The organism is Lysobacter sp. H23M47 (genome assembly GCF_015209765.1).
Taxonomy (GTDB): domain Bacteria; phylum Pseudomonadota; class Gammaproteobacteria; order Xanthomonadales; family Xanthomonadaceae; genus Novilysobacter; species Novilysobacter avium.
On the sequence record NZ_CP063658.1, the window covers coordinates 1,250,247 to 1,364,880 of the forward strand.

At 66.2% G+C, this 114,634-nt stretch carries 103 protein-coding genes and 2 tRNA genes (2 of these 105 only partly in view); 61 read left to right on the forward strand and 44 right to left on the reverse strand.

What is annotated here, in order from left to right; genetic code table 11:
* From INQ43_RS05705 to pdeM, 20 genes are all read left to right on the forward strand, one after another.
* A protein-coding gene (locus tag INQ43_RS05705; protein ID WP_194037388.1) for a methylmalonyl-CoA mutase family protein crosses the window boundary here: on the forward strand, positions 1–3,201 show its 3' portion. 468 nt of this gene lie to the left of the window's left edge; only the last 3,201 of its 3,669 coding nucleotides appear in the window; its start codon lies off the left edge, out of view; the stop codon is at positions 3,199–3,201.
* A gap of 384 nt (positions 3,202–3,585) precedes the next feature.
* The gene (locus INQ43_RS05710; RefSeq protein WP_194037389.1) at positions 3,586–4,695 is read left to right on the forward strand and encodes a reverse transcriptase family protein; all 1,110 of its coding nucleotides are present in this window, start codon (positions 3,586–3,588) and stop codon (positions 4,693–4,695) included.
* An 11-nt stretch (positions 4,696–4,706) separates the two neighbouring features.
* On the forward strand, positions 4,707–5,444 hold the full coding sequence (locus INQ43_RS05715) for a retron Ec48 family effector membrane protein (RefSeq protein WP_194037390.1): 738 nt from the start codon (positions 4,707–4,709) through the stop codon (positions 5,442–5,444).
* 355 nt (positions 5,445–5,799) lie between these two features.
* Positions 5,800–7,809 carry a DUF2075 domain-containing protein gene (locus INQ43_RS05720; protein ID WP_194037391.1) on the forward strand — a complete coding sequence of 670 codons (2,010 nt, stop codon included), beginning with the start codon at positions 5,800–5,802 and terminating at the stop codon, positions 7,807–7,809.
* A gap of 65 nt (positions 7,810–7,874) precedes the next feature.
* On the forward strand, positions 7,875–8,705 hold the full coding sequence (locus INQ43_RS05725; RefSeq protein ID WP_194037392.1) for a nuclease-related domain-containing protein: 831 nt from the start codon (positions 7,875–7,877) through the stop codon (positions 8,703–8,705).
* 120 nt (positions 8,706–8,825) lie between these two features.
* The gene (locus tag INQ43_RS05730) at positions 8,826–9,209 is read left to right on the forward strand and encodes a hypothetical protein (protein WP_194037393.1); all 384 of its coding nucleotides are present in this window, start codon (positions 8,826–8,828) and stop codon (positions 9,207–9,209) included.
* A gap of 143 nt (positions 9,210–9,352) precedes the next feature.
* On the forward strand, positions 9,353–9,817 hold the full coding sequence (locus tag INQ43_RS05735; RefSeq protein ID WP_194037394.1) for a hypothetical protein: 465 nt from the start codon (positions 9,353–9,355) through the stop codon (positions 9,815–9,817).
* Positions 9,818–9,887: 70 nt separating this feature from the next.
* Positions 9,888–10,256 (forward strand): hypothetical protein, encoded by a 369-nt coding sequence (locus INQ43_RS05740; RefSeq protein WP_194037395.1) that lies wholly within the window; start codon positions 9,888–9,890, stop codon positions 10,254–10,256.
* 127 nt (positions 10,257–10,383) lie between these two features.
* A complete protein-coding gene (locus INQ43_RS05745) occupies positions 10,384–10,755 on the forward strand; it encodes a hypothetical protein (RefSeq protein WP_194037396.1) in 372 nt (123 codons plus the stop codon).
* A gap of 30 nt (positions 10,756–10,785) precedes the next feature.
* A complete protein-coding gene (locus INQ43_RS05750) occupies positions 10,786–11,235 on the forward strand; it encodes a DNA methylase (RefSeq protein ID WP_194037397.1) in 450 nt (149 codons plus the stop codon).
* A gap of 131 nt (positions 11,236–11,366) precedes the next feature.
* Positions 11,367–12,152, forward strand: a complete 786-nt coding sequence (locus INQ43_RS05755) for a hypothetical protein (RefSeq protein ID WP_194037398.1) — start codon at positions 11,367–11,369, stop codon at positions 12,150–12,152.
* Between the two features lie 199 nt (positions 12,153–12,351).
* Positions 12,352–12,882: a nucleotidyltransferase family protein gene (locus tag INQ43_RS05760; RefSeq protein WP_194037399.1), complete on the forward strand. Its 531-nt coding sequence runs from the start codon at positions 12,352–12,354 to the stop codon at positions 12,880–12,882.
* Positions 12,866–13,045: a hypothetical protein gene (locus INQ43_RS05765; RefSeq protein WP_194037400.1), complete on the forward strand. Its 180-nt coding sequence runs from the start codon at positions 12,866–12,868 to the stop codon at positions 13,043–13,045. The genes INQ43_RS05760 and INQ43_RS05765 overlap by 17 nt, the downstream gene beginning before the upstream one ends.
* Positions 13,046–13,540: 495 nt before the next feature.
* Positions 13,541–14,281, forward strand: a complete 741-nt coding sequence (locus INQ43_RS05770; protein ID WP_194037401.1) for a diguanylate cyclase — start codon at positions 13,541–13,543, stop codon at positions 14,279–14,281.
* Positions 14,282–14,410: 129 nt separating this feature from the next.
* A complete protein-coding gene (locus INQ43_RS05775; protein WP_194037585.1) occupies positions 14,411–15,136 on the forward strand; it encodes a cation:proton antiporter in 726 nt (241 codons plus the stop codon).
* A 150-nt stretch (positions 15,137–15,286) separates the two neighbouring features.
* Entirely contained in the window at positions 15,287–16,210 is a 924-nt protein-coding gene (locus INQ43_RS05780) for a M14 family metallocarboxypeptidase (RefSeq protein ID WP_194037402.1), read from the forward strand.
* 114 nt (positions 16,211–16,324) lie between these two features.
* Positions 16,325–17,323, forward strand: a complete 999-nt coding sequence (locus INQ43_RS05785; protein ID WP_194035777.1) for a ligase-associated DNA damage response exonuclease — start codon at positions 16,325–16,327, stop codon at positions 17,321–17,323.
* Positions 17,323–18,927, forward strand: coding sequence for an ATP-dependent DNA ligase (locus tag INQ43_RS05790; protein ID WP_194037403.1), 1,605 nt, complete (start codon positions 17,323–17,325; stop codon positions 18,925–18,927). The genes INQ43_RS05785 and INQ43_RS05790 overlap by 1 nt, the downstream gene beginning before the upstream one ends.
* The gene (locus INQ43_RS05795; RefSeq protein WP_228062632.1) at positions 18,924–21,416 is read left to right on the forward strand and encodes a ligase-associated DNA damage response DEXH box helicase; all 2,493 of its coding nucleotides are present in this window, start codon (positions 18,924–18,926) and stop codon (positions 21,414–21,416) included. The genes INQ43_RS05790 and INQ43_RS05795 overlap by 4 nt, the downstream gene beginning before the upstream one ends.
* Complete coding sequence (gene pdeM, locus INQ43_RS05800; protein ID WP_194035530.1) at positions 21,400–22,041, forward strand: ligase-associated DNA damage response endonuclease PdeM; 642 nt, start codon at positions 21,400–21,402, stop codon at positions 22,039–22,041. Before INQ43_RS05795 ends, pdeM begins: the two co-directional genes overlap by 17 nt.
* Positions 22,042–22,092: 51 nt before the next feature.
* Here the strand turns inward: pdeM and INQ43_RS05805 are convergent, their stop codons facing one another.
* The 4 genes from INQ43_RS05805 to INQ43_RS05820 all read right to left on the reverse strand — a co-directional run bounded on the left by INQ43_RS05805 (position 22,093) and on the right by INQ43_RS05820 (position 26,832).
* Entirely contained in the window at positions 22,093–22,383 is a 291-nt protein-coding gene (locus INQ43_RS05805; RefSeq protein ID WP_228062633.1) for a hypothetical protein, read from the reverse strand.
* Between the two features lie 317 nt (positions 22,384–22,700).
* A complete protein-coding gene (locus INQ43_RS05810; protein WP_194035531.1) occupies positions 22,701–24,767 on the reverse strand; it encodes a YadA-like family protein in 2,067 nt (688 codons plus the stop codon).
* A 644-nt stretch (positions 24,768–25,411) separates the two neighbouring features.
* Complete coding sequence (locus INQ43_RS05815; RefSeq protein ID WP_194037406.1) at positions 25,412–26,239, reverse strand: NAD-dependent protein deacetylase; 828 nt, start codon at positions 26,237–26,239, stop codon at positions 25,412–25,414.
* A gap of 23 nt (positions 26,240–26,262) precedes the next feature.
* Positions 26,263–26,832 carry a lipocalin family protein gene (locus tag INQ43_RS05820; protein WP_194037407.1) on the reverse strand — a complete coding sequence of 190 codons (570 nt, stop codon included), beginning with the start codon at positions 26,830–26,832 and terminating at the stop codon, positions 26,263–26,265.
* A gap of 206 nt (positions 26,833–27,038) precedes the next feature.
* Between INQ43_RS05820 and acnD the strand changes: the two genes are divergently transcribed.
* From acnD to INQ43_RS05855, 7 genes are all read left to right on the forward strand, one after another.
* Complete coding sequence (gene acnD / locus INQ43_RS05825) at positions 27,039–29,690, forward strand: Fe/S-dependent 2-methylisocitrate dehydratase AcnD (RefSeq protein ID WP_194037408.1); 2,652 nt, start codon at positions 27,039–27,041, stop codon at positions 29,688–29,690.
* 46 nt (positions 29,691–29,736) lie between these two features.
* Positions 29,737–30,924: a 2-methylaconitate cis-trans isomerase PrpF gene (prpF, locus tag INQ43_RS05830; protein ID WP_194037409.1), complete on the forward strand. Its 1,188-nt coding sequence runs from the start codon at positions 29,737–29,739 to the stop codon at positions 30,922–30,924.
* 142 nt (positions 30,925–31,066) lie between these two features.
* Positions 31,067–33,193 carry a M13-type metalloendopeptidase gene (locus tag INQ43_RS05835; RefSeq protein ID WP_228062634.1) on the forward strand — a complete coding sequence of 709 codons (2,127 nt, stop codon included), beginning with the start codon at positions 31,067–31,069 and terminating at the stop codon, positions 33,191–33,193.
* Between the two features lie 420 nt (positions 33,194–33,613).
* The gene (recC, locus tag INQ43_RS05840) at positions 33,614–37,336 is read left to right on the forward strand and encodes an exodeoxyribonuclease V subunit gamma (protein WP_228062635.1); all 3,723 of its coding nucleotides are present in this window, start codon (positions 33,614–33,616) and stop codon (positions 37,334–37,336) included.
* Positions 37,333–40,944 (forward strand): UvrD-helicase domain-containing protein, encoded by a 3,612-nt coding sequence (locus tag INQ43_RS05845; protein ID WP_194037411.1) that lies wholly within the window; start codon positions 37,333–37,335, stop codon positions 40,942–40,944. The genes recC and INQ43_RS05845 overlap by 4 nt, the downstream gene beginning before the upstream one ends.
* Positions 40,941–42,881 (forward strand): AAA family ATPase, encoded by a 1,941-nt coding sequence (locus INQ43_RS05850; RefSeq protein ID WP_194037412.1) that lies wholly within the window; start codon positions 40,941–40,943, stop codon positions 42,879–42,881. Before INQ43_RS05845 ends, INQ43_RS05850 begins: the two co-directional genes overlap by 4 nt.
* A 167-nt stretch (positions 42,882–43,048) precedes the next feature.
* Positions 43,049–43,471: an OsmC family protein gene (locus INQ43_RS05855; RefSeq protein WP_193986994.1), complete on the forward strand. Its 423-nt coding sequence runs from the start codon at positions 43,049–43,051 to the stop codon at positions 43,469–43,471.
* A gap of 86 nt (positions 43,472–43,557) precedes the next feature.
* On the opposite strand, the gene INQ43_RS05860 is transcribed toward INQ43_RS05855, so the two are convergent.
* Complete coding sequence (locus tag INQ43_RS05860; protein ID WP_228062636.1) at positions 43,558–43,821, reverse strand: PAAR domain-containing protein; 264 nt, start codon at positions 43,819–43,821, stop codon at positions 43,558–43,560.
* An 84-nt stretch (positions 43,822–43,905) separates the two neighbouring features.
* On the opposite strand from INQ43_RS05860, the gene INQ43_RS05865 reads away from it, so the two are divergent.
* From INQ43_RS05865 to INQ43_RS05875, 3 genes are read left to right on the forward strand one after another with little or no spacing between them, the layout of a single operon-like run.
* Positions 43,906–45,180, forward strand: coding sequence for an efflux RND transporter periplasmic adaptor subunit (locus INQ43_RS05865; protein ID WP_228062637.1), 1,275 nt, complete (start codon positions 43,906–43,908; stop codon positions 45,178–45,180).
* Between the two features lie 4 nt (positions 45,181–45,184).
* The gene (locus INQ43_RS05870) at positions 45,185–46,387 is read left to right on the forward strand and encodes an FtsX-like permease family protein (RefSeq protein WP_194035539.1); all 1,203 of its coding nucleotides are present in this window, start codon (positions 45,185–45,187) and stop codon (positions 46,385–46,387) included.
* Positions 46,380–47,171 (forward strand): ABC transporter ATP-binding protein, encoded by a 792-nt coding sequence (locus INQ43_RS05875; RefSeq protein WP_194035540.1) that lies wholly within the window; start codon positions 46,380–46,382, stop codon positions 47,169–47,171. The genes INQ43_RS05870 and INQ43_RS05875 overlap by 8 nt, the downstream gene beginning before the upstream one ends.
* On the opposite strand, the gene INQ43_RS05880 is transcribed toward INQ43_RS05875, so the two are convergent.
* Positions 47,161–48,135, reverse strand: coding sequence for a sensor domain-containing diguanylate cyclase (locus tag INQ43_RS05880; protein WP_255518478.1), 975 nt, complete (start codon positions 48,133–48,135; stop codon positions 47,161–47,163). The two genes, INQ43_RS05875 and INQ43_RS05880, sit on opposite strands and share 11 nt — an antisense overlap.
* 268 nt (positions 48,136–48,403) lie before the next feature.
* On the opposite strand from INQ43_RS05880, the gene INQ43_RS05885 reads away from it, so the two are divergent.
* Entirely contained in the window at positions 48,404–48,667 is a 264-nt protein-coding gene (locus INQ43_RS05885; RefSeq protein ID WP_194035542.1) for a DksA/TraR family C4-type zinc finger protein, read from the forward strand.
* A gap of 148 nt (positions 48,668–48,815) precedes the next feature.
* Complete coding sequence (locus INQ43_RS12890) at positions 48,816–49,229, forward strand: hypothetical protein (protein WP_194035543.1); 414 nt, start codon at positions 48,816–48,818, stop codon at positions 49,227–49,229.
* Between the two features lie 19 nt (positions 49,230–49,248).
* Here the strand turns inward: INQ43_RS12890 and INQ43_RS05895 are convergent, their stop codons facing one another.
* From INQ43_RS05895 to INQ43_RS05910, 4 genes are all read right to left on the reverse strand, one after another.
* Positions 49,249–51,723, reverse strand: coding sequence for a Tex family protein (locus INQ43_RS05895; RefSeq protein WP_194037415.1), 2,475 nt, complete (start codon positions 51,721–51,723; stop codon positions 49,249–49,251).
* Positions 51,724–51,843: 120 nt separating this feature from the next.
* Complete coding sequence (locus INQ43_RS05900) at positions 51,844–52,653, reverse strand: ferredoxin--NADP reductase (RefSeq protein WP_194035545.1); 810 nt, start codon at positions 52,651–52,653, stop codon at positions 51,844–51,846.
* 89 nt (positions 52,654–52,742) lie between these two features.
* Positions 52,743–53,165, reverse strand: a complete 423-nt coding sequence (locus INQ43_RS05905) for a universal stress protein (RefSeq protein WP_194035546.1) — start codon at positions 53,163–53,165, stop codon at positions 52,743–52,745.
* 82 nt (positions 53,166–53,247) lie between these two features.
* Complete coding sequence (locus tag INQ43_RS05910) at positions 53,248–55,035, reverse strand: AarF/UbiB family protein (protein ID WP_343221407.1); 1,788 nt, start codon at positions 55,033–55,035, stop codon at positions 53,248–53,250.
* Between the two features lie 79 nt (positions 55,036–55,114).
* Between INQ43_RS05910 and INQ43_RS05915 the strand changes: the two genes are divergently transcribed.
* Positions 55,115–55,669 carry a DUF488 domain-containing protein gene (locus tag INQ43_RS05915; RefSeq protein ID WP_194037417.1) on the forward strand — a complete coding sequence of 185 codons (555 nt, stop codon included), beginning with the start codon at positions 55,115–55,117 and terminating at the stop codon, positions 55,667–55,669.
* 10 nt (positions 55,670–55,679) lie between these two features.
* Here INQ43_RS05915 and INQ43_RS05920 read toward each other — a convergent pair whose 3' ends face one another.
* Positions 55,680–57,563: an ABC transporter ATP-binding protein gene (locus tag INQ43_RS05920; RefSeq protein ID WP_194037418.1), complete on the reverse strand. Its 1,884-nt coding sequence runs from the start codon at positions 57,561–57,563 to the stop codon at positions 55,680–55,682.
* A gap of 315 nt (positions 57,564–57,878) precedes the next feature.
* Between INQ43_RS05920 and INQ43_RS05925 the strand changes: the two genes are divergently transcribed.
* Both INQ43_RS05925 and INQ43_RS05930 read left to right on the forward strand, forming a co-directional pair.
* Positions 57,879–58,118 (forward strand): heavy-metal-associated domain-containing protein, encoded by a 240-nt coding sequence (locus tag INQ43_RS05925; protein WP_043957797.1) that lies wholly within the window; start codon positions 57,879–57,881, stop codon positions 58,116–58,118.
* A gap of 128 nt (positions 58,119–58,246) precedes the next feature.
* On the forward strand, positions 58,247–59,806 hold the full coding sequence (locus tag INQ43_RS05930; RefSeq protein ID WP_194037419.1) for a fumarate hydratase: 1,560 nt from the start codon (positions 58,247–58,249) through the stop codon (positions 59,804–59,806).
* Positions 59,807–59,825: 19 nt separating this feature from the next.
* Here INQ43_RS05930 and INQ43_RS05935 read toward each other — a convergent pair whose 3' ends face one another.
* The 4 genes from INQ43_RS05935 to INQ43_RS05950 all read right to left on the reverse strand — a co-directional run bounded on the left by INQ43_RS05935 (position 59,826) and on the right by INQ43_RS05950 (position 64,320).
* Complete coding sequence (locus INQ43_RS05935) at positions 59,826–61,028, reverse strand: phospholipase A (protein WP_194037420.1); 1,203 nt, start codon at positions 61,026–61,028, stop codon at positions 59,826–59,828.
* 6 nt (positions 61,029–61,034) lie between these two features.
* Entirely contained in the window at positions 61,035–62,438 is a 1,404-nt protein-coding gene (locus INQ43_RS05940) for a mechanosensitive ion channel family protein (RefSeq protein WP_194037421.1), read from the reverse strand.
* Between the two features lie 22 nt (positions 62,439–62,460).
* The gene (locus INQ43_RS05945; RefSeq protein WP_194037422.1) at positions 62,461–63,726 is read right to left on the reverse strand and encodes a phospholipase D-like domain-containing protein; all 1,266 of its coding nucleotides are present in this window, start codon (positions 63,724–63,726) and stop codon (positions 62,461–62,463) included.
* Between the two features lie 108 nt (positions 63,727–63,834).
* Positions 63,835–64,320, reverse strand: coding sequence for a DUF456 domain-containing protein (locus INQ43_RS05950; protein ID WP_194037423.1), 486 nt, complete (start codon positions 64,318–64,320; stop codon positions 63,835–63,837).
* Positions 64,321–64,519: 199 nt separating this feature from the next.
* On the opposite strand from INQ43_RS05950, the gene INQ43_RS05955 reads away from it, so the two are divergent.
* Positions 64,520–64,729: a cold-shock protein gene (locus INQ43_RS05955; RefSeq protein WP_043957790.1), complete on the forward strand. Its 210-nt coding sequence runs from the start codon at positions 64,520–64,522 to the stop codon at positions 64,727–64,729.
* Positions 64,730–64,835: 106 nt separating this feature from the next.
* Here INQ43_RS05955 and INQ43_RS05960 read toward each other — a convergent pair whose 3' ends face one another.
* The gene (locus tag INQ43_RS05960; RefSeq protein WP_194037424.1) at positions 64,836–65,318 is read right to left on the reverse strand and encodes a glycine zipper 2TM domain-containing protein; all 483 of its coding nucleotides are present in this window, start codon (positions 65,316–65,318) and stop codon (positions 64,836–64,838) included.
* Positions 65,319–65,420: 102 nt separating this feature from the next.
* Positions 65,421–65,885, reverse strand: a complete 465-nt coding sequence (locus INQ43_RS05965) for a cytochrome c (RefSeq protein WP_194037425.1) — start codon at positions 65,883–65,885, stop codon at positions 65,421–65,423.
* Between the two features lie 96 nt (positions 65,886–65,981).
* Between INQ43_RS05965 and INQ43_RS05970 the strand changes: the two genes are divergently transcribed.
* Positions 65,982–66,779 (forward strand): tRNA threonylcarbamoyladenosine dehydratase, encoded by a 798-nt coding sequence (locus tag INQ43_RS05970; RefSeq protein WP_194037588.1) that lies wholly within the window; start codon positions 65,982–65,984, stop codon positions 66,777–66,779.
* A 50-nt stretch (positions 66,780–66,829) separates the two neighbouring features.
* Here the strand turns inward: INQ43_RS05970 and INQ43_RS05975 are convergent, their stop codons facing one another.
* From INQ43_RS05975 to dinB, 5 genes are read right to left on the reverse strand one after another with little or no spacing between them, the layout of a single operon-like run.
* Entirely contained in the window at positions 66,830–70,036 is a 3,207-nt protein-coding gene (locus INQ43_RS05975; RefSeq protein ID WP_228062638.1) for an error-prone DNA polymerase, read from the reverse strand.
* A gap of 5 nt (positions 70,037–70,041) precedes the next feature.
* Positions 70,042–71,487 carry a DNA polymerase Y family protein gene (locus INQ43_RS05980; RefSeq protein ID WP_194037427.1) on the reverse strand — a complete coding sequence of 482 codons (1,446 nt, stop codon included), beginning with the start codon at positions 71,485–71,487 and terminating at the stop codon, positions 70,042–70,044.
* Between the two features lie 9 nt (positions 71,488–71,496).
* Positions 71,497–72,204 (reverse strand): translesion DNA synthesis-associated protein ImuA, encoded by a 708-nt coding sequence (gene imuA / locus INQ43_RS05985; protein ID WP_194037428.1) that lies wholly within the window; start codon positions 72,202–72,204, stop codon positions 71,497–71,499.
* Positions 72,204–72,839 carry a transcriptional repressor LexA gene (gene lexA, locus INQ43_RS05990; RefSeq protein WP_194037429.1) on the reverse strand — a complete coding sequence of 212 codons (636 nt, stop codon included), beginning with the start codon at positions 72,837–72,839 and terminating at the stop codon, positions 72,204–72,206. The genes imuA and lexA overlap by 1 nt, the downstream gene beginning before the upstream one ends.
* A 49-nt stretch (positions 72,840–72,888) precedes the next feature.
* Complete coding sequence (dinB, locus tag INQ43_RS05995) at positions 72,889–73,983, reverse strand: DNA polymerase IV (protein ID WP_194037430.1); 1,095 nt, start codon at positions 73,981–73,983, stop codon at positions 72,889–72,891.
* Between the two features lie 160 nt (positions 73,984–74,143).
* Between dinB and pssA the strand changes: the two genes are divergently transcribed.
* The 6 genes from pssA (at position 74,144) to INQ43_RS06025 (ending at position 78,124) form a co-directional block, all read left to right on the forward strand.
* Positions 74,144–74,764, forward strand: coding sequence for a CDP-diacylglycerol--serine O-phosphatidyltransferase (pssA, locus tag INQ43_RS06000; protein WP_194037431.1), 621 nt, complete (start codon positions 74,144–74,146; stop codon positions 74,762–74,764).
* Positions 74,765–74,833: 69 nt separating this feature from the next.
* The gene (gene phaE, locus INQ43_RS06005) at positions 74,834–76,210 is read left to right on the forward strand and encodes a class III poly(R)-hydroxyalkanoic acid synthase subunit PhaE (protein WP_194037432.1); all 1,377 of its coding nucleotides are present in this window, start codon (positions 74,834–74,836) and stop codon (positions 76,208–76,210) included.
* A 1-nt stretch (position 76,211) separates the two neighbouring features.
* Positions 76,212–77,318 carry a class III poly(R)-hydroxyalkanoic acid synthase subunit PhaC gene (locus tag INQ43_RS06010; RefSeq protein ID WP_194037433.1) on the forward strand — a complete coding sequence of 369 codons (1,107 nt, stop codon included), beginning with the start codon at positions 76,212–76,214 and terminating at the stop codon, positions 77,316–77,318.
* A gap of 17 nt (positions 77,319–77,335) precedes the next feature.
* Complete coding sequence (locus INQ43_RS06015; RefSeq protein ID WP_194035565.1) at positions 77,336–77,539, forward strand: PspC domain-containing protein; 204 nt, start codon at positions 77,336–77,338, stop codon at positions 77,537–77,539.
* Positions 77,540–77,574: 35 nt separating this feature from the next.
* The gene (locus INQ43_RS06020) at positions 77,575–77,985 is read left to right on the forward strand and encodes a hypothetical protein (RefSeq protein ID WP_228062639.1); all 411 of its coding nucleotides are present in this window, start codon (positions 77,575–77,577) and stop codon (positions 77,983–77,985) included.
* A gap of 52 nt (positions 77,986–78,037) precedes the next feature.
* Positions 78,038–78,124, forward strand: a tRNA-Leu gene (locus INQ43_RS06025).
* Between the two features lie 115 nt (positions 78,125–78,239).
* Here the strand turns inward: INQ43_RS06025 and INQ43_RS06030 are convergent.
* On the reverse strand, positions 78,240–79,139 hold the full coding sequence (locus INQ43_RS06030) for a pirin family protein (RefSeq protein ID WP_194037434.1): 900 nt from the start codon (positions 79,137–79,139) through the stop codon (positions 78,240–78,242).
* An 18-nt stretch (positions 79,140–79,157) separates the two neighbouring features.
* Positions 79,158–79,730, reverse strand: coding sequence for an NADPH-dependent FMN reductase (locus INQ43_RS06035; RefSeq protein WP_194035567.1), 573 nt, complete (start codon positions 79,728–79,730; stop codon positions 79,158–79,160).
* Positions 79,731–79,809: 79 nt separating this feature from the next.
* On the opposite strand from INQ43_RS06035, the gene INQ43_RS12895 reads away from it, so the two are divergent.
* Positions 79,810–80,028 carry a hypothetical protein gene (locus INQ43_RS12895; protein ID WP_228062640.1) on the forward strand — a complete coding sequence of 73 codons (219 nt, stop codon included), beginning with the start codon at positions 79,810–79,812 and terminating at the stop codon, positions 80,026–80,028.
* On the forward strand, positions 80,000–80,353 hold the full coding sequence (locus INQ43_RS12900) for a hypothetical protein (RefSeq protein WP_228062641.1): 354 nt from the start codon (positions 80,000–80,002) through the stop codon (positions 80,351–80,353). The genes INQ43_RS12895 and INQ43_RS12900 overlap by 29 nt, the downstream gene beginning before the upstream one ends.
* 223 nt (positions 80,354–80,576) lie before the next feature.
* On the opposite strand, the gene INQ43_RS06045 is transcribed toward INQ43_RS12900, so the two are convergent.
* The 14 genes from INQ43_RS06045 to INQ43_RS06110 all read right to left on the reverse strand — a co-directional run bounded on the left by INQ43_RS06045 (position 80,577) and on the right by INQ43_RS06110 (position 92,062).
* Positions 80,577–82,040: an MFS transporter gene (locus INQ43_RS06045; RefSeq protein WP_228062642.1), complete on the reverse strand. Its 1,464-nt coding sequence runs from the start codon at positions 82,038–82,040 to the stop codon at positions 80,577–80,579.
* A 41-nt stretch (positions 82,041–82,081) separates the two neighbouring features.
* The gene (locus INQ43_RS06050; RefSeq protein ID WP_194035569.1) at positions 82,082–82,720 is read right to left on the reverse strand and encodes an SDR family oxidoreductase; all 639 of its coding nucleotides are present in this window, start codon (positions 82,718–82,720) and stop codon (positions 82,082–82,084) included.
* 174 nt (positions 82,721–82,894) lie between these two features.
* Complete coding sequence (locus INQ43_RS06055) at positions 82,895–83,497, reverse strand: cysteine dioxygenase family protein (protein WP_194037436.1); 603 nt, start codon at positions 83,495–83,497, stop codon at positions 82,895–82,897.
* Between the two features lie 70 nt (positions 83,498–83,567).
* Positions 83,568–84,713: a homoserine O-acetyltransferase gene (locus INQ43_RS06060; RefSeq protein ID WP_194037437.1), complete on the reverse strand. Its 1,146-nt coding sequence runs from the start codon at positions 84,711–84,713 to the stop codon at positions 83,568–83,570.
* Between the two features lie 10 nt (positions 84,714–84,723).
* Positions 84,724–85,728 carry a tetratricopeptide repeat protein gene (locus tag INQ43_RS06065; RefSeq protein ID WP_194037438.1) on the reverse strand — a complete coding sequence of 335 codons (1,005 nt, stop codon included), beginning with the start codon at positions 85,726–85,728 and terminating at the stop codon, positions 84,724–84,726.
* A complete protein-coding gene (locus INQ43_RS06070; RefSeq protein ID WP_194037439.1) occupies positions 85,728–86,201 on the reverse strand; it encodes a cytochrome c-type biogenesis protein in 474 nt (157 codons plus the stop codon). The genes INQ43_RS06065 and INQ43_RS06070 overlap by 1 nt, the downstream gene beginning before the upstream one ends.
* A complete protein-coding gene (locus INQ43_RS06075; protein ID WP_194037440.1) occupies positions 86,198–86,761 on the reverse strand; it encodes a DsbE family thiol:disulfide interchange protein in 564 nt (187 codons plus the stop codon). The genes INQ43_RS06070 and INQ43_RS06075 overlap by 4 nt, the downstream gene beginning before the upstream one ends.
* Positions 86,758–88,698: a heme lyase CcmF/NrfE family subunit gene (locus tag INQ43_RS06080; protein ID WP_194037441.1), complete on the reverse strand. Its 1,941-nt coding sequence runs from the start codon at positions 88,696–88,698 to the stop codon at positions 86,758–86,760. The genes INQ43_RS06075 and INQ43_RS06080 overlap by 4 nt, the downstream gene beginning before the upstream one ends.
* Before the next feature lie 2 nt (positions 88,699–88,700).
* Positions 88,701–89,171 (reverse strand): cytochrome c maturation protein CcmE, encoded by a 471-nt coding sequence (ccmE, locus tag INQ43_RS06085; protein ID WP_194037442.1) that lies wholly within the window; start codon positions 89,169–89,171, stop codon positions 88,701–88,703.
* A complete protein-coding gene (gene ccmD / locus INQ43_RS06090; protein ID WP_194035577.1) occupies positions 89,168–89,353 on the reverse strand; it encodes a heme exporter protein CcmD in 186 nt (61 codons plus the stop codon). Before ccmD ends, ccmE begins: the two co-directional genes overlap by 4 nt.
* Positions 89,350–90,135, reverse strand: coding sequence for a heme ABC transporter permease (locus INQ43_RS06095; protein ID WP_194037443.1), 786 nt, complete (start codon positions 90,133–90,135; stop codon positions 89,350–89,352). Before INQ43_RS06095 ends, ccmD begins: the two co-directional genes overlap by 4 nt.
* Before the next feature lie 5 nt (positions 90,136–90,140).
* Positions 90,141–90,830, reverse strand: a complete 690-nt coding sequence (gene ccmB, locus INQ43_RS06100) for a heme exporter protein CcmB (protein ID WP_194037444.1) — start codon at positions 90,828–90,830, stop codon at positions 90,141–90,143.
* Positions 90,827–91,486, reverse strand: coding sequence for a heme ABC exporter ATP-binding protein CcmA (gene ccmA, locus INQ43_RS06105; protein WP_194035580.1), 660 nt, complete (start codon positions 91,484–91,486; stop codon positions 90,827–90,829). Before ccmA ends, ccmB begins: the two co-directional genes overlap by 4 nt.
* 39 nt (positions 91,487–91,525) lie before the next feature.
* A complete protein-coding gene (locus tag INQ43_RS06110) occupies positions 91,526–92,062 on the reverse strand; it encodes a DUF3293 domain-containing protein (protein WP_194037445.1) in 537 nt (178 codons plus the stop codon).
* Between the two features lie 147 nt (positions 92,063–92,209).
* Between INQ43_RS06110 and INQ43_RS06115 the strand changes: the two genes are divergently transcribed.
* Positions 92,210–93,388 carry a pyridoxal phosphate-dependent aminotransferase gene (locus INQ43_RS06115; protein ID WP_194037446.1) on the forward strand — a complete coding sequence of 393 codons (1,179 nt, stop codon included), beginning with the start codon at positions 92,210–92,212 and terminating at the stop codon, positions 93,386–93,388.
* On the forward strand, positions 93,388–94,185 hold the full coding sequence (locus INQ43_RS06120) for an amidohydrolase (protein WP_194037447.1): 798 nt from the start codon (positions 93,388–93,390) through the stop codon (positions 94,183–94,185). The genes INQ43_RS06115 and INQ43_RS06120 overlap by 1 nt, the downstream gene beginning before the upstream one ends.
* Before the next feature lie 45 nt (positions 94,186–94,230).
* Here the strand turns inward: INQ43_RS06120 and INQ43_RS06125 are convergent, their stop codons facing one another.
* Positions 94,231–95,007: an SDR family oxidoreductase gene (locus INQ43_RS06125; RefSeq protein ID WP_228062643.1), complete on the reverse strand. Its 777-nt coding sequence runs from the start codon at positions 95,005–95,007 to the stop codon at positions 94,231–94,233.
* Positions 95,008–95,088: 81 nt separating this feature from the next.
* Between INQ43_RS06125 and INQ43_RS06130 the strand changes: the two genes are divergently transcribed.
* The 7 genes from INQ43_RS06130 to dsbG all read left to right on the forward strand — a co-directional run bounded on the left by INQ43_RS06130 (position 95,089) and on the right by dsbG (position 100,608).
* Entirely contained in the window at positions 95,089–95,367 is a 279-nt protein-coding gene (locus INQ43_RS06130; protein ID WP_194037448.1) for a hypothetical protein, read from the forward strand.
* 63 nt (positions 95,368–95,430) lie between these two features.
* The gene (locus INQ43_RS06135) at positions 95,431–96,939 is read left to right on the forward strand and encodes a nodulation protein NfeD (RefSeq protein ID WP_194037449.1); all 1,509 of its coding nucleotides are present in this window, start codon (positions 95,431–95,433) and stop codon (positions 96,937–96,939) included.
* The gene (locus INQ43_RS06140) at positions 96,936–97,763 is read left to right on the forward strand and encodes a slipin family protein (protein ID WP_194035587.1); all 828 of its coding nucleotides are present in this window, start codon (positions 96,936–96,938) and stop codon (positions 97,761–97,763) included. The genes INQ43_RS06135 and INQ43_RS06140 overlap by 4 nt, the downstream gene beginning before the upstream one ends.
* The gene (locus INQ43_RS06145; RefSeq protein ID WP_194035588.1) at positions 97,760–98,083 is read left to right on the forward strand and encodes a thioredoxin family protein; all 324 of its coding nucleotides are present in this window, start codon (positions 97,760–97,762) and stop codon (positions 98,081–98,083) included. The genes INQ43_RS06140 and INQ43_RS06145 overlap by 4 nt, the downstream gene beginning before the upstream one ends.
* A 129-nt stretch (positions 98,084–98,212) precedes the next feature.
* A complete protein-coding gene (locus INQ43_RS06150) occupies positions 98,213–98,818 on the forward strand; it encodes a hypothetical protein (RefSeq protein ID WP_194035589.1) in 606 nt (201 codons plus the stop codon).
* A gap of 51 nt (positions 98,819–98,869) precedes the next feature.
* Positions 98,870–99,763 carry a TlpA disulfide reductase family protein gene (locus INQ43_RS06155; RefSeq protein ID WP_194037450.1) on the forward strand — a complete coding sequence of 298 codons (894 nt, stop codon included), beginning with the start codon at positions 98,870–98,872 and terminating at the stop codon, positions 99,761–99,763.
* Positions 99,763–100,608, forward strand: coding sequence for a thiol:disulfide interchange protein DsbG (gene dsbG / locus INQ43_RS06160; RefSeq protein WP_194037451.1), 846 nt, complete (start codon positions 99,763–99,765; stop codon positions 100,606–100,608). Before INQ43_RS06155 ends, dsbG begins: the two co-directional genes overlap by 1 nt.
* 79 nt (positions 100,609–100,687) lie before the next feature.
* Here dsbG and INQ43_RS06165 read toward each other — a convergent pair whose 3' ends face one another.
* The gene (locus INQ43_RS06165) at positions 100,688–102,091 is read right to left on the reverse strand and encodes a GntP family permease (RefSeq protein WP_194037452.1); all 1,404 of its coding nucleotides are present in this window, start codon (positions 102,089–102,091) and stop codon (positions 100,688–100,690) included.
* A 211-nt stretch (positions 102,092–102,302) separates the two neighbouring features.
* Here INQ43_RS06165 and INQ43_RS06170 point away from each other — a divergent pair, with 211 nt between their 5' ends.
* On the forward strand, positions 102,303–104,567 hold the full coding sequence (locus INQ43_RS06170) for a TonB-dependent receptor (RefSeq protein ID WP_194037453.1): 2,265 nt from the start codon (positions 102,303–102,305) through the stop codon (positions 104,565–104,567).
* A gap of 96 nt (positions 104,568–104,663) precedes the next feature.
* Here INQ43_RS06170 and INQ43_RS06175 read toward each other — a convergent pair whose 3' ends face one another.
* Positions 104,664–105,314 (reverse strand): energy transducer TonB, encoded by a 651-nt coding sequence (locus INQ43_RS06175; RefSeq protein ID WP_194037454.1) that lies wholly within the window; start codon positions 105,312–105,314, stop codon positions 104,664–104,666.
* A gap of 124 nt (positions 105,315–105,438) precedes the next feature.
* Between INQ43_RS06175 and serS the strand changes: the two genes are divergently transcribed.
* The 4 genes from serS (at position 105,439) to INQ43_RS06195 (ending at position 108,789) form a co-directional block, all read left to right on the forward strand.
* The gene (serS, locus tag INQ43_RS06180) at positions 105,439–106,719 is read left to right on the forward strand and encodes a serine--tRNA ligase (RefSeq protein WP_194037455.1); all 1,281 of its coding nucleotides are present in this window, start codon (positions 105,439–105,441) and stop codon (positions 106,717–106,719) included.
* A 140-nt stretch (positions 106,720–106,859) separates the two neighbouring features.
* Positions 106,860–107,834 carry a LysR family transcriptional regulator gene (locus tag INQ43_RS06185; RefSeq protein ID WP_194037456.1) on the forward strand — a complete coding sequence of 325 codons (975 nt, stop codon included), beginning with the start codon at positions 106,860–106,862 and terminating at the stop codon, positions 107,832–107,834.
* 106 nt (positions 107,835–107,940) lie between these two features.
* Positions 107,941–108,030 (forward strand) — tRNA-Ser (locus INQ43_RS06190).
* 111 nt (positions 108,031–108,141) lie between these two features.
* A complete protein-coding gene (locus INQ43_RS06195) occupies positions 108,142–108,789 on the forward strand; it encodes a response regulator (RefSeq protein WP_194035597.1) in 648 nt (215 codons plus the stop codon).
* A 98-nt stretch (positions 108,790–108,887) separates the two neighbouring features.
* On the opposite strand, the gene INQ43_RS06200 is transcribed toward INQ43_RS06195, so the two are convergent.
* Entirely contained in the window at positions 108,888–112,175 is a 3,288-nt protein-coding gene (locus INQ43_RS06200; protein ID WP_194037457.1) for an Rne/Rng family ribonuclease, read from the reverse strand.
* Between the two features lie 475 nt (positions 112,176–112,650).
* Between INQ43_RS06200 and INQ43_RS06205 the strand changes: the two genes are divergently transcribed.
* Positions 112,651–113,622: an RluA family pseudouridine synthase gene (locus INQ43_RS06205; RefSeq protein WP_194037458.1), complete on the forward strand. Its 972-nt coding sequence runs from the start codon at positions 112,651–112,653 to the stop codon at positions 113,620–113,622.
* A 63-nt stretch (positions 113,623–113,685) separates the two neighbouring features.
* On the opposite strand, the gene INQ43_RS06210 is transcribed toward INQ43_RS06205, so the two are convergent.
* Together INQ43_RS06210 and INQ43_RS06215 are read right to left on the reverse strand one after the other, a co-directional pair.
* Positions 113,686–114,135 carry an energy transducer TonB gene (locus INQ43_RS06210; protein ID WP_194035600.1) on the reverse strand — a complete coding sequence of 150 codons (450 nt, stop codon included), beginning with the start codon at positions 114,133–114,135 and terminating at the stop codon, positions 113,686–113,688.
* A gap of 5 nt (positions 114,136–114,140) precedes the next feature.
* Positions 114,141–114,482: a 4a-hydroxytetrahydrobiopterin dehydratase gene (locus tag INQ43_RS06215; RefSeq protein ID WP_194035601.1), complete on the reverse strand. Its 342-nt coding sequence runs from the start codon at positions 114,480–114,482 to the stop codon at positions 114,141–114,143.
* Positions 114,483–114,584: 102 nt separating this feature from the next.
* Between INQ43_RS06215 and INQ43_RS06220 the strand changes: the two genes are divergently transcribed.
* A protein-coding gene (locus tag INQ43_RS06220) for an NfuA family Fe-S biogenesis protein (RefSeq protein WP_194037459.1) crosses the window boundary here: on the forward strand, positions 114,585–114,634 show its 5' portion. It continues 547 nt past the right edge of the window; the window shows 50 of its 597 coding nt (coding positions 1–50); the start codon lies at positions 114,585–114,587; its stop codon lies beyond the right edge, outside the window.

Sequence of the window (114,634 nt, forward strand, 5' to 3'; positions counted from 1 at the left end):
GCCCGCGTGGGCGCCGACGCGCCCGAATCCGCGCCGTCGATCACCGACGAGATCGCGATCGGCAAGATGCTGACCGCAATCGAGGAGGACCAGTTCGACGAGCACGCGCTGGCGACATTACGAAAAGAGTGGCAGCTGGCCGGCAGCCGCACGCCGGTCATCGGCATCACCGGCACCGGCGGGGCGGGCAAGTCCTCGGTCACCGATGAGCTGCTGAACCGCTTCCTGTCCCACTTCCCGGAGATGCGCCTGGCGGTGATCTCGGTCGACCCGACCCGCCGCCGCACCGGTGGCGCACTGCTGGGCGACCGCATCCGCATGAACTCGCTGCGCTCCAAACGCGTGTACATGCGCTCGATGGCGACCCGCCGCCAGCACGCCGCGACCAACATCGTGCTCAAGGACAGCATCGGTTTCCTGAAGGGGCTGGGCTACGACCTGGTGATCGTGGAGACCGCCGGCATCGGCCAGAGCGATTCGGAGATCGTCGATCTGGTCGACTTCCCGATGTACGTCATGACCAGCGATTTTGGCGCGCCCAGCCAGCTGGAGAAGATCGACATGCTCGACTTCGCCGAACTCGTCGTGCTGAACAAGTACGACAAGCGCGGCGCCGAGGACGCGCTGCGCGACATCCGCAAGCAGTGGAAGCGCAACCGCGTCGCGTTCCAGACCAAAGACGAGGACGTGCCGGTCTACCCGACCATCGCCAGCCAGTTCAACGATCCGGGCATCAGCTGGATGTTCGCCAACCTGTGCCGGCTGATGCACGAGAAGGTGCTCAACGACGGCGAAGGCGAGGAGAGCCGTCAGCTCGCGCCGGCCCACTGCGATTTCCAGCCCGACATCGACACCAGCCTGAAGGAGCCGCGCGCGACCGTGCTGATCCCCGGCCCGCGCGTGCGCTACCTGGCCGAGATCGCCGAGCAGGGCCGCAGCATCAACCGCCAGATCGAAACCCAGGCTGAGATCGCCGACCGTGCGCAGTCGCTGTGGCACGCGCTGAAGGAGCTGGGCGATACCGCGCTACCGGAAGCGCTGGACCTGTACGGATCCGCGGCGATCACGCCTGGCGGCGGCCAAGCCGGGCAGGGCGCCGTTGAGGTTGCCAGCCCATCGCCTGCCGTGCCCGTGCCGCCGGAAAACGAAGTGCCGGCCGTCGCAGACGACGGGCAGGCACCGGACCGCACCCTGCTGACCCTGCGCCAGCGCTACAACGACGCCATCCAGTCGCTGACCGCCGACGCGGTCAAGCTGCTGCGCCAGTGGCCGGAGCGGCTGAAGTCGATCACCGACGAGATCACCGAATACGAGGTGCGCGGCAAGAAGATCCGGGTCGAGAACTACCGCGAGTCGCTCAGCCACCAGCTGGTGCCGAAGATCGCCGCGCCGACCTACAAAGGCTGGGGCGAGCTGCTGACCTTCCTGCAGAAGGAAAACCTGCCCGGCCATTACCCCTACACCGGCGGCGTGTACCCGTACCGCCGCACCGGCGAGGACCCGATCCGCATGTTCGCCGGCGAGGGCACGCCGGAGCGCACCAACCGGCGCTTCCATTACCTCTCCGTCGGCCAGCCCGCCGCGCGCCTGTCCACCGCGTTCGACTCGGTCACGCTGTACGGCGAGGACCCGGCGCCGCGCCCGGACATCTTCGGCAAGATCGGCAACTCCGGCGTCAACATCGCGTCCCTGGACGACATGAAGAAGCTGTATTCCGGCTTCGACCTGTGCGCGCCGACCACCAGCGTGTCGATGACCATCAACGGCCCGGCGCCGATGATCCTGGCGATGTTCATGAACTGTGCCATCGACCAGCAGGTGGAGAAGTACCTGCGCGAGGACGACGCCCGCTGGGCGGAGGCCAGCAAGAAGATCGACGCGATGTTCAAGGACGCGCCGCGCCCGCAGTACAGCGGCGAGCTGCCCGAGAGCAACGACGGCCTTGGCCTCGGCCTGTTGGGCGTCAGCGGCGACCAAGTGGTCGACGCGGCCACCTACCAGCGCATCAAGGAGTACACCCTCAAGACCGTACGCGGCACCGTGCAGGCCGACATCCTCAAGGAGGACCAGGCCCAGAACACCTGCATCTTCAGCACCGAGTTCGCGCTGCGGATGATGGGCGACATCCAGCAATACTTTGTCGATCACGGCGTGCGCAACTTCTACTCGGTGTCGATCTCCGGCTACCACATCGCCGAGGCCGGGGCGAACCCGATCAGCCAGCTCGCCTTCACCCTGAGCAACGGCTTCACCATCGTCGAGTACTACCTGGCGCGCGGCATGGACATCGACGACTTCGCGCCCAACCTGTCGTTCTTCTTCAGCAATGGCATGGACCCGGAGTACACCGTCATCGGCCGCGTCGCCCGCCGCATCTGGGCCCGCGCCATGCGCGAGCGCTACGGCGCGTCCAGCCGCAGCCAGATGATGAAGTACCACGTGCAGACCAGCGGCCGGTCCCTGCACGCGCAGGAGATCCAGTTCAACGACATCCGCACCACCTTGCAGGCCATGTACGCCCTGTTCGACAACTGCAACAGCCTGCACACCAACGCCTACGACGAAGCCATCACCACCCCGACCGAGGAAAGCGTGCGCCGCGCGGTCGCGATCCAGATGATCATCAACAAGGAGTTGGGGATCAATTTCAACGAGAACCCCTGGCAGGGCAGCTTTGCCGTGGACTACCTCACCGACATGGTCGAGGAAGCCGTCTACAAGGAGTTCGAGGCGATCAGCGAGCGCGGCGGCGTGCTCGGCGCGATGGACACCATGTACCAGCGCGGCAAGATCCAGGAAGAGTCGATGTACTACGAGCGCAAGAAGCACGACGGCAGCCTGCCGCTGGTCGGCGTCAACACCTTCCTGCCCAAGGAGCACGCCGGCGAAGTCACCACCGAGATCGAACTGATCCGCTCAACCCCGGAAGAGAAGGGCCAGCAGATCGAGAACGTCGCCAACTTCCAGCAAAACCGCAACAAGCTGGCGCCGCGTGGCGAAACCTCGCACAGTCACGAAGTGGGGACCGACGGCGCAGGGGAAGAAGCGCACGACGGACACGGACTGGGGTATTTGCAGAAGACGGCGCGCGAGCGCAGGAATGTGTTTGAGGCGCTGATCGAGGCGGTTAAGACGCACTCGCTTGGGCAGATCTCACACGCGCTGTATGACGTGGGTGGGGAGTATCGGCGGAATATGTAGTTGCATAAAGATGCAACTGGTGCTACTTATGTGCCGCGCAGTTGATTCAGACTGCCCGCGACACCTAGCACTAGTAGTAGCCAAGCCTTGCTTCATTTTCATTTTGAACTGGAGCGCCCAGTAGGGCATGCGGGGGCAACAGTCTCCCGTCCCTCGTTCCTCAGGAGCGGGTAGCGACGACCTGGTCGGGAATCATTAGGCAGTTGCTTGGTTGCGGTTGGGGAATGCGGCTAATGATGCTCAAAAGGCTCAGGTGTATGAGCTGACCAGGTCTGTCATCTATGGGTAAGCGGCTGTGGGGAGCTGCAAGTGGCTGCATCTTTTGTGGGAACGGCGGGTCCAATTCGAACTGACGCGCAGCTCGCATCAGCGTTAAACGTTGAGTTGAATTTGTTGCTCGATGTCGCGGAGAGGTCAGCAGAGGAAAACTATCGCCCGGTATCGGCTCACTCCAAGCTCGACGGTACCGAGCGCCGTGTGTTTAGCCCTTCCCGCGATGTGCGCCTTATCCAGCGCCGGCTCGTAAATAGGTTTTTTAGAAAGCCGCAGGTTGTGAGTTGGCCGCCTTTCCTATTTGGTGGCATTCCGAACGACGCGCTACCTCAGAGGGACGCGCCGCGAGACTATGTCGCATGCGCCGCCCAGCATTCCATAGCGCGCAGTGCTTTGAAACTCGATGTGCGTAGTTTTTTCGACAACGTGCACTCAGACGTTGTGGAGCCGATATTCTCAGGGCTTCTGCGCTGGGACGAAGAGCCAGCCGTGCTTGCCACCCGCGTGTGCACACGACTGGATTCTCTTCCGCAAGGCGGAATCACGTCCAGTTATTTGGCGCTGCTATGCCTATTTCGCGAAGAAGGCAATGTGGCTAGAACTTTGAGGCGGAAAGGCCTCACTTATACCCGCTATGTGGATGACATAACGATCTCATCTACTTCTGTCCTACAGGAGTTTGATTTTGCTCATGCGCTTGTCGAGCGAATGTTGATGAATCACGGGCTGTTCATTAACTCCAGCAAAGTTAATTTGCAGAAGGCAGGAAGTTCTCCTCTAGAAGTCCACAACTTGCGTGTCGGTTGTGGACCGCCGCGACTGCCTCAACGAGAGGTTAAAAGAATAAAGCAAGTATGCCGTCAGACTGAGTTGGACGCGAGTGAGGGGCGACGCAGTTATTCTTATAGACGGCGCTATTTTCGGGCGGTAGGATTGGTTAATAAGCTTGCGCGTGTCGGTAATAATCAGCATCGCCATTTGATTACGCGTCTTTCAACGATACGTCCACTTCCGTCTCAAAAGGATTATGAACTTGCGACGAATGTTGCACACGACCTACGCGAGAGGTACGTACTAGGGCATGACAGGTACTGGTACCGGCGTCGGTTCCACATTCTTATGGAACGGCTGAATCTCATCGGCGTTGAAGATCCGGCATGGGCAGCAAATTTACGGATCTACATGAAGGCGCACTATGCTCCAACGAGTGTGGACGCATGATGGCGAGGAAGGTGAGCATTTTTCTTAAACGCTCCGTTGTAGCAGTTGACGACTGGCTCAAGCCGATTCGAATCTTGGGCACGGTATTTGGGATTGCGGCGGCGTTTGCAACCGGTGCGTTGCTGATAACGATCCTTAATGTAAAATATTACTGGGAGAGCTATAGCTTCTGCATGCAGCTGTCTTGCCTAGCTCAATTTCCGGATGCGTTTCGCGTGCAGCTCGATCTGCTCGGTGCGGGAGGAAAACTTGCTACGCTTGTTGCCCTGGTACTTGGGCCCTATGCCGCACTCAAGGGGTACTTGTCTACGGCGAGTGCGGAGGCGTTTGGAAATCATATTGCGCACCTAAACTTCTTTGAGTCTTTTATTCGCGCTGAGCTCGATAAGCGCGAAAGAATCTCAAAGGGCGCTGTAGATATTTACTCCTTGTACCGTCTTATGTTCCCTGAGGCGGACGGTCGTGCCATACACGCGTCACCGGAGTTTCTTAGAAGAGTGGGATTTCTGTGCAATTCTATAGAGGCTTCCAGTCAGTGTTTTTCCAGTGCAGAAACCAAATTTAGATTCGATGTACACCGCCGCGCCATCACCCAGATATTACTAGATCTTTACATTACGCAACACAACAGTCCGAGGATTGACTTTCTTGAGGCCGAGGACCAGTTATTGGATTTCCTCTGCATGTTATCTCGAGTATTCGGCGAGCGTGGGGCAGAAGTCGCCATTCCAAAGCGGCTGTATCGATAGTGCATTCGTCATGTTCTTGGCGCATGGGCGCATCGGCCGGTGCGAGTCTTGTTGCGGCCCGGCGTGAGGTGTTGCTGCGCACGTGGTAACACGCTTTGACTGCTGGAGCCGTTCAACGCATGAGCGCCGTCATGCCGCCGTTGGATCTGGCGCCGGCTTTGATGTCACGGGAGTTGCGGAGGTCACGGTCCTGCCGCGATCGCCGGCCGGGAGCGAGGGGAATACACCTAGTTCCAGCTCCAGGTCCAATTACGGTTCCGGGCGACCTCCTGACGAGGTCGCTGTCCCAAATCCAGTGCTACCAAGCGAGGGCGTAACCGTTCGCGAGCTATCCTGGCGTTCGACAGGGGGATCGATGATAAGCCAGCACATACAGACGGTAGGTTCATTCCGGCGCTTTGGTTACGGCGCACCGGTGGCGCGCTTCTTGGCGGCGTCCGCGGAGGAGCTGGTCGGCTATCTCACCCGCAATTCGTCGTTCGATGTAGATCAGACGCAAGTCCACGCATGGCAGGGCACGATCGAGGTCTTGCAAGCGGCCCTAGAGCCGTTCAGTGCGCGCAGCCACCTTTTCCTCGAGTTTGATATTCCGCGAATGGGTCGGCGGGTGGATGCGGTATTGGTGCTGGATCACGTGGTGTTCGTCATCGAGTTCAAGGTCGGTGCCGGGCAATTCACGGCAGCGGATTTGGATCAGGTCGTGGACTACGCGCTTGATCTGAAGAACTTCCACGAGCCGAGCCATCACGCGCCTCTGGTTCCGGTGCTGGTCGCCACGCATGCCCCGCCAGGAGAGCTTTGGATTGCGACCGATAGCGCGGCCGACGGGTTGTATGCACCGGTCCGTGTAAACGCGGACACGCTTGCCCACGCGCTCGACCAGTCGCTCGCATTTGCCGACGGTGAGGCGATCGATCCGCGGCAGTGGGTGACTGGCCGCTATCGTCCGACGCCTACGATCGTAGAGGCTGCGATGGCGCTCTATGCGCGGCACTCCGTTGCTGACATTTCCCGCAATGACGCGGCGAACTTAGGCGAGACCTCCGGTTTTCTGGCGGGAGTTATCCAGCAAGCAAGAAACAGCGGGAGCAAAGCTGTCTGTTTTGTCACCGGTGTTCCGGGGGCGGGGAAGACCCTGGTCGGTCTGGACGTGGCGACGCATAGCACTGATGCAGAGTCCGAGTTACACGCCGTGTATCTCTCCGGTAACGGGCCGCTGGTGAAGGTGCTCCATGAAGCACTGGCCCGGGACAAGGTTCGTCGGGAGGCGGAAGAGGGCAGAAAACTGCGGATCGGCGATGCCCGACGGCAGGTGAAAACGTTTGTGCAGGCGGTCCACCACTTTCGCGACCACGGACTCGCGGACGATCGTCCACCGCACGATCACGTCGCAATCTTCGACGAGGCTCAGCGAGCATGGAATGTCGAACAGACCGCGTCCTTCATGCAGCGCAAGCGTGGGATGGCCGGGTTTGATCAATCCGAGCCGGAGTTCCTAATCTCCTGCTTGGACCGCCATCCCGACTGGGCGGTAATCGTGTGTTTGGTGGGAACCGGGCAAGAGATCAACCGGGGCGAAGCGGGAATCGGCGAATGGCTCGCGTCATTGAGCCGGCGCTTCCCGGAATGGGAGGTCTTCGTGTCTCCCGCGCTAGAGCAGCGCGATGCCGTTGTGCGTGAAGAGCTTGCCGCCACTCGCGCGAGGGGTAGGTTGCACGAGTCGACATCACTGCACCTCACTGCATCGATTCGATCGTTCCGTTCCGAGCGTGTCTCCGAGTTCGTCAATCGCTTGCTGGATCTGGACATCGATGGCGCGCAGACGATGTTGCAGGAGGTCACCGAGCGGTTTCCCATCATGTTGACCCGGGACCTCAGCGCCGCGAAATCTTGGCTGCGAACTAAAGCCCGAGGTAGCGAGCGCTACGGGATGGTCGTGTCTTCACAGGCCCAGCGGCTGAAGCCTCACGCAATCGACGTACGTGTGCCGGTCGATCCGGTGCATTGGTTCTTGGCGGACAAAGCTGATACCCGCTCCTCTTACTACTTGGAGGACGTGGCGACTGAGTTTCAAGTGCAGGGGCTGGAGCTGGACTGGACGTGCGTCGTTTGGGATGGCGATCTTCGCTATGCGGACGGGCAGTGGGGCTACTACGGCTTCGTCGGCGATCGTTGGAACCGCGTGCTGAAAGATGAGCGGCGCCGGTATCTGCTCAATGCGTACCGAGTCCTCCTGACGCGGGCAAGGCAGGGGACTGTTTTGGTTGTTCCCCATGGCGATGCGCACGATCCAACCCGTGCGCCAGAAATCTATGATCCGTTGTATACGATGCTCCACGGCATCGGATTGCCGAATTTGAGTTGAGGTGAGCGTAGACGAATTTAATCCTGTTTGTCGCAATACTCGCGCCCATTTTTTCGGGTCTTGCGGTGCTGCTGGTGTGGCACTTTCTCCGCAGCGACAAGCGTCGGTCGCCATTGACCTTCAAGGTTCTGAACCTTCCCGGCGAGAGCCTACTTCGGGGAATTGAAAAACACGACGAGGGGTACTACGAGAAGGCAGGGATCTTGATGTTGGTCGGACCTGTGGTGCTATCTGCATGGCTACTCGCGCGCATGGATCGCGTAGTGGATGACTGGACAGCAATGCAGTTCGGTAAGGGTGATGCAATTTTTGCGGTGGTGGGTATCGGCGCTTTTGTGTGGGCTGTGGTTGGCCTGATAAGGCACCTGCACGCGCGTCGCAAATATTTGGACGGCCGCGCTGCGGAGCTTGCCGTTGCTCAGGCGCTAATTCCCTTGATAGCCGATGGCGCGCTGATCTACCACGACTTCCCAGGCGACAAGTTCAACATCGACCACATCGTCATCGGGGGCGGAGCGGTGTTCGCGATCGAAACAAAGTCCCGGCGTAAGCCTCGTGGGGGCGGCAAAGATTCTGCGCGCGTGGACTACGACGGCGCGCGGCTGAAGTTCCCAAGCCATGGCGAGACCAAGCCTATCGACCAAGCTCGCCGTCAAGCTCAATGGCTGGAAAAATTTCTCGGCAGCGGGGTTGGTGAGTCGGTCCGGGTGATTCCGCTGGTGGCGCTGCCGGGCTGGTACGTCCAAAGTCGGGTCCAGCGTCCCGACGTGCTGGTGAGCAACTGCCATAACTCCAGCTTCATGATGAAGGGGAGTTTCGGGCCGACCATGTCGCCCGCAATGCGCAAACGGATCGCGCATGTGCTGACGGAGCGTTATCCGCAGATGGATTCGTAGTTCTTCGTCATCGTTCTCTACGACAACACCTGGGAAAAGCTGTGCATCTGGTTGTGCTGTCCAGTCGCGGGTAGTGCGACAGCTGTTCACTAAGTTCTTCCGCCAGCTAGGAAGAACGTGATGACCACCCAGCAGCGCCTTGAGCACCACAGCATCCTTGAGTACCTCTACCGCGATGCCGGCAACTTCAAGACCTACGGTGCGCTCCTACTGACCGGCTACACGCCGGACGCCGACGCTGACCTGCGCGCGTGCTTGGAGTGGGGCGATCAGTTTGTAGCGGAGCAAGTGGGCGTTCCGGTCCTGTGCGCGGAGCACTGGGAGTCGGTAGGCGAGGGGTCGTCGGATCTCGATCACCCGTTTCACGAGTTCGTATGCCTGCGACCGGCGACTGCGCAGGAACTCAACCTGCCACACGGCGGTTCGTTGAAGACGCTGGTGACACGCATGCAGGCGGCGAGGGGGCGGTGGGATGTCACCCTTTCGCCAAATTGCGATTGGTAGGTCGGGCGACGCTTCACTCCCTGCGCTTCCTTTGGCACACTCATTTCCGCCCTTCCGTTCGGCTCATAGTCACCGGCGGTAACAGGGCGAGGACGCGCCGGCAGACGTTGGCGCACACACATGGATAGGCAAAGGAGAGTGCTGTGGCTCAGAACATTGTTTCCCTTGATTTCACGGACGAGCAGATTGCAGGTGCGGTAGCGGGAGTGCAGCAGGCGGCGGCGTCGTTGCCCGGTTTGATCGGCATGGAGACCGGCGACCGTCGCGGACTGACCCTGCTGGGCCCGCGCTCGCAGGATTTCGCGCGGCAGACGCTGCGGGTGCTGGAGCAGAACCCGGATATCGTTCCGGCGAGCCTCAACCTGACGGAGGCGCAGACCGACCTGGCCGCTCTGGACAAGCTGGTGCCGGTGCTGGAGCAGCTGCGGCGGCTGACCACCCGGGTGGAGGACACGGTCGCCGCGCTTGGCAGCGACGTGATGAGCGTCGCGCTGGAGGGCTATGCCCACGTCAAGCTGTCCGGCGCGGCCCACGGCCTGGACGACCTGCGCAAGGAGTTGAGCGGCCGCTTCGCCAAGAAGCGCCGCAAGGTGGCCGAACCGGCCTGACGCGTTTCTCCGGTCTTACGCAACACAGGCCGCCTCCGGGCGGCCTTTCTGGTTGCAGGCATCGGCAGGCGTGCCGGAGGCCCGCGTTGGGGTCGCGGCTGCCGGCTTTGGCATCACTCACCCATCGGTCGGCCTGGGCGACGCCTGCGATGGCGTCATCGACGCCTCGGATGCGGTTGACGACGCTTCTGGTCGCTGCTTCGATGCCTCAGATGGGGTCGAAGACGCCTCCGGATGCGTCGCCGCCGCCCCGGTTGAGGTAACCGACGTGTCCGGAGCGGTCGTCAACGTGTCCGGAAGGGTCATCGACGCGTCGCGGCCACGCCGGGGCAGCGTTTTCGAACAACGACAGCCACTGTCCGCGCACTGCGTGATCATGCCGCGACGCCGGCCGCGTTACTCTTCCGCCCAGAAGGGCGTCAACGTGGACTGGCATTGATGGAGGCGTTTATATACGGGCTGGAGAGCGCCGCGGGCAGCGCTCCTAGTACGCGCGCGTCCTGCAGGCCGCGGCCGACGCAGTGCGCCGTCTCATGCGCGATTGAACCCACTACAGCGAGAACCCCATGACCCGTATCGTCTGCCCGCTTCCGCTCACGTTCGCGCTTTGCGTGGGACTGGCTACCGCGTCCTGCGCTACCACCACGCCTGTCGTTGCCGCGCCGTCGGATGACCCGCTGCGCATCGAAGGCACCATCACCACCATCGACCTGGAGCCGTGGACGTTTGATGGCAACGCCACCGTGCAGGTCGACGCGGACGGGCGCGGCGTTGTGCAGGTGCACCTCCCGGCGCGCTGGAACCTGTGCAAGGCGCCGCCGGTGGACGTGCAGTCGCTGGCAGTGGGCATGCGCGTGCAGGCGGTCGGCGCCGCGACAGGCAAGGGCGGGCTGGTGGTGTGCATGGATGCGACCCACCGTCTGCAGCCGCTGCAGTAACGCCCCGTTCGCCTGTCCAGGAGCTCGCGCATGCGTCGCCAACTGTTGCCACGTGACCTGGGGTTCGAGGTCCGCGCCGGGGATGAGCCGTCGCTGTTCAAATGGTTTCTGGCCAGCTTCCTGTTCGGCAACCGCATCTCGCAGGAGATCGCGGCGGCGACTTGGCGCGTGCTGGTCGAGGTGCACGGCTGCGATTCGCCGCAAAAACTGTGCGGCTTCACCCACGCGCAGCTGGTGCGGATGCTGGGCGCGGGCGGCTACCGGCGCTACGACGAGTCCACCGCGACCCGGCTGTCGCTGCTGTGCCGGGCCCTGCTGGACGACTACGAAGGACGCATTGGCGGCATCGCCGAGGCGGCGGAGAACCGCGAGGATTTCGAGCGCCGGCTGCTCGCGTTCAAGGGCGTCGGGCCGGTCACCTCAGGCATCTTCATGCGCGAGGCGGAGGCGGTGCTGTTCCCCGATGGTGAGCGGCGATAGGTTGCCCCATCGCTGCGTTACGATGCCCGCATGGCCAGCCTGGTTGGACAGACACGCCGATGGGACGGTTGCGGGTCATCAGTGCCCGAACTCGTGAGATCTCAGGGCGGGGACACTCAAGGGGGCGCTCGATGAAGCTGCAACTGCGGGCGTTACTGGCCCAGATCGTGATCCTCGCAGGCGGTGTCGCCGCCTATCCGTTGCTGGCGGCTGATCGAGCCGGTGATGCGGACAGCTCCAGCTGCAAGGTCTGCGAACGAAAAGCGGCCGAGCTGGCGCAGTGCCAAGGCATCGATGCGGATGAGTACTTCACTGGCCTGGTCTTCAATCCGCCAGGAATGCAGACCGGGTTTGCGCGCTCATCCTGCTTCAATCGCCTGGCGTTGAATTACCGGGATGCGACGCTGTGCGTAGAGGTCCGGGAGCGCGAGTCGATGTTCTTCAACGGGTCTGCGCTCTCGCGCCCGGCTTGCGAGCGGCGGATACGCGACGCGGCTGCTGGTGACCCCCGAGTGGTCATCGCCGATATCCGTCGGCTGGCGGGAATGCAGTGGTACCGCAATGGAAACGGCCGCGACTTCGATGTGCACGTGCGCTCCGCGGGGTCCTATGCGCATCGTTACGCGCTGAGGCTGGCGATGCTGGACGAAAAGGGAGCGCGCACGCAGACACTTTGGGACAGGGAATATGGCTATCGGGCCGAAGATAACGAGCGCACGGTCCTGATCCGGTCGGAGGACCTGGATGCGGCCGCGGCGGCACTGGGTGTGGAGCCTCCGTACCGCGTCCGGTTGACGATGGCGCTGGTGGAGCCATCCTTGGCGGAACTGGCACAGTTTTCGGCGATGGCGCCTGCTGAGCGGGAAAGCAGCCTGGAGCAATTGGTTGATCCGGGCACGCTGCGGCGGAGTCATTGACCTGCAGCCGTGGACCTCCGATGGCAACGCCACCGTGCAGGTAGATGCGTCGCCAACAGTTGCCCCGTTACCTGGGGTTCGACTTCCGTACCGGAACGCGCCGGTTACGTCGGGCAGCTTAATGCGTGACGCGAACGCGTTGCTCTTCCCCGATGATGAGCGGCGGTAGCGTGCCGCGTCGCTGCGTTACGATGCCCGCATGGCCAGCCTGGTTGAACAGATAAAGGAAGCGCTCGTCGCCTTTGCCGGGTTGCAAACGCCGCCGGCGCTGATTGGCGGACTCGCTCTTGCGGCCCACAATGTCGTGCGCGCCACGCGCGATGTCGACTTCCTCGTCGATTCCGACGATGCCGACCGGTTGCACCACCTCCTGCTGGAGATGGGGTATCGGTGCATCCACCGCAGCGCTGACGCGGCCAACTACCTGCGCGGTGAGGAGGGTCTGGACCTGCTGTATGCGCATCGCCCGATCGCGCGACACCTTTTGGCGGACGCCGATGAGCGGGAGACGCCGATGGGACGGTTGCGGGTCATCAGTGCCGAGGGCCTGGTTGCATTCAAGCTTCAGGGCTACGTCAATGACCCGACACGCACCCGCGACCGGGACGACATCCGGGCGCTGCTGCGCGCGCATCCGGACAGTCTCGACCTTGGTGAGCTGAGGGAGTATTTCCGTTTGTTCGAGCGGGAGGATCTGTTTGAAGAGCTTGTCCATGAAGCCCGTGCTTGATGATGATCGGGTAGTTCTGGTGAGCGAGGGCGGCGTTGAACGCATGGCGGTTGCGGCCGACCCGATCCAGGCGTGGATCGACCTGATGGAGGTCGTGGAGATGCTGCGCCCTCCGAACGGACCGCGCCCGCCGACACCGATCTGCGGTCGGTTTCTGCTGTAGAGCACGATCGGTGGGCGGCGCGCTGGCCGAACTGGATGGCGATCTTTTCCTTGATCGACGAGTACGACGGCCGCATTTGCCGCATCGGGGAGATGGCGGAGAATCGGGACGATTTCGAGCGCTGCCGCCGTCGTCCCGGGATTTCGTGGCCATGCGCGCGCGCCTGCTTCATTTCTCAAGATCGGGCGACGACGGCCGTTATCGGTTGCGAGACAGGGGCTGTCAGCCCCGTTGCGCTGGATCGGCAAAGCGGCTCGCCCGCCGGTGCTGCGCGGAGCGTCTTGCAATTGGAAGGACGGCCATCGCCATGCTCCTGGAACCCCTGCCGCTTGACCCCTCGCATCCGTCGCCGTTCCGTGACGCGATGGAGCGGGGCCACGCGCGCCTGCGGTTCGAGCCGGCGCTGGAGGAAACCTACGCCGCGGCCCAGCGCGCCGCCAACTGGCCTGGATGCGCGGGGTGTCGTGGGTCGGTGTCCTCACGTACGTGGGGTTCGTGGCAATCGACCTCACGACCGTTCCGTTGCACGCGGCACGCTGGACCGCCGCCATCCGGGTGTTCGTGGTCGTTCCGGCACTGCTCGCGGCACTGGTGGTCAGCCATCGTCCGGCGCGGCACGCCTGGCTGACGCCGGCGGTCTTCCTGGCAGCCACGGTTACCGGCTGCGGCACGGTCGCCATCGTCGTGGTCGCCCTGGCGATGGGAGTGCCGTTGCCATACGAGGGCACGCTGCTGCTGCCCATCGTCTTCTACCTGCTGATCGGACTGCCGTGGTGGTGGGCGCTGGCCGCCAACCTTCTGGCGCTGGTGATGTTCCTGGTGCTGGTGCCGCTGGTGCAGCCCGACCGGCTCGTGCTGTCGTACCAGCTGTCGTACATGGTGCTGGCGAACGTGATCGGCGCCTGTGCCGGATACGCGCTGGAACACCGAGCGCGCACGAACTTCCTGATCGCCGGGGTGCTGTCGGAACTGGCCGAGCGCGACGGGCTGACCGGCATCCACAATCGGCGCAGTTTCAACGAGCACCTGCAGCGCGCCTGGGCGCAGGCGTTCCGCGAGGGCGGAAGCGTGGGCCTGGCGCTGATCGACGTCGACCACTTCAAGCACGGGGGTCGCGATTGCGTGGTCGTGCTGTTGAACCCCGACATGGAGGAACTCAGTTTCCCCACCGGCCGTGAGGCGCTCGCCGCGCCTGCAGCCCCGCGGCCTGGTGGCGGATCTGCTCGGAAGAGGTAATCTTCCGCGTCGATAACCGATACATGGAACGTGCCGAATGCTGCTGCGGACCTTGATGCTGTGCCTGGTGACTGTTGCGCCTCCACGGGCGACCTTGCCAATGCAGACCAACCGGGAACCGTCCACCCGATGAGCACCACCGAGATCTATCTGATCGCGCTTCTGATCATTTTCAGCGTGCCCTGGCTGATCTGGCGACTGGGACGTACCGACCACTTTGCGCCCCTGGTGGTGGTGCAGATCATCACCGGCATCCTGCTTGGGCCGGGCGTTCTGGGCGCGGCCTTCCCGGAGTACTACCAATTCATCTTCAACCCCACCGTTGTCGACGGGTTGAACGGGGTGGCGTGGTGGGCGGTGATGATCTTCGTGTGGATCGCCGGAATCGAGCTGGACCTGCATCAGGCTTGGCAACACCGCATAGAGAGCGGAATCACGGCCGGGCTCGCACTCGGCGTGCCGCTTGTCCTGGGCAGCCTCGCAGCCGTCGGGATGCTGATGTTTCCCGGCTGGATCGGTCCGGACGGGCAGCCCTGGCAGTTCGTGCTCGGCATAGGCATGGCGTGCGCGGTAACGGCGTTGCCGATCCTGATCCTGCTGATGGAAAAAGCGCAGATCCTGAGGCAGCCCATCGGGCAGCGCATCCTGCGCTACGCCAGCATCGACGACATCGCGATCTGGGGCGTGCTTGCGCTGATCCTGATGGATTTCGATCGCGTCGGGAGGCAGGCCGGCTTCCTGCTCGCATTCCTTGTCGTGGGCACGGCGTTTCGCAAGCTGATGGTGCGCGCGTGGTTCGTCGACAAGGCCGGTCGCGTGACCGGGCCTGATGGCGAGAGGATCGGTAACGCTTAGCGCAAAACCGGCACGCTCCGTTGTGTTGGGCAGGGGCATATCTGTTTTTTTCACGCGTGCGCATGCATTGGGCCGTGCAAACGGGACCTGAATGCCACGATCCAGCGGGGTGTAGAGTGGCCGCGTTTCAAGGTCAGGAGAATGCACCCCATGAACAAAGATTCGTTCTATCCGATCGGCACGCCGGGAACGCCCTGGGGACCGGGCGAGGTCGCGAAATGGCGCTCGCAGCAGCAGGTCCAGCGCAGCTATGCGGACGACGTGGTCCGCAAAATCGACCGGCTCCGGGAGCGTTTCGACGTTGAGGAGTACGGCCAACTGGATTACGGGTCGGACGCGTTTCCGCTCTACGCGGTCCGCAGCCGCAACTGGGACGATCAACTCCCCAGCGTGCTGGTGACCGGCGGCGTGCACGGCTACGAGACCAGCGGGGTCCACGGCGCGTTGCAGTTTCTCGATCGCCATGCCGCTGAGTACGCGGGCCGCGTAAACCTGCTGGTGGCACCCTGCGTGAGTCCGTGGGCCTACGAGCGGATCCAGCGCTGGAACGTGGATGCGGTGGATCCCAATCGCTCGTTCGTCAAAGACAGTGCGTCGGGCGAGTCGGCGGCGGTGATGGAACTTGTCGCACCCCTGCGTGACAAGCTGCTCGTGCACGTCGACCTGCACGAAACCACGGACACCGACGAGTCGGAATTCCGGCCCGCGTTGGCGGCGCGCGACGGCAAGTCCTCCGAGCCTGGCGAGATTCCCGACGGCTTTTACCTGGTCGGCGACAGCGAGGATCCCCAACCCGGGTTCCAGCAGGCCATCATCGACGCGGTGGCCGAGGTCACCCATATCGCCCCGGCCGATGCGAGTGGCGAGATCATTGGCACGAAGATGGTGGCTCCAGGAGTGATCAACTATCCGGTCAAGTCGCTGGGCCTGTGCGCGGGTGTCAGCAACGCGCGCTATCGCACCACCACCGAGGTGTATCCCGACAGCCCGCGGGCGACGCCGCAGCAGTGCAACGGTGCCCAGGTCGCCGCGGTTCGTGCTGCCATTGATTACGCGCTGGCCCAGCAAGCCTGAGGTCAACGCGGGACGTCGGGTCCCCGCGCTCTGCTGCATCCGATGACATCGCGATGACGCCCCCACTGCTCCACTGGGTCCTCTGCCCGAGGGCATCGTGGAGCGGGGTGGTTTCTGGCAAGCGCGTCCGAACTGGTGGTCAATACGCCCGACGGGCTGTACTGCCCGTCCGGGGATTTCCATATCGATCCGTGGCGCCCCGTGCCCCGCGCGGTGATCACGCACGGGCACGGCGATCACGCCCGCGCCGGCATGGGCAGCTACCACGTCGTCGATGCCGGCCTGCCAATCCTGCAGTGGCGGCTTGGCGAGCAGGAGTACCACGTCCACGCGCATGGCGAGCGCTTCCAACTGGGCGGCGCCACGCTGTCCTTCCACCCGGCGGGGCACGTGCTCGGCTCGACCCAGGTCCGTATCGAGGCGGACGGACAGACCTGGGTGCTGTCGGGCGATTTCAAGCGCGATCCGGATCCGACCTGCCTGCCGTTCGAGGTGGTGCCCTGCGATGTCTTTGTCACCGAATCCACGTTCGGGCTGCCGGTGTTCCGCTGGCCACCAGCGTCGGATGTGGCGCGCGACATTGTCGCGTGGCGCGAGGAGTGCGCCGCCAACGGCGAGGTTGCGATCCTCTATTGCTATGCGCTGGGCAAGGCGCAGCGGGTGTTGGCCGAGCTGATGGCCCACACCGACCGGCCCGCATGGCTGCACGGCGCCATCGATGCGGGCGTGCAGGTCTACCGCGCGGCGGGCGTGCCGATGCTGGACACCAGGAAAGTCGCCGACGAGGCGCGCGGGACCGACTTCGCCGGTGAGCTGATCATCGCTCCGCCGTCGGCGGCAGGAAGTGCGTGGACCCGGCGCTTCCGCCGCGCGCAGCAGGGATTCGCGTCGGGCTGGATGCGGATCCGTGGCAACCGGCGCCGACGCAACTACGACCGCGGCTTCGTGCTTTCCGACCACGCCGATTGGCCGTCCCTGCTGCGTACCGTGCGCGAGACCGGCGCACGCCGCGTGATCGCGACGCACGGTGATACCGATGCCTTGGTGCGCGTGCTGCGTGAGTCCGGCATCGACGCCGGCGGCTTCCAGACTGCCTACGGCGAGGAGGACTGATGCGGCGTTTTGCAGCGCTGTACGAGCGCCTCGACCGGACCACCGGCACCACCGACAAGCGGGTCGCGCTGGCGGATTACTTCCGCGCTGCGCCGCGGCACGACGCCGCGTGGGCGCTGTGGCTGCTGGCTGGAGGCAAAATCGGCGGTACCCGTGCCCGTATCGCCACCACCGGCGAGCTGCGTGCGTGGGTCGCCGAGGAAAGCGGCAATCCCGACTGGCTGGTCGAGGCCAGCCACCACGCCGTTGGAGACCTGGCGGAAACGCTGGCCCTCCTGCTCGACGACCCCGCGCAGCCCGGTGCCGATATCGGGCTGGCCGAATGGATCGAGCAGCGCCTGGTGCCGGTGGCCAATGGCGACCCGGAAACGCGCCGCGAGGTGGTGGTGGATGCGTGGCGCAGCCTGTGTTTCCGCGAACGTCTGGCGTTCAACAAGCTGCTGACCGGCGCCTTGCGGGTAGGCGTCTCTGCCGGACTGGTGCAGAAGGCGCTGGCGGAGTCCTCCGGGCTGGATGTGGCGCGGATCGCGCAGCGCATGCTCGGGCGGTGGACGCCATCGGCGGACTTCCTCGAAAAGCTGCTCTCCGACGAAGTCCAGCCCGGCGACGCTGCGCTGCCGTATCCGTTCTTCCTGGCCTCGCCGCTGGAGGGGCCCGCCGAGGATCTGGGCGCCGTCGAGGACTGGCTTCTGGAGTGGAAGTGGGACGGCATCCGCCTGCAGCTGATCCGTCGCGGCCCCGACATCGCGCTGTGGTCGCGCGGTGAGGAGCGCATGGACGGTCGCTTCCCGGAAATCGAAGCCGCCGCGGCCGAACTGCCTCGCGATGCGGTCATCGATGCGGAGCTGCTGGCCTGGCGACCCGGCGAGGACATGCCACTCCCGTTCTCCGCCCTGCAGACCCGGATCCAGCGCCTCAAGCCGGGACCGAAGGTGCTTGCCACGACCCCGGTCCGGGTGACGGCCTACGACCTGCTCGAGCTGGACGGCGAAGACCTGCGCGAGCGTCCGCTGGACGAGCGGCGAGCCCTGCTTGAAGAGCTCATTGATGCGGTCGACCACCCGGTGTTGCAGCTTTCCTCCGCGGTTGAGGCTGCCGATTGGGAGCACGCTGCCGCGCTGCGCGAGCAGTCTCGCAAGCTCGGCGTCGAAGGGCTGATGCTGAAGCGCCGCAGTTCGCCCTATCGCCACGGCCGCAAGCGCGGCGACTGGTGGAAGTGGAAGGTGGATCCGCTCTCCGTGGATGCGGTGCTGGTCTACGCGCAGTCCGGATCAGGCCGGCGCAGCACCTTGTACACCGACTACACCTTCGCCCTGTGGGACGGCGACACGCTGGTTCCGGTTGCCAAGGCGTATTCTGGACTGACGGACAAGGAGATCCTGCAGCTGGACCGGTGGATCCGCGGCAACACGCTGCAGCGGTTCGGCCCGGTGCGCTCGGTACCGGCCGAGCAGGTGTTCGAGATCGCCTTCGAGGGCGTGAATGTGTCGACGCGGCACAAGTCCGGGATCGCGGTGCGCTTCCCGCGCATCGTTCGATGGCGGTCCGACAAGCCTGCTGCCGAGGCCGACCAGGTCGACACCTTGCGGGCACTGGCGCGGTGAGCGACGCGCCCGTCCGCCCCCGGCGGCGAGCCAGTGACGCAGCGCTGACCGACTGGTTTGCAGCGCGCGGATGGCGTCCAGCACCTTTCCAGCGCGAGGCCTGGCGACGCTACCTGGCCGGCGAGTCCGGCCTGCTGGTGACGCCGACCGGGAGTGGCAAGACGCTCGCCGCTCTGGGCGGCCCGCTGCTGCAGGCACTGGCGCTGGGCGATGCGCCGGCGAAAGCGAGGCGCGGTGTCGCTGCCGCGCCGCGCCTGCGCCTGCTGTGGATCACCCCGTTGCGCGCGCTGGCCGCCGATACCGTGCGCTCGATGCAGGAACCGATCGCTGCCCTCGGTGTTCCCTGGACGGTCGCGATGCGCACCGGCGACGCCAGCGCACGCGACAAGCGCCTCGCCCGCAAAGGCCTGTCGGACGTGCTGGTCACCACGCCCGAGTCGTTCGCACTGATGCTGTCCTACCCCGACGCCGCGCAACTGCTCGCCGGCGTACGCGGGGTGGTGGTCGATGAATGGCATGAGCTGTTGGGCAACAAACGCGGGGTGCTGTTGCAGTTGTGTCTCGCGCGGCTGCGCGGCATCGTGCCGGCCGCGCCCGTCTGGGGTCTGTCGGCCACCCTGGGCAATCTGGAGGAGGCGCGCGATGTGCTGCTGCCGCATCGCCCCGACGCGCCGATCCTGCAGTCTGCGCGCCGCCGGCGGATGACCTTGCAGACCCTGCTGCCCAACGAAGGCGAACGCTTTCCCTGGGCCGGGCATCTTGGCCTCTCGCAGCTGGCGCGCGTCGCCGCGGTGCTGCAAAAGGCGCGGTCCAGCCTGTTGTTCACCAACACCCGTTCGCAGGCGGAGCTGTGGCACCGGGCGCTGCAATCGGTCTGGCTGGACGACCCGAAAACCCTCGCGTTGCACCACGGATCCCTGGACGCATCGCTGCGTGCGGCCGCCGAGGCCGGCCTGCGGGATGGCACCGTCCGCTGCGTGGTCGCGACCTCAAGCCTTGACTTGGGCGTGGATTTCCCCGCGGTCGATCAGGTCCTGCAGGTTGGCAGCCCGAAGGGGATGGCGAGGTTGTGGCAACGCGGCGGGCGCGCGCGCCATCGTCCCGGCGAGGCGGGGAAGGTGATCTGCGTGCCGACGCATGCGCTGGAGCTGGCCGAGTACGCGGCCGCGCGCGTGGCGCTCGCCCACGGGCGGGTCGAGTCGCGGCCCCCTTTGCGGCTGTCGCTGGACGTGCTCGCGCAGCACTGCGTCACCCTCGCGCTGGGCGGCGGCTTCGAACCTGCGCAATTGCTGGAAGAGGTCCGCGGCACCCACGCATTCGCGGCATTGCGCGAGCAAGCGTGGACCGCGGTGCTCGACTTCATCGTCCGCGGCGGCAGCGCGTTGGAAAGCTACCCCGACTACCGCCGCGTCATCCGCGACGATGACGGCTGCTATCGCGTCCACGACCGCCGCGTGGCGTTCCGGCACCGGCTGTCGATCGGCACCATCACCAGCGACGGCAGCGTGCAGGTGCGTTACATGAAAGGCGGCTGGCTCGGCTCGGTGGAGGAGGCGTTCATCAGCCGGCTGCGCCCGCGCGAGCGCTTCCAGTTCGCCGGCAAGACACTGGAGCTGGTCCAGCTGCGCGACATGACCGCGTTTGTGCGCATCGCCAAGGCCGGTGAGGGCAGGGTGCCGCGCTGGCAGGGTGGGCGCATGCCACTGTCCAGCGAGTTGGGTGCCGAGGTCGAAGCCATCTTGCACGAGCCGGCCGAAAGCCCGGAGATGCGCGCGCTGCAACCCTTGCTGCAGTTGCAGGCGAAGCTTTCGGAACTGCCGGGGCCCGACAGTCTGCTGGTCGAGTCGGTCAAGACACGCCAGGGCTGGCACCTGTTCGTCTATCCGTTCGCCGGACGCGGCGTACACGAGGGATTGGCCGCATTGCTGGCGCTGCGCTGGGGGCGCGAAACGCCGAACACCTTCAGCTGGGCGGTAAACGACTATGGGCTGGTACTGACGGCGCAGTCCGAGGCGTGGCCGGATGCGCCGCTCATGCAGCGCCTGCTGACGCCAGAGGGCTTGCTGGATGATCTGCTGGCGAGCCTCAATATTGCCGAACTGGCGCGTCGGCAGTTCCGCGAGATTGCCCGGGTGGCGGGCCTGCTGCCGCCCTCCCTTCCGGGGCGTGCGGCCCGGTCGCTGCGGCAACTGCAGGCCTCAAGCAGCCTGCTGTTTGACGTCTTGCGCCAGCATGATCCGGGTCACGTGCTGCTGGCCCAGGCTGAGCGCGAGGTGATGGAGGCGCAACTCGACGTCCAGCACCTGCGCGCCGTCCTCGCCCGATGCGGTGAACGGCCGCTGGCACTGCGGCGTCCGCGCAGCCTGACGCCGCTCGGGTTCCCGCTATGGGCCGAGGCCATCCGCGGCCAGCTCAGCACCGAGGACTGGCGCACCCGTGTGAAGCGCGCCGCGCAGCAGCTGGAGCAGCGCCATGCCTGGAATGCTTGAGCGCGAGATAGCGGGCGAAGCGCTGCACTTCCACGCGGACCGCGCGGTGTTCTGGCCATCACGCAAGCGCCTGCTGATCGCCGACCTGCACCTGGGCAAGGGCGACGTGATGCGGGCGGCGGGGATCCCGGTGCCCACCGGCGGCACCGCGCATGACCTGGCGCGGCTGGACACGCTGCTACGCGCGACTGGCGCCGCGGAGCTGTGGGTTCTTGGCGACTTCCTGCACGGCAGGCGGAGTGCGGCCGTCGAGAGCGCGTGGAGAGCGCTGCTGGCCGGGCATCCGCTTGTTGGCGTGAGCGTAGTCGGTGGCAACCACGATCGCGCACTGGTTCCCGACGCGCTGGGGGTGGAGCTGCTCCCGGAGGACGTCTGCGATGGTCCGTTCCGGTTCCGCCACCACACGCGGGCAACCGGCGATGACGGCCAAGGACACGTGCTGTGCGGCCATGTTCATCCTGTGGTGAAGCTGCCGGGCTTGCCAGGGCGCTATCCGGCGTTCGTGCTTGCGCCGGATCAGATGGTGCTGCCCGCTTTTTCGGCCTTCACTGGCGGCATGCGCGTCGACGATCCGGCCCAGCGCTGGATCGCGTGCGCCAAAGGCCTGTTGGTCGAAAACTTCTAGGAGCGGACGACGCGATCGCGCCGTCCGTTCACGAAGAGGGTGTCGGCGATGTCAGCCCTTGGTGCCCGTGCTGGCGGTCTTGGTGGCCGCCTTGCGCGCCGTGTTGCCGCGCGAACGGAAAGCGGTCGCGTTGACACGGGGCCGGATCGGCGTGTTGCCGAGCACCTCGACGCGGCCACCCTGCTTGCGAAACGCAGCGAGATCGGCGGCGATGCTCTCGCTGGTGATGCCATTGTTGGCGTTCTTGGCGCTACCGGTGGAACGGCGGCGCAGCGGCGCGCTGGCCGCGCGGCTGGGAGTGCGGGTGGTGGTGCTGGCGGGCTTGGTCGACGTGCTTGACATTGCTTCTCCTGGAAGTGGGCCGTCCGACGCGGGACGGCACAGCCGGCAGATAGCGGCGCGCCACCGCGGACTGCGGTGATGCCGATGCCGTGAACCCCGTCCCAGGATCAACGTTGCTCAGGTTGATCGAGTCAAGCAGTGGCAGGCTTTAGGGCGGGGAGCCCCGTATCATAGCACAAGTTCGTCTAACGTGCAGGTAACGTCCTCGATCGGGTGCCGGGCGCGCTGCCTTTCGCGCCTGCTCGGACCATAGGCAAAAACGCCCCGCACCAACCTGGGTTGGATGCGGGGCGCCTGGCGCGTGCCTGGGTTGAGGCTTACCAGCTGAAGCCGGCACCTGCGGACACGCTGCTCTCACCGCCGGCAATGGCGCCGCCCAGCGACACGCTCGCGCGAGCGCCGATGGCGCGGCGATAGCCGATAGCCAAAGCCTGCTGGCCACCCTGGGACCCGATGCCCACGCCGATGTTGTTGGCGCCGCCCAGTCCTGCCGTGTTGGCCGCGAGCCCGGCGTAGGCGGCGCTGGTGGCGCCCATGCGATCGATACGGCGGTCCAGCGTGTGGAAGCGATCGTCCATTTCCGTGCGGAACTCATCCAGCCCGTAGTTGAAGCGGGCCACCTGCTGATCCGTGTACGCGTTCGCAGACCGCAGCGTGGCGGCATCGCCGGTGTCTGCGTAGGTGTTGGCCGTCTGCAGTGTCTGCGTAGCGGTGCTGGTCGTGTAGGCCCGGGCGTCGGTCAGGGTGCGGGCGTCGCCTGCATCGGAGTAGGCGTTCGCACTGGCAAGGGTCTGCGTGTCGCCAGCATCCGAGTAGGCGTTTGCGTCAGCAAGGGTCTGTGCATCCCCGGCATCCGCAATCGTCTGGACCTGCCCGGGCGTGATGCTGCCCGCGGCGATGATCTGCGAATCGGTATAGGCGTTCGCATCCGAGAGCGTCTGCGTCGAACTGGCGTCGGTGTAGGCATTCGCGTCAGTCAGCGTCTGCGCGTCGCCGGCATCGGCGATCGCCTGCACCTGTGCCGGGGTGATGCTCCCGGCGGCAATGATCTGCGCATCGGTGTACGCGTTCGCATCCAACAGGGTCACCGCATCGCCTGCGTCCGCGACGGACTGGACCTGGGCCATGGTGATCCCGCCCACGCCGCCCAACGCCGCCTGCATCTGGCGCAGGTTGACGGCGTCGGTATCGGCGGTCGCGTCGGCGACGTTGACGATCTGGCGCTCGCTGCCGAGGCTGCCGACTGACACCGTGTTCACCCGATCGGCCACGGAGTTCGACCCCAGCGCGACGCTTTCAGCGACGCTGGCGCGCGCCGAGCTGCCGATCGCACTGCTGCCAGCGGCGCTGGCCTGGGCGGCGGAGCCAAATGCGGAACTTTGCAGAGCGCTGGCGGTGGACGCCGGGCCGATTGCGGCGCTGAGGCCGCCGCTGGCGATCGCTTTCGGACCGAACGCTGCACTGGCATTGCCGCTGGCCAGGGTTCCCGTGCCAATCGCGCTGCTGTGGTCACCCTTCGCCTGCGCGCCATTGCCGAACGCATTGGCGTTGGCGCCGCTTGCGAGGGTGACCTCATTGGGGTCGGCCACATCATCACCGTTGTCATCCAGCCATCCGCCCACGGCGACGCTGTCAGGCCCACTTGCAACGCTCTTGTAGCCAAACGCGACGGATCTTTGGCCAGAGGCTGTGGTGGAATAGCCAAATGCGCTGGTGTGGTTGTTGCTCGCGACGTTGTCGAGGCCGAAAGCGTTGCTTTCTGCTCCCGACGACTGGTTGAAAGAGCCTATTGCGCTGCTGACTCTGCCGGACGCAGTATTTGCATAGCCAAGGGCGCTACTGGCTTGGCCAGATGCGTGGGTACGATGGCCGAACGCGCTGCTGGACCCTCCGGTCGCGCGGTTCTCATATCCAAACGCGCTACTGTTATCCCCGCTCGCCTGGTTCTCAGTACCAACCGAACTGCTGTATTCGCCCGATGCGCTGTTTATGTAGCCCAGCGCGGTGCTGAAGTCACCTGTGGCCTGTGTTGCAGGTCCAAATGCGGAGCTGGCTACTCCGCTGGCCAGCGTCATATCGCTTGAATCGACCACGCCGTTCCCATTGAGGTCATAGTAACCTCCCACGGCGACACTGCTGTCGCCGCTCGCGATGCTGCCGGGCCCGACGCCGGTGGCGAGGTCAGCGCTCGCTTGCGCGCCGCCCCCGATTGCGACCGAATAATATCCCGATGAGGTGGTGTAATCGAGCGGGGTGTGGTTGTGAATCCCATCGCCATCGCGGTCGAGCAAAACGCCGAAGGCGATGCTTCCCATCGCACTGGCGCGCGAGTAGCTTCCCATGGCGGTCGAGTAGAGCCCTGAAGACTGGTTGAAATAGCCCATTGCACTGCTGAACTCGCCGCTTGCTGTGTTCCCCCATCCATACGCGCTGCCGCGCTCGCCACTGCTTACGTTGTTGGTGCCGAACGCGTTACTGTTCCCTCCGCTGGCAGTATTCCGCCGGCCGAAGGCGTTCGCGACCCAGTTGGCGATGTTATCCGAGCCAAATGCGTTGGCTCCGGATGAACAGGTGCTGTTGTCTACACCGCCCTCATTCCCCAGATTGGTGCCGGGCGAGGGCAACGTCGGCGTCCCGTCCGCGTTTACGCAGGGCCGGTCAGCGGCGACGGCAGACAGCGGTACGCTCATGAGAAGGAGCAGTGCAGCGGCGAGCGGTGCCCGGTTAAATCGTGCGTCAGTGGTAATGAAGTTTGGAGACGAGCGGTTCGTAATTCGGATCATTTCTTTCTTTCCTTGAGTGATTCGGCAGTGAAGAGTTCAATCTCCTCACAACCAAATGCACGACACCACGCAGGGAATCCGGACACTGCAGTTCCGCCGTCTCGTTTATTGGCCCTGCTGATCTGCGTTGCGATCCATCAGACGACCTGACAACTCTTTTGGATCGTTCATCACGGGTCTGTGGCGCCAACGTTCGCCGGCGCGCACCCCAGAACTTTACGCAGCTGATCTGGCCGGCTGGGCCGTCAGCCGATGGCATCGGCCAGTGCGCTTTCCGAGTCCGCGTCCAGCTTCAAGGTGGCCAATTCATCGGCGCGGGTGACCCCGCGGGTAAGGATTGCCAAGGGCAATCCGCGTTCGTGAGCCATACGCGCGAATCTGAAGCCCGAATAGACCATCAGCGATGATCCGACCACGAGCACTGCGTCAGACTGCTCGAGGGCTTCCAGGGCGCGCGCAAGCCGCTGCCGGGGAACGTTTTCACCGAAAAATACGACGTCAGGCTTGAGCATGCCGCCGCAATGCGGGCAGGCAGGCGGCTCGAATTCGCTGAGGTCCACGCCTTCCAGATCGGCGTCGCCGTCCGGTGCAGTGGCTCCGGTGTGCTGGCTCCAGTGCGGGTAGCGGGCTTTCAGATCCTGCTGGACAAGCGCCCGGTCCATCCGTCGATCGCACTGCAGGCAGGCGACTACGGCGAGCCGGCCGTGCAGGTCGACCACGTTGCGGTGACCGGCGCGCGCGTGCAGGCCGTCCACGTTCTGGGTGACCAGGGTGGAGATGACGCCGCGCGATTCCAAGGTCGCCAGCGCCGCATGCGCCCGGTTGGGCTGCGCCCGCGCAACCGCAGGCCAACCGACAAAGCTGCGCGCCCAATACCGCGCGCGCATGGCCGGATCGCCAACGAACTGCTGATAGGTGATCGGAGAGCGGCCTTTCCACTGGCCATCGGCTCCGCGATAGTCGGGGATGCCCGAATTGGTGCTGACGCCGGCGCCGGTGAGCACGAAGACGGAGCGGTAATTTTCCAGCCAGGAAGAAAGATCCGCCGCGGCGTCGGTCCGTGAAGCAGGCATGCCGACATCGTGATGCGGATGGGTCACTTGATCGGCGCGCCAACTACCAAGTCATCGAGCTCGTAGCCACGTGCCGTCGCATCCGCTTTCAGCCGATTGAACAGCGCCGCGTCCATCGACGGTTCGCGCGACAGGATCCACAGGTACTTCCGGCTGGGACCGCCGACCACCGCCCAGCGGTACTCCGGATCGACATCCAGGACCCAGTAGTCGGCCCAGATACCGGGGACCCAGCCCAGCCACGCGGGCGCGAATCGCACCTTGAGCGCGCCCGGACTGCCGTCGACGGTCTGTGCCTCACCAACCGATTCGGTCCGGGAACCGTCCCTGGTGCTGCACGCGTTGCGGACCTCGATCCGGTTGTTCTCCTTCAGCGTGTAGGTGGCGGTGGTGTCGGCCACGCATTTGCGCTGGAAAAACATTGGCAGGTGAGCGATCTCGTGCCATTGGCCGAGGTATCGATCCAGCTCCAGTGCCGTGACCGGGACATTCTCCAATGCTCCGCCTATGCCGGAGGAGGTCGATGTCTGGGTCTTGCCGGCGCCCGGAGCCAGAACCATGGCGGCGGCGATGGCGTAGGCGATTGCGCGCATGAGTGTTGCCCGATGAGAAAAGGTGCCGTCCAAGGTGTCATCGACCACCACCAGAGGGCGTGAACGACAAATCCGGGCACGGCGGGGAAGTCCCGGCCCCGGCGATACAGGGGCGGCCAACTATACTGTCGGGTGTTCATCGACCCGTCCCGCGCGCCACGTGGACGTCGATACGCCATCCGCCAACGAGGACCCCAACGCCGACCATGAACACAGCCAACCGCAAGCCCCTGCCGGGCACCGATCTGGACTACTTCGATGCGCGCGCCGCCGTGGATGCGCTGCGCCCCGGTGCCTACGCCCGGCTGCCGTACTGCTCGCGCGTATTCGCGGAAAATCTGGTGCGGCGCTGTGATCCGGAAACTCTGGATGCGTCGTTGCTGCAGCTGATCGAGCGCCGCAATGATCTGGATTTCCCGTGGTTTCCTTCGCGAGTGGTGTGCCACGACATCCTTGGCCAGACCGCGCTGGTGGACCTGGCCGGCCTGCGGGATGCGATCGCAGAGCAGGGCGGTGATCCCGCGCAGGTCAATCCGGTGGTGCCGACGCAGCTCATCGTCGATCACTCGCTGGCGGTGGAACACGCCGGGTTCGACCGCGACGCGTTCGCCAAGAACCGGGCGATCGAGGACCGCCGCAACTTTGACCGGTTCCACTTCATCAACTGGACCAAGAAGGCGTTCAAGAACATCGATGTGATCCCGCCGGGCAACGGGATCATGCATCAGATCAACCTGGAGCGGATGTCGCCGGTGATCCAGGCCGTCGATGGCGTGGCGTCGCCCGACACGCTGGTGGGTACCGACAGCCACACCCCGCACGTGAACGCGCTGGGCGTGATCGCGATCGGCGTCGGCGGTCTGGAAGCAGAGAGCGTGATGCTGGGCCGGCCGTCGTGGATGCGCCTGCCGGACATCATCGGCGTGGAGCTGACCGGCAAGCCGCAGCCGGGCATCACCGCCACCGATATCGTGCTGGCGCTGACCGAGTTCCTGCGCAACGAGCGCGTGGTCGGCGCCTACCTGGAGTTCTTCGGCGAAGGCGCGACGGCGTTGACGCTGGGCGACCGCGCGACGATCTCCAACATGACCCCGGAGTTCGGTGCGACCGCGGCGATGTTCAACATCGACCAGCAGACCATCGACTACCTCAAGCTGACCGGCCGCGCCGACGAGCAGGTCAAGCTGGTGGAAACCTACGCGCGCCACGCGGGCCTGTGGGCGGATGATCTGGTCACCGCCGAGTACGAGCGGAAGCTGACTTTCGACCTGTCCGCCGTGGTGCGGACCATGGCCGGTCCGTCCAACCCGCACAAGCGTCTGCCGACATCGGATCTGGCCGCGCGCGGCATCGCGGTGGACCTGGACAAGGCCCAGGCTCAGGAAGCCGAAGGCCTGCTGCCCGATGGCGCGGTGATCATCGCCGCCATCACCAGCTGCACCAACACCTCAAACCCGCGCAACGTGATTGCCGCCGGCCTCATTGCGCGCAACGCAAACCGGCGCGGCCTGACCCGCAAGCCGTGGGTGAAATCCTCGCTGGCGCCGGGTTCCAAGGCGGTGCAGCTGTATCTGGAGGACTCCAAACTGCTGCCGGAGCTGGAGCAACTCGGGTTCGGCATCGTCGGCTTCGCCTGCACCACCTGCAACGGGATGAGCGGCGCGCTGGACCCCGTGATCCAGAAGGAACTGATCGAACGCGACCTGTACTCGGTCGCGGTGCTGTCGGGCAACCGCAACTTCGACGGTCGCATCCACCCCTATGCCAAGCAGGCGTTCCTGGCCTCGCCGCCGCTGGTGGTCGCCTACGCCATTGCCGGCACCATCCGGTTTGATATCGAAAAAGATGTGCTGGGTATCGACAAGGACGGGGTGGCGGTCACCCTCAAGGATCTGTGGCCCGACGATGCCGAGATCGATGCGATCGTCGCTGCCAGCGTCAAGCCCGAGCAGTTCCGCCAGGTCTACGACCCGATGTTCGCGCGCAGCGGACTGGCCGGGCTGCAGGTCGACCCGCTGTACGACTGGCGCCCGATGAGCACCTACATCCGCCGTCCGCCGTACTGGGAGGGCGCATTGGCCGGCGAGCGCAGCATGACCGGAATGCGGCCGCTGGCGGTGCTGGGCGACAACATCACCACCGATCACCTCTCGCCGTCCAACGCGATCATGGCCAGCAGCGCGGCCGGCGAGTACCTGACCAAAATGGGCGTGCCCGAGGAGGACTACAACTCCTACGCCACCCACCGCGGCGACCACCTGACCGCGCAGCGCGCCACGTTCGCCAACCCCAAGCTGTTCAACGAAATGGTACGCAACGAGGACGGCTCGGTCCGCCAGGGCTCGCTGGCCCGACTCGAGCCGGAAGGCAAGGTCATGCGCATGTGGGACGTCATCGAGACCTACATGGAGCGCAAGCAGCCGCTGATCATCATCGCCGGTGCCGACTACGGCCAGGGCAGCTCGCGCGACTGGGCGGCCAAGGGCGTGCGGCTGGCCGGCGTGGAAGTGATCGTCGCCGAAGGCTTCGAGCGCATCCACCGCACCAACCTGGTCGGCATGGGCGTACTGCCGCTGCAGTTCCAGCCCGGCACCGACCGCAACACGCTGGGGATCGATGGCACCGAGACCTTTGACGTGCTGGGTACGCCTGCGCCGGGCGCGGAGCTGACCCTGGTCATTCACCGCAGCAACGGTGAGCGCGTCGAAGTGCCGGTGGTCTGCCGCATCGACAGCGATGACGAGCTGCTGATCTACGAGGCGGGCGGGGTGCTGCAGCGGTTCGCGCAGGACTTCCTGGCGTCATCCAGCGGCAGCGCTGGCAAGAGCGCGGAAGCGGTAAGCATCGCAAACGCCTGACCGCGGTCCGGTCATCCTCCTTCCTCGCCTGCAGCCGGAATCGTCCATGAGCCACAAGCCCCAGATCCGCATTCCTGCCACCTACATGCGTGGCGGCACTTCCAAAGGTGTGTTCTTCCGCCTTGACGACCTGCCGGAGGTCGCCCGTGTCCCGGGCGCGGCCCGCGACGCGTTGCTGTTGCGGGTGATCGGCAGTCCCGACCCCTACGGCAAGCAGACCGACGGCATGGGCGGGGCGACCTCCAGCACCAGCAAGACGGTGATCGTCAGCGCCAGCACGCGCCCGGATCACGATGTCGACTACCTGTTCGGCCAAGTCGCCATCGACAAGGCGTTCGTCGACTGGAGCGGCAACTGCGGCAACCTCACCGCGGCGGTCGGCTCGTTCGCGATCAGCAACGGGCTGGTGGACGCGGCGCGCGTACCAGGCGATGGCATCTGCACGGTGCGCATCTGGCAGGCCAATATCGGCAAAACCATCATCGCCCACGTGCCGATGACGGCGGGGCAGGTGCAGGAGACCGGCGACTTCGAGTTGGACGGGGTGACCTTCCCGGCGGCGGAGGTCGCGGTGGAGTTCCTCGATCCGGCCGATGACGGCGAAGAGGGCGGGGCGATGTTCCCCACCGGCAACGTCGTCGATGAGCTGGAGGTGCCCGGCGTCGGCACGTTCCCGGCCACGCTGATCAACGCCGGTATCCCGACCATCTTCATCAACGCCGACTCGATTGGCTACACCGGCACCGAGCTGCAGGACGCGGTCAACAGCGCCCCGAAGGCATTGGCCATGTTCGAGACCATCCGCGCTTACGGCGCGGTGCGTATGGGCCTGATCGCGCACATCGACGAGGCCGCGGGTCGGCAGCACAGGCCCAAGGTCGCGATCGTCGCACCACCGGCCGCCTATACCGCGTCCAGCGGCAAAGCCATCGCCGCCGACGCCATTGACCTCAACGTTCGCGCCATGTCGATGGGCAAGCTGCACCACGCGATGATGGGCACTGCGGCGGTCGCCATTGGCACCGCGGCAGCGGTTCCCGGGACCCTGGTAAACCTTGCGGCGGGCGGCGGGGATCGGACGGCGGTGACCTTCGGCCATCCATCGGGAACGCTCCGCGTCGGCGCCGAAGCGGTGCAGGTGGACGGCAAGTGGCAGGTCACCAAGGCCATCATGAGCCGCAGCGCACGCGTGTTGATGGAGGGATGGGTGCGGGTGCCTGCCGACGCGTTCTGAGCGAGCTCCTGCCCAGCGGGCACTCCTCCAGGCTCACTCGACGGCTCGGGCCCCCAGCCTTTGGCACTGATGTTTGCGCGCCCCGTGGGTTAGAACGGGGCATGGCTTTTTGCATCATCTGAATTCATTTACGGAGATTTCCTTGAAAAATACCCTGCTTTTTGCGGCGACCGCGGTCGCCCTGACCCTGGGCGCGCCTCTGGCCGCCAACGCCACCGACCGCTGCCTTGACGCCAACTGCGACCTGCGCGCGCTGTATGCCGCGCCCGCCAACGCCGGTGGCAGCGCCGACACCGCGGCCGTCTCGGCGAGTCGTTTTGGTACCTGGGGCATCGACACCGATGGCATGAACACTGATCTGCGTCCGGGCGATGACTTCTTTGGTTACGTAAGCGGCAAGTGGGCGGAAGAGACCGAGATCCCGGCCGACAAGTCGATGTACGGCTCGTTCCTGGGCCTGCGCGACCTGTCCGAGAAGCGTGTGCACCAGTTGCTGGAAAGCTACCCCCAGGCCGATCCGGCCACCGGCGGCGACGCGGCCAAGCTGGCCGCCCTCTACCAGGGTTACCTGGACGAGAAGACCGTCGAGGCGCTCGACGACAAGCCGCTGCAGCCGTATCTGGTCGCGATTCGCAACGCCAAGGACAAGGACGCGATTGCGCGCCTGATGGGCGAGAGCAGCGCCAGCCTGGGCCGCAGCTTCTTCGGCAGCTACGTCTCCGATGACCAGCGCAACCCCGACGTCTACACCCTGTACTTCAGCCAGTCCGGCCTCGGGCTGGGTGATCGCGAGATGTACCTGGGCGAGAAGTTCGCGCCGCAGCGCGAGCGCTATGTCCAATACATCGCACAGCTGCTGGAGCTGGGCGGCTGGGTCGATCCCAAGGCGAATGCCGACGCGATCATGAAGATGGAGACCGAGATCGCCAAGGCCCACTGGACGCGCGCGGAAAGCCGTGACCGCGACAAGACCTACAACCCGGTCGAACTGGACAAGCTCGACACCGTCGCCGCCGGCTTCCCGTGGCAGACCTACCTGACGGCCGCCGGCCTGGACTACGCGACCGACGGCGTGATCCGCCAGGAAACCGCGCTGCCGAAGATCGCGAAGATCTTTGCCGACAGCGATCTGGACACGCTTAAGGCCTGGCAGGCGTTCCACACCATCGACAACGCCGCACCGATGCTGTCGAGCCGGTTTGCCGACGCCGAGTTCGAGTTCCGCAGCAAGTTCCTGTCCGGCCAGCCCGAGCAGGCGGCACGCTGGAAGCGGGCGGTAAGCTACACCTCCTCGGCGATGGGCGAGGCGATCGGGCGCGACTACGTCAAGCTGTATTTCCCCGCCGACGCCAAGGCCAAGATGGACGCGCTGGTCGCCAACGTGAAGGCCGCGATGGGTGCGCGTCTGGACCAGCTCGACTGGATGAGCCCGGCCACCAAGGCCGAAGCGCATTCCAAGCTCAAGGGCTTCGGCCTGAAGATCGGCCACCCCGACGAGTGGCGCGACTACAGCGACCTCAAGGTCGCCAAGGGTGATGTTCTCGGCAATGCCGTGCGCGCCGCGCAGTTCGAGTGGGACTACCGCCGCGTGCGCATCGGCAAGCCGGTCGACAAGGCGGAGTGGGGCATGACCCCGCACACCGTCAACGCCTACTACAACTCGGTCAAGAACGAGATCGTGTTCCCGGCCGCGATCCTGCAGCCACCGTTCTTTGATCCGGACGCCGATCCGGCGGTGAACTATGGCGGCATCGGCGGAGTGATCGGCCACGAGATCATCCACGGCTTCGACGACCAGGGCCGCAAGTCCGACGGCAGCGGCCTGCTTCGCGACTGGTGGACGTCGGAGGATGCGGCGAAGTTCGAGGCGCAGGCGGCCAAGCTCGGCGCGCAGTACGAGTCCTACGAGTTCCCGCAGTTGCCCGGCATGCACATCAACAGCAAGGTCGCGATGGGCGAGAACATCGGTGACCTGGGTGGTCTGACCATCGCGCTGGAAGCCTACCGGCGGTCGCTGGATGGGAAGGAAGCGCCGGTGATCGACGGCTTTACGGGCGAGCAGCGCTTCTTCATGGGCTGGGCGCAGGTCTGGCGGACGCTGTGGCGCGACGATGCGCTGCGCCAGCAGCTGGTCAACGGCACGCACTCGCCGGGCCACATCCGCGCGTTCGCGCCGCTGCGCAATATCGATGCCTGGTACGACGCGTTTGACGTCAAGCAGGGCGATGCGCTGTGGATCGCACCCGAGGATCGCGTCCGCATCTGGTGATGCCACACCGGCGATGCGTTGGTTACTGACGCATCGCTTGCATAAACCCGGGCTGCCATGTCGGTCCGGGTTTTTTCTTGTGCGATCCGGGTGGCAAGCGTCTCATCTACGGGGGCTGGGTGACGAGGGCGCCGGGGGTGAATGCCCTCGCCTGCGAATGTCCTCCGGCACCGGTGAAGCCGGTGCCTCCTCCTTTATTTCGCCGTCAAGGGCATTCACCCCCGAACCGATGTGGCGGTAGTTTGTAAAAGCGCAAAGCCACCCGCGCTGGTGGGGCCTGTATGCCTTCCAGGCGAAATAAAGGAGGAGGCATCCGCCGCAGGCGGAGGCCGGGGGACATTCGCCAGGAAGGCATACAGGTCACGCCCGCCCACCCAGGTCTCAGCCGCTGCGACCGTTGGACGCTATCCTTCGAGCCTCATGACAGGGGGCGGTGCGGTGGCGTCAGTCGACAAGCGCGGACAGTTGCGGGAAGTGGACGGGGCGGCGCAGACTACCGGTCTGGTGATCTACCGTGCCAGCCGGCTGGAAATGCTGCTCGGGCCGCTGCGCGAGTTGCTGGCGGTGACCCGCCCGGCCAATATGCTCGCCCCGCAGACCATCATCGCCGCGCATCCGGGAATGAAGCAGTGGCTGAACGGCGCGCTGGCCCGCGCCTACGGACCGGGCGGGATCGTTGCCAACCTCGACATTCAGCTCCCGAGCACGTGGATCGGCAATCTGGCGGAGCGGCAGCTGGGCCAGCAGGCGGTGTCGCTGCCGCGTTACCAGCGCGAGCACCTGCGCTGGAACATCCATGAACTGCTCGGCCGCGACCTGGATGCAATCGGCGTCACCGATGTGCGCATCGCGTCCTACCTCCAGCCGGCGGACGCCGACGCGCGGCATGCCGGCGCGGACGTGGCGCGGCGCCGGTTTCAGCTCGCTGACCGCCTGGCGCGAATCTATTCCCAGTACGTGGTCTACCGACCCGACTGGCTCAACGCCTGGGAGCACGGACGCCTGGACGCAGTCACCGGTCAGGGCGGCGATCCGCGAATGGCGTCCACCGAGCAGCGGCTGTTGGCGCCGCTTTGGCGGCATCTGCGCGCGCAGCTGGGGCCGCACCGCGGCGACGTCGTCGCCACCCTCATCGACCGACTGCTGGACCGCAACGACGGTGGCGGTGATGCGCTGCATGTCTTTGGTGTCAGTCATCTGGCGCCGTCCGAGCTGGCGGTGATCCGCGCCGCGGCCCGCCACCGGCTGGTGGCGATGTACGTCCCCGATCCCTGTCGTGAGTACTGGGGTGGCCTGGGCAACACGGTGGCGGAGATCCAGCAGCGGCGCGACGCGGAACTGGCCGGGCTGGAAAGCGCCGGCGCGGGCGATTACTGGATCGAGCAGGACAATCCGCTGCTGGCCAGTTGGGGCCGGATGGGCCAGCACTTCATCATGGCGCTGGCCGATGGCAGCGACGACGTGCTGGCCGACGTGCGCCATCGGGCCGACGAGGAGGTCTCGTCGCCGGTCAACCGACTGCAGCGCGTGCAGGAGAGCATCCGCGCGTTGGCGCCGTTGCCCGAGGCGGTGGAGCTCCGGCAGCCAGCGGTCATTGAGTGTGAGATCGCCGACGCGTCGTTGCGGGTTCATGCCAGCCACACCCGCCTGCGTGAGCTCGAAATCCTCCGCGACCAGCTGCTCGACGCGATAGAAAGCACGGACCAGCACGGCGAGCCGATCCGTCCGGCGGACATCGTAGTGATGGCGCCGGACATCCGCTCCTATGTGCCGCTGATTCCCGCCGTGTTCGGTGTCGCCGGGCACGGCGGGGAGCGCCTGCCGTACCACCTGGCCGATGTTTCGGTGGCGCGCAGCCACTCGTTGTTTGGTGCGTTCCAGCGCCTGCTCGATCTGCCCGGCACCCGCGTCACCGCGCCCGAGGTGGTGGATCTGCTGGCCATCCCCGAGGTCGCCGGTCGCCTGGGTCTGGATGCTGGCGCGGTGGACGAGCTGAGCGGCTGGTTGCAGACGAGCCGCGTGGCGTGGGCGCTGGACCCGGCATTCCGCAGCCGCTTCGGCGTGCCGGCGATCGCCGAGCACACCTTCGGCTGGTCGATGGACCGGATGATGGCCGGCTATCTGATGGCGGACCGCGCCGATATCGAGCACCAACCATCGGTCGCCCTGCCGGGCGGCGTCGCCATTGCGCCGCTGACTGGCATCCACGGCCCGGCCGCCGCCCATCTGGGCGCGCTGGATCACCTGTTGCGCGAGATCCAGGCGCTTTGTGATCTCGCCGAGGAATCCCGTCCGCCGAGCGCCTGGGCGGCGGAGTTGGAGCGCCGATTCGAGGCGATGTTCCGGATCGACCTGATGGACGCCGACGCCCGCGACGCAAGGGCCGTGCTGCTGGGTTTCATCCGCACGCTGGCGACGGAAACCGCGAAAGCCGAGGTCGACCCCGAGCTGCACTTCAGCGTCGTCCGCGACCTGCTGGTCGAACGCCTCGCCGCTGCGCCGGAGCGGCAGCGCTTCCTGATGGGCGGCATCACCTTCTGCGGTATGGTTCCGCAGCGGGCGATCCCGTTCAAGGTGGTCGCCGTGCTCGGCCTGAACGACGGCGAGTTTCCGCGCAACAGCAGCGACGCCGGCCTGGACCTGATGGCGCGCTATCGGCGGCTCGGCGACCGTGACGTGCGCAGCGACGACCGCTACCTGTTCCTGGAAACCCTGATGTCGGCCCGCGAGCGGTTGCACCTGAGTTACCTGGGCGAAGGGGTGATGGACGGCAAGCCGAGAAACCCTGCGCAGCCGCTGTCGGAGCTCTTGGCGGTACTGGATGCATCCGCCGGCCTGGCCGCTGACGACACCGACACGCCGCGGCCGTGGATCATCCGTCACCCCCTGCAGCCCTTCGATGCCCGCTATTACGACGGCAGCGACCCGCGCCTGTTCTCCTATCAACAGGAATTCGCCGCCATGCATGCCCAGGGCGTACAACCCGACGTCGCCCCGTTCCTCGATCGCGACGGCACCCGCGAGGTGGTTCTCGAGGGCCCGATTGCATTGCGGGAGGTACAGGCCTACTACCGCGACCCCGCCGCGCAGGTGCTGGGCCGGCGCATGCAGATCAGCCTGGACGCGCTGGTGGATGATCGCCTTCCCAGCGAGGAGCCGGTCGACCCCCGGTTTGGCGCGCTGGATTCGGTGCCACGGAAGCTGTTCTTCAACGATGCGCTGCCGGCCTGGCCGGATGGGCAGTGGCCGCCGGAACGTGCGCCGGACTGGCTGCGCCTGGGCGGCATCATGCCGCCGGGGAGGCCGGGCGTGCAGGCCTGGGAAGACTCCGCGGCGGCGGTGGCAAAACTGCTCGAACGGCTGGCCGATCTGCCGGCGTTCGAGCATGGCGTGCCGGCGCCGGTCAGCGTGGTGATTGATCAGCCCATCGGGGACGTCGCGCTGGTCGGTCAGGTTGCTCACGTGTACCGGCTCAGCCACGAGGGCCGCGAACACTGGCAGATGCTGCGCGCATTTCCCGGTCAGGGCGGCGCTTTGAAGGCGGAGAAGGATCTGGACTTCAAGGACCGCGTGCCGATGTTCATGGACTGGGCCTTGCTGCGCCTGCATACGGCGGGAGGGGGTGGGCGGATGCCGACGGTGCGTTTGGCGACCCTGGTCGACGACGAGATTCCAAGCTGGTCCGGCGCGCTGAACGCCTGGGACGAGGCCTTTGTGGAGGCAGCGCCGGAGGAACGATCGCAGCTGCTGAGCGATCTGCAGCGGCGGCTCTCGCGCTTGCTGCACTGGTGGCAGCAGGCGCAGGGCAGGCCACGCTGGTACTTTCCGAAAACCGCCTGGAAGGCGATCCAACCCACGGTCAGTCCGCGCAGCGGTGCCGGCGGGCAGGATGATCGCGAGCCAGCGCCCGCAAACGTCGAGAGTATCTGGGTGGCGACGCACGACGGCGGCACCGGCGAGCGCGATTACGCGCCCGGCTACAGCCGGCTGCTGGCCGGTGGCGTGGATTTCGCCGGCGGCAGCAACGAGCTGGCCGAACTGCACCGCTTTGCCTTGGCGCTTCACGAATGCATCGACATGGCATCGCCGCTGCGCCGCAACGCGACCGCCGACGAATCTGCTTGCATGGAGAAGCAGCAATGAACGAGACGGTTTGCGCGCACGCTCAGGCTGGCGCCCGGGACTGGCGCGACCTGGACCTGGCACCAGGCGGGCGCAGCCTGATCGAGGCCAGTGCCGGCACCGGCAAGACCTGGACCATTGCCGTTCTCTATCTGCGCCTGTTGCTCGAACAGGGCCGGTCGCCGCGACAGGTGGTGGTGACGACGTTCACCGAAGCCGCCGCACAGGAACTGCGCGAACGCTTGCGCGGCAAGCTGCGCTGGGCCGTGCAGCTCGCCGAATCCGCCGAGCCTGTCCCGGCCGATGCCGGCCCCGATGCGTTGTGGCTGCACGAACGCTGGCAGCAGGACGCCGACGCACGATCCAGGGACCTGCAGGCGTTGCGCCTCGCACTGGCGGAGATGGACGCCGCCCCGATCAGCACCCTGCACAGCCTGTGTCGGAGGATCCTCGCCGACCACCCGTTCGCCTGTGGCGTGGCCTTCGTGATGGGCGACATGGTTGCCAGCGACGCCCTCCTGGACGAGGTGGCAGGCGACCTGTGGCGTCGTTTGCAGCAGGGGGACGACAGCGACCCGCTGGTGCTGCTCGCCGGACGCGCCGGTAACCTGACCCGCGACCGGCTGCGCAACGGGCTCAAGATCTGCCTCGGGCAGGGCGTGGCGGTCGGCGGCATGTCGTCCGCGGAAATCGAGGCGGCGCTTGACCCCGCGTGGATACCGAAGCTGGAGGAGATCGTCGCGGGCAGCGTCGACACGTTTGGCAGGAAAGCCGCGTTGCCGCGCGTGCTCGCTGAACTGCTCGAGCTGCTGAAGGACCATTCGCGGCTCCCTTCCGAAGACAGCTGCAAGCGACTGGCCGAGGCCTCGAAGCTGACTGGGCTGAAAAGAGCATTCGAAAGGGATCCCGAGCTTCTGGCCGCGGGCCAGTTTGCCGAAGCGTGCGTTCCCGCCATCCAGGGCCTGCGGATGAGCTTCTGGCGTGAGTTGGCAGCGGTGGCGCGCGGCGAGATCCAGTCGCGGCTCGCGGCCCGCCACCAGCTCACCTTCGATGCCTTGATCAGTACCGTCAGCGACGCGCTGCTACGCGAGGCGGACGGCGGCGGTGAACGCCCGCTGGCCGATGCGCTGCACGACGCCTGGCCGGTCGCGCTGGTGGACGAATTCCAGGACACCGATGCGCTGCAGTACGGCATCCTCGACGCGGTCTACCGCGATGCCGGTGGCGCCCCGCGCGGCCGGCTGGTGATGATTGGCGACCCCAAGCAGGCAATCTATTCCTTCCGCGGCGGGGACATCCATGCCTACCAGCGCGCGGCGGCCAGCGCCGGCGCCAGCGACCGGCTCACCTTGGACACCAACCACCGTTCCAGCGAGGCGCTGGTGGATGCCATCAACCAGTTCTACGCGGTGGCCGGAAACCGGCTGGGCGCGCTGGATGCAACGGAGATCCGCTGCAGTCCGGTCAAAGCCTCCAAACGCCGGAGCGCGACGCCCTACACTGTTGAAGGGGACCCTTGCGCCAAGCCGCTGGTAATCCACCACCAAACCCCGGCGGCGCCATCCCAGCCGGAGCGTCGCGCTCAAGCCCTGCGCGCCTGCGCGGACCAGATCGCGGGGATGTTGCAGTCGCGGGTCCACCGCATTGCCGGACGCCCTGTGGCGCCCTCGGATATCGCGGTACTGCTGCCGACGGCCAGGGACATCACCACCCTGCGCGACGAGCTTCGTGCGCGCGGCGTCCCCTGCGTCACCAGCACCCGTAGCAGCGTTTTTGCCACCGATATCGCCCGCGACCTGCAGACCGTCCTGTACGCCGTGGCCTATCCCGGCGAGCTCGGCGCGCTGCGCGCCGCGGCCGCCACCCGGCTGTGGGGCACCAGCTTCAGCGAACTGCAGGAGTGGGGCGACGACGTACTGCGCTGGCAGGCGATGGCCGGGCAGTTCCGCCAATGGCATCTGGACTGGCAGCGTCGCGGCGTGCTGCATGTGGTCGAGCGGCTGATCACGCACATGGCACCGCTCTACCTGCAGACCCTGGCCGGCGAGCGCGCTTTGACCGACCTTCGCCACTTGGGCGAGCTGCTGCAGGCCCGGTCCGAGGAGGATCCGGGTTTCGAGGAATTGCTGGGCTGGCTGGCCGAATGCCGGGACGGCGAGGGCGACTCCGGCGATGACGCCGTTGAGGCCGCGCAGCTGCGGATCGAGTCCGACAGCGCGCGGGTTCGCCTGATGACCCTGCATGCCAGCAAAGGCCTGGAATTTCCGATCGTGTTCCTGCCGCTGATGTGGAACCACGGCGAAAAAACCGGTGGCGAGATGCATGTCCTCACCGATCCGCGCACCGGGGCCAGTCGTGTCGAGCGCTCGCCTGAGGCTGCTGCGACCAGGTTGCAGGAACTGCAGGACGAACGGTTCCGCGTGCTGTACGTGGCGCTGACCCGCGCCATTTATGCGTGCCACGTGTTCGCCCTGGACGTGGAGCGACCGGCGAGTGCAACGGCGAAGTCGCCACTGCAAGGCACCAAACGCAGCGCGCTGGATGTGATGCTGACGCGCCTGTCGTCACCGCTGGGCAGCACGGAACTGGAAGCCCAGGCCACGCGGGTCGAGTGGAGGCAGGGCTGGCTTCCGACGGAACGCCAGCATTATGTGCCCGACGCAACCAAGACGACGCGGCAACGCACCGCGCGCCCCATGCCGGCATGGCCGATCGGCCCGCTGCCGGGAAAGCACAGCTTCACCACGCTGACCCACGGCGAACAGCGCGAAGCGATCAATCCGGAGGCCGCTGCCGGGGACGAGACCGAGGCCACCACCGCGGCGGGCTCGAGCGCGGCGGTGCCCCAGCAGCTACCCGCCGCGCCACATCCCGAACTTCTCGCGCTGGCGGACGTCCGCGGCACGGATTTCGGCAACGCCGTCCACGCCGTATTCGAGTTCCGCAAAATTGGCGAGCCGATCACCGCCCAGCTTCCGCTGGTGGAGCGGTATCTGGGTGATTCCGGGGTGCGTCGCAAGGACCACGCGCAGTCGCCGCTGACCGAAACGCTCGCCCGGCGACTGCAGGGTGCTTTGGAGGCACCGCTGGGACTTCAGGGACATCCTGATCTTTCGCTCGCGGACCTGGCCGAAACCGACCTTCGTGCGGAGATGGGATTCCATTTCGCCCTCGATGCGGTCTCCATTGCGGACCTTCGCGAAGCGTGCGCGGCCCACGGAGAGCCGCATCTGGTGCCGACCAGCCAGCGGGTGCTGAGCGGCCTGATGAACGGCAAGATCGACTTGACATTCCACTGTAACGGAAGATTTTACGTCCTTGATTACAAAGGAAACTATCTGGGCGATTCCTTGGGGAACTACATGGGCAGCGCATTGCTTGAGCAGATGGACCGGAGCCGCTATCGCTTCCAGGCTTTGCTGTACACGCTCGCCGTGGACCGCTACCTGCGCCAGCGGCTTGGTGTGGGCTATGACCGGTCGCGACACCTGGGCGAATGCGTGTACCTGTTTGTCCGCGCGGCAGGGCTGGCACCGGGTGCCGGGATCTGGCGACACCGGTTTCCCGATCCGCTGCTGGACGCGGTCGGCAGCGTTCTGGGCGAAACGCGCACCCAGGTCGCCGCGTGAGCGCTCCAGCCACCTACCACTTCCGACGACCGGCGAACGAGCCGGCTCCGCCCGAGGTGTGGCGGATGCTGGATCACACCGTGGCGCGCTGGGTGAGGGCGCACGGTGGCTCCGCGGCGCTGGCGGAGTTGGCGGGTTGGGCCAGCCTGGCCGACGGCCACGGCGACAGCGCACTGCCGCTGCGTGGCGAGGCCGCCGGCCGCCATGGAATGCCGCCGCTGGAGGATGACGCCTTGGAGCAGGTCATGGCCGACCCGATGGTGACGGTGGTGACTGCCGGGTCCACGCAAGCCGCGCCGGCAGTCGCAGCCACGCCGTTCGTGGTCGATAGCGGGTATTTCTACCTGCTGCGCAACCACCTGCACGAGGGCGTCGTGGCGCGCCATGCCAATGCGCGTCGCGCAGGCGCCGGAACCGAGCCTGAGGGTCATCCGGCCGACATCGAGGTCCTGTTCCATGGGGACGGAAGCGGGCGCGTGGCTGCGCAGCGCGCCGCCGTGGCGCAGGTCCCGGGCAAACGCCTGTTTGTGCTTACCGGCGGACCCGGCACCGGCAAGACCACGACCGTCCTGCGCATGCTGATGCTGCTGCTCAAGCGCCGCGCCGGATCAGGCGCCGCTCCGGCGGTCGTCCGTATCGGCGCGCCAACCGGCAAGGCGGCGCAGCGTCTATCGGAGTCGCTGCGCGACGGCGCCAGGCTGATGCGCGACGGCCCGACGCCGCTGCCCGAAGACTGGCACCCGTGGCTGGACGCATCGCTCAACGCGCCTGCCAGCACCTTGCACAGACTGCTGGGAAGCCGCGGACATGGCGGCGGGTTCGTGCACCACGCAGGAAATCCCGTGCCTGCCGACATCGTCATCGTCGACGAGGCCTCCATGGTCGACCTGGCGATGCTCCGCCATCTGTTGGAGGCATTGCGCGAGGATGCCGCCTTGATCCTCGTCGGCGATGCCGACCAGTTGACCTCGGTGGGTACCGGTTCGGTATTGCTGGATCTGGTCGGCGCGATGGAGGCAGCGGCCGATCCCGGTCTGGTCCGGCTCTCGCACAGCTTTCGCGCCGACCAGTCGCTGCTGCCACTCAATGAAGCGGTGCGCCTTGGTGACATCGACGCGTTCGAGCGCGCTGTCGTCGACGCGGGTGATCAGGTGCGGCGCGTACAGATCGGCGCCCCGCACGAGCTGGACGCCGCGTTGGCCAGCTGGGCCCGAAGCCTGGCCGATGGATTGCGCGCAGCGGGTGCGTTCTCGCCGCTGCCGCGCGGCGCTGACGGTGCACCGGACCAGTCCGCCGTCCTGACCGCTCTGGACGGTTTACGCGAACGGCAGCTGTTGTGCGCCTTGCGTGAAGGCGAATTCGGCGCCGAAGCGGCCAACCGCCACCTGGAGTCATCGGTTCGCGCCGCTTCATCGGGCGACGCGCTTTCCCTCACCCGGGGCGAGTGGTACCCCGGTCGCGCGGTGATGATCACCCGCAACGATTACACCGCCGGGCTGTTCAACGGCGATCTCGGCATCTGCCTGGAGGATGCTGACGGCGCGTTGGGGGTCTGGTTTGCGGTGACCGTCGCCGCGTCCGCAGCCAGCGCCGCGTCCGCAGGCAGCGTGATCGACGATGATGCCGGGGCGCCAGCGACCGAGCGCAGCCGCCGTGCGGTCTGCTTCGCGCCGGGCAGCCTGCCGGACCACCAGGGTGGATTTGCCATCACGATCCACAAGAGCCAGGGATCGGAGTACCGCGAAGTCGCCGTGCTGCTGCCACCTGATCCGGACAACCGGATCCTCTCCCGGCAGCTGCTCTACACCGGCATCTCGCGCGCCCGGCAAAAGGTGCAGCTATGGGCATCGGACGCAGTGCTCCGTCGCGCGATCTCAACTCCCGCGCGCCGCTCGAGCGGTCTGCGCGCCAGGCTGGATGCAAGCCAGTGGTCGTAACTCCGCGGGCGTCGGCCGGCGCAAGACACGCGCGCTCTGCGACGGTCAACCTTCCAAGGTCGGCGCGCAGAGCACACAGGCTCATCGCATCCGAAACGGCATAGTGGGGGTTCGCCGGTTACGGCTGTTGCCCGTACCGGCACCCCACCCGTCATCAGGAGAACCCCATGAAGAAGACCGCATCGGCTGTCTGGACCGGCGAAGTCAAGACCGGCAAGGGCAGCATTTCGACCGAGACCGGCGTGCTGCGCGACGCGCCCTATGGCTTCAAGGCACGCTTTGAAGACGGCCCGGGCACCAATCCGGAAGAACTGATCGGTGCTGCCCACGCCGGCTGCTTCTCCATGGCGCTTTCGATGATGCTGGGCAAGGAAAACCTGACCCCGGACAAGATCGAGACCACGGCCTCGGTCACGCTGGATCCGGACGCGCTGGAAATCACCACCATCCATCTCGACGTCAAGGCCAAGGTGCCTGGCGCCGATGACGCGACGTTCCAGCGCATCGCGACGGCGGCAAAGGAAGGCTGCCCGGTATCCAAGGTGCTCAAGGGCGCCAGCATCACCATGGATGCGAAACTCGACGCGTAGCCGGAACGGCCGCCGCGCACCCGCCGCGGCGGCATCCTGGCGCAAACAATACGTCTCCGCGCCTGAGTCGCTACGACGCCGGGCTGCTACAGGGACACGCGCATCTGCCGGGCTGCCAGCACCTTGCATCCACACGCCAGCGCGCTTCCGTGGACCGCAACCGGCTGGCCATCAATCGTGGTGGTCGCGTCTCCGTCGATGATCGGGAAACTGCCCTTGTGGGTCGGGCACGTCGCCTGATCGGTCACCCGGGACACGGGCTTGCCATCGATATCGGTAAACGGCGAGCCGGTGATGACCTTGCCGCCGCCGCTGGTGGGATCGCCGATCACAATCCACATCTTTGCCATGGTGTTCTCCTTGTCTCGCTCGACCGCACCAGTCTAGCGCGAGGAAGTACGCCCGCGCAGACGGCGACCGTATGATGAGCGGCGTTGCGCACAACTCCCTGTTCCCCGCTGAAGCCGCTGGAGGCCGAGCTGAAACTCACCCGCACACGCGCTGCATTGCTGGTGGTCCTCGCGGCCTTGCTGGTCGTTGCCGGCTGGCTGGTCGTGCTGAAGGTCCAGGGGCCGCCGGTGCCGGCGTACCGGCTGCAGGCGCAGCCGCTGGTGCAGACGGTCGTCGCCACTGGCCGGGTTGCGTCCGCGTCGCGCGCGCAGGTGGGCGCGCAGGTCGCCGGCGTCATCGCCCAGCGCTTGGTTCGCGAGGGCGATTTGGTCGCGGCCGGTGATGTGTTGGCCGTTCTACAGGCCGATGACTATCAGGCGCGGCTGGGCGAGGCGCAGGCCGCGTTGGCCGATCTGCGGGAATCCGGCAAGCCGCAGGCCGATGCGTCATTGCGCCGCGCCCGATCCGCTTTCACCCAGGCCAGTCGCGAGGCGGTCCGCCGGCGTGAATTGTTCGCCCGGCAGCTGGTGTCGCGCGAAATGATGGAGCAATCCGTGCAGGCCGAAGCCGTCGCCCGCGCGGCGCTAGAGCAGGCGGAACTCAGCGCAAGATCGCTGTCGCCCGGCAACCCCGGCGAGACCGAAGCCCGCCAGCGGGTGGCGGCAGCCGAGGCCTTGCTGGAGAAGACCCGCGTGCGTGCCCAGGTCGGCGGCACCGTGTTGACCCGCGATGCCGAGCCCGGTGATGTGGTCCAGCCCGGGCAGGTGCTGTTCGAGATCGCCCGCGAGGGCGAGACCGAATTGCTGGTGCCGGTCGACGAGAAAAACCTGTCGGTGCTCGCCCTGGAACAAACCGCCGTCTGCGTGGCCGACGCGTATCCCGAGCGCCCGTTCCCTGCGACGGTCGCGTTCATCGCGCCGGCGGTGGACCCGCAACGCGGCAGTGTGGATATCCGGCTGCGACTCGATCCGGTGCCTGAATTCCTGCGCCAGGACATGACGGTTTCAGTCAACGTGGAAACCGGGCGGCGCGAACGCGCCCTGGTAGTCCCCAACGACGCCCTGGAGCGCGACGCGCGCGGCAACCCGCAGGTGTGGAAGATGGTTGGCGGCCGCATCGAGCGCGCTCCGGTGACCTTGGGACTGCGTGGAATCACCGTCACCGAGGTCACCGGTGGCCTGGTTGAGGGCGATGTGGTCCTGAGTGCACCAGGCGCAACGCTGGCCGACGGCGACCGGGTCCGACCGCAACTCGGGGAGATCCCGTCGGAGCGCGCGGACACAGCGACCGATCGCGAAATTCCGGTGGAGTTCGACTGACGCCGTGTGGACCGAATGGACCATCGCCACCCGCTTCCTGCGTGAGGGGCGTGCCCAGAGCACCCTCATCCTGGTGGGCATCGGCGTTGGCGTCGCGGTGATCGTGTTCATCACCGCGTTGATCACCGGCCTGCAGCACAACATCGTCGACCGCACCCTCGGAACCCAGTCCCACATCAGGCTATCCCCGCCGGACGAGGTCAACCGGATCGTCCCGCTGGACGGCCCGGCGACGCGCATGCTGCTGGAGACCAGGCGCGCGCAGCGGCTTCGCTCGATCAACAACTGGCAGCAACTGCGCGACGTGCTGGATGACTTCCCGCAGGTCACGGCGGTATCGCCGATCATTTCCGGACCGGCGTTCGCGCGCCGCGGCGAAGCCCTGCAGTCGGTCGCGCTGGTGGGCATCGACCCGCGCCGCTACCAGCAGATCCTGCCGGTCAGCGAGGACATCGTTGCCGGCGCGTTCCGCATCGGCGCCGGCGAGGCGGTCATCGGCAAGCAGCTGTCCATCGACCTTGGCGTCAGCGTTGGCGACAAGCTGCGCCTGGAAACGGGGCAGGGCGGCGATAGCGTGGTCAACGTGGCCGGGATCTTCGAATTGGGCGTGCGCGAGCTGGATGCGCGTTACGTGTACCTCGACATGAGCCAGGCGCAGTCGCTGCTTGACCTGCCCGGCGCGGCGACCGTGATCGACCTGACGGTCAACGACATCTTCAAAGCCGACACCATTGCCACCCACATCCGCCGGCTCACCGGGCAGAAAGTCGAGAGCTGGATGGAGACCAACGCGCAGTTGCTCAACGCGCTGCGCAGCCAGAGCATGTCGACCACCATGATCAGCGTGTTCGTCGCCCTGAGCGTCGCCCTGGGCATCGCCAGCGTGCTGTCGGTGAGCGTGGTCCAGCGCACGCGCGAGATCGGCATCCTGCGGGCGATCGGCATTACCCGGGCGCAGATGCTGCGCGTGTTCCTGATCCAGGGCGCGCTGTTCGGGCTGCTGGGCTCGCTGCTGGGTGGCATCAGCGGAGTCGGGCTGGTGGTGGCGTTCAACAACTTCGGCCCGCGCCTGTTCTATATCCCGGTCAACCCATGGCTGCTCGTGGCGGCCACTGCGCTGGCGACGCTTACCGGAGTCATAGCCGCTGCCATTCCGGCACGCCGGGCGGCGCGTCTGGACCCGGTCGTGGCGATTCGCCATGTCTGAGCCCGGGCAGAACACGTTGCGGGCGGCCGCGAACGCTCACGACCACCAGCAGGAAGTGCTGCGCCTGGAGCACGTTCGCAAGAGCTACAACGTCGGCCTGCCCACCGAGGTGGAGGTGCTGCACGGTCTGGACCTGCGCCTGCAGCGCAGCGATTTCGCCGCTCTGGTCGGCGCATCGGGGTCGGGAAAAAGCACGCTGCTCAACCTGATCGGGCTGCTGGACACGCCAACGGACGGGGAGATCTGGCTGCTCGGTGAAGCCACGACGGCAATGGACGACGTTCGCCGCACCGCGGTTCGTGGCCACTCGATCGGCTTCGTGTTCCAGTTCCACCACCTGATCCAGGCGTTTACCGCGCTGGAGAACGTGCTGATGCCGCTGATGGTCGCCGGGGGCAAGCCGACCGCGGAGCAGCGGGCGATGGCTGCAGGCCTGCTGCAGGACGTGGGCTTGAAGGGGTTCGACGACCGCAGGCCCGACCAGCTCTCCGGCGGTCAGCAGCAACGGGTCGCCGTGGCGCGGGCGTTGGTCACGCGCCCGGCCCTGCTGTTGGCCGACGAGCCGACCGGGAACCTGGACAGCAGGACCGCGGAAGACGTCTTCGCCCTGTTCCGCAAGTTCAACAGTGAGTTCGGCTGCGCCGTCCTGCTGGTGACCCACGATCCCCGACTTTCCGCGCAATGTGACCGCACCGTTACGCTGACCGATGGACGGATCACCGGGGACACGGCGAACCCCGGGGCGGATGACAAAACGTCGCCGCCGGTTGGGCTCAGGCCATGACCACGTTCCGACCACGATCTTTTGCGCGGTAGAGCGCGTTGTCGGCGTGTTCCAACCAGATGTCCAGCCAGGTATCGGGCTGGGTGGGCTGCGCTGGCGCCACAGCCAGCCCTATGCTGACGGTGGGAATCACTCCGGGGTAATCGGCAAGGCGGATCTGCTCGACTTCGCGACGCAGGCGTTCGGCAATCGCGAGTGCTTCGACCTGGGTGGTTTCAGGCAGCAATACGGCAAATTCGTCTCCGCCGCGCCGGCCGACGTGGTCGTGCGGCCGCATTACCCGCCGCATCCTTTCCGCCAGCTCGCGCAGCGTCGCATCGCCTGCTCCGTGTCCGTGTTGATCATTGATCTGCTTGAAACGGTCCACGTCGATCAACAGGATGCAGTCCTGCCGGTCGGGCCGAGAGTTGGCCAGCAGCTGCTGTGCCTGCTCCTCCCACGGTCCCCGCCGCGAAAGGCCGGTGAGGGTGTCGATGCGGCGGATTCGATCCAGTTCGCGGTTCTGTTTGGTGACTTTGCGGATCAGCTGATAGCGGCCGACGCTGACCGCGATCATGTGGATCAGCAGCATCGGCAGGCACGCCAACAGCACCGGCATCGATGTCAATGGACGGAATCCCGTGCCGAGCAGCACGGCGCTCGCCACGCCGCCAAGGACCAGTACCGGCAAGGAATGCAGCCATAATCGCCGGAAGCCGGTGCTGAGCTTGTCCACCGTCGTGAGCGTGATGAGCAGAGTGCTGGGCAACACATTGAAATGCATCATCGGCACCATGGCACCCGCAATCGCCGAGTCGATCAGCAGGTTGTGTTTCTCTGCGCGCGTCGGATCGGCGGACCGGCTTGAGCGCCAATAGGCGAGATGGGGCCAGAGCAGGCATGCTGCGACCATGAACGCCCACGCGAACCACGGCGCATGGAGCTCGTACAGCACTGCCGACACCGACAGCCCGCCCAGCGCCATGCCCACCACCCGGTAGGGATAGATGAGGCGACTCACCCATAGTGGGTTTCGCGCTTCGCGACGATTCATTCCGCGTCGTCCCCTGGGCGCAAGTAAGCGTCAGCGCCCCGATCGCGCAGATATCCTGCGCCCAACGTCTGTCTTCGCATCAAAACGGCCCCCGTCTGCCCGCTGAATCATACACCCGGCCCGACGCGCCGCTAACGCTGTGTTGCGGTGCCCGGCGCTATTCTGGTTGTAGCAGGAAACGGTGGAACGGAGGAAAGACATGGCAACCGGATGGGCAGGCGACGGCGCAGTCCAGGACCAGATTGACGCGACGGTCGAGGACGCGGTGAAGCGCGCACGCAGCCGTTTGGCCACGGGACCCGGATTGCTGCATTGCGAGGAGTGCGATGAGGCGATTCCGGAGGCGCGGCGCGAAGCGGTACCCGGCGTCCGGCTCTGCGTGGTCTGCCAGCAGGCCGAGGATAACCAGCGCGCTGAAAGCGGTTACAACCGCCGCGGCAGCAAGGACAGCCAGTTACGCTGATGGTGGGGAAAATTCCTGAAGGATGCGCAGGTCTGATCCGAGCGGTTAAGCTGCGGCCCTTAACACCGAGGAGCGATGTGTAAATGATCAGCGACGCGGCTCCCGGAAGCCGCAGGTCCACAGGTCCCGGGCGGGGCAGTTCGTGTTGATGGAACCCGAGCCCAGCACGCTCATTGTCAATGGATCGAGCTTTCAGATCGAATTTCGACGCGACGGTAACCGTCTGCGCGCGTCAGTCACTGGAGTGACCGGCAGTCTGGAGGTGTCCAGGGAATATTGGGCCCTTATTGCCAGGGAAGCCATGAGCGCGGGCGTGCCGATGTTGCTGGTCATTGACAGTACCGTCGGCGGCTCCCTGACCCTTGACGAGCTGGAGCAATTCATCCACCACTTGAGCGGGCTGGGCCTGGAGAAGGTTCGTACGGCCTACGTCGGTGTTGACACGGCACGCTCGTGGCAGAACGAAACCACCGAGATCCTCGCCCGCGAGCGGGGGTTCGTTGCACGTGTGTTCGAGATCGAGTCGGAAGCCTCGCTGTGGCTGCGTCACGGCGAGCTTTGAGCGGCCGGCAGATCCAGTCTCAGTTCTTTTCCCTGGCCCGCGCAAATGCTGCGGCCAAGGCGTTGTTTGCAGGCGGGGCCATCGGCCGGGCAGGCACCTTTGCAGGTGCAGGTGCAGGTGCGGGTGCGGGCCGGCGCTTGTCCGTGCCTCCACGTGGGCGCGGCGGCTCCCTCCGGCCCCGGTCGCCACCGGCACCCGGAGCTGATCTCTCGGCGCCAGCGGGTTTCGCCGGCGGCGGCGTCTCCTCCAGGCGGCAGGTCAGGGCGATGCGTTTGCGAGGTATGTCGACCTCCAGCACCTTCACCTTGATCACGTCCCCGGCCTTTACCACCTCGCGCGGATCCTTGACGTAGCGGTCGGCGAGCATCGAGATGTGGACCAGGCCGTCCTGGTGCACGCCGATGTCGACGAACGCGCCAAAGGCCGCCACGTTGCTGACCACGCCCTCCAGGACCATGCCCGGCTTGAGGTCCTTCAACTCCTGGACATCCTCGGCGAAGCGCGCGGCCTTGAACTCGGGACGCGGGTCGCGACCGGGCTTTTCCAGCTCCTTGAGGATGTCGCGCACGGTCGGCAGGCCGAAGCGCTCGTCGGTGTAGGAGCTCGCATCCACGCTGCGCAGAAACGCGCTGTCGCCGATCAGCTGCTTCACCGCGCGGCCGCTGTGCTGGACGATGCGCTCCACCACCGGGTACGCCTCGGGATGCACCGAGGAGGCGTCCAGCGGCTGGTCGCCATCGGCCACGCGCAGGAAGCCCACGCACTGCTCGAAGGTCTTGTCGCCCAGGCGCGGCACCTTGAGCAGTGATTTGCGATTGTTGAACGCGCCGTTCTCGTCGCGGTACACGACGATGTTCTCGGCCACGGTCGAACTCAGGCCCGAGACCCGGGCGAGCAGGGCGGCGGAGGCGGTGTTGACGTCCACGCCCACCGCGTTGACGCAGTCCTCGACGCGAGCATCCAGCGCGCGGGCAAGCCGGTAGGCGTCCACGTCGTGCTGGTACTGGCCGACGCCGATCGCCTTGGGTTCGATCTTGACCAGCTCCGCCAGCGGGTCCTGCAGGCGGCGTGCGATCGACACCGCGCCGCGGATCGAGACGTCCAGATCCGGAAATTCCTTCGCCGCCAGCTCGGAGGCCGAGTACACCGATGCGCCGGCCTCGCTGACGACGATTTTCTGCATCTTGAGTTCGGGCGCCATCTTGATCAGGTCGCCGGCCAGCTTGTCGGTCTCGCGCGATGCGGTGCCGTTGCCGATCGCGATCAGTTGCACGCCGTGTTTCACACACATCGCGCGCAGCAGGTGCAGCGAGCCATCCCACTGGTTGCGCGGCTGGTGCGGGAAGATGGTGTCGGTGGCGACCAGCTTGCCGGTCGCGTCCACCACGGCGACCTTGACCCCGGTTCGCAGGCCGGGGTCCAGCCCCAGCACCGCTTTGGGCCCCGCGGGAGCGGCCAGCAGCAGGTCCTTGAGGTTGTCGCCGAAGATGGCGATGGCTTCCGCCTCCGCCTTCTCGCGCGCCTGGCCGAACAGGTCCAGCAGCAGGTGCAGGTGCAGCTTGGCCTTCCAGGTCAGCCGGCACGCATTTAGCAGCCAGGCGTCGGCGGGCCGCTCGCGGTTGGCGACGCCGGCGTGGTGCGCGACCCGTGCCTCGGCCTGCGCATGGCCGGCGTCCGCGTCCTTGCCCGGGTCCAGGTCGAGCTGGATGAACTCCTCGCGACGCGCGCGCAGCAGCGCGAGCAGGCGGTGCGACGGGATCCGCGACAGCGGCTCGGAATGGTCGAAATAATCGCGGTACTTGGCGCCCTCGGCCTCCTTGCCCTCGATGACGCGTGCGCGGATCACGCCCACCTCGCTCAGCCACTCCCGAAGCTCGCCCACGAGAGCCGCGTCCTCGCCCCAGCGCTCCATCAGGATCGCCCGGGCGCCCTCCAGCGCGGCCTTGACGTCGTCCACGCCTTTTTCGGCATCGACGAAGGCGGCGGCTGCGGTTTCCGGGACCTGCGACGGATCCGCCAGAAGGCCGTCGGCAAGCGGCTCCAGGCCCGCCTCGCGGGCGATCTGGGCGCGCGTGCGACGCTTGCGCTTGTAGGGCAGGTAGAGGTCCTCCAGCCGGGATTTGCTGTCGGCCGCCTCGATGTCGGCGCGCAGCTCGTCGGTGAGCTTGCCCTGTTCCTCGATGCTGGCCAGCACGGTCGCGCGGCGCTCTTCCAGCTCGCGCAGGTAGATCAGGCGCGTCTCCAGGTTGCGCAGCTGGGTGTCGTCCAGGCCTTCGGTGACCTCCTTGCGGTAGCGCGCGATGAACGGCACCGTCGCGCCTTCGTCCAGCAGACCGATCGCCGCCAGCACCTGCGCCGGGCGGGCACCGATTTCACCGGCGATCGTGCCCGCGATCTGCGTGGCTACGCGGGCAGCGTGGCGGCTGTCGGTCGCCGCGCTTGCGGCGGCGGTGTCGGACAGCGTGTCGGTCGTCGTATCAGTGGCTTGAGGCATTGGGTGTGACCTTGCGGAAAACGGGACCCCGAAGCGCGGGGAGCCCGATTGTGGCCGCGCCCGGGAATGCGGGGAAGCCGTTGACAGGAAGCGCGGGGCCGGGCTGGTCGCGTACGTCGCTTATTTCTCGACGAACGCGCGCTCGAAGACATAGTCGCCGGGCACGCCGATCCGCGGTGCGGCAGTGAACCCGCGACCGTCCAGCAGCGTGCGGAAGTCGGCAAGCATCTGCGGACTGCCACAGACCATCGCGCGGTCATGCGCGGGGTCGAGCGGCTCAAGACCCAGGTGCTCCATCATCTGGCCGCTGGCCATCAGGTCGGTCATCCGGCCGCGGTGATCGTGGCCGTCAAAAACAAACGGCTCGCGGGTGACGGCCGGGTAGTAGCGCAGCTTGGCGCTGATCTCCTCGCCCAGGAACTGATGGTTGGGCAGTTCCTTGAGGATGTAATCCCGGTACGCAAGGTCGGCCTCGCGGCGCACGCCGTGGGTCAGGATGATCCGCTCGAAACGTTCGTAGACTTCTGGATCCTTGATGATCGACAGCCAGGGCGCGAAGCCCGTGCCGGTACCCAGCAGGTAGAGGTTACGGCCCGGATGCAGATCATGGATCAGCAGCGTGCCGGTGGGTTTGCGCCCGATCCGGATCGCATCGCCGGGCTGGATGTGCTGCAGGCGCGACGTCAGTGGACCGTTGGCCACCTTGATGGAGAAGAACTCGAGCTGCTCCTCCCAGTTCGCGCTGGCGATGGAATACGCCCGCATCAGCGGCTTGGTCGAGCCGTCGGGCTGCGGTACATCCAGGCCGATCATCACGAACTGCCCGTTCTCGAACCGGAAGCCGTCGTCGCGGGTGGTGGTGAAGCTGAAGTAGTCGTCCGTCCAGTGACGGACGTCCAGCACGGTTTCGGTGCCGAAGGCAGATGACATAGCGGAAAGTACTGCGTGGGAGACGTGGGAACGCGTATTTTAGCCGATCGCGCCGGGCGGACCCCGGCGCGGGCTGGCAGCTACATCCGTCAGCGGACGACGGTTACCGGTACGCCGGCCTGGGCAATCACCTTGGTCGCGGTTGAACCGAGCAGGAACCCCCGCAACGCGGTGCGTCCACGCGATCCCATGACCACCATGTCGACGGCATCGTTGGCGGCGATTTCAACGATCGCCTTGTCGGCATCCTCCACCACCGCACGCGCATCGAATTCCAATCCCGCATCAGTCAATACCGCGCGGGCGTCCTTGAGTGCGTAACGGCTGTTGTCGGCGTGGTAGTCCAGGGTCCCCTGGGTCCCCAGTGCGTCCTTCACACCCGCAAGCAAGGGCACGTCGGCGTGCAGCAGGATGATCTGTGCCGGCGTGGACAGGCTCCTGGCGAGCTTGGCGACGAAGTTTGCGGCACGGGTGCTGTTTTCACTGCCGTCAACGGCAAGAAGGATCTTCATTCACATGGCTCCAGTAATCGTTATGCGGCAACTATGGACGTTATCGCCCGGCCGCGCTTGATTGAGGTCAAAGCTGCGCGGGTCAGCGCGGGCCGCGTTCTTCACGCGGCTTCGCGCGTCGATCGCCCAGCAACGCGCTAAGTACAATTGCCACGCCCAGCCCCGCGCCCAGTGCCAGCAGGATCATCGCCACGGCCGGGTAACCCAGCAATTTCGGACCTTCGCCGGCACGCATCATGAACGCGGCGGCGAGAATCAGCGCGGCGGTGACCGCACCGGCGGCAATCCGGTTGGCGATCTTCTGCAGCGCCTCCAGCAACTGGGAGTTGTCCAGGCCTGTTATCCGCATCTGCAGGCGGTTGTCAGCGATCAGCGAAAGCGCATCGCCGATCTTGCGAGGCGCCTCGCGCAGCAACTCGTGCAGCTCGATCATCTCCCCGGCCAGGTTCGACGGCGACAGGGTTTTGCGCAGCCGCTCGCGCATGACGTGCTGCAGGTGGTCCTCGACCAGGCTCTTGACGTCCATGTTGGGGTCCAGCGCCACGCAGACCGATTCCAGGCTGAGCAGCGTCTTGCCCAGCAGGCTCATCTCCGGCGGCGTCCGCAGTCCGCAGGCGGTCGCGATGCGGGCCAGGTCCAGCACCAGCCGGCCCTCGGACATGTGGGTGCCGTGGCTGCGTGTGGAGTGGGCGGCGTAGCGGGATACGAGCTGGCTGACCTCGCGCAGGTAGGTCTCGCCGTCGAAGTCCTCCAGCCGCGTACCCATGGCGATGCCTTCGGCGGCGACGTCCTCGCCGCGTCCGTCCACCGCCGCGAACAGCAGTTTCAGCAAGCGCTCCCGCTGCTTGGGCGGGACGTGCGCGACCATGCCCAGGTCGAACACCGCCAGACGCCCGTCGTCGGTCACCAGCAGGTTGCCGGGGTGCGGGTCGGCGTGGATCTCGCCGTGGATGAAGGTCTGGTCCAGGTAGCCACGCATGAGGGCCGTGGCCAGGTGGCCCATCGGCTCCTCGGCGCGACGCATGCCGCTGATCTCAGTGACCTTGGTGCCGACCACGAGTTCCATCGTCAGCAGCCGGGTGCGGGTCAGGTCCCAGATCGGCTTGGGCACGGTCAGCTCCGGATATCCGGCGAAGTGCTCGCCGAAGCGTTCCAGATTCTCGGCCTCGGCCCGGTAGTCCAACTCGGCGAGCAGGGTCTTGCGGAACTCATGCACCCAATCGGCGAAGTGGATGCGCCGGCCCAGGTCGGTCGCCTGATCCACCCGTCCGGCGATGGACGCCAGGGCGTCGAGATCGGCACGGATCTGCTCGACCGCGTGCGGGCGTTGCACCTTGACCGCGACCGCGGTGCCGTCGCGCAGGGTGGCACGGTGAACCTGTGCCAGCGACGCGCACCCCAGCGGTTGCTCGTCGAAACTGGCGTAGGCCTTGGTCAGGCGGAAGCCAAGTGCGTCTTCGATCGCCTCACGCACGACCGGGAACGGCAGCGGGGAGACGTCGTCCTGCATCCGCTCCAGCGCCTCGACGTATTCCTGGGGGACCATGTCGGGACGCGTGGAGAGCGTCTGGCCGATCTTGACGAAGGTGGGGCCGAGTGCCTCCAGGTCATCGACGAACTGCTCCGCCGTGCCGTCAGCGGCCACCGCCTCGCCATTGTCGAGCGCGTCGCTCAGATCGAGGCCGCCAAACACGCCCGAATTGCGGTACTTGAGCAGGAAGCCGATGATCCGCGCGGTTCGAGCCAGACCGTGTTCTACGCCGGGCTCCTCCTTCCGGGCCACTGGCAACGACTGCGCATCTGGATCCCCTGCGCGGTGCGAATCGGTTTCCGCGGGCGGGGCGTCATTGCTGCGTGCTGTATCGGGCATGTTGGTCTCCATGGATGCGGCTACCGTATCGGGGGAGGCGTCAACGTGGCTTCACGCGGTGGCTGGCACGCTGAAACGCATGCCGAGTCACACAGGAACGCTTTGGACGATTGGCCACTCCACCCGCGAGTGGCCGGTTTTCGTGGGAATGCTGAAGGACGCCAGGATCAGCGCGCTCGTCGACGTCCGCCGTTTTCCTGGCTCACGCCGCAATCCGCAGTTCAGTGCCGAGGCGATGGCGCGGGAGATGCCCGCCACCGGCATTCGATTCGTTCCGATGACCGACCTGGGCGGGCGCCGCAAGGTCGACCCCAACACGCATAACACGGCCTGGCGCAACGACAGTTTCCGCGGCTACGCGGACTACATGGAGACACCGGGATACGAGGCGGCACGTGACCGACTCGCCGATCTGGCGCTGAACGAGCGCGTCGCGATCATGTGCGCCGAGGCGGTCTGGTGGCAATGCCACCGCGGCCTCATCTCGGATGATTTCAAGGCGCAGGGCTGGGAGGTCATCCACCTGATGGCGCCGGGGCGCAGCGACGAGCATCCCTATACCTCGGCGGCCCGGATTGTCGACGGCAAGCTGGACTACTCCGCCCCCGAACCGCCGCAGGCGTCCCTGTTCTGAGACGCGTCGCTCAGCGATATCCCGCGGCCTGAAGTTCGAACAGTTCCGCATAGCGGCCGCCGGCGGCGAGCAGCTCCTCGTGGGTACCGCTCGCCTCCAGGCCGCCGTCGGCCAGCACCAGGATCCGGTCGGCCATGCGCACGCTGGAAAACCGGTGCGAGATGAGCACGGCGGTCTTTTCCGCGGACAATTCCTTGAATCGCTGGAAAACCTCGAACTCGGCCCGCGCGTCCAGCGCCGCAGTCGGCTCGTCGAGGATCATTACCTGTGCGTCGCGCATGTACGCGCGGGCGATCGCGATCTTCTGCCACTCGCCGCCGGACAGGTCCACGCCGGTCTTGAAGCGCCGGCCGATCAGCTGCTCGTAGCGGTCAGGCAGGCGCTCGATCATGTCTTCCGCCATTGCGCGTCGCGCGGACTCGCGTATCCGGCCGTGATCGTCCATCGCGTTGATCTGGCCGACGCCGATGTTCTCGCCCACGGTGAGGTGGTAGCGCACGAAGTCCTGGAAGATCACGCCGACGTTGGCGCGGAGCTCGTCGAGGTCGTATTCGCGCAGGTCGCGCCCGTCCAGCAGGATGCGGCCTTCGACCGGGTCGTAGAGACGTGCCAGCAGCTTCACCAGCGTCGTCTTGCCCGCACCGTTCTCGCCGACCAGGGCAAGCACCTCGCCAGCGCGCAGTTCGAAGTCCAGACCCCGCAGTGCCCACTTGTTGGCGTCCGGATAGCGGAAGCCAACGTTCTCGAACACGAAGCCGCTACGTATCGGCTGCGGGAACACAACGGGGTCGTTGGGAGAGATGATCCGGGGCTGGGTGGCGAAAAACGAGAACAGGTCATCCAGGTACAGCGCCTGCCCGGCAACCTGGGAGAAACCGACCAGCAGGCCTTCCAGCAGCTGGCGCAGGCGGCGAAAGCTGCCGGCCAGGAAGGTCAGGTCGCCGATGCTGAAGTCGCCGCGCACGGTGCGCCAGGCGATGTAGGCGTAGGCCGCGTAGTACCCCAGCGTCCCCAGCGCCGCCAGCGCTGAACCCCACAGCGCGCGTCGACGGGCAAGCGCGCGGTTGACGAGGTAGAACTTGTCAGCCAGCTCGGTGTAGCGGGCCACCAGGAAACGGTGGAGGTTGAAGATCTTGACCTCTTTGGCCGTCTCCACGCTCGCGCCCATCTGGCGCACGTACTCCAGCTGCCTGCGCTCGGGCGTCCAGGCGAAGTTGATCGAGTAGCCCAGCGCGTTGAAATGCGCCTCGCCCAGGAAGGCCGGAATGAGGGCCACCGCGAGCAGGGCGATCAGCCACGGCGCGTACACCAGCAGGCCGATCGCGAAGCTGACCACCGTGATCGCGTCCTGCAACTGGCCGAACAGCTGGCTGAGCAGATTTTGCCGCCCCATCGTCTGGCGCCGCGCGCGATCGAGCTTGTCCTGCAGGTCGGGATCCTCGAAGTCCTGCAGGTCCAGGGTCGCGGCATGTTCCATCAGGCGAACGCTGGTCGCGTTGGTGAACAGCTCCGAGAGCAATCCGTCGCCGTAACTGGTCAGTCGTCCCAGCAGGTCCGAGGCGATCGCCAGCCCGAACTCCATCGCCAGCAATGTCGCCAGGTAATTCAGCTGGCCGCTCTGCCACGCCACCTGGAGGGTGTCGAAAACGTTGCCTATGGCGACCAGGCGGATCGCCTCGTCGATGATCAGCTTGCCGATGTAGAGCGTGGCGATCGGCACGAGCGCGCGCACCACGCGCAGGCCGAGGGTCACGAGTGTCAGCGACCGGCTGGTCGCCCAGATCATGCGCAGGAAAGGCGGGAGGTTTCGCAGTGCGTCGAAGCGCTCGCGCAGCGAGGGCTTGGCGCTGGGGCGGCGGAGCGGGCCGTGGGCGGCCGTCTTCGTCTCAGCCATGCCGGGCTGCGCCGGGGTTACGCGACACGGGCGGTGCAATCAGCCCGTCATTTCGCGAGGGCGCACGTATATGACAAAGAATGAAATCCAAAAGCGGTTCTTCCTGGACGAAAGGCGCGTGATCGCACCGACGGTATGAGGGCGCAAGTCTGGCAACTCGCGGCGCTGCAGCGCGTGAATCACGCCTGACGGGTGCGCGGGCCTTGATCGCGCCAGTCCACGCATTTTCCCGCTCGCCTGACCAGGGTCAAGGCGCCGGCGATCAATTCGACGGATGCTGCATCTCCCCGATATCCGCTCATCAGGAGTTGAACCATGCTGCTCGAAGTTGAAAAGATCACCTGCGACAAGTGCGGTGACGCCATCCAGAAAGCCATCCTCGCGCAGGACCCCACCGCGCAGGTCACCGTCAATGTCGCCGACCAGCAGGTCCGCGTCGAAGGTTTGATCACCCAGCAGCAGGCCATCGACGCGCTGGTCGCAGCGGGCTACCCGGCCAGCAACGCAGCGCCGCACAGCGGCGAAGGCAGCGACTGCTGCGGCGGCTGCTCCTGATTTAAAGGGGAGGGCTGGCGGCGGGAGAGGCCGCCAGCCATTGGGGCTAGTACCGTCAGGGCGGCGCGCGCCCGTTGGAGCCCGGGCCGTTAGAATGGCCACCCCTTCGCCAGCCTGAAGTCCGCGCCGTGAGCAATGCCGCCAACCCGTTTGCCGTCCGCCAGCCCGTCTCGATCCGGCAGGAGGACTTCATCCAGTCCGTTGCCGACGCGTTGCAGTACATCTCGTACTACCACCCGGTGGACTACATCAAGAGCCTCGCGGCGGCCTACGAGCGTGAGGAAAGTGCGGCGGCCAAGGACGCGATCGCGCAGATCCTGATCAACTCGCGCATGTGCGCCGAAGGCCATCGGCCGATCTGCCAGGACACCGGCATCGTCACGGTGTTCCTGGAAATCGGTATGGACGTGCGCTGGGACGACGCCACTATGGGCGTTGAAGACATGGTCCACGAGGGCGTGCGCCGCGCCTACGCGCATCCCGACAACAAGCTGCGTGCCAGCGTGCTGGCCGATCCGGCCGGCAAGCGCGTCAACACCCGGGACAACACGCCCGGCGTCGTCAACGTCAAGGTCGTGCCCGGCAATACGGTCGATGTGATCGTCGCAGCCAAAGGCGGCGGCTCGGAGGCCAAGGCCAAGTTCGCCATGCTCAACCCCTCCGACTCCGTGGTGGACTGGGTGATGAAGACCGTTCCCACCATGGGTGCAGGCTGGTGCCCGCCGGGCATGCTGGGGATCGGCATCGGCGGTACCGCGGAGAAGGCGATGCTGCTGGCGAAGGAATCGCTGATGGAGCCGATCGACATCACCGAGCTGAAAGCGCGCGGCGCGTCCAACCGCGCCGAAGAGCTGCGGATCGAGCTGTTCGACAAGGTCAACGGCCTGGGCATCGGCGCCCAGGGCCTCGGCGGCCTGACCACGGTGCTGGACGTCAAGGTCAAGGATTTCCCGACCCACGCGGCCAACCTGCCCGTGGCGCTGATTCCCAACTGCGCCGCCACCCGCCACGCCCACTTCACCCTGGACGGCAGCGGTCCGGTGATGCTCGATCCGCCGTCACTGGAAGACTGGCCGCAGCTCACCTATGACGCATCCAAGGGCCGCCGGGTGGATCTCGATACGGTCACCGCCGAGGATGTTGCCAGCTGGCAACCCGGTGAGACGATCCTGCTCAACGGCAAGTTGCTGACCGGCCGCGACGCGGCGCACAAGCGCATTGTCGGCATGCTCGATGCCGGCGAGCCGCTGCCGGTCGACTTCGAGGGTCGCTTCATTTACTACGTCGGTCCGGTCGACCCGGTCCGCGACGAAGTCGTGGGACCGGCCGGTCCGACAACCGCGACGCGCATGGACAAGTTCACCGAGCAGGTGCTCAGCCAGACCGGCCTGCTGGGCATGGTCGGCAAGGCCGAGCGGGGCAGCGAGGCCATCGAATCTATCCGCCGCCACAAGTCCGTGTACCTCATGGCCGTGGGCGGCGCCGCGTACCTGGTCTCGAAGGCGATCAAGGCCGCGCGCGTGGTCGCGTTCGAGGATCTTGGGATGGAAGCGATCTACGAGTTCACCGTGCAGGACATGCCGGTGACCGTTGCAGTGGATTCAACCGGAGAGTCGGTGCACGTCACCGGTCCGCGCGAGTGGCAGGCACGGATCGGGACGATCCCACTGCAATTGGCAGAAGCCTGACCGCGGACCAGGGTCGGCCTCAGAACCACTCCAGCAGCGAGATCCCCAGGCCGACCTGGGTGGAGCGGTGGTTGTAGTCGATCAGGCTCTCGCCATAGCCGTCGAACACCTGCACGTGGCCGCGCAGCGTGCGGGTCAGCGGGAAACCCCAGTCGAACTGCAACGCCCCGCGCGAATCGCTGCCGGTACGAAGGGAATGCCGCGCCATCAAGGCGAACTCGTGCCCGTCGCGCACATGCACCAGCGTTGCATCGGCCCGGCCCATGTAGTTCTCGATGTCGGGGTTGTCGTCGTCGCTGCCGTCCGACAGCCGCCACCATGGCCGCACCATCAGCGCCCAGTCCTCGCGATCCATGCCGATGTTGACCATCACCCGGTTCCAACTGCGCGAAAGCGGATCGGCACGCCCGTTGGACTGGTGGTTGACACCAACACCCAGCATCCGCCCGCGCCAGCCGCCGGGCAGCCCGTAGTTGTTGCGGAAGACCAGCATGACCTCCGGCTCGTAGTTGGATTCGCGAAACGGGCGCGAATCGTCGCCCTGGTAGACCTGCCAGTGGGAGGTCTGCGTGTAGCCCATCCAGAGGTCGCCGTTGTTGCCGATCAGGTTCTCAAGTGCCTTGGTCTTGAAGCTGACCTGGAACTTGGCTTCAACGCTTTTCAGCGAAACCGGCTGCGCGGGAATGTTGGCATCGGAGCTGGTGGGATGCTTGTTGGGGCTGCTGTTCCAGACGGCCGGCAGCAGGTACACCGGCTTGTAGGCGCGCAGGTTGAAAATGCCCAGCTTGGAATCGCGCGCCAACTCCCAGCGACTGTCCAGCAATCCTCCCTTGCCCGCGTTGGCAATGCGCTCAACCAGCGCGTCATCCCCGGTGTCGGTGCTGAACAGATTGCCGGCCACCAGACGCGCGCGCGCCGCCGCCGGGCTGGCCTGACCTTGCTGGACGTCCTGCTCGGCCCGCTGCGCGCGCTGCTCGCGGGCGACATCGGCGTCCTCGTCCGCACGCGCGGTATCGGCCGCGCGTCGGGCAAACACGTTGTCGTAGCAGGCCAGGCGCTCGACATCGAGGCTGAGCGGTACACACGCTTCGGCGGTGGTCGGGGACTCGGGCGACATCAGGTCCTGCGCCGCGACGGGCGCGGCCATGGCCAGCGACGCCAGGACCAACAGGGGCAGGGTTGCGGGGTGGAGCGCAGGCGGTTGTTTCACGGGTTCGCTCATGGAGGCTCAGGGGTCGGGCGACATCAGGTCGTCTGGGGAGTGGGCACGTTGCTCATCCGCCAGCTGTTCATCGATATCACGGTTGATGGACGTGTCCTGCGGCGCGGTGTCGGGACTTTCGTCCATCGCCACCGCTTCGGCCGGCGATGGCTCGGCAATGGCGGTGGCCTGGTCGGGGGCGGGCATTGCCACGACGTGCTGGATGGAGCGCGGCGGCTGGATGCCGGCCAGGAAGAAGCCGTTGCGCACCGCGCGGATCGCTGCGCTGCGCACACCGCCCAGATCGTTCTTGCGCTGGTCGATCCAGCCAAAAAACTGGATCCGCAGCTCGTTACCGTCGTAGCTGTTGATGATCGAGGACGGCCGCGGATCGGCGAGCACGCCATCGATGCTGGCGATGCGCTCCAGGCCGGTTTCCTGGGCAGTGCCCATGGACGACGCCGCGTCGACCGGTATCACGAAGTCGAAGCGGCGCTTCGGGTTGCTGCTGAAATTGAGCACGACCGACTTGAACACCAGCGCATTGGGCAGGCTGAGACGGTTGCCGTCCAGGGTCATCAGGATCGTTGCGCGCGAGGTAAGGGCGACCACCTTGCCCTCGTAGGTGTCGATGCGCAGGGTGTCGCCCGGCGAAAACGGGCGGCGCAGGCCCAGCAGCACGCCGGCGACGTAATTCTCGGCGATGTCCTTGAAGGCAAAGCCGACCACCAGGCCGATCACGCCCGCCGAGCCCAGCACCGCGCCGAGCAGCGACGTCGCACCCAGCAGGTTGAGCGCGGACAGGACACCGACGATCAGCACCAGCCACTGGACGAGGTTGCGGGCCAGCCCGTTGATGTACGGATTGGCGGTGCGCAGCTTGTGCTTGCCGATGCGCACGCCCAGCCACCGTCCCAGCCACCACGACGCAACCACCATCGCCACCGCGACGATCAGCAAGGGCAGCGCCGCCAGCAGGCGAAACACCTTGTCCTTCGCGATGGCGCTGGCCGCGTCAAGCCGGTCGATCAGGTGCGTGCTGAGGGTCAGGTGGTTCTCCACGGCGCTGATGCCGGGGTGCTGGCTTGCGATCTGCTCGGCCAGCGCGCGGTCCTCGACCTCCAGCACGCTGCCTTCCAGGCGGGCGACCCCGGCGGTTACCGTCACGTTGACGTCCTGCATGCCGTCGGCCTTCTGCAGGCGGCGCGCGACCTGCAAGGTGAGCGCGTCATCGTCCGGCGCGACCGCCTCGGCGTCCGGGGCCGGATCAGGATCGGTTCCGGGCCGTTCGGCGGCGGGGCTGTCCGCAGCGGCAGCGGGGCGTTCGGGCTGAGCAAGGCCCGGATCCTGCGAGGCCGGCGCCACGCCGGGCAGCAACAACACGAACAGCGCTGCGAGCAACGCCGGAAGCAGGAGCGACGATCTGGGCATCAACACATTCCGCACCGTGGGATCACAACTGGGACTTGAAGGGCAGCGACACATGCTCGGCCATCTTCTCGCGCCACGGGCGGTTGAGCCACATCTCGTGGGTGTAGCGCTTGGCGGACTTCAGATCGTGCTCGAACACCGCTGTCATCGCCTCGGCAAACGCACGGTCGTAGATGTTCAGGCTGGCCTCGTCATTTAGCCTGAACGAGCGGATATCGAAGTTGGTGGAGCCGACCGAGGTCATCTGGCGGTCCACCACCAGCAACTTGGTGTGCATCATCGTCGGCTGGTATTCGTGGATCTCGATCCCGTTGCGCAACAGCGCGCCCCAGGTCGAGCGCGACGAGATCCGCACCGTGGCCGAGTCGATGTGCGGCCCGGGCAGGAGGACGCGGATGCGCACGCCACGTTCGCGCGCGGCCAGCAGGGCCTCGACGATCAGCTCGTCAGGGACGAAGTACGCCGCTGCAAGATCGATGGACTGGTGCGCGGCGGCGATCGACATCAGGTACATCAGGTGCATGCTCTCGCTGCCGCCGGCGGGCGAGGCGATGATCATGTGCGCGTCCATGTCGCCCGCGTGCTCGAGCGGTGGAAAGTAGGTCGGACCGCTGAGCACGACGCCGGTGGTCTTGATCCAGTTGTCGTTGAACGCGGCCTGGATCTGCGCGACGGCCGGCCCGTCGATCCGGAAATGCATGTCGCGCCAGTGATCCGGATCCTCGGCCTTGCCCTCCCACTGGTCGGCGATCCCGACACCGCCGGTGAAGCCGACGCGGCCGTCGACGACCAGCAGCTTGCGGTGGGTGCGGTTGTTCATCCGGGTCAGGCTGTACCAGTGCGGCGGCCGGTAGCGCTGCACCTCAACGCCCGCGTCCTCCATCGATTGCAGGAGCGTCTGGTCCATCTTCAGGCTGCCGACCCAATCGATGGTCACGTGCACCGGCAGCCCGGCCCTGGCGCGTTCCGACAGCGCATCGCTGAATTCGCGGCCGATCTCACCGGACCAGTAGATGTAGGTCTCGAAGGTGATCGAGGTGCGCGCAGCGCGGATGGCCTCCAGCATCGCCGGAAAGATCTCGCGCCCGTTGTTGAACGCCTGGACCTTGTTGCCCGGCAGTATCCCCGGCCCGAGCATGACCGCCATCTCGCGCTCGTACTGCTCGTCTCCGGTTGCATAGTGGTGGTTGATGCGACGCTCGATGTGCTTTTCCGAGGTCGAGAAGTTCAGCCCGATCACGACCACGATGGCAGTGACGAGCACAGTCAGCACGATGACCCATGTCATATGTTTGCGGCTCCAGGACAGCATGGAATTCCCCTTGTCTCCGCGGCTACTGTGAATGTCCGGGGCGGCGCATGACGTGAAGGATGCGCGGCGCGCCGGCGGCGCCGGTCAAAAAAACCACGCTGCGGCAAAGATGCCCAGCATGGCGAAGACCACCCCGATCTTGAGCACCGTCCCCACCAGCATGCCAAGCCACGTGCCAAGGCCGACACGCGTCGCGCGCCCCAGGTGGCGGTCGTGCAGCAGCTGGCCCGCCAGCGCGCCCACGAACGGACCGGCCAACAGCCCGAGCAGGCCAAAAAACAGGCCCACCACGGTACCTGCGACGGCCCCGGCAAGCGCCAGTCGACTCGCGCCGACCCGCTTGGCGCCTGCGGCCGTCGCAAGCAGATCGATCGCAACCGACAACACCGTCAGCACCCCCAGAACCAGCAGGATCCACGGTCCGACCTGCTCAAAGCCGTTGGCCCACGCGGCCAGCAACATCCCGGCGAAGATCAGCGGGATGCCCGGAATGGCGGGCAGGACCGTCCCGGCCACGCCCAGCACCACCAGCACCACGGCGAGCACGTAGTAAAGCGATTGCAGGTCCAAATCGTGAATCCGTCAGCAAAAGTGATTGCATTATCACTGTTCCCGGGGTAGTTTCGGGCCGCTGTTTGTCAGGGTCATCGTGAATCACGGCCCGATGTGCTGGTTCCCGGATCGCTCATCGTTGCACCTTGTTTCTTCCTTGCAACCAGCCTGGCGCAGCCGCGCCGGTTCAACTCAGACTGTTCCAGGGAGCTTCAAGATGTCCAACCGTGAAAACGGAACCGTAAAATGGTTCAACGATGCCAAGGGTTTTGGCTTCATCAGCCGTGAGAATGGCGAAGACGTGTTCGTCCATTTCCGGGCCATCGAGTCCGACGGCTTCAAGAGCCTGCAGGAAGGCCAAGCGGTCTCCTTCGTGGTCACGCAGGGCCAGAAGGGCTTGCAGGCCGACCAGGTCCGCCCCGAGTAAGGGACGGAACTGCGCCAACAAAAAACCCCGGCCAGTCCGGGGTTTTTTGTCGCCTGCGCAATGACTGCCGCAGGCGATCAGATCAGGCTGGTCAGATCATGCTGGCTCAGCGCAGGTGTGCCGCACCGCCGTAAACGCGCACGTAGGAACCTTCACGCATGCCGTTGACGTTCTTCTGGTCAACCGACACGGTGCGGCCGTTGTCCATGCGCACGTGGACGCGGTAGACGTCACCTTGCACGTTGTTCTGGATCGCGTTGCCGGCAAGGGCACCGGCAGCTGCGCCGGCGACTGTCGCCGTGTTGCGCTTGCCCTTGCTCTTGCTGCTGCCGAGCTCACGGCCCGCTACCGCGCCGACCACGCCGCCGAGTACCGCGCCGGTCGCGTTGGGAACATTGGAGCCGGTCGAACCCATGTGCTCGATGCGCACGATGGTGCCGCAGTCCTGGCAGCTGGTCTGGCTGCCGTAGGCGGGCTGCGTGTTGTAGCCGCCGGAGCTGTAGCCCGGGCTGGTCGCACAGCCGGCCATGGCAAGCGCGGCGGCGGCGACGAACGCGGTGGTGATGGAGCGCTGTTTGGTGATGTTCATGGGGTTCTCCGACCTTGGATTTGGGGTGGGCAACAAGCCACGCAGCCAACTTAGGGCGGTGCCGATGAACGCAGGGTCAATCCGCGGGGTACCTGCCGGGAATCAGCGGAAGTCCTGGTGGCATGCCTTGCAGTTTTCGCCGATCTTTTTTGTGGTCGCGGCGAGGCTCTCGCATCCTTCGGCCGGACTGGCGAGCGCGGCATCCAGGGTGGCGCGCAGATCGCCGGCGTGGCCCGCGAAGCGCGCGTCATCGGCAAGGCCCGGGAAGGCGGGCTCAAGGTCGTCGCTGACGGTGCGCAGCGCCTTGATGTGCGGCTGGGAGTCGGACGCGCTGCAGCGGTTGGCCTTGATCTTCCCGCCCAACTGCGCGGCATGGGCCTCCATCATGTGCATGGCGGCGCCCGGGAAGTGGTCCTGCCAGGTCTTGCGGCCTTCCAGCGCGCGCAGCAGCATCACCGTGGCCAGTACACCGATGGCCAGGCCGACCAGCACCAGGATGATGTACTTGGCGCCGTTGCCATGGGGCTTGTGGTCGCCGTACGGGGTCTCGCGCTGGGGGTTGTCCATGGGGCTCGCTTCCTGATGTTTGGCCGAACGATAGCACGCACCGCGCGGACTCCAGCCGGCCGCGGGCTCTACAATGCCGCGATGGAAAACCACCCCCTGGACCCCGTCCTGCTGGAGCGATTCGGCGGTATTGATCGGCTGTACGGCACCGGCGCGCTTGCCCGTTTCAGCCAGTCGCGCGTGGCTGTCGTCGGCATGGGAGGCGTGGGCTCCTGGGTCGTCGAGGCGCTGGTGCGCAGCGGCGTCGGCCGGCTGGTGTTGATCGATGCCGATGACATCTGCGTGTCCAACTCCAACCGGCAGCTGCCGGCGCACGAGGGCCAGTTTGGGCGGCCCAAGGTGGTGGCCATGGCGGAGCGCTGCCGGAGCATCAACCCGTTGATCGAGGTGGAGGCGGTCGAGAGCTTCCTGACCGCCGCGAACGTGGGCGAGTTGCTGGACCGTGATTTCGACCTCGTATTGGACGCCTGCGACAGCTTCCGCAGCAAGGTGGAACTGATTGCCTGGTGCCGGCGCCGGAAGCTGCCGCTGGTGGTCTGCGGTTCGGCCGGCGGGCGGTTGGATCCGACCCAGATCCGCGTACGTGACCTGTCGCGTACCGAGCATGACGCGATGCTGGCGCTGATCCGCAAGAAGCTGCGCGCCGAATTCAATTTTCCGCGCAGCCCGCAGCGCTACTTCAGCGTGCCGGCGGTGTACTCGCTGGAAAACGTGAAGTACCCGCAGGTCGATGGCACGGTCTGCGGTGTGCGTCCGAGAGTGGCGGGCGAGGCGTCGCTGAAACTTGATTGCGGCGCGGGTCTGGGTGCGGCGACGCACGTCACCGGGGCGTTTGCGTTCGCAATGGTGGGCAAGGCGCTGGAGTTACTCTTGAAGGGGCGGGCTGCGGCCTAGCGAGGACGCTTGTTGGTGTGGCGCTGGATGGGCCTGTGATGTTTCACGGGTCAGTGGAAGTCGCGCGAGCGGGTGTCCAGCGTTCCCAGCAATGGGGTCAGGTTTTCCAGTCGCTTGGCGATCAGGTGCTGCACGCCGCCGCGTGATTCCAGCCGGCCTTCCACTGCCAGCAATTGCGATTCCAGCAGTTCACGTCGCTGGCGCACGGCCAATTCGTTCCAGACCACCACGTTGGTCATGCCGTCCTCGTCCTCCAGGGTGAGGAAGACCACGCCGCTGGCGGTCTGCGGACGCTGGCGCAGAGTCACCAGTCCGGCCGCGCGGACGTGGCGTCCGTGTGGAAGCTTGGCGATCTCGCCCGAGCGTCGCCAGCGCCGCGCATCCAGGATCCGGCGCAGCATCGCCAGCGGGTGGCGGCCCAGGGTGGTGCCGGTCATGGCGTAGTCCGCGCGCATGTCCTCATCGGGCGAGGGCAGGGGCAGCACGATGCGTTCGGGCTCGCGGCTGGTGGCCGGGTCGGCGAACAGGGGCAGTTGGGGTTCGATACCGGTGATCGCCCAGCGCGCGCGGTGGCGGTGTCCGGCCAGTCCACGCAGCGCCCCGGCATCGGCCAGCAGGGATTGGCCGCGGCGATCCAGTGCCGCCCGGGCGCACAGGTCAGCGACATCGTGGAAGGGCGATTGCGCGCGTGCCTGTTCAATGCGCCGGGCGGCCTCCATGCTGAAGCCGCGCACCATGCGCAGGCCGAGGCGGATGGCGGGTTGGGGGGATTCGCCGGATCGGGCGGAGCGCCGTTGCATCGACGTGGAGCCGCGTAGCGCGGGCGCGGCATTCGCATTCGCATTTGCATTCGCTTCCAGGCTGCAGTCCCAGTCGCTGTAGCGCACGTCCACCGGCAAAGTGCGGATGCCGCGGCGGCGTGCGTCCTGCAGCAACTGGTCGGGCGAGTAGAAGCCCATCGGCCAGGAATTGATCAGCGCGCAGGCGAAGGCGGCCGGCTCATGGCATTTCAGCCAGCTGCTGGTGTAGGCGATCAGGGCAAAGCTGGCCGCGTGCGACTCGGGAAAGCCGTAGCTGCCGAAGCCCTTGATCTGCTCGAACAGGCGCTCGGCGTATTCGACGCTGTAGCCGTTGCGCAGCATGCCGGCCATCAGCCGCTCGCGGTACGGCTCCAGCCCGCCGCGACGCTTCCAGGCGGCCATCGAGCGGCGCAGCCGGTCGGCCTCGTCGGCGCTGAAGTCGGCGGCGACCATGGCGATCTTCATCACCTGCTCCTGGAACAGCGGCACGCCCAGGGTGCGCTTGAGCACGGTCTCCAGCTGGGGCGAGGGGTAGGTGATCGCCTCCTCGCCGCGGCGACGGCGCAGGTAGGGATGGACCATGTCGCCCTGGATCGGACCGGGACGGACGATCGCCACCTGGATCACCAGGTCGTAGAACTCGCGCGGGCGCAGCTGCGGCAGCATCGCCATCTGCGCGCGCGACTCGATCTGGAACACGCCCACGGTATCGGCGCGGCTGATCATCTCGAAGGTGTCGCGGTCATTGACGGGGATATCGGCGACGGTGATGTCGCGGCGACCGCTGGCGCGCAGCAGGTCCAGGGTCTTGCGGACGGCGGTCAGCATGCCCAGCGCGAGGCAGTCGACTTTCAGCAGGCCCATCGCGTCCAGGTCGTCCTTGTCCCACTGGATCACGGTGCGGTCGTCCATCGCCGCGTTTTCCACCGGCACCAGGGTGTGCAGCGGATGCTCGGAGATCACGAAGCCGCCCGGGTGTTGGGAGAGGTGGCGGGGCATGCCGATCAGCTGCTCCGTCAGCGCCACCAGCTGGCGCATCACCGGGGATTCGGGGTCGAAGCCGCGCTCGCGCAGGTGCTCGTCGAGCGGCGCCTGGCCGCTCCAGCGGTCCAGCGTGGAGGCCAGCTCGCCCAGCAGGTCCTGCGGCAGACCCAGTGCGCGACCGACGTCGCGTACTGCGCCACGTCCCCGGTATTGGGTCGCTATGGCGGTCAGCGCGGCGCGCTCGCGGCCGTAGCGCTTGAAGACGTACTGGAGGACTTCCTCGCGGCGCTCGTGCTCGAAGTCGATGTCGATGTCGGGTGGCTCGTCACGCTCGCGGGAGATGAAGCGCTCAAACAGCAGGTCCATCAGCACCGGATCGATCTCGGTGACGCCCAGCACGTAGCAGATGACCGAGTTGGCGGCCGAGCCGCGGCCCTGGCAGAGGATGTTGCAGGAGCGGGCGTAGCGCACGATGTCGTGCACGGTGAGGAAGTAGGACTCGTAGCGCTTGTAGTGGACCAGTTCCAGCTCGTGCTCGATCAGCGCGCGCGCCTTGGGCTGGACGCCGCCGGGCCAGCGCCACGCCGCGCCTTCCTCGACCAGTTGCCGCAGCCACGAGGCGGCGGTGTGGCCGACCGGCACCAGTTCGTGGGGGTATTCGTAGCGCAGTTCGCGCAGGCTGAAACGGCAGCGTTCGGCGATGCGGACGCTCTCGGCGAGCAGGTCCTCAGGGTAGATCGCCGCCAGCGCGCGGCGGCTGCGAAGGTGGCGCTCGCCGTTGGGGAACAGGCGGTGCCCGGCATCGGCCAGGGTGGTGTGGTGGCGGACCGCGGTCAGGGTGTCCTGCAGGGCGCGCCGGCCGCGCACGTGCATGTGCACGTCGCCGGTGGCGACCAGTGACAGACCGAGGCGCTCGCCCAGATTGCGCAGGCGGGCCAGGCGGGCGTCGTCGTCCGGGCCGCGATGCAGCTCCACCGCCAGCCAGACGCGGTCCGGGAAGGTGGCGTGCAGCCAGCGGGCATGGTCGCTGTCGAGGGCGTCATCGCGGGTGTCGACCCGTGGCAGCCAGAGCGCGAGCAGGCCGTCGGTACCCGGATCGCTGTCACTTGGTAAGGCGTGGGAGGCGAAGTCCTCGCGCAGCATCCGGTACTCGCCCTTGGGGGCACGCCGACGGGCGCGGGTCAGGCATTGGCACAGGCGCGAATAGCCGGCCAGGTTCTCCACCAGCAGGACCAGTTTGGGTCCGTCCTCCAGCTGGATCTCGCTGCCGACGATCAGCGGCACGCCGGATTTTTCGGATGCCTCCAGCGCGCGCACGATGCCGGCCAGCGAACCCTCGTCGGTGATCGCCAGGGCGCTGTAGCCCTGTTGCCGGGCGCGCTCGAACAGCTCGGCTGCGGTGGATGCGCCGCGCTGGAAGCTGAAGGCGGACAGGCAGTGCAGCTCGGCGTAGGCGGGCAGGGGCGTGCTCACCGGTTTCATGAGAACCAGCCGTGCAGCATGAAGCCGTCCGCCGCGCTGCTGGCGGGGTGGTGACCGGTAAGGCGCGGGGGATCGCCGGCGGCGCGGTAGGCCCAGGCGCGTTGACCCTGGCTGGTCTGCAGCAGGTAGTAATCACGGCGCAGGTCGCCGTCCCACCACCCGGTCTCGATGCGTTCGGGTCCGGCGAGGATGCGCAGCTGGTGATCGCGCAGCGGCATCGGATGCGGCAGCAGCCAGCCCGGACGGGGCAGGTCGGCGGGGGCAGCGACCCGCGAGTGCTCGGCCTGCCACGCCCGTTCGGGGCGATGGTCGGCGCGCACGCCCAGACCCTGCACGGATTCATCGCCGAGCCGGGCCCGCAGGCGCTCGCGCAGTTGCTCCCACGGCACCGCCTGTTGCGGGCGCGCATCGAACAGGTCGCGTCCGGCCGGCACGAACGGGGGCAGTTCACGGGCCAGCAGCTGCACGCCGCGCACCGGGGCGGGAACCCGCGCCTGCTCCAGCCGGCCCCGGGCCAGTTCGAACAGCATCGCCGGGTCTCGCTCGGGCGCCAGCAGGCCGACCACCACCTCGGTATCGGCGCAGCGCTCGTGCTCCAGCACCAGGGTGAAACGTTCCACGCCGCCGTCGCGTCCGGCCAGGTAGGCGGCCAGATCGGCGGTCAGGCGGCGCAGCGGAAACAGCAGCGCCTGGCTGGACTCGACGTCGTAGTTGAGGTCGATCCGCGAGCTGAAGCTGTCGGGCGGCTGGTAATAACGCAACGGGGTGGGCAGCGCGCCGGTGAGGCGGTCCAGGTGGGCGAGGGCGTCCTTGCCCACTCGCCGGCCCAGCGCCACGCGCGGCAGCGCGACGACCTGGCCCAGCTTGCGCAGCCCCATCCGGCGCAGGCTGCTGGCCACCTCGGCGGGCAGGCCGCTGCGCTCCACCGGCAACTGGGCAAGCGCGTTGTGCAAGGGGCCATCGGTCAGGATGGCCAGCCCGTCATGCTGGTTGGCCAACGCGCGGGCGGCATACGGGTTGGGTGCCAGAGTGACGCGGTGGCGGAATCCCAGCGCCTTCAGGTCCTCGCGCAGCTGCGCCTCGAACCGCGGCCAGGGACCGAACAGCTTGAAGCTGGCCTCGACCTCCAGCAGCAGGGCCGAGGGCATCTCGTGGCTGACCAGCGAGCTGTAGCGGTAGGCCCACGCGGCCAGGAAGCTGTGCCAGCGCACGTCATCGGCCGGATCGTGGGCGATGGCGGTGAAGCGGCTGCACAGGGCCTGCGCCGCGCCCAGGGATTGCCCGGCCCGCAGCCCGGCGGCTTTGGCGGAGGCGTTGACGGCGCGCAGCACGCGGCGCTGCGCCGGCCCGGTCACCAGCGCCAGTGGGGCGGCGGGGTCAGGGTGGCGGCGCAGGACGCCGTCGAGCGCCAGTTGCGGCAGGAGGATGCAGGCCCAGAGCATGGGCGGGTCTCAATGGGTCCGCGCCGGCAGCGCATGCAACTTGTGCACGCGTGAGGGTGGGAAGGCCCGGACCACGCCGCCCTGCCGGGAAGGCGGCCGGCTGCCGTCCGCGGCAAACGGGATCGCCTGCGGGGGCGGGTTGCCGCCCCGGCACTTGAGTACCCGCAACCGGGCTGGGTCGGCGTCGACGGCGATCCGCAGTGCCGCCGGCGAGGGATTGGCTGCCGCCTTCATCGGTCGCAGCGCAAACCCCAGGCACTGCCCGGCCTCGGCGGCCACCTGCAGGCGGCGCAGGGCGCGGTCGTCCACCTGACGGGGCCAGCACAGCACCGCCGAGCAGGCCGCCGAACGCAGGCACTGCTCGGTGGCCCACAGCGCGTCACGCGGATCGGCGCGGACGATCTGCAAACGCTGCAGGCGGATGCCGGCATTCATCCAGGCCGGCGCATAGGGCAGGTACGGCGGCGCGATCAGCGCGATCATGCCGTCGGCCTGCGACAACCGGGCCAGGGTCGGCCACAGCAGGCGCAGTTCGCCCACGCCGTCGGCCGGCAACAGCAACTCGGTCAGGCCTGTTTCCGGCCAGCCGCCCTCGGGCAGGGCATCGTCCAGCTCGGGAAAACCGGTCGGCTGGCTGGATGGCGCGCGCGGGGCGGGCCGGCCACGCCAGACCTGGCGCGACTCCAGCAGGGATTCCAGGGAGCTGACCACCGCCATCAGCCCGGCCTCACCAGTCCGGCAAACAGCCCTTCGATGGCGAAGTCGACGATGCGGGCGTCGATCTCGATCGGGGCGTAGGCCGGGTTTCGCGGCAGCAGGCGCAGATGGCCGCCATTGCCTTCCGCACCACCGGTGTCCAGTCGCTTCACCGTCAGCTCGCCTTCGATCCGGGCCACCACCGTCTGGCCGTGGCGGGCCTGCGGCGTGCGATGCACGCCAATCAGATCGCCGGGCAGGATGGCGTCCAGGATCATCGAGTCGCCCTCGACCTCCAGCAGGTAGTCCGGACGCAGGCGGAACAGGGACGGGTCCAGGGTGAGTTCGCGCCGCACCTCCGGGTCCGAGCCGATTGGCTGGCCGGCCGCGACCCGACCCAGCAAAGGCACCTGCAGCAGGCCATCACCCGGTGTGCCGGCAGTGTCCGGGCCGGTGAGCCGGATACCGCGCGCACGCCCGGTGGCCAGTTCGATCAGGCCCGCCTGCGCGAGCACTTCCAGGTGGTGCCGCGCCGAGCGGTTCTGGCGGAAACCGAAGGCGCGGGCGATCTCCATCTGCGACGGGGGGTAGCCGTGACGGGCGATGTGCTCGCGCAGATAGGCGAGCAGGCGGTGCTGGGTGTCGGAGAGGTCCATGTACTAATAATAGTACCTGTCTGTCTCACGCATTGAGATACGCCGCGGCTCAGGCGAGGTCGAACAATTCCGTCTGCACGCTGCCCGCATCCTCCTCGATGAACCCCGAAAGCCCGACTCCCGCCAGCCGATACAGCGTGTCCCCGGGCAAGGTGACGCGGTCGCGCAGGTCGCAGGCGATATCGGCCAAGGCGTCCAGCGTGGCCGGCCGCGTGGGCGGCGTCAGGCTGCGGGTCAGGATGCGGAAATCAGCGGTCTTGAGCTTCAGCACCACCGTGCGTGGCGTGCGATCGGGATGGCGCTGCCGCTGGCGCTGGCAGCCGTCCCAGGTCTTCTCTGCCAGACGCCGGATGTGCGGCTCCAGTTCCGCCAGTGGAAGGTCGCGCTCGAAGGTGTCTTCGGAGGAAATCTGCACACTCAACCGTTCCGAGCGCACCGGGCTGTGGTCGATGCCCCGCGACAGCTGATGCAGGCGGCGGCCCCAGCGACCGAAGCGCATCTCCAGCTCCTCGCCGGCGACCTCGCGCAACTGGCCTACGGTAGCGATGCCCAGCTCGGCCAACTTGCCCTGCATCACCTTGCCCACGCCGGGGAGGCGGCCGACCGGCAGGGGAGTGAGGAACGCCTGCACGTGGCGGGGCCGGATCACGAAGGTGCCGTCGGGCTTGTTCCAGTCCGAGGCGATCTTGGCCAGGAACTTGTTGCCCGCGACGCCGGCCGAGGCCGTCAGCCCGGTTTCTGCCCTGATTGCGGCGCGAATCGCCTCGGCAGTAGCGGTGGCAGAAGGGAGGCCGCTGCGGTTCTCGGTGACATCCAGGTACGCCTCGTCCAAGGACAGCGGCTCCACCAGGTCGGTGTGGCGCAGGAAGATCTCGCGCACCAATCGCGAGGCCTCCTTGTAGCGCGTGAAGTCCGGCGGAATGAAGATCGCATCCGGACACAGGCGCTCGGCCCGCATCGCCGGCATCGCCGAGCGCACGCCGAACACACGAGCTTCGTAACTCGCCGCCACGACGACCGAGCGCGCACCGCGCCACGCCACCACCACCGGCTTGCCGCGCAGTGACGGGTCGTCACGCTGCTCGACGGAGGCATAGAAGGCGTCCATGTCGACGTGGAGGATCTTGCGAAGCGGGGTGGGCATCGGGGAAAGCGGCGTCTTTGGAAAGGAACAACGGCCGGGCAGGCCGCCGACCGCATCCATTGTGCGACAAGTTGCCGCCCCGGTTGCCGTCGTCACGCGCTCTTTGGCACGCTGGGGATCCTGGTTTGCGCAATAGCCGCCAACCGCTCCGGAGCCACCCATGCAGCAACCCCGTCATTTCTCGATGCTCCGCGAATTCCAGCTTGCGGACTGGTTCACCCTTGGCAACGCGTTCTGCGGCACCGGGGCGATCTTCGCAGCAATGCGCTTCCTGCAGGAGGGCGTGGTGTTCGACCTGATGATCGGCATGGCGCTGATCCCTCTGGCCTTCATCTTCGATGCGCTGGACGGCCGGGTCGCGCGCTGGCGCAAATCCGCCTCCACCCTGGGCCGCGAATTGGACTCGCTGGCCGACGTGATCTCCTTCGGCGTGGCGCCGGCGGCGCTTGCCTATGCGTGCGGCATGCAGGGCGGCTGGGACTGGGTGATCCTGAGCTTCTTCGTGGGTTGCGGGGTGAGCCGACTGGCTCGCTACAACGTGACCGCCGAGCAGTTGTCCGGCGACGAGGGCAAGGTCAAGTACTTCGAAGGCACGCCGATCCCGACCAGTCTGGTGCTGGTGATCGTGCTGTGGATCGCCGCGGCGCAGGGCGCGATCGGATCGCAGCTGTGGCTGGGCGTGCTGAAGATCGGTCCGTGGCAATTCCATCCGCTGGTACTGATGTTCGCGCTGTCCGGCGCGCTGATGGTCAGCAAAACGGTGCGGATTCCCAAACCCTGATGAAGCGCGTGGTGCACGGGTACGCAACGACGGCGTTGCTATGATCAACGCCAGCTTGGGAGAGGTTCAATGAGCAATCAGGGATTTGGTTCGGGCGGGTTTCCTCCCGGTGGTTTCGGCAACGTCGCCGACGCCGGGGAACTGGGCGAACTGGCCCGTCAGTACTGGAGCCAGTGGGGCGAGATGCTGCGCGCAGGCGGCCAGGGTGCGCCGGCGTCGGGCTTCGTCGGCACTGCTGGTTTCCCGGGCATGGGTTTCCCCGGTGGCAACGGCCCGACCGCGACCCCGGGCCTGCCCGGCTGGAACGAGGCGGTGAACTGGTGGTCCCAACTGGCCAGCGGCGGGAGGCCGCAGGCCGACGCGACCGTGCAGCGCTTCAATACCCAGGCCCAGGGCTGGTACGCACAGATCCAGGAACTGGCTGCGCGCTTTGCCGGCCAGGAAGCCAGCGCGCGCGATGTCAGCCAGGCATGGAAGGAGATGTTCGGTGGCCACGCGGCCAACCCCTTCGCCGATGCGCTCAAGGGCATGCAGGGGCAGGGCCAGCAGGGTTTCGAGCAGTGGATGGCGCAGGTGTCACCGTGGCTGGAGAAGCTGCGCGAGGGCAGCAACGCCTGGCTGGAAACCCCGACGTTCGGCCTCAACCGCGAGCATGAGCAGCGCTGGAAGGAGCTCATCCAGGCGCAGCAGGCGTACCAGCGCCACAACAAGGGCTACCAGGCGCTGATGAGCGAAGCGCTGCAGGATGCCTTCAAGCGCTTCGAGAAGAAACTCGACGAGTGCAGCCAGCCAGGCAACAGGCTCGAGTCCATGGGCGCGCTGTTCGACCTGTGGATCGATGCGGCCGAAGATGCGTATGCCGACATCGCCATCTCGCCCCGGTTCCGCGACGCCTACGGCGCGTTGGGCAACGCGCAGATGACCTTGCGCGCGGCGGTGCAGAAGGAAATCGAGCACCTGGGCGATTCGATGGGCATGCCGTCGCGGACTGAAGTGGATGCCGCACACCGCAAGATCACCCAGCTGGAGCGCGAGCTTCGCCGGCTGCGTGCACAGATCGAGGCTGTCGGATCGGGCGACTCGCGTGCCACAAACGCGGGCGTTTCCGCGCGCGCGGCGCCTGAGCCAAATGCGGCGCCTGATGCGCCGGCACAGAAACCGGCGACGCAACCGGCCACGCAACCCGCCGGTGCCAGCAAGCCCGCGAGCAAGCACCGCGACGTTGGTGACACCGCGGCCAAAAAAGCCGCCAAGCGGGCGACGGGCAAGCCGCCCAGGAAAGCGGCCAAGTCGGTCGCCGCGAAGCAGCCCGCGAAATCCGGAGCAAAGAAAACGGCCAAGGCAACCGCTGCCAGAAAGGCCGCTGGTGGCAAAACAACCGCGAAAAAGGCCGCTGCCAGCGCGCCTCGCGCGGCAGTAAAGAAAACCATCACAAAGGCCAGCTGACATGGACACTTCCTCACCATTCTCCGTCGGCCCCTTCGACTTCAGCGCCGATGCGCTGGCGCGGGAAGCGGGCGGCGTGCAGGAGAAGATGCGCGCGGGGCTGAAGACCCTCCACCAGGTGGGAGACATCAGCTACGGCGCGACGCCGAAAGAGGAGGTCTGGAGTGACGGCAAGGTCACCCTGTACCGCTACCGTGGCGCGCAACTGGAAGACGGCCGTGCACCTACCGCCAAGGTGCCCCTGCTGATTGCCTACGCGCTGGTCAACCGGCCGTACATGGTGGACCTGCAGGCAGACAAGTCGATCGTGCGTGGGCTGCTCGCCCGCGGCGAGGACGTCTACATCCTGGACTGGGGCTACCCCGATCGCTCCGATCGTTACCTCGAGCTTGAGGACTACATCCAGCGCTATTTGGGCGGCGCGATCGACCACATCCGCGCGGCCCACCACCTGGACGCCATCAACCTGCTGGGCATCTGCCAGGGTGGTGCCTTCTCCCTGTGCTTCGCGGCGCTGAACCCGGCCAAGATCAAGAACCTCGTCACCATGGTCACTCCAGTGGACTTCCACACCGAAGACAACATCCTGTCGAACTGGATCCGCGAAGTCGACGTGGACCTGATGGTCGACACGCTGGGCAACATCCCGGCCGACATGATGAATTTCACCTACCTCACGTTGAAGCCGTGGCGGCTTTTCGTGCAGAAGTACGTGGGCCTGATCGACATCATGGATAACAAGGAGGCGCTGGAGGACTTCCTGCGCATGGAGAACTGGATCTTCGACTCGCCCGACCAGGCCGGAGAGGCATTTCGCCAGTTCACCAAGCAGTTCTATCAGGCCAATGGCTTCATCAAGGGCAGCATCCGCATCGGCGACCGCAGCGTGGACCTGTCGCGGGTCGACATGCCTGTGTTGAACGTGTTCGCCCAGCACGACCATCTCGTGCCGCCGTCCTCATCCCAGGCGCTGGGTGGCCTGGTGGGCACGGAGGACTACAGCGAACTCTCCTTCCGCGGAGGCCATATCGGCATCTACGTCTCCAGCCGTGCGCAGCGCGAGGTGCCGCAGGCCGTGCACGAGTGGCTCGCCCAGCGCTCTAGCTGACCTAAGGAGGTTTCCCAATGAAATCCGCATCCGGCCCTTTTACCCGCTCGCGCACCGATCGAATGCTGGCCGGCGTCATGGGCGGCATCGCCAGGCGCTTTGGCTGGAACTCCAACCTGTTGCGAGTTCTGTACGTGATCTTCTCAATCGCGTCGGCTGCGTTCCCCGGCATCATCGTCTACCTGATCCTGTGGCTGCTCATGCCGGAGGAAGGTCCCTGACAAGCCGCCCGCGGGCGCTAGGGGCGAGGCTGGCGGTGCTTGCCGGAATCGCGTGGACATCGCCCAACACGCTCCTGGGGCTCGTGTTGGGCATTGCCGGGCTGCCCTTCGGCGCGCGCGTGCATTGGCGTGCTGCGGATCTGGCGCTGGTGTTCCATCGCTGGCGTTGGGGCCCCGGCGGGGCGCTTACGCTGGGTAACGTCATCATCCACACCGGCGATGATCTGGACGCCTCGTGCCTCACCTATGCGCACAGGGCGGGGTGGGGCATCGAGACCCCGGTCTGCCTGGCCGATCACGAGCGCGCCCACGTCTTCCAGTACATGCTCCTGGGGCCGCTGTTCCTGCCCCTGTACCTGCTGTGCGGCGGCGTCAGTGCGCGCAACCGCTTCGAGCGCGCGGCTGACCGCTATGCCCTGAGCGGCCGCGGCTGGTGGCCTTGGTAAGGGCAAAAAAGCTGGAGCACGACGCGCGCGCTCCGCTATACTCCCGGTCCGCGCCGAAGTGGCGGAATCGGTAGACGCAGCGGATTCAAAATCCGCCGATGGAGACATTGTGGGGGTTCGAGTCCCCCCTTCGGCACCAGATAAAAAAAAGGGCCTGCGAACTATCGCAGGCCCTTCGTTTTGGCCCTGTAGTAACGCCTCGGGCTGTCGGTGGTTGGCAGGGAGCTGCGTCCGTTCCCGGCACCGCTGCCGGATCAGGACATCGGTTCGGGTTCACGCAGCTCGCCGATCTTCGGCGGCAACGGGATGAATTCCTCGTTGTCCAGGTCCGGCAGTTTCATGCGTCCCGCGGACCAGTCCTCGCGCGCCTGGTCGATGCGCTCCTTCGAGGAGGACACGAAGTTCCAGTCGATGTAGCGCGGCCCGACCGGATCGCCGCCCAACGCCATCACCACCGCGTCGCCGTCGGCGGTGATGGTTGCCGCCTTGCCGGGAGCGAGGACGGCCATGAACCCTTGTTCGATGCGCTGACCGTCCAGATCCACTGCGCCTCGTGCCACGTAGACCGCACGCTCCGGGTATTCCGCCGGCAGCGAGACCCGGGCGCCGCCCCGCATGTCCCAGTGGACATAGAACTGGGGGGACTCGGTCCGCACCGGCGAGACCACGCCCGACAGGCTCCCCGCAATCAGACGGCCGACCACGCCCTCGGCGTCAAACACCGGCAGCGCCGCGCTGGTGTAGTGCCAGAACCCGGGGTCCATTTCCTCACGCTCGTCGGGCAGCGCGACCCAGGCCTGGATGCCGTCCAGCAGCCCGCCTTCCCGGCGCAGGCGTTCAAAGCGCTCAGAGTGCGTGATTCCGCTGCCCGATGTCATCAGGTTGATCTCGCCGGGTCCTACCGCCTGCTCCGATCCGACACTGTCGCGATGCATGATCTCGCCATCGAACAGATAGGTCAGGGTGGACAGACCGATGTGCGGATGCGGGCGCACATCCGCCTCGCGGGGCAGGCCGGGCGCCATGTCCTTGGGGCCCATGCGGTCAAAGAAGATGTACGGGCCCACCATGCGGCGCTGCGCGAACGGAAGCACGCGTCCGACCTCGAAACTGCCGAGGTCACGGGTGCGCTGCTGGATGACAAGTTCGATCACGCAGGTATTCCTTCTGACTCAGCTGTCCGCCGGCACCTTGCTCAGCATGTGCTCGATGTGCTCGTGGAAGGACTTGAGGTAGTTGCCGAGAAACTCCGCGGTGGACTCGTTCGCGATCTCGCCGGCGTCGTTGATCATCCCGTCCTTGAAGTGGATGTAGGCCTCGGGTGAATTCATCTGCGGGGAGTCGAGGAAGCCCAGGATGCTGCGCAGATGCTGCTGGCAGACCGCGGTCCCGATCGCGCCGATCGATGCACCGACCACGGCGGACGGAATCCCGGCAAACGAGTTGGTTCCCCAGGGGCGGCTGGCCCAGTCGAACGCGTTCTTCAGCCCGCCCGGAACGGAGCGGTTGTACTCCGGCGTCACGATCAGCACCGCGTCGCAGCTCTCGATGTCCTTCTTGAATTTGCGCCCGACCTCCGGGTAGTCCGGGTCGTAGTCGTAGCTGTAGATCGGCAGGTCGCGGTAGGAGATCTCCTCGAACTGCAACGCTTCCGGTGCCAGCTTGAACATCGCATTGGCCAGCTTCCGGTTGATCGATTCGGTGGCCATGCTGCCAATCAGGTACCCAACTTTGTACGTCTTCATCGCTCAGCTCCTTGTGCCCGACGGGAGGGACCTCCCGTAGTATCTGGGACCCTTATACGGCCGGGGCAGTAACGGATCGATGAAACACCTTAGCTCCACCGAGCGTCTCTACGCGCTGGTCGCCAATGAAGAGGACGCGCGCGTCTGCACCGACATCAGCGAGGATGCGTGCAGGGAAGTGCCCGGCAACTTCTTCCGCATCATCGTCGCCAGCATGTTCACCAAGATCGGCGACCTGCTGATCAACCCCAAGACCGTGCTGGCCTTTCGTGGTCGTACTCGCCCAGCAGCGCGGTGAAAGCGCCGCACTGTTGGGCGGCTTCGTCGTTGCCTCCGGGCTGGCCAGCGCGATCAGCGCCAGCGTGTGGGGCTTCATGGCCGATGCGTCCAGCCGTCAGGTGATGATCCTGGGCGGCGGAATGGCCGCCGCGGTGTGCCTGTTCGTCGCCGGGCTGACGCTGCTGGATCCCTCGTGGCGCGTCGGCGGGTGGTTCTATCCCGGGGCGTTTTTTTTTGTGTTGGCGATCGCCCATTCTGGCGTGCGCATCGGCCGCAAGACCTACCTGGTGACATGGCCGAGGGCAACCGGCGCACCGACTACACGGCGGTCAGCAACACCGTGATCGGAGTGCTGCTGCTGGCGACTGGCGGCCTCAGTGCGGCCGTGGCCATGCTGGGGACTTCCTGGGCCTTGCTCCTGCTCGGGGCCATGGGCCGGCTCGGGACAGCGGGGTCGTGGCGCTTGCCCGAAGTCTCCCGCACGGCGGCCAACACCACCGAAGACGGCGAGTGATGAGACCGGATGATGCGCGTCAGAACGCGATGCTGGTAGCAAAACCTGCGCGGTCAGAACTGGGTGTCGCTGATATACACCGGTCGCGGTTCCCCCGCGTCGGACGCGGCCTTGCTGGCGACAATCCTGCGGCGATCGCGCTGATCCTTGAACGCCATCGCCAGGGCGACAAGCACCACCAGCGAGATCAGGCTGAACCCGATGACCACGGCCACCGACCATGACCATCGGGCGAGTGAAGCGAACACAGCCGCGGTGATCACCGCAATGCCCACCGAGGTCCCGACCCGTTGCCCGGTCTGCATGATCGCGCCCGAGCTCCCCGCATATTCCAACGGGACTTCGGCAAGCGTCAGTGTCTGGTTCGGACTGATCACCGCACCCTGGGCAATACCGATGAACGCGAGTGACAGCATGAGCCACCAGACGCTGACGTCGAATCGCTCGTGCAGGAACACGACGGCGATGCTGGCGGCCAAGCCGAACAGGGCCAGGAACAGCCCGCCGATCACGATCTTGCGACCGTAATGGTTCACACGGCGGCCGGACCAGTGCGCCGCGTAGGCCGAGAGCAGCGCACTGGGAATCCCGAACAGTCCGGATTCGAAGGCGGTCTTTCCCTGCCCATCCTGCACATACAGCGCGACCAGGACCCAGATGCTGGTCATGCCCGTGAAATAGAGGGTCATGATCGCGGTGCCATTGGTGAAGCTGCTGGTGCGGAAAATGTCCAGATCCACCATGGGCGTATGACCCAAGCGCGGGCAGCGCTGCTCCCAGCGGACCCAAAGCCAGACGAGGACGGCCCCGACCGGCAGCAGCCCCCACCAGAGCGCTGAAGCATTGGACTGCATGAAAGGATAGAGGATCGCCAGGAGCGCGAGTCCCAGAAGCACCGAACCGACCGGGTCCAATGACCACAGCCAGCTCGCGGGACGATCCGTTCCAGAGGCCGGCGCCGCTGGAGGCCGCCGGAACAGAGGCTTCGGGAACCACCTCATGCCCAGGATGACGGCGATGATTCCGATCGGAACGTTCACAAGGAATGTCAGCCGCCAACCGAGTTCAGGCCCGCCTACGCCAATCAGGAATCCGCCGAGCACGGGGCCGATCGCCACCGAAACGCCAACCGCCGTTCCGAGGTAGCCGAAGGCCTTGCCGCGATCCTCCCCGCGGAAGTAGTGCTGGATCATCCCGATCACCTGCGGACTGATCAGCCCCGAGCCGATCCCCTGGACGAACCGCGCCGCATTGAGCCAAGTCGCATCGGACGCGAATCCGGCGGCTACAGAGGAGAGAGTGAAGATGCCCACTCCCACCAGGAAAATTCCTCCTCGCCCGACGATGTCGCCCGCGCGCCCGGCGGCAACCAGGATGATCCCGAAGGTCAGCGCATAGCCCGACAATACCCACTGCAGGTCCGACTGGTCCGCATCCAGACCGACCTGGATGGAAGGCAGGGCGACGTTGACGATGCTCACGCCGATCAACGACATGAAGATCACGCCCAGCAGCACTGCCAGGATGCGCCAGCGGCTCGCGCCCTCTGCCTGGTCCATCAAATGGCGGCCACCGCTGCGGACACTGACGATGTACCCGAGAGCAGCTCGAACTGCTTGCCCCAGGTGTTGTTGGCGTCCAGCACCTGCAACAGCACTGTGGCCACGTCATCGCGCGGGACCGTGCCGTGGCGGCCAAGATCGTTGGCGATCTCGACCCTGCCGCTGCCCGCCTCGTCGCTGAGCGTGCCTGGGCGAACGATGGTGTAGCGCAGATCGCTCTGGCGAAGATGGTTGTCGGCGGCCTGCTTGGCACCGAGGTAATGCTGCAGGCCCTCGGGTCCTTGTTCCGGCGTGTCGGCGCCCATGGAGGACACCATCACGAATCGCTCGATGCCTGCCTTCTGGGCTGCATCGATGACTGCGATTGCGCCGTCCCGGTCGACCGCATCGGTCTTCTCCGCGCCGCCCTTGCCGCCGGAACCCGCGGTGAAAATGATGGCATCGCAGCCATCCAGTGCGGTCTGGATATCGTCCTCCAGATCCGCCACCACGGTGGCATCGGCGCCAAGCTGCCGCAGCTCCGCCGCCTGCTTCGGGTCGCGGATCATCGCCTGGCTTTGATGCGGGCCGGAGGCCATCTGCTGGATCAGCCGGCGGCCGATATTGCCGTTTGCACCGACGATGAGGACGCGCATGGGAGTTCCTTTGAGAAGTGGAGGACGGGCACTATTGCCCGTAACAGAGGCAGCCGGTGCCTGTTCTACGCCAACGGATGTCCAGCGCGCGTGTGCGACAACGCGTCGGGTCAGCGCAGGCGGCGAGGCTGCCGCTGGAACAGGCAATGGGTGGCGCGGCTCTTTATTGAACCCCTAGAGGTCGACCGGCAGCGCCTTCTCGACCCGCGCGAACCACTCGCCATCCACCGGCACGAACATCGCGCAAGTCTCCATCGGTGCCTTGTAGATGTGGACCGATATCGCGATCGCGTTGCTGCTGCTGTTGCGGATCGCGTGGTACTCGTGCGGCGGGATCAGACTGCCGGCGCTGCCCGGGCCGGCGATCATTCCGCCGGTGCCGCGAAAGCGGAACCGCTCGCCGTCGCGTTCCAGCAACTCGTACTGGGTGATGTCCAGACCGCCCTGCCATACGCCTTCCACGCACCACAGGCCGCAGTGGTCGTGCACCGGGGTGCCCTGGCCGGGCCCCCAGGTCATCGCGACGACGCTGTAGCCGTGCTCCGTGCTGCGATAGATCTCGCGGCGCGCGTAGTGGCCTTCGATGGGCTCGGAGACGCAATCAGGCAGCTGGATCTCGCTGTCGGGGATGATGCTGGACAGCGCATTGCGCAGCGCTGCGGTGACCTGGTGCTCGTCGCCGCGGCTGACGGCGGCATCGAGAAGGGCGACGAGCTTGGCCCGGCCGGGAAAGCTGATGGCGGGCGGGGTGATCTCGGGCAGCGCGTTTTCGTTCATCTGATTGATTCTACTGGATGGAATCGCGATCGCCCGTCGGCCGATTCCTGCGCGCGGTGCCGATCGCGGCTCACAGACTGCCGAAAAAAGTGCGGATCGCCGGGCAGTAGCGGTCGTAGTCCACCAGGAATGCGTCATGTCCCTGCGGCGACGGCATTGGCAGGCACTCCGCCGCTGCGCCGCCTTCGCGCAACCCGTCGGCGATCTCCATCTGCTGCTGCAGCGGGAACAGGACGTCGGTTTGCGCGCCAATGGTCAACGCACGCTCGATGCGAATCGCCGCCAGGCCGGCACGGGTGTGCGCCTGGCTGGCCGCGCGATCGCCCACCTCGCGCTCCGCGCAGTGGTCGCCCAGGTCAAACCAGTCCATGGAGCGACTCAGGTACAGGTAGCAGTTGGGATCGAAATGACGGACGAAGCGGCGCGCATGCGCTTCAAGGTAGCTTTCCACCTGGAATTCCAGCCCGAAGGGCTCGTCGTCGGTCTGCTCGGAGTCCAGCCTGACCCGACCGAAGCGGCCATCCCATTCCAGTGCCGAGCGATAGGTGATAACGCCCAGCTTGCGCGCCATGCGCATGCCGGACTCCGGGTAGGCATCGTCGCTGTAATCGCCGCCGTTGAAGTTGGGATCCAGCCGGATTGCCTCGCGCTGCAAGGAGCGGATGGCGATCGACCACGGCAGTGCGCGGGCGGCGCCGGCGACGTTGAGATGGGTGGCGGCGATGCCGGGGTGTCGGATCAGCAACGATAGCGCGACCATTCCGCCCATCGAATTGCCGACCACGCAGGCCAGGCGGTCGATGCCCAGCGCGCGGACCACATGGGCGAGGGCGTCGGCGCCGTCCTCGATCGAGAGCTCGGGAAAACGGAAGCGATATGGCAGGCCCGTGTCGGGGTCGCTGGAGGCCGGTCCGGTGGATCCCTTGCAGCTGCCCAGCGGATTGGCGCAGATGACGAACCAGCGATCGGTATCGATCGGCTTGCCCGGGCCGACCATCGGCTCCCACCAGCCATCCGCCGGATTGGCCTCGGACGAGGCCATGTGGGCATTGGGCGAGAGGCCGGGCGCAACCAGCACCGCGTTGTCGGCGGCGGCGTTGAGTTCGCCCCAGGTCTCGTAGGCAATCCGCGCACCGTGCAGGCGGCCGCCCCGTTTCATCGGAAAGGGCGAGGGCAGGTCGATCCAGCGCGTGCCTGGCGGGATGAATTCGGTCATAGCGTGGCCACTACTTGACCACCTGGTCGATCAGCAGCGCTGCGGCCACTTCGGGCCCGGCCTCGACCTCGACCGGCGCCGACTCGAAATCGCCGGGGCGGGCGCTTGCCTCGCCGCTGGCGGAAATGCGTGCGCTCAGGCGCACCTGCTCGAGCTCGGACAGCTTCATGGTCGGCATCAGGCTGTCGTTGTCGGTCAGGGTCACGGTGAGCGGGAACGCACCGGCCTGCAGCTTCTTGACCGAGACCGGGACGGGGGACCCATTGGTCTGGCGGGCGATGACGAAAACGCTTGCGCCTTGCGGATACTGCATCGCCAGGCGCGGGTCGAGCGATACGCTGACAGTGATATTCACCGCTGACGCGGCGACGGGCGCCGCCTCAGGCAGCGGTTCCATCCCGGCATCCAGTCGCGCAGCGTCGATCTGTGTACGAAGGCTGGCGGCCGTCGCCGGGTCGACCTGGCTGAGCAGCGGCTCCCAGGTCGCGACCGCCGCGGCGGCGTCGCCGGCCTGGCGCTGGGCGATGCCGAGGAACCAGCGGGCGCGCTGGTGGTCGGGTTGCTGGGCGAGCGCGCGCTCCAGCATGCTGACCGAGATGGCGTCGAAACTGCGGTCGGCGTGCGAGCGGGCACGGACCTCGGCGGCTTCGGCCAGGAGGTCGGGGTTATCGGGTGCCAGCTTGAGTGCCCGGTCATAGGCCTGCATCGACTCCGCGATATCGCCCTGGGCAAGATGGGCGCGGGCAAGCAAGCGCCAGCCCTCCACCTGGTTGGGGTCGCGGGCCAGTTCGGACTCCAGTTGACCGACCGCGTCAGCCAGCGTCTCCGGCGCGGTGCGCTGCAGCGGATCCAGAGCGCGCGGGGTGCCAACGACCGAATAAATCAGCCCCGCGCTGGTCACCAGCAGCACCGCCAGGGCAATGCCTGGCAGCGGACGGCTGCGCCACAGCGGTCGCAACACCCACAGCATCACCCCCAGTGCCATTGCCAGTCCGGCGATCACGAAAACAGTCATCACCACTCCTGGTCTTCATCAACGGTGGCGGTGGCTTTTATGCTGTCGGCGGATCCAGCAGCTGCCATCCGAGAATGCCGCCGGACCACGTTGACCACGACCACTGCCCCGGCCAGCAGCACCAGGGCCGGGCCGAACCACAGCAACCAGGTCTTGGTGTCCATCCGCGGCCGGTACAGCACGAACTCGCCATACCGCGCCACCAGGTAGTCCTTGACCTCCGCGTTCGACTTGCCCTGGCGCATCAGCGTCAGCACCTCGTGGCGCAGGTCCTGGGCGATGGCCGCATTGGAGTCGGCCAGCGACTGGTTCTGGCATTTGACGCAGCGCAACTCGCCGGCAAGGTCGTGGAACCGGTCGGCTTCGGCCTGGTCGGTGAACTGCATCGGCGACGGGTCTCTGACCGCCTGCGCGACAGCCAACGCCGGCAACAGCAGGGCCAGCAGCAGGATCAGCGGCCAGCGACGCCTCATGACTCAGCGTCCATGCGATCGAGCAGGGGGATGACCTCGTCGTCAAGGATCTGCTGGGTCACGGTGCCAACGTGCTTCCAGCGAACCACGCCTTTGGCGTCGACCAGGAAGGTCTCTGGGGCGCCGTAGATTCCCCAGTCCAGCGCGGTCTCGCCACTGTAATCGGCCAGCACCACGAAGTAGAGGTTGCCGAACTGCTCCAGCCAGCGCAGGGCGTCTTCGCGTTCGTCCTTGAGGTTGTAGCCGACCACGCGCACGCGCTTGGTTTCGGCAAATCTGGTGAGCACCGGATGCTCGACCCGGCACTCCGGGCACCAGCTGCCCCAGACGTTCATCAGGTACGGCTCGCCCAACAGGTCGTTGGACGAGATGCGGTAGGACGCGTCATGCAGCACAGGCAGGTCGAACGCCGGAGCCGGCTTGTCGATCAACGGTGAGGGCAGGGCTTCACGATCCTGGTTGCGACTCAGGATCACGCCCGCCAGCAGCAGGGCGCCAATTGCTGCTGCGGCCAGTAGCGGTACCCAGCGCGAGAACGTCGATTTTTCGATGGGGGTCATGGCGTGGCCTCGGGTCGGACAGCGGGCGGCGCCGGCCGGCGGAAACGTTTATCTGATGCCGATACCAGCCCGCCGAGCATCATCAGGAGCGCACCGGCCCAGATCCAGCGAACGAACGGCTTGACCTGCATGCGCAGCGCCCAGGCATCGTTGCCCAGCGACTCTCCGATCGCGACGTAAAGGTCGCGGGTGACGCCGCTGACGATCGCCGCCTCGGTCATGACTTCGCCGCCGCTGGCATAGGTGCGCTTCTCGGGGTGCAGCTCGGCAAGCGGCTTGCCGTCCTTGAACGCGTGCACGGTGGCGTAGCTGGCGGTGTAGTTCGGGCCCTGGCGCATGTCCACGCCGTCGAAGCGGAATGCGTAGTGGCCCAACTCCACGGTCTCGCCCGCCTTGACCGCCACTTCCTTCTGCTGCTCCAGGCCTTCGACCAGCAGCGCGCCGACCAGGAACACCGCCACGCCCAGATGGGCCAGGGTCATGCCCAGCATTTCCGCGGTCATGCGCGTCTTGGCGCCCTTGTAGCGGGACCACACGAAACGCAGCGTTCCCAGCCCTACCCAGGCGGCGCCGAGGATGCCCGCGGCCACCTTCCAGCGACCCTGCGGTGCAAGGAAGAATGCGGCCACGCCGGCCACCAGCGCGACGAGCAGCCACGGCGCGAGCATTGCCATCACCCGCGAGGGCTGGTCACGCTGCCAGCGCGTCAGCGGCCCGAAGGGCAGCAGCAACACGATCGGCGCCATCAACAGGATAAACAACAAGGCGAAGTAGGGTGGCCCCACCGAGATCTTGCCCAGCTCCAGCGCGTCCGCCAGCAGCGGGTACAGCGTGCCCAGCAGCACCATCGCGCAGGCCGTCGCCAGCAGCAGGTTGTTGGCCAGGAGCAGGGTTTCCCGCGAATAGACCGCAAACGGCTTGTCGTGATGAATTCCCGGCGCACGGATGGCGTAGAGCACCAGCGAGCCGCCGATCACTATGCCCAGGAAGATCAGGATGAAAAGACCACGCGCCGGATCGGCGGCGAAGGCATGCACACTGGTCAGCACGCCGGAGCGCACCAGGAAGGTACCCAGCAGCGAGAGCGAAAAACTGGCGATGGCCAGAAGCAGGGTCCAGCCGCGGAAGCTGCCGCGTTTCTCGGTGACCGCCTGCGAGTGCAACAGCGCGGCGCCGGCCAGCCACGGCATGAAGCTCGCGTTCTCGACCGGATCCCAGAACCACCAGCCACCCCAGCCGAGCTCGTAATACGCCCACCAGCTGCCCAGCGCGATGCCCAGGGTAAGGAATGACCAGGCGACGTTGGTCCACGGCCGCGTCCAGCGCACCCAGCGCGTGTCCACCTTGCCGTCCAGCAGTGCGGCGATGGCGAAGGAGAACGGCACGGCAAAGCCCACGTAGCCGATGTACAGCATCGGCGGATGGATGATCATCCCCGGGTCCTGCAGCAGCGGGTTGAGGTCGCGGCCTTCCATCGCTGCAGGCAGCAGCCGCTCGAACGGGTTGCTGGTGAAGATCAGGAAGGCGAGGAAGCCCAGGCTGACAATGCCCATCACCCCGAGCACGCGGGCGACCACCTCCGCCGGCAGGCGCTGGGAGAACTTCGCTACCGCACCCGTCCACAGGGTCAGCACCGTCGCCCACATCAGCAGAGAGCCCTCGTGCGCGCCCCAGACCGCCGTGTAGCGGTAGCCCAGCGGCAGCAGCGAATTGGAGTTTTCCGCCACGTACCGCAGCGAGAAGTCCTGCATGACGAAACCGATCGTCAGGACCACGAACGCAAACCCCACCAGCACCATCTGCGCGTAGGCCGCCGGCCGGGCCACGGCCATCCAGGTGTGGATGCCGCGGTGCGCGCCGATCAGTGGCAGCGCGGCCTGCAGCGCAGCGACAAGCAGGGCGAGAATCAGGGCGAGTTGGCCCAGCTCCGGCAGCATGCCTACGGCCCCGCCGGGGTATCGACGTCGTGTTTCTGGTGGGCGATCCCCATCTTGTCGGCCACTTCCTTGGGCATGTAGGTCTCGTCGTGCTTGGCCAGCACCTGCTCGGCGACGAAGCGGTCGCCCTCCATCCTGCCGGTGGCGATCACCGCCTGGTTCTCACGGAACAGGTCCGGGAGGATGCCGGTGTACACGACCGGCATTTCGGCGTCGCCGTCGGTCACGCTGAAGTGCGAGTCCAGCGAGCCGTCGGTGCGCTTCAGCGAGCCTTCCGCGACCATGCCGCCGAGGCGGAACCGGGCCTGGCCGGATGAGACGTCCGCGCCGGCCTCGCCGGTGATCACCTCGTTGGGTGTGTAGAGATAGGCGACGTTGCGCTGCAGCGCCATGGCCACCAGTGAAGCGGCAATGGCGGCGGCGACGACAAGGGCAAGCACCCACATCAGGCGGCGGCGGCGAATAGGATTCATCGGATCAACTCGTTGGAAACGGAGGGCGGCACCGGATGCGCGCGGGCAGCGGCCTGGCGCGCGACACGGCGCCGTGCGTTGCGCAACTCCCTGCGCACCTGCAGCCAGCTGGCAAGGAATTCCCCGCCCAGCACGACCACGAACACCGCGTAGGCGGCAACGACATAGCCCAGGTAGCTCATGGCGATATACCCGGGGCGGAGTGCGGATTTTCGCCGGTCGAACCGGAGGCCAGCGCGGCGACCCAGGCCTTGCCGGACTCGCGGCGCAGGTTGTCGGCGCGGGCACGCACGAGCAGCGCGCCAATGAACCACAGCTTGGTACCGACCAGCATCCAGATCAGCGGCTGCAGCATGCTCGGGTCCATCGTCGACTCGCCCAGCAGGCGGATCGTCTGCCCCTGGTGCAGCGAGTTCCACCACACCACCGAGTAGCGGATGATCGGCAGCAACACCACGCCTACAATCGCCAGCAGCCCGGCGGCGCGCGCGGCACTGCGGCGGTCGTCAATCGCGTTGTACAGCCCGATGACGCCCAGATACAGGAACAGCAGGATCAGCTGCGTGGTCAGGCGTGGATCCCAGTCCCACCAGGTGCCCCACATCGGCTTGCCCCAGATCGCACCGGTCAGCAGCGTGATGAGGGTAAAACCGGCACCGATCGGCGCACAGGCCATCGCCAGGATCTCGCACAGCTTGATCCGCCAGATCAGCGCGATCGCGGCGTAGATCGCCATCAGGCCGAACACTGCCAGGCTCATCCAGGCGGCCGGCACGTGGATATAGAGGATGCGGAAGCTGTCGCCCTGCTGGTAGTCGGCCGGCACGGCGAACAGGGCGCCATACACGCCCCACCCCATTACCAGCAGGCCCAGCCCGTACGCCCACGGCGCCCAACGGGCTGCGAAACGGTCGAAGGTGGGAGGCGAGCCGAGTTTGTGGAACCACAGGACGATGGGATTCATATGCCTCAATTCAGAGCAATCCGGATCGCCGCTGCTGCCACCAGTGGCGCCAGCACCAGCGCTACCGCCAGTCCCGCGCCCAGCAGGAGCAGCGGGCCGACCGGGTCCAGCCCCTGCGCCGCTGCTGCGACGCTGCCGGCGCCAAAGACCACCACAGGCACGTAAAGGGGCAGGGCCAGCAAGGCCACAAGTATACCGGAGCGCCTCATTCCAACGGTCAATGCGGCGACCACGGCGCCCAGCAGGCTCAGCAGGGGTGTTCCCAGTGCAAGGGCGGCCATCAGCACGGGCAATTGTGCGCGCGGGAGGTGCATCAGTTCGGCAAGGAAAGGCGCGGCGACCAGCAGCGGCAGGGCGGTGGTCGCCCAGTGCATGAAGGTGCGCACCCCCACCAGCCAGCCCAGCGGCACCGGCGCCAGCATCCATTGCTCCAGCGAGCCATCCTCCGCGTCACCGCGGAAGAGCGTGTCCAGCGAAAGAAGGCCGGCCAGCAGCACTGCCACCCAGAGCACCGCCCCGGCGACAGCGGCAAGGGTGTCGGGCTCGCCGCCGAGGGCGAGAGCGAACAGCACCACGACGAGCAGGGCGAACAATGCCGGCTGGAATGCATCCCCGCGCCGGCGCCACAGCAGACGCAGGTCGCGCTTCATCAGCGCCTTTGCGGATCCGGGAAGACCTGGCAGGGCGCCGCTCATGCGATCGCGCCGTTGGACTGGCGGACCATCTCGAGCATGCGCGTGCGCACCGGCGGTGCCGCGTAGGCGCCGTGGGTCGTCACCAGGGCCGCTCCGCCGCTGCGCAGGTGCGCCTGGATCATCCGGTTGACCAGTTCGATGCCTTCCAGGTCCAGGTTGGCGTAGGGCTCATCCAGCAGCCACAGCGGTGCCGGCGACAACCACAGCCGCGCGAGTGACAGCCGCTTCTTCTGGCCGGCGGACAGCTGGCGCGCGAGCGCGTCCTCGTATCCGCCCAGCCCGACGATGGCCAAGGCATTGATCGGCAGCTGGTTGCGCCGCCGTCCCTGCAGGCCGCACAGGAAGGACAGGTTTTCCATCGCGCTCAGGTCGGCCTTGAAGCCGGGCAGATGACCCATGTAGGCGATGGCCCGCGCGCGGCGCGACGCCCGCGCCCGCTGCCCGTCAATATCCACCTCGCCGCCGTCGGCACGCAGCAGGCCGGCCAGCACGCGCAACAGGGTGGTCTTGCCGGAGCCATTGCCGCCTTGGACGAGCAGCGCTTCGCCCGCGTCCACCGAGAAATCCAGCGGGCCGAACACGGGGTCGTCATTGCGGGCGAAATGCAGGCCGCGGGCGGCAAGCAGGGGCGGTGCGGATCGATCGGCGGCGGTCATCTGGAGGCGTCGTGGCCGGTGAAACTCCGGGCGCCCATGTTAGCCGTTCGGTGGAGCGTCCCGTTGCTGGTCTTTCCAGTGCACGCAGGAAGCTGCGTCGGACGGCAGCTCGCGATTCGATACCGCCTGCTTCCAGGCTTCCCGTGATGGACCCGGCGCCAGCATCCGCAGGGTCACTGGCTGGCCCGAATCCCACGCCAGGATGGCTGCCTGGCCAAGCGAATCCCCTAGTGCGGACGCGGTGGGCACATCCATGTCTGCAAGCAGCCAGCCCGGTTCGTGCCACTTTCCATCCGGACCTTCCGCCCACGCGGGCTCGCGCTGGATGCCCATCGCCTCCAGACGCGCCACCAGTTGGGCGTCGGCCTCTTGGTTGGCGTCGTCGGGACGCGGTTCGGAGGCCGGGTTCCACGCGGTGATGAACGCATAGGATCGGGCGGGCCAATGGCTTTCCAGTCGCCCAGCGCGTTCGCCCACGAGCAGCGGGAACTCAGCACCATCCACCCGCACCCCATACCGGGCCGCGGCGTAGGCAGTGGCCAACTCGATCGCATCGACGACCTTGAGTGTCCTCATGAGGGCCAGCTTCCGACTACTGGAGGCCGGATGCAAGTGTCCCGCGCTATCTGCGCGGTGCCGGTCCGGTGACGCCGCCGGCGACCCCGCTCGCAGCACGACGGTATTTCGTAGACTGGCTGCCTTTGTGACTCACAGGTCTCGCTCATGTCGATCAGCGCCTCCACCAGCACCGTGCCCGTCCCGGAAACCAAACTGCCCAAGGTGGGCTCGACGATTTTCACCGTCATGTCGCAGCTGGCCGCCGACCACAACGCGGTCAACCTGGGTCAGGGGTTTCCCGACTTCGATCCGCCCGAACGGCTGGTAGAGGCCCTGGCCAGGGCGATGCGCGACGGACGCAACCAGTACGCGCCGATGAGCGGCATCCCGGCGCTGCGCGAGGCGATCGCGGACAAAACCGAGCGCTGCTACGGCTACCGGCCCGATGTGGATGCCGAGATCACCGTCGCTTCCGGTGGTAGCGAGGCCATCCTGGATGCCATTCACGCGGTAGTCCGGCCGGGCGAGGAGGTCATCATCCTGGACCCCTGCTACGACTGTTACGAGCCCGCCATCGAGATGGCCGGGGGCATCCCCGTCCACGTGCCGCTGGACCCGCACACCTTCGCCCCGGACTGGAACCTGATCCGAGCGGCAGTCACGCCGCGGACCCGGATGCTGATGATCAACAGCCCGCACAATCCGTCCGGCGCGACGCTGGATGCGGACGACATCGAGCAACTGACCGCGCTGTTGCGCGATACCGACATCTACCTGCTGTCGGACGAGGTCTACGAGCACATCGTCTTTGACGGGGCGCGCCACGAGTCGGTGCTGCGCTATCGGGAACTGCGCGAGCGTGCGTTCGTGATCTCCAGTTTCGGCAAGACCTACCACTGCACCGGCTGGAAGGTCGGCTATTGCGTGGCCCCGCCGGCCTTGAGCGCCGAATTCCGCAAGGTCCACCAGTACAACACTTTCTGCACCTTCGCCCCGGCGCAGTTCGCCTTCGCGGAGATGATCCGGGACGAGCCGGAGCACTACCTGGAGCTCGGCGCGTTCTATCAGCCGATGCGCGACCGTTTCCGCGAGCATCTGCTGACCACCCGCTTCAAGCCGCTGCCGGTCCCGGGCGGCTACTTCCAGCTGGTCGATTACTCGGCGGTGAGTGATCTGGAAGATGCCGAATTCTGCCGCTGGTTGGCGATCGAACACGGCGTCGCCGCGATTCCGCTGTCCCCGTTCTATGGCACGCCGCCGGCCGGGCAGCGGCTGGTGCGGCTGTGCTTTGCCAAGAGCGAAGCCACCCGCGATGCGGCAATCAAGCGATTGGAGAAGCTGTGATGGACAACCTTCGTGTCTCCCTCGTCCAGGGCGAAACGCTCTGGCACGACCCGGCCGGCAACCGCGAGTATTACGGCGGCCTCATCGCGTCCCTGCGTGGCCTGACCGATCTGGTGGTGTTGCCGGAGACCTTCACCAGCGGCTTCTCCAACGATGCCATCGATGATGCCGAAACCATGGACGGCGAGTCGGTGGCGTGGATGCGCGAGCAGGCCAGGGCACTGGACGCGGCGGTTACCGGAAGCGTGCAGATCCGCGACGGCGACAAGGTCTTCAACCGCATGCTGTTCGCCACGCCCGACGGCGGCCTGCACAGCTACGACAAGCGGCACCTGTTCCGTTACGCCGGCGAGCACAAGTGCTACGCCCCCGGCCGAGACCGGCTGACGGTGGAGTGGAAAGGCTGGCGTATCTGCCCCATGGTCTGCTACGACCTGCGATTCCCGGTGTTTTCCCGCAACCGTTTCGATGTCGAGCGCGAGGGAGCCCCGGACTACGACCTGGCCCTGTATGTCGCCAACTGGCCCGCGGCGCGTGCGCATGCCTGGAAGACGCTGCTGCGGGCGCGGGCGATCGAAAACCTCTGCTTCGTGGCGGGCGTCAACCGCGTCGGTACCGACGGCAACGACCTGGCCTATTCCGGTGACAGCGCGGTGATCGATTACGTGGGCGACGCGCTGAGCGAATGCACCGACCGCGAGCTGGTGACCACCACGACCCTGCTCGCGGCCGGATTGCACGGGCATCGCGAGCACTTTCCCGCGATGCTGGATGCGGACCGCTTCGAGCTGTCCTGAACCGCTGGCAATCGGCGCACCCAGGGCGGGCGGCGAGGCAAACGCTTACCGGAGCTGGATTGATCCGCCGTCGGCCATCAGTGTCTGCCCGGTCATGTAGCGGCTGTCGTCACTGAGCAGAAAGGCCACCACAGGCGCGATGTCCTTTTCAGGGTCGCCGAAGTAGCCCAGCGGAATCCGGGCCGCAGCTTCCTCGTAATGCTCGGGGTGGCTGGATTTCCACTTCGCCACACCTTCGGTCTGCGCCTTGGGGCAGACGACGTTGACGCGTATTTTGTCCTTCGCCCACTCGTTGGCAGCGACCCGGCTCAGGCCACGGATGGCTTCCTTTGCCGCGGCGTAGCTGGCCTGTGTTTCCAGGCCGGTCAAGCCTGCACCCGAGCCGAAGTTGACGATGGACCCGCCCGACTTTGCCAGTTCCGCGTAAGCCGCCTGCATGAAGAACAGCGTCGCGTTGAAGCCGGTCCCGAACGAGAGCGACCAGTCCTGCTCCGTCAACTCCATCAACGGTTTCTGGGTGGAGGCGTGGGCATTGTTCACCACGCCCGTCAGTCGGCCAAAGCGTGACAACGCCAGCTCGACGGCTTCCGCGGCGGTGGATTTCTGCGACCCGTCACCGTGAAGGAAAACAATCCGTTCGGGGTCGCTCCGCTCCTTGCTCCTGCCCGCTTCCTCGTCGACATCCACGGCTACCACGGCTCCGCGGCGTTGCGTCAATACCGTGGTCAGGGCTCCGCCGATACCGGCTGCGCCGCCCGTTACGACGACTACGTGACCGTCCAAGCTGCCCATTCCATTTACCTCTTGCGGGAACTCCAGCATATCCACAGCCGTGCATGCGGAATGCAACGACCTCGGTGGCGCGGTGGTGGTTACGTTCGTAGTCCTTACTACCGTTTCGGCGTGCCGACTCTGAAATCCGCCATCGAAGCCGGCTGTCACTACGTTGACATCCGCGACGATGCGCAACCGACCGTGGACATGCTGGAACTGCACGAGCAGGCGAGTCAGGCGGGTATCGTCGCGTTGGTGGGTTGTGGTGTCAGCCCGGGAACGTTGAATGTGCTTGCCCGCGATGCCGAGCCCTTTCGTCGCTGTTTTGTTGACCGTTGCCCCGTGGGGTTGCAGTTTCCGGGCGCGGCTTGCCTCGCCCTGTCGCGCGTGAGTTTTCCGCGGGTTTAACGGGCACTGGTGTTCAATTAGAAAACTCGGCCTTGGCGCCGCCCTTCCTGGGTGGAGATGACGATGATCGAACGCGCAGTGCGGCTGGCGGGTTTCCTTGCCTGCATATGGGCGATTTCTCTCTTGCCTTCAGCACACGCGCAGACGCCGGTGGATGGGGCGAGGGCGCAGCATGTGATCGTCCTGGACATCAAGGGGGGGATCGGCCCGGCCACCCGCGACTATCTGGTGAGGGGGCTCGATCGCGCCGCCGATGAGTCTGCCGCAGCCGTGGTGGTTCGGATCGATACCCCCGGTGGCCTGGACGCCGCCACGCGCGATATCAACCAGGCGATCCTGGCCTCTCCCGTGCCAGTGATCGGCTGGGTCACGCCTCAGGGCGCGCGCGCGGCCAGCGCGGGCACCTACATCCTTTACGCCTGCCATCTGGCAGCGATGTCGCCGGCGACATCCCTGGGTGCCGCAACGCCGGTGCAGATGGGCGGTGGCGCATCCGGCAGCGACCCGGCCGGGGATCGAGCGGGCAACCGGACACTCTCTGGGCCCGGGGCGGACAAGGGTCTGCCAGACGCGCAGCGCCAGGCTCCGCAGGGAGCGGAGGGCGTTGGCGGGGAAGGTCCCAATGCACCCAAACGGCAGGGCAAGGACGACGCGAGGACGCACAAGGTCATCAACGATTCGGTCGCCTACCTGCGCAGCCTGGCCGAACTGCGGGGGCGCGACGCCGGCTTTGCCGAGTCCGCCGTGCGCGATGCGGCGACGCTCACCGCAGCGCAGGCGCTGCAGCAGCGTGTGGTGGAGATCATTGCCGACGATATGGACAGTCTGCTGGACCAGGCCGATGGGCGCGAGGTCGGGGTGCGTGGCGGCCCCGTCGCTCTGTCCACCCGCGGGGCCGCGGTGACCACGCTGGCTCCGGACTGGCGCTCCAGCCTGCTGGCCGTGCTTACCAACCCTTCGGTGGCCTACATGCTCCTGTTGGCAGGGATGTACGGTTTGTTGCTGGAGGGATACAGCCCGGGGGCGATCGTGCCCGGGGTGGTTGGCGCGATTTGCCTCTTGCTTGCGCTGTATGCGCTGCAGGTGTTGCCGGTCAACTACGCGGGGGTGGGCCTGATCGCCTTGGGCGTGCTGCTGATGGGACTGGAGTTCTCCGTGCCCAGCTTTGGCGCACTGGGGATCGGCGGCATCGTTGCGCTCGTCGCCGGATCATTGATCCTGTTCGACACGGATGTGCCGGGTTTCGGTGTTCCCGGCCAATTGATTCTCGGCATTGGCATCGCCAGCGCCCTGTCGTTCATGGGGCTGGTCTGGGTACTGGCACGATCACGCACACGAGAGGTGTCTGTCGCTGCGGGTGCAATGGTGGGTCAGCAGGCGATCGCGATCGAAGACTTCATCGGCCGGGGGCAGGTGCGCATCCGCGGCGAAATCTGGCAAGCCGAATCACCCATGCCCGTCGAGCGCGGCCAATCCCTGCAGGTTCAGTCCATGGACGGGCTGGTACTGCATGTCACCCACGTCGGTCCCGCAGTTGCCGTGCGGTCCGGCAAAACCGGAGTCCCACCATGAACCTGGTCATGTACTTCCCGATACTGGTCGTCATTGCGGTCTTCTTCTTCAGTGCGATCAAGATCCTGCGCGAGTACGAGCGCGGCGTGGTGTTCCAGCTCGGCCGGTTCTGGAAGGTCAAGGGACCGGGACTGATCCTGCTGGTACCTGTCGTGCAGCAGATGGTCCGGGTCGACATGCGCACCATTGTCATGGACGTCCCGACGCAGGACCTGATCACCCGCGACAACGTCTCCGTCCAGGTCAATGCGGTGGTGTACTTCCGGGTGGTGGATGCTGAAAAGGCGATCATCGCGGTGGAGCACTTCTACGAGGCCACCAGTCAACTGGCGCAGACCACGCTGCGTTCGGTGCTTGGGCAACACGAGCTGGATCAGCTTCTGGCCGAGCGCGACAAGCTCAACGGCGACATCCGAGCGATCCTCGACAAGCAGACCGATGCGTGGGGCATCAAGGTGGCCAATGTCGAGATCAAGCACGTCGACATCAACGAGACGATGGTCAGGGCGATTGCCCGCCAGGCAGAGGCCGAGCGCGTTCGGCGGGCCAAGATCATCCACGCCGAAGGCGAGCAGCAGGCGGCCGAGAAGCTGGTCGAGGCCGCGCGGATCATGGGCGCCGATCCACGCGCGATCCAGCTGCGCTATATGCAGACTCTGACCGAGATCGCCGGCGACCGGACCTCCACCATCGTGTTCCCGCTGCCCATGGATCTTGTCGAGCCATTGCTGGCGCGGCTGAAGGAGCCCGCGCACCCGCCGCATGATCGGCCGGATCCAAGCCGTTCGGGTGCGTTCCCGCAAACAGGAGAGGAGCACACATGAGCCAGGACTACGCCACCACTGCGCCGACGCGCGAGGAAGTGGACGCGCTGCCCGGAATCAGCGTCATCGAGTTCGGCACCTCGTGGTGCGGGCACTGCCAGCGGGCGCAGCCGCATATCGCGGCCGTCTTCGCGAACCACCCCGACCTTCGCCATCTGAAGGTGGAGGACGGTCCAGGGCGGCGGCTGGGCAGATCGTTCCGGGTAAAGCTCTGGCCGACACTCGTGTTCATGCGCGATGGCGAGGAAGTCGCGCGCGTCGTCAGGCCAACGGATACGCGAGTGATCGCCGAGGCGTTGGAGGCCACCGGCGGGTCATGATTCAGGTTGTTGTGAGAAGCGCGCCCGTGACGCTGTCGACCCGGCGTTAACGGCGTCCCCCCTATGAATTGGACAATGACCGCATCTGGCCGGTTGCCATTCGCGTCACCGCGCGTACGACGAGGACCTATGCATTTCCCAAGCCGCAAAACCCCTGCATCGCTGAACCACCGCGCACTTGCCGCTATCGGCGCGCTGTCGCTCGCATTCACCCTGGGCGCCTGCGACCGGGCTGCCGAAGAGGGAACCCACATGGACCCCCCGGCGACTGCCGATGCCCAGATGCCGTCACCGATCGGGCCAGGTGGAACCCTTGTCACCGATGCGGCCGACGCCTCGGGCAGCCTGACAGTGATGTCGGTGGGCGGGCCTGGTGACTTTGTCGCCGACAACGACCGCCGTGCGCTGTACATGCTGGAAGGAGATCTGGACGGCGACAAATGCACCGCTTCGTGCCTGACCCAGTGGGCGCCATTGTTCCCGCCGACCGGCGAGCCGACCGTGAGTGACGGCTTGAGCCCAGTGCTCATCGGAACAGTCGAGCGCCCCGACGGCAGCCGGCAGATCACCTACAACGGGCATCCGCTCTACCACTTCGTCGGCGACACCCGCCCTGGCGATGTGCTGGGCCACCAGCGCAATGACGAATGGGGCGACTGGTACCTGCTGACGCCGCAGGGCAGCGAGCTGGGTGAGGAAGTGGGCAAGCTGGAGACACCGCGCGACAGCAACTGAGCCGACCGTTCGGGTCAGTACCGCATAACGCGCACCGGGTAGAGTGACCGGATGCTCAGTCTCGGCCCTTTCCCGCTGCCGGCAGCACTGCTGGCGGTCTCCCTGATAATTGCGATCCTCGTCTCGCGCCAGTTTGCGACGCGCTTGAGTTCGGGGGGGACCACATCGTCCATCGCTTCGGCAGAGCCGGACGCGCATGCTTCTCCAGATCGAACAGCGTCGTCGGTCATCTTCGACATGTTCTTTATCGGCATCCTGGTGGCGCGACTGGCATTCGTGTTGAGGTGGTTGCCCGCCTACATGGCCGAGCCCTGGTCGGTCCTGCGCATCGGTGACGGTGGCTTTACGTGGTGGGCCGGCTTGTTGGCAGCTCTTGGCTGGGGCGCGTGGAAGCTCCGCCAGCGCCCCGGTCGACGGGTCCCCCTGATTGCAGGATGCGTGTCTGGACTGCTGGCCTGGGGAGCGCTGCTGGGCTCGATGTGGCTGATGCACCACTCCAGTGTGGAACTGCCATCCACCGAGATGACTACGCTTGACGATGAGCGCGTGACGCTCTCGGAGATGTCCGGTCGACCGCTGGTGGTCAATCTGTGGGCCACGTGGTGCCCGCCGTGCCGCCGAGAGATGCCGGTGCTGGCCAAAGGCCAGCAGTCGACGCCGGAGGTCGGCTTTGTTTTCGTCAACCAGGGCGAGGGTCCAGAGCAGATCCGCGACTACCTGCAGGCGGAGGGGCTGGCGCTGGACAACGTGCTGCTTGACCCGTTTTCCAGCCTCATGAACGAGATGGGCGCGCGCGGCCTGCCGACCACGCTCTTCTTTGGCGCCGATGGGCGGCTGGTGGACTTCCACATGGGCGAGCTGACCCAGGCGGGTCTCGCCAGCAAGCTGAAGGCCATTGCCGGTTCGCCCGGTCCAATTTCCCCCACTTCCCCGGAGGTGCCGTGATGGCACGCAAGACCACCCAGTCCTGGCTGTTGCTGGCGCCGATCCTGCTGTTGGCCAGTGCCTGCAGCGACGCCGTGGAATCAGGCGCCCAGCCAGCGCCAGCACAGCCGAGTGCGAACGCTGCAGCCCCTGACGCTGGCAAGAAAACCGGCGACTATCCCGCGCCCATCCAGGCGCTGGAAGCGCAGGGCCTGGAGGTGCTGGGGACCTTCAAAGCGCCGTCGGGCCTGACAGGCTATGCCGGGATCGCAGGCGGCAACCCGGTGTCCATCTACCTGACCGGCGACGGGTCGCATGCACTGATCGGCACGCTCGTCGATGCGCAAGGCAACGACGCCGGAGCGGACGCGATGCGCGATCTGGTCGTCAAGCCGATGTCGGAACGCATCTGGAAGAAGCTCGAGAACGCGACCTGGGTGCAGGACGGAAAGACCGATGCGCCGCGGGTCATCTACACCTTCACCGACGCCAATTGCCCTTACTGCCACAGCTTCTGGGAAGCCGCGCGGCCCTGGGTGGACTCTGGCAAGGTCCAGCTGCGGCATGTCATGGTCGGGGTGATCCGCCAGGACAGCGCCAACAAGGCTGCCGCGATCCTCAAGGCGCCGTCACCCGGAAACGCGCTGGCGGACAACGAGCGCAACCAGTCCAGCGGCGGCATCAAACCTATGGCGGCCATTCCTGCGGACGTGCGCACCCAGCTGGACAGCAACGAACGCCTGATGCTGGAGTTGGGCTTCCAGGGCACTCCGGGCATCCTGTTCCACGACGAGCAGGGCAACGTCCAGCGTCGCTCGGGCATGCCACAGGGCAACGATCTCAACGTCGTCCTCGGTCCTCGCTGATCGGTCTTATCGCCGCAAATCAACGACGGCCACGCAGCGCATCGGCGATCCGACGCGCTGCGATGTTTCGTACCGCCGTCTAGACGATGCCCGTGCTGTAGAACACGCCGATGATCACCATCACCGCCAGGGTCTTGATGATCGTGATCGCGAAGATGTCCTTGTAGGCCTGGCGGTGGGTCAGGCCGGTCACGGCCAGCAGCGTGATCACCGCGCCGTTGTGGGGCAGGGTGTCCATGCCGCCGGACGCCATCGACGCCACGCGGTGCAGCACTTCCATCGGTATGCCCGCCGCATTCGCGTTGGCAATGAAGGTCTCCGACATCGCCGCCAGGGCGATGCTCATGCCGCCCGATGCGGACCCGGTGATGCCTGCCAGAGCGGTAACCGTGATCGCCTCGTTCACCAGCGGATTGGGGATGGCGCCCAGCGCGTTGGCCACGATCAAGAAGCCCGGCAGCGCGGCGATCACGGCGCCAAAGCCGTATTCCGATGCGGTGTTCATGGCCGCCAGAAGCGCGCCGGCGATCGCGTCCTTGGTGCCGACCGCAAAGCTGGTGATGACCGGCTTCCAGGCAAATGCAATGACTGACAGGATGCCAACCAGCAGCGCTCCCTCGACCGCCCAGATAGCGACCACGGATGAGATCTGCTGCACCACCGGCGCGTTCGTCCCGATCACGGCCGGATCAAAGGAATGGCTCTCGCCGTAGTAGCGCGGGATCCAGTTGGTGAACAGCTTGTTGGACACGCCCACCAGGATCAGGGGCAGGATCGCGAGCATCGGATTGGCCAGCTTGCCGCCGGTGAACTCGGCCGGCTCGTTGAGCAGCTTTGCCGGATCGCCGTAGCCTTCGCCGGCTTTCAGCGCGACACGACGGCGCCACTCCAGATAGCTCATTCCGACGATCAGGATGAACACGCCGCCGATCGTTCCCAGCCACGGCGCCGCCCAGGTGTCGGTACCGAAAAACGGGGTCGGGATGATGTTCTGGATCTGCGGCGTGCCCGGCAGGGCATCCATCGTGAAGGTGAACGCGCCCAGCGCGATGGTGCCGGGAATCAGGCGTTTGGGGATGTCGCTCTGACGGAACAGTTCGGCGGCAAACGGATACACCGCAAACACCACCACGAACAGCGAAACGCCCCCGTAGGTGAGCAAGGCGCAGACCATCACGATGGACAGCATCGCCCGACTGGCGCCGAACAGCTTGATGGTGGCGGCGACGATGGCCTTGGAGAAGCCCGATAGCTCGATCACCTTGCCGAAGATGGCCCCCAGCAAAAACACGGGGAAGTAGAGCTTCAGGAATCCGACCATCTTGTCCATGAACAGGCCGGTGAACATCGGCGCCACCAGGCTCGGGTCGCTCAACAGCACCGCGCCCAGCGCCGCAACCGGTGCGAACAGGATCACGCTGTAGCCGCGATAGGCGACGAACATCAGGAACGCCAGCGCGCCCAGGACAATCAGGAAATCCATGTCAACCCCGCCATGCGCCACTCCCCGTGTATCAGTGACCGAGGAGTGTCCGCGCAGAGTCGGCCGCCGGGCATTGTCCGAAGGTACAGCTGTGATGGTTGCCGGCCCCGCTTAGTCTGGCCGCCAGGGTGGAACGGGTCTGGGTTTGCCGTGGATCCGAAACCTCGACACGACAACCGGCAAGCCAATCGAATTCAAGGGGAGAGACCATATGTACCGTAAGCAGTTGAGTGTCGCCATCGTCTGCGCATTGCTCGCGCCGGGCGTCTGGGCGCAGGACACGTCAAATACCGCAACACCCGACGTCGCCGCGCAGGACAGCCAGGCCAAGACGTTCGACGCCGTGACCGTGACCGCCCGCCGGCGCACCGAGTCCATCCAGGACGTTCCGGTCGCGATCAGCGCATTTGGCGAGGAAGCCCTGAAGGACCTGCAGGCCGACACCGTCGAGGGCCTGCAGGGCGTCGTCCCCAATATGAACATCGTGCAGGGCCGAGGATCGGCCAACTCGATCAACGTATTCATCCGCGGCATTGGTCAGCCCGACGCGCTGCAGACCTTTGATCCCGGCGTGGGCATGTACGTCGATGACGTGTATTACTCGCGCATCAACGGCGCGATGTTCTCCCTGTTCGACGTGCAGCAGGTGGAGGTGCTGCGCGGCCCGCAGGGCACGTTGTATGGCAAGAATTCCACCGGCGGCGCGATCAAGGTCACCACCAAGAACCCGTTCGAGGACACCGGCGGCTCGGTTGAGGCCACGGTGGGCAACTTCGGCCAGCGCGAAGGCAAGTTCTACTTCGGCGGCGAGTTGAACGAGTTCGTGGCGATGAGCCTCGCTGGGGCGATGAGCGAGAGCGATGGCTACGTGACCGATCCGTCCACGGGCCGCAAGTACAACGGCGACGAAAACAAGGCGCTGCGTGCGAAGATTGCCTTCAAGGTCAGCGACAACGTCAATGCCACCCTGTCACTCGACCACAACAAGCAGGACGCGCCGCTGACCCTGGGCCAGCCGACCGCGCCGCTCATCCAGACCGACGTCGCGTTCGGCCCCGTCGTGCTGAAGCCGGCGCCGACCGGAGAATACGATTTCCGCACCCGGACCTCGTTCGGTCCTGGCCAGGGGCAGGAAATGACCCACCAAGGCGCCAGCCTTGCAGTCGATTGGGACATGAACGCGCAGTGGCGCTTCAAGAGCATCAGCGCGTGGCGCAAGCTGAAGACCAACTCCTTCATCGATATCGATGCTTCGGAGTTCGAGCTGGGCGACGTGCTGGTGGCGATCGACCAGAAGCAGAAGAGCCAGGAATTCCAGTTCCAGTACGACAACGGCAGCAATCTGCAGGCGATCTTCGGCCTGTATTACATGAACGAGAAGGTGCCTTCCTACCAGGAGGCCTATGCGAGCGATTTCTTTGCCTTCGCCGGAACGCCGATCTCGTTCCTGCGCACCATCGAAGACGACCTCGATACCACCTCGAAAGCCGCATTCGCGCACATGAGCTGGGAGTTCGTGCCGACCTGGACCCTGGCCTCAGGTCTGCGCTACTCCAAGGATGAGAAGGATTACACCCGCTCCACCAGCACCTATTGGGGCCCGCTCTTTGCTGCTCTGAACGAGACCGTTGCGTTTGATGGCCGCCAGAGCTGGGACGCCTGGACGCCGTCGATCAGCCTGCAGAAGGCGTTCAGCAGCAACGTCATGGGTTACCTCTCCGCCAACCGCGGCTTCAAGTCCGGCGGCTTCAACGGCCGCGCCAACTCGGTTCTGGAAACCACCCAGGCCGTGTTTGATCCGGAGTTCGTCTGGACCTACGAGGCGGGGGTGAAAATGCGTTCGGCCGACGGCCGCATGCAGGGCAACGTCACTGCCTTCCACAGCGAGTACAAGGACTTCCAGGCCCGTGTGTCGGAGATCGTGAACCCCGATTCGCCGACCCCGAGTTTCTCGTTCCCGGTACTCAACGCCGCAGCGCTGAAGATCGATGGAATCGAGTTCGAAGGTAGCGCGCTGCTGGGCGAAGGCACCCGCCTGTCGGGGCAACTGTCCTACATGAACGCCCGATACGACGAGTTCGTCGACCCGCGCGTGCAACTGGACCCGGCCCTGGCCAACCTGCATGACCATGTTCCGTTCTCGCCTGACTTCACGGCTCGCGTCGCCCTGCAGCACACCTTCATGATGGACGGCGGGGCAGGCCTCACCATCGGCGGTGATGTGTCATACCGTGACGACACCTGGCTGTCGGTGGACAACCGCAGCAACCTGATGCAGGACGCGTACGCAACCTACGGCCTGTTCGGCGTCTGGGACTCGTCGAACTATGCGTGGCAGGTCCGCGCCGGCGTGCGCAACCTGGGTGACAAGGTCTACAAGACCGACGGTCAGGAATTCTCCAGCGTTGCCAACATCCAGACCGCGTACTACGGCATGCCGCGCAACTACTACCTGTCGGTGCGCTACAACTTCTGACCGGACGGGGTTGCGGTTGGAGAAAACGGCGGCGGCCCCTGGCCTGCCGCCGTTTTTATTTCCCTGTCCCGTCCGTATGTTCCCATCCGGCCCGAGCTAGCCGCCGGGCTGGAAGCTGACCGGCACATTGACCACGCCCGTGGTGGGTCGGCCGTCCTGGGTAGCGGGCTGGAAGCGCCACCGGCGAACCGCCTCGACCGCAGCACGGTCCAGATCATTGGACCCGCTGCGACGCGCGACCCGCACCGCCGTAGGCACGCCGTCCGCACCGATCATGGCCTCCACCATCACCGTGCCGCTTTCGCCACGGCGATTCGCGCGGGCAGGGTAGCGCGGTGCCGGCGTCTGCCCGGCCAGTGGTACCGGCGGAACAATCGGTGAATTCGACGCGGGGGCATAAACAGGCGCAGGACCGGGGTCGAACGATGGAGCGCTTTCCACCGCCTGGGCCGGTTCCGGCTCGATGAACGCCGGCGCCTGGGTCTGCGCCGCAGCGCTTTCGGCGGGAACCTCGATACGCTCGCCCGTGCCATCGCCGGTCGGTACCGGCAGCGGCGTGTAGTCGGCGGCGACGGTGTCCGCCGGTGCCTCGCCGGGACGGTAGAAGTCCGGCTCGCTGCGGCTGCGTGCCCAGATGATCGCGAACAACAGCAAGCCCGCCGCTGCCGCGAAAACCACCACCCACCACATGCGTTGGGTGGGCAGCCATCGGGCGGGATCAAAGCGGGGGCGGGACGTTGCAGGCATGGCCAATCCGGAAGTCTGGGTAAGCGCATTGTGCACACGCGCGGTTAACGAGGCGGCAATCGGCTGCCCTCCGCGGCCGATCCACGCAATAATGCGCGGTCCGATACCACCTTGCGGTCCCGTCATGCTCGATCCCAACCTCCTGCGCCAGCAGCCCGACGAACTGGCAGAACGCCTGCAGCAGACGCGCGGTCACGACCTGGATGTCGCCGCGTTGCGCGTGCTGGAAAGCGAACGCAAGCGGATCCAGATCCGCACCCAGGAGCTGCAGAACCTGCGCAATACGCGGTCCAAGGCCATTGGGCAGGCCAAGGGCAAGGGCGAGGATGCGAGCGCGCTGCTGGCCGAGGTCGCCGGCTTCAGCGAGGAGCTGAAGACCAGTGAGGCCCGTCTGGATGCGATCCGCGGTGAGCTGGATGCGATCGCCCTGGGCCTGCCGAACCTGCCCGACGATTCCGTGCCCGGTGGCGCCGACGAGAGCGACAACGTTGAGCAGCACCGCTGGGGAACGCCGGGCGTCTTCGCCTTCCCGGCCAAGGACCATGTCGAACTGGGCGCCCGCCACGGCTGGCTGGACGGTGACACCGCGGCCAAGCTGAGCGGTGCACGCTTCACTGTCCTGCGCGGCCCGATCGCGCGGCTGCATCGTGCGCTCGCCCAGTTCATGCTGGACCTGCACACCGGTGAGCACGGGTTCGAGGAAACCAGCGTGCCGGTGCTGGTCAACGCTCAAAGCCTGATCGGCACTGGCCAGTTGCCGAAGTTCGAGGACGACCTGTTCGCCACGTCGGTCGGCGAGAGCAAGCGCTACCTGATCCCGACCTCCGAGGTGCCGCTGACCAACATCGTCCGCGACGAGATCCTGGCCGAATCCGAACTGCCGATGCGGATGACCGCACACTCGATGTGCTTCCGTGCCGAGGCGGGGGCATACGGGCGCGATACCCGCGGCATGATCCGCCAGCACCAGTTCGAGAAGGTCGAACTGGTCAGCATCGTCCGCCCCGAAGACTCCGATGCCGAACACGAGCGCATGACACGCTGCGCCGAGGTGGTCTTGGAGAAGCTTGGACTGCCTTACCGTCGCATGTTGCTGTGCTCGGGAGACATGGGCTTCTCGGCCAGCAAGACCTTCGACCTGGAGGTGTGGCTGCCATCGCAGGAGACCTACCGGGAGATCTCCTCGGTCTCCAACTGCGATGCGTTCCAGGCCCGGCGGATGCAGGCGCGCTGGCGCAACCCCGATTCCGGCAAGCCGGAACTGGTGCATACCCTCAACGGCTCGGGCGTGGCCATCGGCCGCGCATTGGTGGCGGTGATGGAAAACTACCAGCAGGCGGATGGGTCAATCGCGGTTCCCGAAGTGCTGCGTCCGTACATGGGCGGGATCGACCTGATTGCGTGATTGCCCGCGCGTCTGCCCGCTGAGCGCCTGACGGGACCAGACGGGCCAGCTGCCCGGAAAGTTTCCTGCATTGATCGTTGCGGTTTGCAGCCCGTGCTGATCAAATGTTGCCGAATGTTCCGCTATTGGAATTGTCAGGCATGCAGGATCTCAACGATCTCCACTATTTCGCAATGGTGGTGGAACACTCCGGCTTCGCTGCGGCGGAGCGGGCGACCGGCGTCCCCAAGTCGCGCCTGAGCCGTCGCATCAGCCAGCTCGAAGCGGAAATGGGTGTCCGCCTGCTGCAACGCTCCACCCGCCGGTTTGCCGTGACCGAGGTCGGCAATTCGGTTTACCGCCACGTCCAATCGATGCTCGCCGAGGCGCAGGCCGCCCGCGAAGTGGTGGATCGGTTGAGCGCCGAGCCGCGCGGCGTGATCCGGGTCAGCGTTCCGGTGGGTGTCGCCCAGCAACAGATGCCCAAGCTGCTGCCGGGTTTCCTCGGTCGCTACCCGGAAGTGCGCGTGCAACTGCATGTCAGCAATCGCCGGGTGGATGTGATCAACGAGGGGATCGACGTGGCCCTGCGCGTGCGCAGCAAGCTGGACGACGACGGCAGCCTGGTGATGCGCAGCTTCGGGCAGATCCAGGAGCTGCTGGTCGCCAGTCCCGATTACCTGCGCAAGATGGGTCGTCCCTCGACCCCGCAGGAACTCTCCGAGCACGTCACCATGAGCATGAGCGAGGACGACGCGCGACAACGCTGGGAACTCCATGGCCCCGAGGGCGACGTGCAGCCGGTCGACATAAAGCCACGGGTAATGGGCTTCGACCTGCCGATGCTGCTCTCACTGGCGATACAGGGCGTAGGCATCACCCTGTTGCCCGAGAGCGTGTGCGCCGATGCGGTCCGTCGCGGTGACCTGCAGGTGGTGTTGCCGGCGTGGCGTTTGCCGCAGGGCATCTTCCACGCCGTGTTTGCCTCCCGACGCGGCATGCTGCCAGCCGTGCGGGTATTCATCGATTACCTCGCCGAAACCGTTCCGGCGCTGGTTTCCGATGCCCGTCTGGGTTGCGGCGACATCAACGGCAAGCCGTGCAGTGAGGCGGAACTCAAGGCGTTCAGACGCTGACGCTTCGGCGATCCCCGTGCGATAATCCGCGGCGCGGTGATGCAGGTGCAACGCCTCTTCGCTGCGAAATTGGATAGCGGGCGATCGCCCAGAGACACCAGTTCCAGGAAGAGTGGCCGAGCGGTTGAAGGCACCGGTCTTGAAAACCGGCGAAGGGTTAAACCTTCCGTGGGTTCGAATCCCACCTCTTCCGCCATTTCGCTCGCGCTCGAGCAGCCCCGCTGGAAACCCTTGAGTTGCGCCGCCTGAAGCGCAGCGGTAGCCTCGCCGGCAGGGGACTACACGGAACGTAGACGAGGAGGGGTAAATGGGAATTACTGTATTCATCGTGGATGACCACGCGCTGGTGCGTACCGGCATGCGCATGATCCTGTCGGCCGAAGACGACATCCAGGTCGTGGGGGACGTGGAAAGCGGCGAGATGGCGCTGCCATTGATCCGGCAACTGAAACCCGACGTGGTGTTGTGCGACCTGCACCTGCCCGGCGTGAGTGGGCTTGAGGTCACGGAGCGGGTCGTCAAGGGCAACCAGGAAACGCGCGTCATCATCGTGTCCGTACTGGAGGACGGTCCAATGCCGCGGCGTCTGTTGGAGGCCGGCGCGTTCGGTTACGTCGGCAAGGGCGGTGATGCCGCCGAGCTGGTACGGGCCGTGCGGGACGTGGCACGGGGCAGGCGCTACCTGGCCAGCAACATCGCCCAGCACCTGGCGCTGTCAGGCCTGGAGGGGGATGACTCGCCGTTCGATGAACTCTCCCCGCGCGAGTTGGAGGTGGCGCTGCTGCTGGCGCAAGGCTTGCGTCAGGAGGAGATCGCCCGCCGGTTGTGTTTGAGCGCGAAGACCATCAACACCCACAAAAGCCGGATGTTCGAGAAACTCGACATCACTGACAGCATCGCGCTGGCCCGCCTGCTGGGGCAACACGGATTGCTGGAGCCAAGCCGGGTTCTCTAGTCGTCGCCCGAGTCAAGCATCGCCAGTATCCGGAAATAAAACGGGCCGCAATTGCGGCCCGTTTCGTTGGTCGCTGCTAAGGCGACCTGTTTAAAGCGTCACGCGTCGTGCTTGACGTCTTTCCTGGCCGATCCGGTCGATGTTTCCGCAGCGTCTTCCTCGTCAATGCCTTCGACGATTTGCGTGTTGCCTTCGAACAGGTTCGCGGTGCGCGGCTCGTCCTTGCCGCTGACCATCTCGTCGCCTACGTTCTGATTGACCGGCGACTCGACTTTCTCGGGCGACGTATCGCCCACGATCATCGCGGAAGATGCGAATTCAGGCTCCGCCGACACTTTCTCAACCGCAACCACCGTCGGCGGCGCGACCACGACCGGTGGCAACTTCGTCCCGGCGTCGATCGCGTCATCGGCTGCATTTTCGCCGGTGATGTAACCCGGAACCGTGCGCACCAGGGGTGGCTGGACCTGCGGGGCCGGCTTGTTCCAATGTCGGTCGGAGCGTGTCTGCGCTTCGTCATCACCTCCGGCGGCTTCCCGTGCCTCGGTCGATTCGGTTGCAGGATCAGGCGCGTCCGCAGACGTCATGTCGGTGCCGTCACCGTCCGGGCCTTCCGCGACGGCATCTGACTGCTTGCTGGCACGAGGTGTGCGCGGCGGCCGGGGTGCCCGTGGCTTGCGTGCCTTCGGCGCATGCGTGCCTTCGGCCTCGTCATTGCCTTCGTCGTCGCTCTCGGCCTCGGGCGTGCTCTCTTCGTTGAGCTCAGCATCGGTCGAGGACAGAGCCGCGGGCTCGACGCTTTTCGAGGCTGCAAGAGGTTTCGCTTCGGGCTGATCCTCAGGCGGCGGGGCCAGCGGCTTTTCGTCGGTCTTCGGTTTCTCTTCCTGCTTCGTAACGGCCTCAGGAACATCGTCAAAGTCGAACTCGGGCTGTGCACGACTTACCGGTGCCGGAACTTCACCGGCCGGAGCACCGCCTGGGGCGTCGTTATCTTCCGAGGAGCCTGCATCCGACAGGACGTTATCGGAAGAATGGTCTGCGGCAGATGAGGCGTCCGCACTGCCGCGACGGCGGCGACGGCCACCACGACGGCCGCGGCGGCGACGGTTGGTGCCGTCGGCGTTGTTATCGTCTTCGGCCGGGGCATGGCCATTGGTGGCGTTTGCGGCGGCCGGCGCCTGCCGGGTATCAGCGTTGGCGCGGTCGCTGTCACGTTCTGCTGCAGGCGAGGCCGCAGACGTTGCGGCGGCCGCGGTGGCCAACGCCGCCTGATCGGCGGTATCCAGCTGCGGTGCGGTTACGTCACGCGCCGGGCGATCCCCGCGCGACTGGCGAGGTTGCCGCTGCGTGGATTTCTCGGCGGTGTCCATTGCCGCGACGTTTGTCTCGCCCTGGCGTCGGGGCTGTTTTTCGCGCTGCTGCCTGGACCCACGGCCATTGCTGGCAGAGGCCCGCTCTTCCTGCGGCTGTCCGTTGCCACGACGGGCATCATCGCGACGGTTGCCCTCACGACCTTGCTGCTTCCCACCACGGCGCTGGCCGTTGCGGTCCTGACGCTCGCCGCGATCGCTGCGCTCGGCCTGGTTGCTGCCGTTGGGACGCCCCCGACCACTGCTCGAGCGATCGTTCGCCGCCTTGTCGGCAGCCGGGGCAGGGGTGCCACGGAAGAACCGCATGATGCGGTCGACCATTCCGATGGAATGGGTCGGAGCCGCAGCGACCACCACCGGAGTCGGCGCCGCCGCAGCAGGCACGTCAGCCTGGCGCGGTTCACGCAAAGGCGCCGGCTGGGCCGGCCTGACGTTGGTCACGGCGGCGGCGACCGGAACATTCAGGTTCGCCTTGGTCAAGGCGTGGGTTGGAAGCTTGCGCTGGCTGCCGCGATGGTAGCTCGGACGGTTGCTGTCTTCGCCCAGCTCGTTGTCGCGCAGTCGGCTGACTTCGTAATGCGGCGTCAACAGATGCTCGTCGGCGACGATCACGATCGGGGTGCCGTGACGGCTTTCGATCTCGCTGATCGCGCGGCGCTTCTCGTTGAGCAGGTAGTTGGCGATTTCGGTCGGCGCCTGGACCAGGATCTGTCCGGTGTTTTCCTTCATCGCGTGCTCTTCGCTCACGCGCAGGATCGACAGCGACAGGGACTCGACACTGCGCATGCGGCCATGGCCTTCACAGCGCGGGCAGACCAGCTGGCTGGACTCGCCCAGGCTCGGTCGCAGCCGCTGCCGGCTCATCTCGAGCAAGCCGAAGCGCGAAATGCGGCCGACCTGGACGCGGGCGCGATCCTGCTTGAGCGCGTTCTGCAGGCGGTTTTCGACCTCGCGCTGGTGCTTGCTGGAGGACATGTCGATGAAATCGATCACCACCAGGCCGGCCAGGTCGCGCAGGCGCATCTGGCGGGCGACTTCCTCGGCCGCCTCCAGGTTGGTGTTGAACGCGGTTTCCTCGATGTCGCTTCCGCGCGTCGCCCGCGCCGAGTTGACGTCGACCGCGGTCAACGCCTCGGTCTGGTCGATGACCAGCGCGCCGCCCGAGGGCAGGCGCACATCACGCTCGTAGGCGTTTTCGATCTGCGACTCGATCTGGAAGCGGTTGAACAGCGGCACGTCGTCGGTGTAATGCTTGAGCTTGCGCAGGTTGTGCGGCATCACCTGCTCGACGAACTCGCGCGCCTCGGCGTACATCTCCTCGGTGTCAACGAGCACCTCGCCGATGTCCGGGCGCATGTAGTCACGCAATGCGCGGATGATCAGGCGGCTTTCCTGGTAGATCAGGAAGGGCGCGGGCTTGGTCAGCGCCGCATCGGCCACCGACTTCCACACCTGCAGCAGGTAATCCAGATCCCACTGCAGTTCCTCGGCATCACGGCCGACACCGGCGGTGCGGATGATCACGCCCATGTCGTCGGGGATGTTCAGCGCATCCATCGCGCGCTTGAGTTCGGCGCGGTCCTCGCCCTCGATCCGGCGCGATACGCCGCCCGCGGTGGGGGAGTTGGGCATCAGCACCATGTAGCGCCCGGCCAGCGAGATGTAGGTGGTCAGCGCCGCGCCCTTGTTGCCGCGCTCTTCCTTGTCCACCTGGACCACGACCTCCTGGCCCTCGCGCAGCAGTTCCTTCAGGCCGGCCTTGTTGTGGTCCACGCCCGCGGCGAAATAGTCCCGCGAGATTTCCTTCATCGGCAGGAAGCCGTGGCGATCACCGCCGTATTCGACGAACGCCGCCTCCAGCGAGGGCTCCAGGCGGGTGATCTTGCCCTTGTAGATGTTGGACTTTTTCTGTTCCTGCGACGGTTGCTCGATATCGATGTCGTACAGGTTCTGCCCGTCGACAATCGCGACGCGCAGCTCTTCGGCCTGCGTCGCGTTGATCAGCATGCGTTTCATTGATGCATTCCTCGCGCGCTCTACCGCGCGGAACGCCCTGGCGTTTCGCCTCTGGACACTGCGTCCCGTCGCCGCGACATGGAACCTGCAGGCCGGTGAACCGGCGTGCGCGCGCTGACGTGACCTGACAATTTCCAGCGCTTCTACACCACGGCAAACCGCGGGAGCGCTTGTTTTGTTGCTTACCAAATTTTGGGGCCGGAGGCGCTTCGGGCAGATGCCGTGACGCCGCTCGGGTCGTGTTCATCGACCGGTGATTGACGCATATTCGCCAAAACCGGACGAGCCGAGGTTCCACCGTGCTGGCGCTGCTAACATGGCCGCCCCGAGGGCGGGGGTCAGACGCAGACCGGAATCGCAGGTCGGGCTTTTGGCCCGTGTTCCGGCTACCGACGTAGTGTGGTGGCCGCAACGACTTCCCTGCGAAATCAAAACCTTATCTCGCGTCGCGAGTGTACCAGATAACTTCCCCAGAATGACCCATTCAGATACCCAGCAAAGCCATGCCGGAGCGCGCGTTGCGGTCGTTCCCGAAGACCGCGAAGGCCAGCGGCTGGACAACTTCCTGCTCGGTCTGCTGAAGGGTGCTCCCAGGTCGCTGGTTTACAAGCTGGTGCGGTCCGGCCAGGTGCGCGTGAACGGGGGTCGGGCGAAGGCGGATCGCAAGCTGGAAAGTGGCGACAAGGTCCGCATTCCCCCCGTTCGGGTGGAGCCCGAGGGCGAGCGACCCGCACCGCCGCGCGGGTTCATGGATGCGCTGGAGGCGGCAATCGTGCACGAGGATGCCCGGTTGCTGGTGCTTAACAAGCCCTCGGGCGTCGCCAGCCATGGCGGCAGCGGCATCAGCTTTGGCGCCATCGAGACCCTGCGTGCGCTCCGGCCGGGGCAGGGCCTGGAGCTGGTGCATCGGCTGGACCGCGACACCTCCGGTGTCCTGGTGGTGTCCAAGAAGCGCTCCACGCTGACCGAGATGCAGGCGCTGATGCGCGAAAGCACCAGCGGCGCGGGCGGCATGCGCAAGCGCTACCTGGCGTTGCTGATCGGGCGGATGCCCGATGGAACGATGAGCGTGGACGCGCCGCTACACGTCGGCTTGCGCCAGGGCGGCGAGCGGCACGTGCAGGTGAATCCCTCAGGCAAGTCGGCGCTGAGCCATTTCAAGGTGCTGGAGCGGCGCAGTGGGCATTCCTACTGCGAGGTGCGCATCGAAACCGGGCGTACCCACCAGATCCGCGCGCATGCGCAGCACATTGGTCACACCGTTGCTGGCGACGACAAGTACGGGGATCCGGAGGTCAACCGCCGCCTGCGTGATCAGGCAGGACTGAAACGTCTGTTCCTGCATGCAGCCACGCTGGAATTCGCCCTGGACGGTGGCAAAACGCCCTACAGCCTTACTGCGCCACTGGCGCCCGAGTTGCTGGATGTCCTCGACCGCCTGAAGTAGATCGTCGAGGTGGACCGTCGCCGGCCGCACTGCATGCGGCGCCGGCGACGAGCGATCACTCAATTACTGCAGCAGGCTGCCCGAAACGTCCCGGCAGCGCTCTGAATCCATGTCCGGCGCGGTGAACTTCACCGGCACCCGCAGCGGGCTTTCCGCCGGTTTGCCGCGGCTGGTGCCGGCCTGGAACTTCCAGCCCTTTACCGCTTCCACCGCGGACGCATCCAGTTGCGGATGCCCGCTGGTGTCTTCAACCTTCACATCCTTCGGAATGCCATCGACGCCAATGGTGAGCAGCACGCCCACTTCGCCTTCTATACCCGCGCAGGCCAGTTCCTCCGGGTACTCGGGCGGCGGCGTCTCCACGGCCATCGGCTGGGTAGGCGCGACCTGCGCCGGCTGCTCGGCCTGCTCGGAGCTGCAGCCAGCGAGCATCAGCCCCACGGCAAGGGCGGACAGGGCGGGAAACAGCTTCCAGGGGCCAATCACGGGCTTGAGCGGGTGGTCAACGGGCATCTCATTCACTCCTGCAGGGCATCGGTTTTTGCAGCACAGATAAAGTCGTTCTCGCTCAACCCGCCCACGTCGTGGGTCGAAAAGCGAACCTCGCAGCGGTCGTAATGCACGCCCAGATCCGGGTGGTGATCCTCGCGATTGGCGATGAAGGCGAGCGCATTGACGAAGGCGATCGTCCGGTAATAGTCGTCGAACTTGAACGTTCGGGTGAGGGCGCGGCCTTCTTCGGCTACGGTCCAGTCGTCCAGATGGGCATGGAGTTCACGGATCCGGGCTTCGTCAAGGCGATGGCCCGAACCTTTGCGCGGGACGCAATGGGCCTGGGCCAGTGAAATCCTGTCGTTCATCGTGGACTCCTTGTGGTGGGCAGGCTGAACGCTCTCGGCAGCCTTGCCTGGCTTAACGGGGGGCATACGCTTGTATAGCGCCAAGCCCGTTAGAATAGCGGCATGATCCAGATATCCGAATCCGCACAGAGCCATTTCCGCAAACTCATCGA

Bases quoted from the DNA above. Each gene is read 5' to 3' on its own strand.
- INQ43_RS05720 (WP_194037391.1), top strand. From the start codon at position 5,800: ATGATAAGCCAGCACATACAGACGGTAGGTTCATTCCGGCGCTTTGGT.
- INQ43_RS05730 (WP_194037393.1), top strand. From the start codon at position 8,826: ATGACCACCCAGCAGCGCCTTGAGCACCACAGCATCCTTGAGTACCTC.
- INQ43_RS05745 (WP_194037396.1), top strand. From the start codon at position 10,384: ATGACCCGTATCGTCTGCCCGCTTCCGCTCACGTTCGCGCTTTGCGTG.
- INQ43_RS05750 (WP_194037397.1), top strand. From the start codon at position 10,786: ATGCGTCGCCAACTGTTGCCACGTGACCTGGGGTTCGAGGTCCGCGCC.
- INQ43_RS05755 (WP_194037398.1), top strand. From the start codon at position 11,367: ATGAAGCTGCAACTGCGGGCGTTACTGGCCCAGATCGTGATCCTCGCA.
- INQ43_RS05760 (WP_194037399.1), top strand. From the start codon at position 12,352: ATGGCCAGCCTGGTTGAACAGATAAAGGAAGCGCTCGTCGCCTTTGCC.
- INQ43_RS05765 (WP_194037400.1), top strand. From the start codon at position 12,866: ATGAAGCCCGTGCTTGATGATGATCGGGTAGTTCTGGTGAGCGAGGGC.
- INQ43_RS05775 (WP_194037585.1), top strand. From the start codon at position 14,411: ATGAGCACCACCGAGATCTATCTGATCGCGCTTCTGATCATTTTCAGC.
- INQ43_RS05780 (WP_194037402.1), top strand. From the start codon at position 15,287: ATGAACAAAGATTCGTTCTATCCGATCGGCACGCCGGGAACGCCCTGG.
- INQ43_RS05790 (WP_194037403.1), top strand. From the start codon at position 17,323: ATGCGGCGTTTTGCAGCGCTGTACGAGCGCCTCGACCGGACCACCGGC.
- pdeM (WP_194035530.1), top strand. From the start codon at position 21,400: ATGCCTGGAATGCTTGAGCGCGAGATAGCGGGCGAAGCGCTGCACTTC.
- INQ43_RS05805 (WP_228062633.1), bottom strand. From the start codon at position 22,383: ATGTCAAGCACGTCGACCAAGCCCGCCAGCACCACCACCCGCACTCCC.
- INQ43_RS05810 (WP_194035531.1), bottom strand. From the start codon at position 24,767: ATGGGCTATTTCAACCAGTCTTCAGGGCTCTACTCGACCGCCATGGGA.
- INQ43_RS05815 (WP_194037406.1), bottom strand. From the start codon at position 26,239: ATGCCTGCTTCACGGACCGACGCCGCGGCGGATCTTTCTTCCTGGCTG.
- INQ43_RS05820 (WP_194037407.1), bottom strand. From the start codon at position 26,832: ATGCGCGCAATCGCCTACGCCATCGCCGCCGCCATGGTTCTGGCTCCG.
- acnD (WP_194037408.1), top strand. From the start codon at position 27,039: ATGAACACAGCCAACCGCAAGCCCCTGCCGGGCACCGATCTGGACTAC.
- prpF (WP_194037409.1), top strand. From the start codon at position 29,737: ATGAGCCACAAGCCCCAGATCCGCATTCCTGCCACCTACATGCGTGGC.
- recC (WP_228062635.1), top strand. From the start codon at position 33,614: ATGACAGGGGGCGGTGCGGTGGCGTCAGTCGACAAGCGCGGACAGTTG.
- INQ43_RS05845 (WP_194037411.1), top strand. From the start codon at position 37,333: ATGAACGAGACGGTTTGCGCGCACGCTCAGGCTGGCGCCCGGGACTGG.
- INQ43_RS05855 (WP_193986994.1), top strand. From the start codon at position 43,049: ATGAAGAAGACCGCATCGGCTGTCTGGACCGGCGAAGTCAAGACCGGC.
- INQ43_RS05860 (WP_228062636.1), bottom strand. From the start codon at position 43,821: ATGGCAAAGATGTGGATTGTGATCGGCGATCCCACCAGCGGCGGCGGC.
- INQ43_RS05875 (WP_194035540.1), top strand. From the start codon at position 46,380: ATGTCTGAGCCCGGGCAGAACACGTTGCGGGCGGCCGCGAACGCTCAC.
- INQ43_RS05880 (WP_255518478.1), bottom strand. From the start codon at position 48,135: ATGGCGCTGGGCGGGCTGTCGGTGTCGGCAGTGCTGTACGAGCTCCAT.
- INQ43_RS05885 (WP_194035542.1), top strand. From the start codon at position 48,404: ATGGCAACCGGATGGGCAGGCGACGGCGCAGTCCAGGACCAGATTGAC.
- INQ43_RS12890 (WP_194035543.1), top strand. From the start codon at position 48,816: ATGGAACCCGAGCCCAGCACGCTCATTGTCAATGGATCGAGCTTTCAG.
- INQ43_RS05895 (WP_194037415.1), bottom strand. From the start codon at position 51,723: ATGCCTCAAGCCACTGATACGACGACCGACACGCTGTCCGACACCGCC.
- INQ43_RS05900 (WP_194035545.1), bottom strand. From the start codon at position 52,653: ATGTCATCTGCCTTCGGCACCGAAACCGTGCTGGACGTCCGTCACTGG.
- INQ43_RS05905 (WP_194035546.1), bottom strand. From the start codon at position 53,165: ATGAAGATCCTTCTTGCCGTTGACGGCAGTGAAAACAGCACCCGTGCC.
- INQ43_RS05910 (WP_343221407.1), bottom strand. From the start codon at position 55,035: ATGCCCGATACAGCACGCAGCAATGACGCCCCGCCCGCGGAAACCGAT.
- INQ43_RS05915 (WP_194037417.1), top strand. From the start codon at position 55,115: ATGCCGAGTCACACAGGAACGCTTTGGACGATTGGCCACTCCACCCGC.
- INQ43_RS05920 (WP_194037418.1), bottom strand. From the start codon at position 57,563: ATGGCTGAGACGAAGACGGCCGCCCACGGCCCGCTCCGCCGCCCCAGC.
- INQ43_RS05925 (WP_043957797.1), top strand. From the start codon at position 57,879: ATGCTGCTCGAAGTTGAAAAGATCACCTGCGACAAGTGCGGTGACGCC.
- INQ43_RS05935 (WP_194037420.1), bottom strand. From the start codon at position 61,028: ATGAGCGAACCCGTGAAACAACCGCCTGCGCTCCACCCCGCAACCCTG.
- INQ43_RS05940 (WP_194037421.1), bottom strand. From the start codon at position 62,438: ATGCCCAGATCGTCGCTCCTGCTTCCGGCGTTGCTCGCAGCGCTGTTC.
- INQ43_RS05945 (WP_194037422.1), bottom strand. From the start codon at position 63,726: ATGACATGGGTCATCGTGCTGACTGTGCTCGTCACTGCCATCGTGGTC.
- INQ43_RS05955 (WP_043957790.1), top strand. From the start codon at position 64,520: ATGTCCAACCGTGAAAACGGAACCGTAAAATGGTTCAACGATGCCAAG.
- INQ43_RS05960 (WP_194037424.1), bottom strand. From the start codon at position 65,318: ATGAACATCACCAAACAGCGCTCCATCACCACCGCGTTCGTCGCCGCC.
- INQ43_RS05965 (WP_194037425.1), bottom strand. From the start codon at position 65,885: ATGGACAACCCCCAGCGCGAGACCCCGTACGGCGACCACAAGCCCCAT.
- INQ43_RS05980 (WP_194037427.1), bottom strand. From the start codon at position 71,487: ATGCTCTGGGCCTGCATCCTCCTGCCGCAACTGGCGCTCGACGGCGTC.
- imuA (WP_194037428.1), bottom strand. From the start codon at position 72,204: ATGGCGGTGGTCAGCTCCCTGGAATCCCTGCTGGAGTCGCGCCAGGTC.
- lexA (WP_194037429.1), bottom strand. From the start codon at position 72,839: ATGGACCTCTCCGACACCCAGCACCGCCTGCTCGCCTATCTGCGCGAG.
- dinB (WP_194037430.1), bottom strand. From the start codon at position 73,983: ATGCCCACCCCGCTTCGCAAGATCCTCCACGTCGACATGGACGCCTTC.
- pssA (WP_194037431.1), top strand. From the start codon at position 74,144: ATGCAGCAACCCCGTCATTTCTCGATGCTCCGCGAATTCCAGCTTGCG.
- phaE (WP_194037432.1), top strand. From the start codon at position 74,834: ATGAGCAATCAGGGATTTGGTTCGGGCGGGTTTCCTCCCGGTGGTTTC.
- INQ43_RS06010 (WP_194037433.1), top strand. From the start codon at position 76,212: ATGGACACTTCCTCACCATTCTCCGTCGGCCCCTTCGACTTCAGCGCC.
- INQ43_RS06015 (WP_194035565.1), top strand. From the start codon at position 77,336: ATGAAATCCGCATCCGGCCCTTTTACCCGCTCGCGCACCGATCGAATG.
- INQ43_RS06035 (WP_194035567.1), bottom strand. From the start codon at position 79,730: ATGAAGACGTACAAAGTTGGGTACCTGATTGGCAGCATGGCCACCGAA.
- INQ43_RS12895 (WP_228062640.1), top strand. From the start codon at position 79,810: ATGAAACACCTTAGCTCCACCGAGCGTCTCTACGCGCTGGTCGCCAAT.
- INQ43_RS06050 (WP_194035569.1), bottom strand. From the start codon at position 82,720: ATGCGCGTCCTCATCGTCGGTGCAAACGGCAATATCGGCCGCCGGCTG.
- INQ43_RS06055 (WP_194037436.1), bottom strand. From the start codon at position 83,497: ATGAACGAAAACGCGCTGCCCGAGATCACCCCGCCCGCCATCAGCTTT.
- INQ43_RS06060 (WP_194037437.1), bottom strand. From the start codon at position 84,713: ATGACCGAATTCATCCCGCCAGGCACGCGCTGGATCGACCTGCCCTCG.
- INQ43_RS06065 (WP_194037438.1), bottom strand. From the start codon at position 85,728: ATGACTGTTTTCGTGATCGCCGGACTGGCAATGGCACTGGGGGTGATG.
- INQ43_RS06070 (WP_194037439.1), bottom strand. From the start codon at position 86,201: ATGAGGCGTCGCTGGCCGCTGATCCTGCTGCTGGCCCTGCTGTTGCCG.
- INQ43_RS06075 (WP_194037440.1), bottom strand. From the start codon at position 86,761: ATGACCCCCATCGAAAAATCGACGTTCTCGCGCTGGGTACCGCTACTG.
- INQ43_RS06080 (WP_194037441.1), bottom strand. From the start codon at position 88,698: ATGCTGCCGGAGCTGGGCCAACTCGCCCTGATTCTCGCCCTGCTTGTC.
- ccmE (WP_194037442.1), bottom strand. From the start codon at position 89,171: ATGAATCCTATTCGCCGCCGCCGCCTGATGTGGGTGCTTGCCCTTGTC.
- ccmD (WP_194035577.1), bottom strand. From the start codon at position 89,353: ATGAGCTACCTGGGCTATGTCGTTGCCGCCTACGCGGTGTTCGTGGTC.
- INQ43_RS06095 (WP_194037443.1), bottom strand. From the start codon at position 90,135: ATGAATCCCATCGTCCTGTGGTTCCACAAACTCGGCTCGCCTCCCACC.
- ccmB (WP_194037444.1), bottom strand. From the start codon at position 90,830: ATGAGCGGCGCCCTGCCAGGTCTTCCCGGATCCGCAAAGGCGCTGATG.
- ccmA (WP_194035580.1), bottom strand. From the start codon at position 91,486: ATGACCGCCGCCGATCGATCCGCACCGCCCCTGCTTGCCGCCCGCGGC.
- INQ43_RS06110 (WP_194037445.1), bottom strand. From the start codon at position 92,062: ATGAGGACACTCAAGGTCGTCGATGCGATCGAGTTGGCCACTGCCTAC.
- INQ43_RS06115 (WP_194037446.1), top strand. From the start codon at position 92,210: ATGTCGATCAGCGCCTCCACCAGCACCGTGCCCGTCCCGGAAACCAAA.
- INQ43_RS06120 (WP_194037447.1), top strand. From the start codon at position 93,388: ATGGACAACCTTCGTGTCTCCCTCGTCCAGGGCGAAACGCTCTGGCAC.
- INQ43_RS06125 (WP_228062643.1), bottom strand. From the start codon at position 95,007: ATGCTGGAGTTCCCGCAAGAGGTAAATGGAATGGGCAGCTTGGACGGT.
- INQ43_RS06135 (WP_194037449.1), top strand. From the start codon at position 95,431: ATGATCGAACGCGCAGTGCGGCTGGCGGGTTTCCTTGCCTGCATATGG.
- INQ43_RS06140 (WP_194035587.1), top strand. From the start codon at position 96,936: ATGAACCTGGTCATGTACTTCCCGATACTGGTCGTCATTGCGGTCTTC.
- INQ43_RS06145 (WP_194035588.1), top strand. From the start codon at position 97,760: ATGAGCCAGGACTACGCCACCACTGCGCCGACGCGCGAGGAAGTGGAC.
- INQ43_RS06150 (WP_194035589.1), top strand. From the start codon at position 98,213: ATGCATTTCCCAAGCCGCAAAACCCCTGCATCGCTGAACCACCGCGCA.
- INQ43_RS06155 (WP_194037450.1), top strand. From the start codon at position 98,870: ATGCTCAGTCTCGGCCCTTTCCCGCTGCCGGCAGCACTGCTGGCGGTC.
- dsbG (WP_194037451.1), top strand. From the start codon at position 99,763: ATGGCACGCAAGACCACCCAGTCCTGGCTGTTGCTGGCGCCGATCCTG.
- INQ43_RS06165 (WP_194037452.1), bottom strand. From the start codon at position 102,091: ATGGATTTCCTGATTGTCCTGGGCGCGCTGGCGTTCCTGATGTTCGTC.
- INQ43_RS06170 (WP_194037453.1), top strand. From the start codon at position 102,303: ATGTACCGTAAGCAGTTGAGTGTCGCCATCGTCTGCGCATTGCTCGCG.
- INQ43_RS06175 (WP_194037454.1), bottom strand. From the start codon at position 105,314: ATGCCTGCAACGTCCCGCCCCCGCTTTGATCCCGCCCGATGGCTGCCC.
- serS (WP_194037455.1), top strand. From the start codon at position 105,439: ATGCTCGATCCCAACCTCCTGCGCCAGCAGCCCGACGAACTGGCAGAA.
- INQ43_RS06185 (WP_194037456.1), top strand. From the start codon at position 106,860: ATGCAGGATCTCAACGATCTCCACTATTTCGCAATGGTGGTGGAACAC.
- INQ43_RS06195 (WP_194035597.1), top strand. From the start codon at position 108,142: ATGGGAATTACTGTATTCATCGTGGATGACCACGCGCTGGTGCGTACC.
- INQ43_RS06200 (WP_194037457.1), bottom strand. From the start codon at position 112,175: ATGAAACGCATGCTGATCAACGCGACGCAGGCCGAAGAGCTGCGCGTC.
- INQ43_RS06205 (WP_194037458.1), top strand. From the start codon at position 112,651: ATGACCCATTCAGATACCCAGCAAAGCCATGCCGGAGCGCGCGTTGCG.
- INQ43_RS06210 (WP_194035600.1), bottom strand. From the start codon at position 114,135: ATGCCCGTTGACCACCCGCTCAAGCCCGTGATTGGCCCCTGGAAGCTG.
- INQ43_RS06215 (WP_194035601.1), bottom strand. From the start codon at position 114,482: ATGAACGACAGGATTTCACTGGCCCAGGCCCATTGCGTCCCGCGCAAA.